A 115343-nucleotide genomic window follows, 5' to 3' on the forward strand; every position below is an offset into this window, starting at 1 on the left:
GGCGGTGGTCGGAGCGTGGGGGAGGGGGTGTCGGTGGGGGGTTCTAGGGTCGATGGTGATACTCGGCCTCCCGTATGGGGGGTCGGGGGTGTGTGGCGTGATGGTTCGTGCCGGATCGGGGCAGGGGAAGGGCCGGGGTGGACGAGGCGGGGGATGCGGGCGGGGGTTCGGGTGGGATTTCGTCCGGGCTCTCGACGGAGGGCTCGCGCGAGTTCGTGGAGGACATCGTCGTCGTTCACGAGGGCGGCGGCATGGTGCACTTCCTGTTGATCACGTACGCCCCCGGTGACTCGGGCAACGCGGCGGGGTACGTTTTCCGGCGTCCCGTCGGCAGCGACGAGCCGGCCGAGAACATCCTCGCGACCAACGACACGCTCCGCGAACTGTGGTGCTCGCCGCAGGGGCACGTGTGGGCGACGAGCAGTACCGGTCTGGTCTGGACGAGCGCGCCTGTTCCGTGGACGGACGCCATGCCGCCGGACCTGGAGTTCGACACGCCCGAAGGCGGCGTGACCTGGCGCCACACCGCGCTGCCCACCCAGGCACACAACCGGGGTCGGCCGAACCCCGCGGCCGTGTGGGGGACTTCGGACGACGACGTACACATCGCCACCTTCGGCGGCGTGCTCTACCACTGGAACGGCCTCGACTGGTCGCAGTTCCACCCGGGGATCGGCGCCCCGATCGGCGCCGTGCGCGGCCGCGCGGCGAACGACGTCTATGCCGTCGGCCACAGCGGAACCCTGCTGCACTTCGACGGCACCGCGTGGACACGGATCGCCGATCCGGACGGCCCCGACGCGGCCGACCTGCTGACGGGCATCGCCTTCGACACCGACGGCGACGTCTACGTCACCGGCAGGTCGGGCGGGGGCCGCATCCTCCGCGGGTCCGCGCGGCGCGGTTTCTCGGTGGCCGAACGCGACCGAGTCGCCGCCCTCGGCGTGGCGTTCGTCGCGGGAAGGTTGTTCTGTGCCGCGGGGAAGGGCGGCGTCGTGGAACCGACCACCCAGGGCCCGAAGACGCTTCGTGACGACATCGCCGCCTGGTCGATCGCCGAGGGCGAGGGCCGCGTCTACGTGACGGAGACACCGGGAGAGGCCGCGTACTCCGAACTCGACCTCGCCACCGGGCGATGGCATCGCCGGTACTACTGAGCGGCCTCTCGGGGTCGGTGTACTTCGGTGGGGAGGACGGCGGACGCGTGGTCGCGAGCCCGGGGCGGCTCGAACGTGAGGCTCGCGGTCCGCCCGCGTCGAGCCGCCGCGGCTACGGGGCGGCGTCCGCGAAGGAGTCGAGCGGGATCGGTACGAACATCGGGGCCTCCCGGTCCGGTTCCAGCGCCGTCGGGCCGTACAGCCAGTCGACGAACGTGTAGTCGTAGGTGTCGCGTTCGCGCAGGATGCGGTTGCGCTGTGCCCGGGCCAGGCCGTCGAGGTGCCAGAGTTCGCCCCAGGCGCGGGCGGTGCGCTGCACACGGCGGCAGTGCTCGGGGCGGACCGCCTGGTAGCCGGCGAGGGCGGCGGCCCAGTCCACGGTTCCGTCGGCCGCGCGGTTTCGGGCCGCGTGCCGGGCCAGCACCCAGCCGTCCTCGAGCGCCATGATCGCGCCCTGCGCCAGGTATTGCAGCGGTGGATGGGCCGCATCGCCGAGCAGGGCGACCCGGTCGAACACCCATGTGTCCACCGGTTCGCGGTCGAACATGCGCCACCACCGGTCCCGCCACATCAGCGGGATGCCCGCCCGGACCTGCTCGGCGGTGTCCGCGAACGCCTCGTCGAGTTCGTCGGGCGTGCCCCAATCATCCTCGCCGGCGAGGGCCTTCGGCGACTGGAACACGGCGACCTGGTTGAACATCTCGCCACCGCGCAGGGCGTACTGCACGAAGTGGCAGCGCGGGCCCACGTATACGACGACGGCGTTCTCGTGCACCCGCTGATCGCGGACGTCGTCGATGGGGACCGCGCCGCGGTAGGCCACGTAGGACGAGCCGACCGGAGCGTCGCCGACGAACCGGTCGCGGGCGACCGAGTGGAGGCCGTCCGCCGCGATCACCACGTCGGCATCCTCGATGCGGCCGTCCGCCAGGACGACCGAGGGCCGCGGGCCCCGGGTGCGGTATTCGACGACCCGGCTGTCGGTGGCCAGGTCGACGCCGGCGCGCCGGCACGCGTCGAGCAGCAGGGCGTGCAGGTCGCTGCGGTGGATCACGATGTACGGGAAGCCGTAACGTCGTTCCAGGTCCCGCAGGTCGAGGCGGGTGAGTTCGGTGGCGTCGACGGCGTCGAACATCACCATGGTTTCCGGTACCACGCCCCGTCGCTTGGCCTCGTCCAGCAGGCCGTACTCGTGCAGGACGCGGGTGCCGTTGGGGGCGAGTTGCAGCCCCGCGCCCACTTCGCCGAACTCCGGTGCCGCCTCCAGCACGCGGACCCGCAGGCCCTCGCCGGCCAGGGCGAACGCGGCACCGAGGCCGCCGATTCCGCCGCCGACGACGAGGACGTCCGCCGTGTCGGGGTGGGTGGGGCGGGTTGTCCCCGGGACCCGAGGGGTCGTGTCATCGGTCATTGCGGGTGTCCTCACAGCCATGCGGGAAGTTCGGGTGCCGGTGCGCCGGACGCGGTGGGCAAGGTCGCCACGCGACCGGTCAGGTAGGCGGTGATGTCGGCCAACGGCGCACGGATCGCGGCCGGTTCGCCGGGTCCGGCCAGTCGCCACGTACGGGCGGCGTCGAGGTCGGTGGCCGTCAGCGCCACGGCCGGGGTGGTCCGGGCGTCGTGCCGGTCGACGGCTTCGGCGGCCAATCGCTCCAGAAAGTCCGCGGGGAAGGCGGCGAATCCGACCCCGGCCGCCAAGTCGACGGCGTGTACGCACACTTCGCGCGCCCGCAGCCAGGGGATCTCCCCGGCGGGCAGGACGCGGCCCTGGGCGGTGACCACGTCGTGCGCCCACTGCCGCGCGGTGAGCGCGTCGAGGCCGGCCGCCAGGGTGGCGGCGGAGCGGGTCGCCCAGGCCGTCAACTCGGCGCCGGTCATCGTCGCGCCGCGTTCGATGCCGGCCCGGCGCTCGTCCGCGGACGCGTACATCGGGGTCGGCTCGCCGGTGGCGGCCCACCGCACCAGGTTGCCCAGGGCGTCCGCGTTGGCCGCGACATGCGCGACCAGGTGCCGACGCGTCCAGCCGGGCAGGGCGGTTCGGGCGTCGAACGCGGCCTCGTCGAAGGCCGCGCAGGTGTCGAGGAACCGGGCGGTGCCGATCCTCGTCCAGTGCAGCGCCGCGTGCGCCGCGTGCGCCGCGTGCGCCGGATCGCCGGGCGCGCCGCTCACCGGGCGTCCGCGACGACGCGGTTGACCAGCCGGCCGATGCCGTCGATCTCGGCGACCACGGTCGCGCCCGGGTTCAGGTATCGGTGCGGGGTGCGGGCGTGCCCGACGCCGCCGGGCGTGCCGGTGGCGATCACGTCGCCGGGGGCGAGGCGGATCACCGTGGAGACGTATTGGACCAGCGCGACCGGGTCGAACAGGAGGTCGCCGGTGGTGTCGGACTGCATCACCTCGCCGTCGACGTCGAGCCGTACATCGAGCACCGGGCGCACACCGCCGGGCAGTTCGTCCGGGGTGACCAGGTAGGGGCCGATCGGCGTGGAGGCGTCCCACATCTTGCCCTGGAGCCACTCGCGGGTGCGGAACTGCCAGTCGCGGCAGGTGATGTCGTTGAGCACGGTGAACCCGGCGATGGCGGCCTCGGCCTCGGCGGCGGTCGCCCGGCGCACCGGCCGGCCGATGACGAGGGCGAGTTCGACCTCCCAGTCCAGTTCGGCGGTCTCGGCCGGGTGCGGGATGTCGTCGGTCGGTCCGGTCAGGCAGTCCGCGAATTTCGCGAACAGCGTGGGGTGACTGGGCAGTTCGCGGCCCATCTCCTGGATGTGGTTTCTGTAGTTGAGGCCGACGCAGACCACCTTGGACGGCCGCGGTACGACCGGGGCGAAGTCGGCGCCGGCCACGGGAAAGCGGTCGCCGGCGGCGCACGCGGCCCGCTCGCGCCAGTTCGGGTCGGCGAGCAGCGCGCCGACGTCGGCGGCGCCGAGGTCGAGCAATTCCGCTCCGGCGAGCAGGACGGCACGGGTGCCGGCGGGGGTGCGCAGGGTGGCGAGCTTCATCGGGGGTCCTCGTCGGTGGTGGAGCGGTGGAGTCGCAGGGCTTCGAGGATCGGCGCGTCGCCGAACCGGAACAGGTCGAGGGCGCCGCTGTCGGAGTCGGTGGCACCGGCCTCGGAGCGGGCCGAGAACGGCGTCCAGGACGGCACCGTGAACAGGTCGCCGCGGGAGACGGACCAGGTCCGATCCCCGACGGTGACCGTCCCCGAGCCGTCGAAGACCTGGTAGACGGAGGACCCGGTCTCCCGCGACGGTGCCGTCTGGGCGCCGCGCACGATGCGGTGGAACTCGGCGCGGATCGTCGGCAGCACATCGCCGCCGCCGGCCGGATCGACGTAGCGCACGGCGGCGTGGCCGGGCTCCACGGTGCCGCCGTGACCCTCCTTCTCCAGCGCCAGCTGGTCGTCGAGCGCACGGTCGGTGACCGCCCACTTGTAGGACAACAGCGGCGAGCCCGGGGCGGCGCCGGCGGGTGCGGACAGCGGACGCAGCCCGGCGTGGCCCCAGAGCCGTTCGGAGCGGGAGCGTTCGGGTTTGGTGCGCTCGGCGGGGTCGAGTCGGTCGCGGCCGACCTCGAAGAACTGGCTTTCGACGCCGTATTGGAACGGGATGTCGAGGCCGTCGATCCAGGCCATCGGAGCCGCGGTGGCGTTGTGGTGGGCGTGCCGGTTCCAGCCGGCCTGGGGCAGGAAGTCGCCGCGGTTCATCGGCACGGGATCGCCGCCGACGACCGTCCAGACGCCGGAGCCCTCGACGACGAAGCGGAAGGCGTGCTGGGTGTGGCGGTGTTCGGGGGCGTCCTCGCCCGGCATGAGGTATTGGATGGCCGCCCACAGCGTGGGTGTCGCGAAGGGCCGGCCGGCCAGCCCGGGGTTGGCGAGGGCGATGGCCCGTCGCTCGCCGCCGCGGCCGACCGGTACGAGTTCGCCCGCACGCTCGGCGAGCCGGAGCAGGTTGTGCCACCTCCACAGGTGCGGCACGGCGCGCGAGCGCGGGTGGATCGGCATCAGGTCGCCGATCTCGGTCCACAGGGGGACGAGCAGTTCGCGGTCGAACCCCCGATACAGGGCCTCCAGGTCCGGAGTGACCTCCGGTCGGTTCGCTGCGGCGACGGCGCGCGGTTCGGCGTACGGCTCGTCAGGGCTGGTGGTCATGCGTATACGGTGGCGGCACAGCGCCGTACAGAAAACAAGATTCTGTCGTGCAGAACGTCTTCCCGGAGACAGCGTGGACAAGCCGCTCAAGACCCCGCCGCCGTACGCCCTCTCCGGCGTGGACAACGCCCTCAGGGCCGCCACGATGCTCCAGCTCGAGGGCCCGATGACGGTCAGCGAGGTGGCCCGGCGCCTCGGTGTGGCCATGTCCACCGCACACCGCCTGCTCGCGATGCTCGTCTACCGCGATTTCGCCGTCCAGGGACCCGACCGTGCCTACCGGGTGGGTCCGGTGCTGGAGCTGGCCACACATTCGCAGTCCGCCGTCTCCCGGCTTCGCACCGCGGCCCTGCCGCATCTGCGCCGGCTCGTCGACCTGGTGGGCGAGTCGGCCAACCTGATCGTACGCACCGGCGAGACCGTGCGGTTCATCGCCAGTGTCGAGTGCGCACAGGCGCTGCGGGTGGGCTCGCGCGAGGGCATGGTCTTCCCGGCGCACCGGACCACCGTCGGCCTGCTGCTGCTCGCCGAGTTGGACGACGCGGAGCTGGCGGCGCTGTACGCGGTCGAGCGCTGGGGGAACCGGGCCTTCGACCGGCCCGACCCGGTCGAGCTGCGCGCCGAACTCTCACGCGTCGCCCGCAACGGTTTCGCGGTCAACCGGGGCCACTCCGAGCGCGGCCTGGTCGCGGTCGGGGTGCCGGTGCGCGGCCCGGACGCCGCGGCGGTCGGCGGCCTGTCCGTCTCGATGCCGAGCGTGCGCTACGACCGGGCGCACCTGACCCGATGGGTCGCCACGCTCCGCTCCGCGGCGACCGCACTGGAGCGCGACCTCGCGACCGGCTGAGCCCCGGGCCCCGGACGGCCGGCTCAGCCGCGCACCCGCAGCTCGCCCGCCCGCGCCTCGCCGAGCGCCGCCAGGGCCTCGGCCAGCAGCCGCATCTGCTCGAACAGGTCCGGCCCGGACCCGGCCTGCATCGCGACGAAGGCCCCGTCGAAGCCCGCGATCGCGAAGTGGTCGAGCCGATCGGCGACGGCCCGGGCGATCTCGGCGCCCTCGCCCGCGAACGCGGCGGAGATCATCCCGTGCATGTACGCGCGCCCGTCACGGCGCACCTGCCCGATCAGCGCGCCGACCTCCGCCTCGGCCGCCTCCGAACTCATCACCAGCAGCAGATGCAACCGCAGGAAGTCCGGTCGGGACACGAACATCTCGCCCGTGCGCCGGAGGAACCAGTCCAGCCGCTCCCGCGGCGTCCCGGGCGGCGGCCCGCCGGCGTGCGCCGCGCGCATGGCCGCGAAGAAGTCGTACGCGCCGCGCGCCATGACCGCCGACAGCAGGCCGCCCTTGGACCGGAAGTGGTGGTAGACCGCGCTCTTGGGCAGACCGGTCTCCCGGCTCAGCGTGGACAGCGAGGTGGCGGCGTATCCGCGCTCGGCCATCATCCGCGTCGCGGCGTCCAGGATCTCCTCGCGGGAACGCCGCCCGCGCCGGTTGCTGCGTTTCGGGTCGGCCATGCGCCGAAGCATAGGTGCCGGGCGATCACCCGGAGTGCGGTCGGTGTTCTGCACAGCGGAATCGTCTGGACGGGTCCGGCGTCGCGTGTGACGGTCGACATACAAGAATAGACCAGTCGGTCCAATAGTACCGACTGTCCATCGGTCCGGAGCCCCCATGACCCACCACCACGACGCGGACGTCGCCCTCATCGGGTACGGCCCCACCGGCGTGATCGCCGCGCTCACGCTGCTGCGGCAGGGAGTGTCGGTCGTCGCCCTCGAGCGCGACCGCGACATCCACGCGCGCGCCCGCGCGGTCACCGTCAACGACTGGACGATGCGGATCTTCCAGGACCTCGGCATCGACGAGCGGATCGCCGCGGTGATCGAGCCGCAGCGGGCACTGCGCTGGACCACCTACGACGGCACCGAGATCATGCGCGTCGAGCATCCGCCGTCCACGCTCGGCGTGCGGCCGCGCTTCTACAACATCTATCAACCCACCATGGAGGCCGAACTCCGCGCGTGCGCCGAGGAGTACGGCGACCTGCTCGACACCCGGTTCGGCGTGCGGGCGACCGACGTGGAGCAGGACGAGGACGGCGTCACGGTCACCGCCGCGGATCCCGCGACCGGGCGGACGCACACCGTGCGCGCCCGCTACGCCATCGGCGCCGACGGCGGCGGCAGCTTCACCCGCACACGGATCGGCGCCACGCTCCTCGGCGACACCGTCGACGTGCAATGGATCGTCATCGACTGCCGGGTCAAGCGCTGGTGGCCCGACCGCGACCTGCTCACCTTCTGGTCCGACCGCGAGCGACCGGTCGTCGACATCGCGTTGTCGGCCGGCAACCACCGCTGGGAGATCCCGCTCAAACCGGGCGAGACCGAGGCCGACTTCGCCGACGAGAGCGCCGTGTGGCCGCTGCTCGCGGCCCTCGGGGTGACCACCGACGACGTATCGATCCACCAGTGGGCCTTCTACCGCCACCACACCCGAATGGCCGACACCTGGCGGGCGGGCCGGGTCTTCCTGGCCGGCGACGCCGCGCACCTGATGCCGCCGTGGGCCGGCGCCGGCATGCAGACCGGGATGCGCGACGCCCACAACCTGGGATGGAAGCTCGGCCGGGTCCTGCGCGGCGAACTGCCGGAGGAATGGCTCGACACCTACGAGAGCGAACGGCGACCCGACGCCGCCTTCCACACCGACCTGGCCGTACGCCTCGGCCGGGTGATCAAGCAGGAGGCCACGCCCGACGAGATCGAGGCGATGAACCGGGTCCCCGAGGGCCTGGTCACCCCGTTCGAGCCGCCGCTCATCGCACCCCCGGTGCTCACCGCGGGCAAGCTGCGCGGGCCCGTCGGCGACGCGTCGATCGTGGGACGCATGGTGCCGCAGCCGATCGTCGGCGACACCATCGGCCGGATGGCCCGCCTCGACGACCTGCTCGGCAGCGGCTTCGTCCTGCTGGGCGACGGCGTCGACCCCGCGAGCCTGCTGACCGCCGAGGAAAAGGCCGCGTGGGACGCCCTGGGCGCCCGCTACCTGACCGTTCGCCCGCAGGACGCCTACACCGAAGGCCCCGACGAGCTGGTGGACCTCGAACGGGTGCTGCTGCCCTGGCTGCGCCGCTACGGCGCCGGGGCCGTCGCGATCCGCCCCGACCGCTTCGTGGCCGCCGCCGACGTCTCCGGCCTCGCGGCCCCCGCGTGAGCACCCACGGAGCGCGACCGCCCCGTCCACGGCACGCAACCCAAGGAGAACCCATGCCCGGAGTCAAGGAACTCGCCTACGTCGTCTACGAGGCGAGCGACCTCGCCGACTGGGAACACTTCGCCGTCGACCTGCTGGGGATGCAGCTCGCCGGGAAGGACGACGACCTGCTGCGCCTGCGCACCGACGCCAAGGTGCACCGCTGGCTGGTCCGGCGCGGACCCGCCGACGACCTGGTGGCGAGCGGATACGCGGTCGAGGACGAGGCCGCCCTCGACGCGCTCGCGGACCGACTGGCCGCGGCCGGCGTCCCTGTCGCCGACGGCGGGGCATCGCTCGCCGCCACCCGCGGGGTGGACCGGATCCTGGTCACCACCGACCCGATCGGCAACCGGGTGGAGCTGGTGAGCGGACTCGCCGACGCCGACACCGCCTTCCACTCCGACCGCCTGCTCGGCGGTTTCGTCACCGGCGAGGGCGGCGCGGGCCACCAGGTGCTGATCGCCAAGGGCGTGCCCCGGGAGGACTATCTCGCCTTCTATCAGGGCCTGTTGGGCTTCCGGATCTCCGACACCATCGTCGAGGAGGTCGCGCCGGGCGTGGTCGCGGATCTGATCTTCCTGCACTGCAACCCGCGCCACCACAGCGTCGCCTTCGGCGACATGCCGCATCCCGCGAGCACCCACCACTTCATGCTCGAAGTCGCCGACATCCGCGACGTCGGCACGGCCCACGACCGCTGCCTGGAAGCCGGGCAGCCGTTCGAGATGACGCTGGGGATGCACCCCAACGACCACATGTTCAGCTTCTACGTCCGCACACCCTCCGGGTTCAGCGTCGAGTACGGCTGGGGCGGCCTGCTCATCGACGACGCGACCTGGCGGGTGCGGACCCTCGACCGGCTGAACAACTGGGGACACCTGCCGCCCGAGGTGGTCGCGGACCGACTCGCCCGCGCCGCCGGAACCGACCACGGAGACCACCGATGACACCCACCCGCACATCGACCGCGCGCCGGGTCCGCACCAAGGACTGGAAGCTCCACTACCACGAGGCCGGCGCCGGCCGGCCGATGATCCTGCTGCACGGCAGCGGCCCCGGGGCCACCGGCTGGAGCAACTTCGCCGGGAACATCGCGGCGCTGGCCGAACACTTCCACGTGTACGCCGTCGACATGCCCGGCTGGGGCGAATCCGACCCGGCCGGCGTCGACCGGCTCGACCACGTCGAGGCCGCGATCCAGTTCCTGGACGCCCTGGGCATCGAGAAGGCCGCCTTCGTCGGCAACTCGATGGGCGGCCAGACCTCGCTGCGACTCGCCACCGAGCACCCCGACCGGATCACCCACCTCGTCACGATGGGCGCCCCCGTCGGTCCCGTGCGGACCCTCTTCGGCGCGGGTGACGGGCCGTCCGAGGGCCTGAAGGTGCTCATCGCGGCCTACCGCGATCCGAGCCCGGAGAACATGCGGCGACTCGTCGAGATCATGTGCTTCGACAAGGAGCGATTCGCCACCCCCGAACTGTGCCGGATGAGATCGGAAGCGGCGCTGGCCCGGCCCGAGCATCTGCGCAACTACGTGGACGGTCTCCCGCAGGGCGCCCCACTGCCCAAGTGGGTGGATCCGCGGCTGCTCCCGGCGATCACCACGCCGACCCTGATCATCCACGGCCGCGACGACCGGGTGGTGTCCTACGAGGTGTCGCTGCACCTGCTCGCCAACGTCCCCGACAGTCGCCTGGTGCTGCTCAACCGGTGCGGACACTGGGCGATGATCGAGCACGCCGACGAATTCAACCGACTGGTCACGGACTTCGTCCGAAACACCTGAGCACGCGCCGTCCCCGAGCGCGCCCCACCGGGCCCGGGGCGACCCGTCCGCACGCCGGACGGGTCGCCCCGGGCCCGGCCGCGTCCCCGACGCCGCACCACGGGGTCAGGTCAGCGCGTCCCGTCGGGCGAGTACGCCGCCCAGGGCGGTCGCCGCGGCGCGCAGCGCGGCCACGTGTGCCTCGGGGCGGAAGCGGGGGCTGGGCCCGGCCACGCTGATCGCCGCGATCGGCTCGTCGTCCGGGCCCAGGACGGGCGCGGCCACGCACACCAGGCCGAGCGCCGACTCCTCGTACTCGAACGCGACACCGTTCTCCAGGACCGCGTCCAGCCGGCGGCGCAGCAACCCGGGCGCGACCACCGTGTGCGGGGTGCGCCGCTCCAGCACACCGGAGAGCACGGTGCGTCGCAGTTCCTCGTCGCCGTGCGCGAGCAGCGTCTTGCCGATCGCGGTGCAGTGCATCGGCATCCGCCCGCCGACCCGGGAGGGGCTGCGCGCCTGCCGATGCCCGCCGATCTTGGCGACGTAGACCACGTCCGTACCCTCGCGCACGCCCAGGTGCACGATCTCGTGGGTGCGTTCGTACAGGTCCTGAAGGAAGGGCATGGCCAGTTCGAGCAGTCCGCGCTCGACCGATGCCCGCATGCCCAGCTCGAACAGGGTGCCGCTGAGCCGGTAACCCCCCGGCAGCCGGTCCAACAGCCGCAGCGCCACCAGCTCCCCGGTGAGCCGGTGCACGGTGGCCTTGTGCAGGCCCGTGCGGCGCACCAGCTCGGCGAGCGCGACGGTGCGGTCGTCGACGGTGAACGCCTCCAGGATGGCGGTCGCCTTGCTCAGGACACTGTTGCGGTCGGGGGAGTCGGGCACCCCACCAGCGTATCGCTGAGCGAGACGCTTTGGTTGTGGGTGATCGTCGAGGGTCGCGACGATGCCGACATGACCAGTACTCCCCTCCACGGCGAGGACGCGGTGCGCGCCGCGGCCGAACGGCTGCTCGAGGCCGCGGCCGACGGCATCGCCTGCGCCCCGGTCCGCGACCTGATCGGTCCGGGCGACCTGTCCGCGGCGTATGCCGTCCAGCGCCGCGTCGTCGACGACCGGCTGGCCCGCGGCGCCCGGGTGGTCGGCCGCAAGATCGGCCTCACCTCCACCGCCGTCCAGCGCCAACTGGGCGTCGACCGGCCCGATTTCGGTGTGCTCTTCGACGACATGGGCTACGCCGCCGGCGATGTGATCCCCTACCGCGCGGTGCTGCAACCCCGGGTCGAGGCGGAGGTGGCGTTCGTGCTCGGCGCCGATCTGGCCGACGGGCCGCTCGACCTCGCCCAGGTGCGCGGCGCCATCGACCACGCGGTCGCGGCCCTGGAGATCTGCGGCAGCCGGGTGCGCGACTGGGACATCCGCTTCGCCGACACCGTGGCCGACAACGCCTCGTCGGGCGCGTACGTCCTGGGCACCGTGCGCAGGAGCCTCGACGAAGTCGTGCCGCGCGAGGTGCGAATGACCATGACGGCCGGGGGAGAGGTGGTCTCCACCGGCACCGGCGCCGCCTGCCTGGGCGACCCGATCGAGGCGGTCGCCTGGCTGGCCCGGCAGGCCCGCGACCTCGGCGATCCGCTGCGCGCCGGGCAACTCGTGCTCTCCGGAGCGCTGGGGCCGATGCACTCCGTGGCGCCCGGGGACAGCGTCCGCGCCGACATCACCGGGCTCGGCACGGTCGCGATCGACTTCGGCCCGGACTTCGACGAGGAGGGTTCATGACCAGGACCAAGGTCGCCGTCATCGGATCGGGCAACATCGGCACCGATCTGATGATCAAGGTGCTGCGCACCGCCGAGCACCTGGAGATGGGTGCGATGGTCGGCATCGACGCCGACTCCGACGGCCTGGCCCGCGCCCGCAGGCTCGGCGTCCCGACCACCCACGACGGGGTCGAGGGGCTGATCGCGATGCCGGGATTCGACGAGATCGGGATCGTCTTCGACGCCACCTCGGCCAAGGCGCACGCCCACAACGCGGCCCGGCTGCGACCGTACGGCAAGCGGCTGATCGACCTCACGCCCGCGGCGCTGGGGCCGTACGTCATCCCCGCGGTCAACCTCGAACAGCACCTCGACGCCGACGACGTCAACATGGTCACCTGCGGCGGACAGGCCACCATTCCGGTGGTCGCCGCGATCGGCGCGGTGGCCCCGGTCGAGTACGCCGAGATCGTGGCGTCCATCGCCTCGAAGTCCGCCGGACCGGGCACCCGCGCCAACATCGACGAGTTCACCGAGACCACCTCGGCCGCGATCGTCGAGGTCGGCGGCGCCCGGCGGGGCAAGGCGATCATCGTGCTCAACCCCGCCGAGCCGCCGCTGATCATGCGCGACACGGTCCTGGCGCTGGTGCGCGCGCCCGGCCCCGACGCGGAGGAGGAGATCCGGGAGGCGGTGGCCGCGATGGTCGCCGCCGTCGCCGAGTACGTGCCCGGCTACCGACTCAAGCAGGAGGTCCAGGTGAGCCCCGTCCCCGCCGATCTGCCGCTGGAGACCCTGCTCGCCCCCGGCACGGACCGGCCCACCCACCAGGTCTCGGTGTTCCTGGAGGTCGAGGGCGCCGCCCACTACCTGCCCGCCTACGCCGGAAACCTCGACATCATGACCTCGGCCGCGCTCCGCGTCGGCGAACGGATGGCGGCCCGCGACGCGGCCCGCGGCCCGGACACCGACGGCGACCGCGGCACCACCCGCCGGCACGTGGAGGCCGCCTCGTGAGCACCCCGATCCTCGTCCAGGACGTCACCTTGCGGGACGGCATGCACGCCGTGCGGCACCGGATCACCCCCGCGGACGTCGCGCGCATCGTCGCCGCCCTCGACCGGGCCGGCGTGGACGCCATCGAAGTGGCGCACGGCGACGGCCTCGCGGGCGGCTCGCTCAACTACGGCCCCGGTTCGCACAGCGACTGGGCCTGGATCGAGGCCGCCGCCTCGGTCCTGGAGCGCGCCCGACTGACCACCCTGCTGCTGCCCGGCGTCGGCACCATCCACGACCTGCGACGCGCCCACGACCTGGGGGTCCGCTCGGTCCGCGTCGCCACGCACTGCACCGAGGCCGACATCTCCGCGCAGCACATCGCCGCGGCGCGCGAACTCGGCATGGACGTCTCCGGATTCCTGATGCTCTCGCACATGGCCCCGCCGGAGGCACTCGCCGAACAGGCCCGGCTGATGGAGTCGTACGGCGCGCACTGCGTCTACGTCACCGACTCCGGCGGCCGGCTCACCATGAACGACGTCGCCGCCCGGGTGCGCGCGTACCGGGACGTGCTGCGGCCGGAGACCGAGATCGGGATCCACGCCCACGAGAACCTTTCGCTCTCGGTGGCCAATTCGGTGGTCGCGGTGGAGAACGGCTGCTTCCGCGTGGACGCCTCGCTGGCCGGGCACGGCGCGGGCGCCGGGAACTGTCCGCTGGAGGCGTTCATCGCGGTCGCGGACCTGTCCGGCTTCGCCCACGGCTGTGACCTGTTCGCCCTCCAGGACGCCGCCGACGACCTGGTCCGTCCGCTCCAGGACCGCCCGGTCCGGGTCGATCGGGAAACCCTCACCCTGGGCTACGCGGGCGTCTACTCGTCCTTCCTGCGCCATGCCGAGGCCGCCTCCGCGCGCTACGGCGTGGACGTGCGCGACCTCCTCATGGAGTGCGGCCGCCGGGGCCTGGTGGGCGGCCAGGAGGACATGATCGTCGACATCGCCCTGACCCTGTCCGCCTGACGGCTCGCACGGTCCCGGGAGCCCGAAACCGCGGATGCGCACAGATGTTCGCACGGGCGCGCGCCGACGAACGGGTGTCGCCGGCGCGCATGCCCGCGTGTGTTGTGCGGGTACCGGCCGAGCGGGGTCTTCCGGAAATCGTGAGGTGACACCGTGACCACCGTGCGGGACTACAAGGAACTGTGTGGCGGGATCGCCGCGCATCACCGCGAGCGGCTGGACGCGGTGTTCGCGGGCGAGGCCGAGCCGGGCGCGCCGACCGCACCCGACTGGGCGAAACCGTTGGACCACGTGCCCCCGGACGAGCTGCCCTCGAACCTCGGACCCGCGACCGACGCGTACGGGCGGTGCGGGATGCGCGCCCTGGAGGGCCGCCGGGAGGACGTCGCGCGGATCCTGCGGGAGTTCCGGGAACGGAGGATCACCCAGGAGTGCGCGGAGGAGTGGAACAGGGAGTCCGCGACGGTCCGGAGGCGGGAACAGCAGCAGGGGGACGACGAGTATTTCGAAGAGATCGTCCGGGCGATCGACGCGGCCGGTGACGACGAGGACGTCATCGCCAGGATCGTCGAGATCTGCGACGCGGCGTTCGACGCGCTCGTCGGGGCGTGGGCGGTCGTCGGCGAGTGTCTGCGCGATTGGTTGACGACACCCGTCGAACGGATCGACGCCTGCTTCGAACGTGCGATCGGAATCGAACCCGAGGCGCGAGCGCCGGGGCCGGACACCGACCGTCCGCCCCTCCCGGTCGGCCATCCGGCCGGCCGGGAGGCCCCACCGTGAGCGGCACCTCCGGAGAGAGCGCCCATCGGGATGTCCGCCGGGTGATGGGGGGAGGGCGTCACGTCGGCATCCCGGCCTCGGCGCCGTCGCGCAGGGCCGCCACCGCCGCCTCCGGGGTGTCGGTGAAGAACCGGATCGTGCGGGCTTCGCCCCGGCGGCCGAGCGGGCGGGTGTACGTGACCGGCTCGGTGAGTTCCACGACGACGTTGGTCTGCGAGGCCATGCAGACGCCGAGTCGGTCGTCGGCCACGGCGATGGACGACGGTTCGTTGAAGCAGCGGGTGAGGCGGACCGACGCGACGGTGTGCCTGGGGACGCGCAGGTCGAAGAACGCGCCCGAACGCAGCCGGAGTTCGTGCGCGGTGACCACGTGTGGGCGGGTCACCCAGCAGGCGGCCACGGCGACGGCGGCGAGAATCGAGTAGCCGTCCACGACCAGAAGGGTTCGCCGCAGGACCGGCGGCGCGCCGATGCCGCGCAGGACGACTTCGGTGGCGACGGCGTCCACGGTCAGGATGAAGATCCAAAGGAACATCACCGGCATCGGCTCGCGGGCATAGGGCACCGTCACCGCGTCGGGCGGTATGCCGTGCCTGCGGCGCAGACACAGCAGCCACAGACTCTGCATGCCCTTCACGTCGAACGAGATCACGCGGCGTGCCGGTGCCGGGACGATCTCGCGGACGGTGTGCCGGGCCGCGGTGCGACGGTCGGCCCTCGCCCACCGGGCCGCGGCGTAGACCCGCCCGGACGCGGTCAGCGTCAGCAGGAGTGCGGCGGTCGCGGCGGCGCCGGACACGACGAGGACGGAGTCGGGCAGGGGGACGCCGGAGAGGAGGACGAGGGTCAGGAGGAGTTCGGCGGGAATCGCGACGTACATCGTCCAGCGGGCGAGGCGCAGCATCACGGCTCCCTGTTCGTCAGGGCCACCAGGCGGCGGAACACCTCCGTCTGGGCGGCGGACAGTTCGGTGGCGATCGCGCCGAGCCATTCGGCGTCCCGTGGGGTCGGGGTCCGGGCCGGGTCGGTGGCGGACGCGCGGTCCGGCGCGGCGGCCCGCGCCGCCCGCATGGCATCGGTCAGCCCGTCCGGAAGGAAGTCCGCGAAGTCCCGAGCCAGGCGCTCGACTCGGGGATCGTCCGGATCGGCATCGGCCAGCGCGTCGAGCCGGGCGGTCAGGGCCGCGCCGCGGGCGACCATGGCGGGCTCGGCCAGCGGCCGGAGCAGGTCGGCGAACGCCTCGCGTTGCTCCGGGGTGGCCGTGGTGTCGATCAGCGCCAGGAACTCGCGGTCGAGTCGGGCGAAATCCGATGCGTGCACGGGGAATTCGCGCAGTACGGCGGCCAGGGCCGGGGACACCGTCGAGTCGGGGTCCAGGTCCGGGTCCGCCAGCAGCACGGCGAGCCGGGCACGGCGTTCGGCGATGGCTTCCTGCTGCCGCGCCAGATCCGCGTCCAGTTCGGCGAGAACGTCACGCAGCTCGCGTTCGCGGTCCCGGTCGAGGACGGCGCGGACTTCGTCCAGCGGGAGTCCGAGGTCGGCCAGGCGCCGCGCCCGCGCAAGCATCAGCGCGTCACGCAGTCGGTACTCCCGGTACCCGTTGGGCAGCCGCGGGGGCTCCGGGACGATGCCCAGATTGTGGTAATGCCGCACGGTCCGAGTCGACACCCCGGCCAGCGCGGCGATTTCGCCGATTCGCATGACTCCATGGAAAACCGTGACGTTACGTCAAGGTCAAGGACGCGCCTCGCCCACCGATCGGTATTCCCCCGTACGGACCCGGCCTCCCGCCCGACCGCCCGGAGTGGGTGCCCCGAGGGGCGCCCACTCCGCCGTGCGTGTCGGTGGATCTCGGCGGGCGCGGAGCGGATCCGGCTCCCGCCGAACACGCCTCGGCGCCGCGGGTCACGGCAGGGAGGCTCCCTCGTACGCGCACAACACCGCGCGTACCGACCGCTTCGCGGCGCATCCGCCGCGGTGGCCGCGCAGCAGGTTCCACGCGAAGCAGACCACCATCGCGGCCACGACGACGCCCAGCACCGCGGCGGCCGTCATCGGACCGTAGGTGAAGGAGGTGATCACACATGCGCCGGCGATCATCACGAGACCCCACACGGTGGCCCGCAACACCGCCCACCACCCGACGCTTCCGGGTTGCCGGACCCGCTGCCCGGCGAAGACGTGTCGCCCGGTGGCGCACAGTGTGTTGTCGACCCCGTCGATCCGTGTCATGGCCGCGCCCCCTCGCGAGTGCCCACTGATACGACCGAGTATCGCCGTGCCCTCCCGCGCGGAACGCACCGTCACAATCCTGTTACGCATCGTCACAAGGTTGTGACCGACGCGGCCGCCACGTGTCCTGCGCCGCGGCCCAGGTCCGCAACCGCGCGACGGCCTCCTCCCGCGAGAGCGGGCCGCGTTCGAGATGCAGATCCTGCAGATGGCGCGTGGCCGCGCCGATCGGTGGGCCCGGAGGCAGGCCGAGCAGCGCCATGATCGTCCTGCCGTCCAGAGCCACCGGAACGTCCGGGAGCCTCCTGGACTTCTCGAACTCCGCGGCGGCCCGCGCCGTTCTCTCCCGCTCCGCCGCCCACTCCCGATGCCACTCGTCGTAGTTCGCCGCCCCTCGCGCGGCCCGGCCGGCCGACCGCCAGCCGTCGATGTCCTGTTCCCGACCCAGCCCCACCGCCAGGAACAGATCGTCGTGGTCCGCTTCCTCGAAGCCGCTCGGAACGACATCGAGGAGGGCGAGCGCGGCATTGATCGGCCAGTCCGCCCGCGGACCGGTGAAGTCCCGGGTATGCGCCGGACCCCACACCCTCGCGCCGTTCCGCCACACCGCGGCGGTCTGGGATCCGTCTCCTCCGTGGAAGCTCGCCTCCACATAGGCGATCGGCCCACCTCGCGACCAATGGCCCACGACCCGCTCGAAGGCCGCGGACAAGGCCGTGAAGGGTCGACCGGGCCCGGCGCCGTCCCGACCGGCAGGCCCGGCCGGCTCCCGGAGGAGCCCTTCGGTGACGGGCACCAGCCCCATGCGCTGTCGGAGCGGAGCGACAACCGCTTCCCGGATCCCGGCGGTTCGGTCCCTGAGCAGGTCGAAATCCCCGACGGCGGCGCTGAGCTCGTACGGCATTCCCGCAGGGTAGTCGGAGGCGGGCGCACTCGTGTCGTCGACTGTCGCCCGAGGACCGGGCAGGATGCCGGACATGACGAGAGCCGAGGACCGGGAAGAATTCCGTCGGGCGCGGTCGTTCGGGGCCGCGGCGGACGCCTACGAGCGTGGCCGCCCGCCCTACCCGCCGGAGGCGGTGGCCTGGCTGGTGCCCCGGGACGCGCGAACCGTGGTCGACGTCGGTGCGGGCACGGGCAAGCTGACCCGGGCACTGCGGGCCGCGGGCCGGGAGGTCGTCGCGGTGGAGCCCTCGGCGGGGATGCGCGAGCAGTTCTCGCGCGTGCTTCCCGACGTGCGGGTCGTGGACGGGACCGGGGAGTCGATCCCGCTTCCGGATTCGAGCGTGGACGTCCTGGTCTGTGCGCAAGCCTGGCACTGGGTGAACCCGGAGCTGGCCGTCCCGGAAGCCGCCCGGGTGCTGCGCCCGGGCGGGCGGCTGGGCCTGGTGTGGAACTTCCGTGACGTGTCGGTGCCTTGGGTGGCGGAACTCGACCGCATCCTGCGCGACTGCGCCGCGGCACCGACGCGTGCCCGGCAAGTGGAGGACGTGGGCGCGCCGTTCGGGCCCGTCGAGCGGCGGGACCTCCGCTGGAGCCATCCGCTGTCGACCGGGGAGATCGTGGACATGGTCGCCTCCCGCAGCTATGTGATCACGCTGGAGCCCGCGGCGCGGGAGGAGTTGATGTCACGGGTCCGCGCCCTGCTCGACGCGGAGCGCCCGACGGAGGTGCCCTATGTGACCGAGTGCCATCGAGCCGTGCTTGGCTCACCGTGACCCGCAAGTCCCCGACACATACCTCGCCGGCCCACTCCCGCACGTTGGCCAAGCTCCACGAAGCCGCCGCTCGGTCGCCGAGAACACCAGGGCGAAGCGCCGGTCGGAGCGGATGTCTCGGCTGTCGACCCGGCCGTGTGGGCCATCCGGTCGCGGGCGGCGTCGGTGTCGGCGTGCCGCCGACCTCCGCCGCCCGTGACCGGTCCGGCCGGCCCCGTGCCGGCCGGGGCGAGGTCGGCTAGCCGGCGAAGCCGAAGGCGGCGTCGCCGTCGCCGACGAAGAAGAAGTCGCCGTGGTGGCCGCCCTCGCCGAACGCGACGACGGTCTCGGATACCTCGCCGCCGAACGCGTCGGCCTGTGCGGTCCCGGCACCGGCGATCGCGGTGATCCCGGTCAGGACGACGGCCGCGACAAGGGTACGAATACGCATGATCTCTCCTATGGTTCGTGTTCGGATCTCAAGGACGATCACACCCGCCAACACCTGCCGAACCCCCGCATTGACCCGAACGGGGGCCGTGTCGCCGTCGATCCCGGTGAACCCACACCGACACCTCGACCGTCGCGCACACGGGCACCGGACCGCTCCCGGTGGTCACCCGCACGCCCGGCGGCCCGACGTCCTCCGGCCCGCCGAACGCGGTCACGATCGGGCACGCGGCACCTCGAGGCGTCCGAGCCGGGTCCGGAGCGCCGCCGCTGCGCCGAGCGCGATCGTCCAACGCCCGTTCCCCCGCGTGCGCTTCGGTCGACGGTGGTGCCGAACTCGGCTTCGGCTCGGCGGAATTCGCGTTCGGCGGCCACGACGTCCCCGGCGTGGCCGCGACTCCCGGAGCGGTTGGCGCGTTCCGTCCGCCGGGCGGCGCATCGTGTCCCAGGATGCCCGCCCCGCGCGGAACTACGTTCGTTCCGCAGCCGGGGAACGCCAGCCCGATCCCCGTCGACGTCCTGTCCGGGCGGCGCATGCGGAACACACCGGCACGCCCGGAGGCATCGCGCAACGTCCTTGCTGCGCAACGCCTTTCGCGCCAACGCGTCGTCCTCTGGAGATCCGCCATGTCCCGTGACCCCCACGGTCCGACCATCCACACGCACACGGCCTCGGAGGCCGGCCTGCTCGTCAACTCCTACCTGGTGGAGACCGACGAAGGCGTCGTGGTCGTCGACACCAACCTCCTCAACTCCGAGATCGCCGCACTCGTCGCCAAGGTCGACGCACTCGGCAAGCCGCTCCTCGGCGTTTTCGTCACCCACGCACACCCCGACCACTTCAACGGGGTCCACGCCCTCGTCGAGGGTCGCGACGTCCCCGTCTACGCCACCGAAGCCGTCGACCGCGTCATCCGCGACATCTCCGACGCCAAACGTGCCCAATGGGGACCCGTCTACGGCGACGAATGGCCCGCCGTCACGGCCTTCCCCACCGTGCGGTTGAAGGACGGCGACCCCGTCACCCTCGACGGTGTCCGCTACACCGCCCGCGACCTCGGCCCCGCCGAAAGTCACGCGGACAGCGTCTTCCTCGCCCGTGCCGACACCGCCGAGCAGGATGTGGCGTTCATCGGCGACCTGGCCTTCCACGGCACCCATTCCTACACCGCCGACGGTCACGGAGCCCGGTGGCTGGAGGTCCTGGACACCCTCGCCACCGAACTCGTCGACGCCGCCGTACTCCTGCCCGGCCACGGCGCACCGACCGGCGTCGAAGTCCTCGCCGCACAGCGCGACTACCTGCTGTGCCACCGCGCCGAGGTCGCCCGCCTGGCCGACGGGAAGCCGTTCCTCACCGACGAGGCCAAGGAAGAGCTCACCCGGGTCATGGAGAAGTACGCGCCGGACGCCCCGTTGTCCTGGATGATCGCCCTGGGTGCCGACGCCGTCGCGGCCGAACTCGCCGCGTCCTGACGGGCGGCCGTCCCCCGCGACCGCACCACCCGCCCGCCGCGAACGCCCGCCGTACCGGTCCCCGGAACGGCGGCCCCGGCGCGGCCTCGGGACGCCGCGTGCCACGGCCGACGACCCGGCTCGGCCGGGCCGTTCAGCCCAACAGGGGTTCCGCGATGCCCGGCCCGGCCGGGTCGGGCCGGGCCCGCAGTGCCGACGGGTTCTCGCCCCGCCATCGGCGCACCGCCCGGCGGAGCGTGCGGGCGTCCGTGTAGCCCACGCGGGCGGCGATGGCCTGCTGCGGCAGATCGGTCTCCCGCAGCAGCTTCAACGCGCGCTCCTCGCGGGCGGCCGCGACCTCGCCGCGCCAGGTCGTCTCGTGCGCGGACAACCTGCGCTGCAGGCTGCGGCCGCTGATGTTCAGGCGGGCGGCGACCCGGTCGAGGGCGACCGCGTCGTCCCGGAACGCGGAGTCCAGGGCCGCGCGGAAGCGCTCCCGCCAGGTCGGCGTGGCGCGAGACGTCGCCATGATGTGGTCCGCGTAGCCGCGTAGCACCTGGTCGAGGCCGGGCTGGAAGCCGGGCAGCGGACGCCGGACGTCGTCGAGCCGGAACGTCACGGAGTTGGCCGCCGCCTCGAACTCGATGTTCCGCGTACCGAAGTGCTCGGCGTGCCGGCGAACCCCGGCCGGGGCGCGATGCGTGAGGGTCACCTTCAGCGGGACCAGCGGCGTCCTGGTGGCCTCGCCCGCCCGGCGCAGGAACACGGCCAGCGTCATCAGGTCGAAGGCCTCGGCCACATCGGGGACGTCGACCCCGACGGACTGCCGCAGCGTGTAGAGCGAACCGTCCTCGATGCCCTCGATCCGCGTGTCCGCGTCGCCGACCACCCTCAAGTATTCCGCGGCGGTGGCGAACACCGTACGCAGATCGGGGCCGCAGGTGCTCAGGTAGTCCCACACCCCGAACGTCCCGATGCCGGCCGCGTCGGTGAGGCGCAGGGCGACGAAGGGACCGGATCCGGCCACCACCAACTGCTCCCACAGCGCGACCGCCGACGTGGTCGGAACGCGTATCAGATCATCGCCGAGGTCCTCCGACGAAAGCCCCGGAAGTTCGTCGAACCGGTCGGAATCCCCACCCGAATCGCGCACAAGCGCGCGGAAGAACCGCGCACAGTGCGCCGAAACCGTCCATTCGTGCACGGTCGGCAATCCTAGATGCGGATTCCGTCTCCCGCTGCGGAATCACGACCGAATCGCGCCACGACGAACGCGACACCGTCTTTCCGGCCGGCGACCCGCGCCCGTGGGCCGGCGAGGTCATGGTGCCCGAACCGTTTGCACCGGTGCCGGGGCGACGTCCGACGGGGCCTCCTTCTTCCGAAAATCCAAGGTTTGCCCGATCTTCAAGTAAATCAAGGCTTTTGTGAAAAATCCTGTGTCGCGCCACCTCTCCGGGGACCGCCTGCCCCAACCTGGAGCGCGGGGGTGGTCCGACGACGAAGGAGACAGGTGCGCGAGGAAGACATCACGGTCGTCGACGCCAAGACCGTGGACACCGCGGTCAAGGCGACCATGCTCGGCAATGCCATGGAGTGGTACGACTTCGGCATCTACGCCTACATGGCGGTCACGATCGGCAAGGTGTTCTTTCCCTCGGGAAACGACACCGCGCAGACGTTGTCCTCGTTCGCGACCTTCGCCGCCGCCTTTCTGGTCCGACCGCTCGGAGGCTTCTTCTTCGGGCCGCTCGGCGACCGGATCGGGCGCAAGAAGGTGCTCGCGATCACCATGCTCATGATGGCGAGCGGCACGTTGTGCATCGGGCTGATCCCCGGCTACGGCACGATCGGCTTTCTCGCGCCGATCCTGCTCATCCTGTTCCGGATGCTCCAGGGATTCTCGGCGGGCGGCGAGTACGGCGGCGCGAGTACGTTCATCGCCGAGTACGCGCCCGACAAGAGACGCGGGTTCTACGGCAGCTTCCTGGAATTCGGCACGCTGATCGGGTACATCCTGGCGGCGAGCCTGGTCACCCTGCTGACGGCGGTGCTCGACGACCACGAGATGCGCACGTGGGGGTGGCGCATCCCGTTCCTGGTGGCCGGCCCGATCGGCGTGATCGGGCTGTACCTGCGGCTGCGGCTGGAGGAGTCGCCGGCGTTCGCGAAGGTGATGGAGCAGTCGGCGGAGACCGGGACGGACGCCGGGGTGAACGCGCACGGGAACGAGACGGTGCGCGAGTTCAAACGGATCTTCCTCGGCCAGCGGCGCGCGATGGTCATCTGCGTCGCGCTGGTCGCGGCGTACAACATCAACGACTACATGCTGCTGTCCTACATGCCGACGTATCTCTCGGACACCCTCGGCTACGACGAGACGCACGGCCTGCTGCAGATCGTCGTGGTGATGATCGTGCTGCTCACGGTGATCCATCCGCTCGGCGGGCTGACCGACCGGATCGGCCGCAAACCGGTGATCATCGCCGGGTGCGTGGGCTTCATGGTGCTGCCGATCCCGTGCTTCGCGCTGATCAAGCAGGGCGCCCTGGTACCGATCTTCATCGGCCTGCTGATCCTGGGCCTGGTTCTGGTCTGCTTTCTGGCCACGATGTCCGCCGCGCTGCCCGCGCTGTTCCCGACCGAGATCCGCTCCGGGGCGCTGTCCGTCGGGTTCAACATCTCGGTCTCGCTGTTCGGCGGCACCACCCCGTTCGTGGCCGAGGCGCTCGTCGACGGGACGGGCAACGACTACATGCCGGCCTTCTACATGATGCTCGCGGCGGCCGTCGGCCTGGTCGCCGCGCTCGCGATGACCGAGACGGCGCGCAAGCCGTTGATGGGTTCGCCACCGGCGGTGGAGACCGTCGAAGAGGCCCGTGAACTGATCGCCGCACAGCGATGACCGGGCCGGGATGTACCGAACCGCCGCATGGCGGACGGCGGATCACCCGCGCTCCGAGGGCGTGGGCGAAGCCGCCGGTTGATCGACGTCGCGTCGACTCAGGCGGAGCTCCCGCAGGCGTGGCAGGTCGCGCACGGCCGGGTCCACGGCGCGTACCAGGGTCCAGCTGAGGTCGAGGTGCTCCAGGCCGACGAGGCGGGCCGTCTCCGGCGGAAGGGCTCGTACATCGCACCCGCTCAGGTCCAGGTACCGGAGCCGGGTCATGCGCCCGATGGCAGGCGGAACGTCGGTGAGGCCGCTCAGGGGGAGGATCAGTGTTTCGAGCGCGGTCAGGTCCCACAGGTCGACGGGTGGGGCGGACCACAGCCCGTCGTCGTCGCTGAGGATGCCGTTGTCGAGGTCGAGCCGGCGCAGCGCACGGAGGTTCCCGATGCCGTGCGGTAGTTCGTCGACCCGGCAGTCCGGCAGGGCCAGTTCGCGCAGTTCACCGAGTTCCCACAACGCGGCCGGGATCTTGCCGGATTCCAGTGAAGCGCCGTTCAGCACCAGATGGCGCAGGGACGCGAGTCGGCCGAGTTCCACCGGGATGGCCTTCAGCGGCGCGGATGGGGCCTGGAGCACTTCCAGTCGGCGGAGCTCGCCGGTCGCGGCGGGCAGTTCGGCGAGTTCGCCGCTGGTGATGTTCAACTCGCGCAGCTGTACGAGGAGGCCGATCTCGGGCGGCAGGGCGGTGATCGGTGCGGAGATCTCCAAACGCTCCAGCCGCGTCAGCCGCGCGATCTCGGCGGGAATCTCGTGGAGGTGATCGGCATGCACGGAAAGGTGCCGCAGCCGCCGCAGGCGCCACAGCTCGTCCGGTAGTGCGGGCAGATCACACTCGTTGACGCGGACGACCTCGATGTCCGGTTCGGTGCGGGCCAGTTCGGCCGCCACCCTGTCGTACGCCCGCCGCTGCCAATCTCCCCAACCCACGGAACCCACCGTAGCGGCCGCGTGCGTTCCGATGTCGATCCGGGGGAGGCGCTGGCCGCACCGACGGCGAGAGGAGAGTGGTCGGCCGCAGACGTCGGCGGGGTCCGCGTCGAACGCGAGATCGTCCGGGACACCCTCGCCCGCGCGCTGGTCGACTGCGGCGAACACGTGCGCGCCGTCTCGCTGTTGCGCGATCAGCCACGAGGAACTCGCCGGCCCCGGCAACGGAGGCACCACCGGGGCCCGCGAGCAGGCGTTGCGCCGCCTCCTGAACGCCCTCGGCCGACCCGACGCCACGCCGGCCCGGGACCTGGCGATCCCGCCGACCCCGGACCCCGACCTGACGGTGGGTGCCTGGCGCGAGCACTTCACCGAAGCCCACCACCGCCTGCTCGAACGCCACCATCCCGATCTCTTCGTCCCCGACCTCGAGGCGCCCCTGGGCCCCGCCCGGACATACGTCCCCGCGCCCGCCGCGCCGGCGAGGTGAGCGCGCTCCCCGGGCAGCGGCAGCGTGTCGAACCGCGCCCGCACCCATCCGTGAATCTGACTGACTTTTCAGTCAGGTAGGCTATGTGGACCGGACCCGACGTCGATGCACGCGGCCTCGCGTGCGTGTGTCGCGGAGGGCCGCCGGGTATCGCGTCCCTCCCCGGGTGCGTCCGCATCGCCACGTCCGAACAGGAGACCTCGTGACCCACGGCAGTGGTGACCATTACCCCGACGGCCGCCATCGGGTGCCCGCGGACGAGGTGCCGCACGCGCGCACATGGATGTCGTGGCCGTGGCGCCGCGGCGTCTGGGGGCTGCGCCTGGGCAAGGTCCAGGAGGACATCGCGCTGATCGCCAGGACGATCGCGGAGTTCGAGCCGGTGGTCCTGTGCGCGCCCGACGACTACACGGCCCGGAAGGCGCGTTCCCGGTGCGGCTCCGGGGTGGAGGTGACGACCGACATCGCCGTCGACGACCTGTGGATGCGCGACATCGCCCCCGTGTTCCGCTACGACGGACGCGGCGGACTGGACGCGGTGGGCCTCAACTTCAACGGCTGGGGCGACAAACAGGTCCACGACGACGACGCCCTTGTCGCCGAGCACCTGGCCGGCCGGCTGGGCCTGCGGTATTCGCGCGCCGGCTTCGTCGGCGAGGGCGGCGCGGTGGAGACCGACGGCGACGGCACCGTCATGGCCACCGAGAGCAGCCTGGTCAACAAGAACCGCAACCGCGGCATGCGTCGGGACGAGATCGAGGACGCCGTGCTCCACGCCTACGGCGCGGAGCAGATGATCTGGCTCCCGGGGATCAAGGGCAAGGACATCACGGACGACCACGTCGACGTCACCTCCCGGTTCGTCCGGCCCGGCGTCGTGATGGTCCAACTGCCGCCACCGGACCGCAACGACGCCTGGGCACGGGACGCCCGCGAACAGTTCGCCATCCTGTCCGCAGCCACCGATGCCCGCGGTCGCCGGCTCCGGGTCGTCCCCGTGCACGGGCCCGACACCGTGCGCTCGTACAGCTCCTCGTTCGTCGACTCCTACCTCAACTTCCACGTCGTCAACGGCGGCGTGGTCACCGCCGGATTCGGTGACCACGCCAAGGACGCCGCCGCGAAGGAAGCGCTCGCCGAGGCGTTCCCCGGCCGCACGGTGGTCCAGATCGACGTCGACCGGCTGATGGCCGGAGGCGGCGGCATCCACTGCTCGACCATGCACGAACCGCTGCCCACCGCACGGTAGCCGGCACCCCGTACCGTCCGAAGACCCCCACCCGGCGGCGAACGCCGGACGAGGGGAGCCGCACACCGGGGGCAGGGCCGTCATCGACGGTGACCTCGCCGTCGGCGGCCGGGTGGACGCCGGAGGCGAATCGCACGCCGCCCGACCTTCGTCGCCGGCGGTCTCGACGTCGACGGGGAGTCCGCGTTCTCGGGGATGCCGAACGCCGACGCGCGGTTGTTCGATGACGACCGGACGTCGATCGCGGCCGACGTGCGGGTCCACGGGGCATTCCGCTCCGACTCGTGACGGTCGCGGCCCGACGGCCGCCCCGCCGGTCCACGTGCCGGGGCGGGGGCGGCCGTCGGGCCGAGCCGCCCGGGGGACGAGGCCGAGCACCGCTCCGAGGCCATGATCGGCGCCGGTTGCCGAACCGTGTGGTGGGTACGACGAGCACACATGCAACCGTTCGGTGATCGGAGCCACTCATGGTCGTCATCGCAGTCCTGCTCGCCGCTCTCGCCGTCGTGGTCGTGGCGTTGACCGTGGTCGTGTCCCGACGCGCCGCGTGCCGCACGACCACGGTGGAGGGCCTGGCCACCGAACGCGCGCACACCGTGGACGCCCGCGCGGTGGGCGGTATCTGGGGTGTGCACGGCGCCGGCGCCGAGACCACCGCGGGCCTGACCGCCCCGGAGTCCACCCGCACCTTCCACTGACCCTCGTACCGGACGGGCCCGCCGGGGCGGCCGAATGCCGTCGCGCGTACCGCCGTCCGGGCGAAGCCTCCGCGCGTGGTCGGAATTCGGTGGGTGTCGACGGCGAGTATGGAGTTCCGCGCCGCGCGGGTCCGCAGTCGGTCTTCACGGGAGGTTCCGTGCGTCGCACGCTCGTTGCCATCGGGGTTTTCGCCGCCATGCTCGCCGGAAGCTCGCAGGCGGTGTCGGCTCCCGCAGGACCGCGGTAGCCGCGGGCCGCGCGTCGTCGGGCGACGGATGGGAACCCGCACCGCCCACGCCCGACTACGACTGGCCGGCCGGGTTCCGCTGTGATTTCCCGACGCACAGCACGACGCTCGTCGATGAAGTACTTCAGCAGGTCGTGGACACCCACCCCGACGGCCGACCGAGGCTCGTCGCCTACAAGGGTCCGCTGGTGCTGCGCATCACCAACACGAACACCGGAGCGTCCACCGACGTCGACGCGAGCGGCAGCGCGCTCGTCGAGTATCGGACCGACGGTTCGCAGATGTGGCGTGCGCGCGGCCCGGTGCCGGCCGGCTGGGCCGAGAACGGCGGCAACATGCCGCGCGGCCTGTACCGCCTCGACGGCGTCTACTCGCTGGAGATCGCCGCCTCGGGCACCAAGACCCTGTCGATGGAGCACGGCACCGCCGAACCGCTGTGCCCACTGATCGCATGAACGAACCCCGTCGCCCGACCGAAAACCCACGCCCCCCGCCCGAACGCGTCACCCCGGGTCCGGCCCGGGCGGCGGAGCACGTCGTTCGTGTTCCGTGCGTCGCGGATCGGGTCGAGTTGTTGAACCGTGCGATCCACACGGCGAACGAGGATCCCGGCACGTCGTGGAGCATCGTGCTCCAGCCGGGATGCGCCTACACCGTCGCGCAGCCGTACGGGGGCGTGAACGGTCTGGAAGCGGTCACCGGGAACATCCGCATCGGCTCCCCGGGGCCCGAGACCGCCGTCGTCGACCGCAGCCCGTCGGTCGACACCGCGGCCTTCCGGATCCTGGAAGTCGAACAGCGCGGACGCCTGGTCATCGATCGCCTCACCATTCGCAACGGTGCGACGGGCAGCGGCGGTGGCGTCCTCACCACCACGGACACCCTCATCACCGCGAACACCCCCGACGACTGCGCCGGTTCCCGGCCCCCGGTACCCCATTGCGCAGGATGAGCGGGCCGGACGCGGGGATCGTCACGCACGGGTGACCGAAGCGCTGTCCCGGGCGATCGAGCCCGCCGGCATCCGGCCGGGGCAGCCCCACATGTGGGTTGCCGCGCCAGGCCGTGGGGCGGTACGAATGCCGGTGTCCGCTTGCGCGGCGGTGACGTTGCCCGGTGGCACGACACGCGCGTCCCCACCGTTACAGCGAAGTGCCCGGCGCCGGCGCGGGCTTCGGCGGTACGAGCGCACGCCCCAGCCCCCCGCCGGCCGATGGTTTTCGGTGGGCGGGTTGTTGTAACACTGTCGTTCGGGGCGGGCTGTGATGGGTGTGACCAGGGACGACGCGGTGTCGTCGGGGTTTCGGGCGGGGTCGGTCGCGGTGGTTGGCATTCCTTCTCGTGACCATGTCACCGGGCTGTGACAGCGGTGTCGTGGTGCGACGACCGGGGTATCGCCCGGGCCGGCGGCTCCGCCATGGTGGTCGAGCAGGCACCGAGGGGTCGAGCGGGTTTCGGCTCCAACCACCGGCTATCAAGGGGTCGTTCATGTTCCGCAACCGTCGCACCGCTCTCCTCGTCTCCGCGGCCGTGCTCGGCGGCGCGATGTCGATGACGGCGTGCCAGGGCTCGGACTCGAACTCGAACTCGGGGGCCGCGCAAGGCTCTTCGCCCGTCGTCCCGCCGGCCGCCTCGCCCGCGGCGTCGACCACCGGCGGCACCGGGAGCGGCACCGGGAATACCGACTCGGGAGGCAGCGCGGGCGCCGGCGGGACGGAACCCGCCGGGAAGGTGTCCTCCGGGAAGGACTCCGCCGGCAAGACCTCCGGCGGACAGGGCACGACCTCCGGCGGCAACGGCTCGATCGGCAAGTGCCGCACGGACGACCTGCGGGCCACCGCGCAGGACGCCACCATCGGCGGCGACAACGAACTCACCGTCGCGGTGACGTTCAAGAACATCGGCCACAACTGCACGATGTCCGGATTCGCGGGCGTCGACCTCCAGACCGCCAAGGGACCCCTGTCCGCGAAGCGCGTCGGCGCCCCGGCCGACGCGTTCGTCCTGAAGAGCGACACGTCGGTGTCCTTCGGCGTCACCTACCCCTCCGGCGCCACCGGCGACTTCGGCGTCAAGATCACAGGCCTCGAGGTCACCCCGCCCGGAGAGACCAAGACCATCACCCTGAACTGGCCCGGCACGCCCACCCTTCCGGTCGTCGACGGCGCCGGCTCCCCGGTCGATGTCGGCCCCATCGGCAGCGCCGGCCAGGGCGGCTGACCGGTCGCCGTCAGCGGCCTTCCGCCGTTCGCGGATCCACCTGAGGAACGCCTCGCCACCGCCCCGTACGGTCTCGTGCCCGAGACCGTACGGGGCGAGCCGGTGTCGCCGACCCGATTCGTGACGTATCCGCGTCGGGCGGCCGCGTCGGTGCCGCTTCGCCGTTGTCGGGCGGGGAAGGTTGTCACCGATCCGGATCCGCCGGCCGGCCCGACCGGGCCCGTGTCCGGGGCGGGAAGTCGGGCGCGAGGCAGGGAGTATCCATGAAGGACGAACCCGCCGTCGAACGGCGGCGCCGCTGGGACCGGGCCACGCTGCGGGAAGAGGACTGGCTCATCCACCTCTCGTCCCGGCCCGCCGGCGCGGCACACCTCGCCCGGCCGACGGACGACGTGGGGGCCGCGACGTACTTCCAGGCGAGGGACGACGTGAGACGCCGCCTCGTGTCGGCCCTGCGAGAGGGCCCGGGACTGGCGGTCGTGCGCGGTCTGCCCCTGGACGGGCTCACCGATCGGGCATGCGCGGACCTGTGCCGATCGGTCCTGTCCCTGGTGGGGTCACCCCGTCCACCGGAGTCCGCCGCACCGATGGACCACATCCTGACCACGGGGCCGCTCGCACCCGACGAGCGCCATGACGCCGCACGCGGTCCGGCGCACCATCCGGCACTGGCCCCGCATACCGACCGCGCGGGGCCACCCGGGCCCCCTCGCCTGCTCGCTCTCCTGTGCGTCAGACCGGCGATCACGGGAGGCGACTCCCTCCTGATCAGCGGCCACACCATCCATGCCCGACTCTCGGCCGACCATCCCGCCGCCCTGCCCACGCTCCGCCGCGATTTCCACTTCGGCGCGGAGGCGCACCTCGCACGCACCGGACCCGTCCTCACTCGAACGGGCGGACGACTGACCGTGCACTACAACCGTCACCAGATCGACCGCGGGCACGAGGCGGCCGGCGATCCACTGACACACGCCCGGATCGAAGCCCTCGACGCCGTCGACGAAGTACTTCGCGACGAAAGCCTGTTCCTGCGCCTGCCGCTGCGGCGCGGAGACGTCCTGGTGCTGGACAACACCACCGTCCTGCACGGTCGAACCTCCTTCGTCGACCACCCCGAGCCGCTCCGACACCGCTGCCTGGCCCGAGCCTGGGCCGATTGAACCGCACCCGACACCATCCGACGACGGTCCCGGCCGCGGGCGATCAGGGGGGTGTCACGGCCACCGGGGTGAGCCAGGGCACGGCCGTGACCGGGGTGGTGGACGGTCGCCCGCACAGCGCCTGTTCCAGGTGGTCGAGGAGCGCGGCGTCGATGGGATGGAGGAGCGGCTTTCCCTCCGGGCCCAGGGTCTGGTAGCGCTCCAGGTTGATGCCGATCGCGGCCTGCGTGCCGCCGGTGGCGTTCGCGTAGGCCGCGGTGGCGGCCCCCAGAGTGCTCGCGCTGTAACCCCAGAACGTGCCGCAGCCGAACCTCCACGGCGCGATGCCCAAGCCGTACCCCGCCAGTTCCGGCGGTGCGCCCGGCACGGGCACCGTCGGTCGGTGACGCGCATGCTCGACGTGCACCCCTGAACGGCGGGCTGGGCGACGACGGGCTCCGGGGCGGGCCGGTGCCGGTCGGAGTGGGTCGTCGGTCTCGACGCGCGACCAGCGGGGTTCGCCGGGGAGCCTCTTCGGCCCGCCGGGCGGTCCAGCGCCGTTCACTCTTTCGTGTTGTGCGGTGTCGTTGTTCTTGCCCATTCGACTAACCGACTGGTTGATTTTTCGTATGTTCGGAGAAATGCCGCGAGGGTCGAAAGGCACGATCGGCGATCGACGTGAAGGCATGTCGGGCGGGGACGGGCCGGGCCTGCCACACGAACAGCGAACCCGGCGACCGCTGTTCGTGCGCCTCCCGTCCGTTCGGGAGCGATCGTCCGGGCGGTGCCGTAGCCGACCGACGCCGTGTCCGTGACTCCTCGTCCGCTGCCCGAACCGTCCCCATTCGGAGGTTCCGTTGTCCAGTCCCGGCGCTACGACCGCCTCCTGTCCCGATCCGGCGCCCGGTTCGAGCCTCGACGAGGGCCGCGAGGAGGTTGCCTCGCGCGCGCTGCCGCTGACCTCCGCGCAACGCGAGTTCTGGCTCGCGGAGCAGCGTCGACCCGGCATCGGCGCGGTCTACCGGGTCGCGGAGTGCGTGGAGATCCACGGCCCGGTCGACGCCGCGCTGTTCGAGGCCGCGCTGCGGCAGACCGTGTCGGAGGCCGAGGCCGTGGGCCTGCGCGTCGTCGAGGGCGGCGACGGCCCGATGCAGGTCGTCGACGTGGACCGGCAGTGGTCGCTTCCGCACGTGGACGTCAGCGGTGAAGACTGCCCCGAGGCGGCGGCACGGGCCTGGGTGGCGGCGGACATGGACACCCCCATGGACGTATCCCGCGGTCCCCTGTTCCGGTTCGCGTTGTTCCGGCTGGGGACGGACCGCTGGTGGTGGTACGGCAGCAGCCACCACCTGGCGATGGACGGCTTCGGCTTCGCCCTCGTCGCGCGTCGGGTCGCGCGGGTGTACACGGCCATGGTCGCCGGAAAGGCCACGGGAGCCTCCCCGTTCGGATCGCCGACGCATCTGGTGCGCGCCGATCTGGACTACCGGACCTCCGAACAGTTCGACGCCGACCGCGCGTACTGGACGAACGTGCTCGCCGACCTGCCCGACCCGGCCCCGCTGCCCGCCCGACCGGACCTCGCGCACACCGAAGTCGGCGCCGACGACGGCACGTGGTTCCCCGGCGCCGGCCGCAGGACCCAAGCGCGCCCGATGGCATCCCCTGAGGCGTTGCGCGCGGCGAGCGAGCGGAGCGGGACACAGCGCTCGCGCTACGTCGTCGCCGCCGCGGCGGCATACGCGCACCGGCTGACCGGCGCGCGCGACGTGCTCCTGGGCCTCGTGGTCTCCGGTCGCATGCGGCGTGACCTGCTCAACGTCCCGGGCGTACTGGCCAACATCGTGCCGCTGCGCCTGCGGGTGCATCCGGCCATGCCACTGGCGGAGTTGCTCGCGCACGTCGACGACGCGGTGGAGCAGGCGGTGGCGCACGAGCGCTACCGAGGCGAGGACATCACCCGCGACCTCGGCCTGCCCGACCCCGTCGGCTCCCGGTTCACCATGACCGTCAACGTCATGACGTTCGGCGCCTCCCTCACGTTCGCCGGACACCGTTCCACGACGCACAACCTCTCCCGGGGAGGCGTCGCCGGCCCGACACTCGTGGTCCTGGAACAGCGCGACGGCGCCGGCATGCGCTTGGAACTGCACGCCCCCGCGGACCGGTACGGCGACGCGGACCTGGTGGACCACCAGACCCGGTTGCTGCGCCTGCTGGACGCCATGGCCGCGGCCGGCCCCGATCGGCGTATCGGCGATCTCGAACTGCTCTCCGACGACGAGCGCCGCGAGTCGACGGGCCGCCGCGACGAGGCGCCGGCCGACGTCGCGCGAAGCAGTGTGCCCGAGCTGTTCGAAGTGCACGCCCGCACCACCCCGCGGGCCGTCGCCGTGGTGTGCGGGGACGACGCCCTGACCTACGGGGAGCTCAACGCCGGAGCGAACCGGCTCGCGCACGCCCTGATCGCCCGCGGCATCGGCCCCGAGGACATCGTCGCCCTCGTACTGCCGCGCGGCGTCGAGATGGTGACCACGATCCTCGCGGTCCTCAAAACCGGTGCCGCTTATCTGCCCATCGAACCCGGCTGTCCCGCCGCACGGCTCACGGACACGCTCGCCGACACCGGCGCGGCCCTGCTGCTCACCCACTCCGCGATCCACGCCGCGATCGACCCCGCCCCCGGCACGGATTCGCTGCTCCTGGACGCCCCCTCGACGGCGGCACTGCTGCGGGATCACCCCGATCGCGACCCGCTCGTCGCGATCGACCCCCGGCATCCGGCCTATGTCATCCACACGTCGGGTTCGACCGGCCGGCCCAAGGGCGTGGTGGTCTCGCACCGCAACGTGATGCGGCTGTTCGCCATGACCCGGGGCCACTTCGCGTGTGGTGCGGACGACGTGTGGACGATGTTCCATTCCTATACCTTCGACGTCTCGGTCTGGGAGATCTTCGGCGCGCTGCTGCACGGCGGGCGCCTGGTCGTCGTCCCCCACGACACCACCCGCTCCCCGGAGAAGTTCCTGCGCCTGCTGGTCGACGAGCGCGTGACGGTGCTCTGCCAGACCCCGTCCGCGTTCCATCCCCTGATGCACGCCGACCGCGACGCGCCGCGGATCGGGCAGGCGCTCTCGCTGCGCACGGTGACGCTCGTCGGCGAGGCGCTCGACCCCGCCCGTCTGGACGAGTGGTACAGCCGCCACGGCGACCGCGGGGCGGCGGTACTCAACCTGTACGGCCCCACCGAAACCACGATGTACGTCACCCACGCCGCGTTCGACCGGGCGACCGCCGCCGCGGCGGGGGCCAGCGTCATCGGCACCGTCCTGCCCGACGTGCGCGCCTTCGTCCTCGACGCCGCCCTGCGACCGGTACCCCCGGGCGTGCCCGGCGAGTTGTACCTCGGCGGCGAGGGACTGGCCCGCGGCTATCTGAACCGGCCCGGCCTCACCGCCGAACGTTTCGTCGCCTGTCCCTACGCGACACCGGGCGAGCGGATGTACCGCACCGGGGACCTGGTGCGTCGGCGCGCGGACGGCGCCCTGATCTACCTCGGCCGCGCCGACCGACAGATCAAGATTCGCGGCTTCCGGATCGAACCCGGCGAGGTGGAAACCGTCCTGGCGGCCCATCCGGGCGTGGTCCGGGTCGCGGTCACCGCGCGGGGGGATCGGCCCGGCGACAGGCGCCTGGTCGCCTACATCGTCCCCGGCTCGAGTGGTGCGAACGCCGCGGAACTGCGCGAGTACGCGCGGCGGCACCTGCCCGACCACATGGTCCCTTCGGTATTCGTGACGCTGGACGCGCTTCCCCTGACGGTGAACGGCAAGCTGGACACGGCCGCGCTCCCGGCCCCCGAGCACCACCCGGGTGAGGCCGGCCGGGCCGCGCGCACCCCCCACGAACAGGTGTTGGGCGAGTTGTTCGCCGAGATCCTCGACCTGCCGCGGGTCGGTGCCGACGATTCCTTCTTCGACCTGGGCGGACACTCCCTGCTGGCCACCCGCCTCATCTCCCGCCTGCGCGCGGTGCTGGGCGTCGAGGTGGGGATCCGCACTCTGTTCGAGGCACCCACCCCGGCCGGTCTGGCCGCCCGTCTCGACCCGACGGGGCGCACGCGGCCCGTACTGCGCCCACGGGACCGGCCGACGCCGCTGCCGCTGTCCTTCGCCCAGCGTCGCCTGTGGTTCCTCCACCGCATGCACGGCCCCACACCCACCTACAACATCGCCGTCGCCCTGCGCCTGTCCGGGGAACTCGACCCGACGGCACTGGAACAGGCCCTGGTGGACGTCGCGCTGCGACAGGAGAGCCTGCGCACCGTCTTTCCCGTGTCCGAGGACGGACTGCCCTGTCAGCGGGTGCTGGACGAGACGCGAACCCGCCGGCACCTGGCCCTGCCGGTGACGTCCGTCGACGAGCGGGAACTGGCGGACCGGCTGGCGTCGGCGGCGCGCCGGGGCATCGACCTGCCGACCGAACCCCCGGTGCGCGCCGAGTTGTTCGCCCTGGCCCCGGACGAGCACGTGCTGTCGCTGGTGGTGCACCACATCGCGGGCGACGGCTGGTCGATCGGCCCCCTGGCCCGGGACCTGACGGAGGCGTACCGCGCGCGGCGCGGCGGCGGGGCACCCGAGTGGAAGCCGCTGCCGGTGCAGTACGCCGACTACACCCTGTGGCAGCGGCACCTCCTCGGTGATCCGGCAGATCCCGAAAGCCTTGCCGCGCGTCAACTGGCCTACTGGAAACAGGCGTTGGCCGGGCTGCCCGAGCAACTCGCGCTGCCCACCGACCGACCCCGGCCCGCGGTGGCCACCCACCGCGGCGCCACCGTCGACCTCACGCTGGGCGCCGACCTCCACGCCGCCCTGCTCGACCTCGCCCGCGCCCGCGGGGCCAGTCTGCACATGGTCCTCCAGGCGGGTCTCGCCGCGCTGTTCACCCGGCTCGGCGCCGGGCACGACATCCCCATCGGCACCCCGATCGCCGGGCGCACCGACGAGGCCCTCGACGACCTCGTGGGGTTCTTCGTCAACACGCTGGTCCTGCGCACCGACACCGGCGGCGACCCGTCGTTCGCCGAACTCCTCACCCGTGTCCGCGACACCAACCTGGCCGCCTACGCCCACCAGGACCTGCCCTTCGAACGCCTGGTGGAGGAGCTGAGTCCGACCCGCTCACTCGCGCACCACCCGCTGTTCCAGGTGATGCTCGCTCTTCAGAACACCCCCGACGCGACGATCGAGCTGCCCGGTCTGCGGGTGAGCGGCCGGCCGACACCCACCGGCACGGCGCGCGTGGACCTGACCCTCGAACTCACCGAACGGCACACCCCCGACGGCGCCCCGAACGGGATCGTGGGCACCGTCGAATACGCCACCGACGTGTTCGACGGCGCCACCGTCGAGACGCTGACCGAACGCTGGACACGCCTGCTGGGTTCGGTGGCGGCCGACCCGGACCGCCCGATCGGCCGAGCGGAGATCATGTCGGCGCACGAACGCCGACGCGTGCTCCCGGAGTTCGACCGGGATGCCCCCGCGACGCCGTGGCGGTCGATGCCGGCGCTGTTCGCGGCACGGGCGGAGGAGACACCGGACGCGGTCGCGCTGATCGCCGGCGAGAGCCGGTCGACCTACCGGGAGTTGAACGCTCGGGCGAACCGGCTCGCGCACGCTCTGATCGCCCGCGGCGTCGGTGCCGAGGACGTCGTCGCCCTCGTGCTGCCCCGCTCGGTCGACCTCGTGGTCGCGATCCTGGGCACGCTCAAGGCGGGCGCGGCCTGCCTGCCCGTCGATCCCGACCACCCGACCGCCGGGGTCCGGTCGATGCTCGACGACGCCCGCCCCGCTCTCGTCGTCGACCGGTCGGACCTGGTCACCGCCCTGCGGGAGGAACGCCCGGACACCGACCCGGGCATCGCCGTCGACCCCCGGCACGGCGCCTGCGTCCTCCATGCCTTCGGCGCCCACGGCCGCCCCGGGGGAGTGATCGTCACGCACGCCGGCATCCCCCACATGGCCGCCGCCCAGGCCGAACTGCTCGAACTCGGCACGGGCAGCCGCGTGTTGCTGCCCGCCGCCGTCGACGTGCTGGTCCGGGACGTGTGCGCGGCCCTGCTGTCCGGCGCCGCGCTGGTGATCGCCCCGGCGGCCGACGCGCGGTCGGCGCTCGGCGAACCGTCGTCCGCCGGTGCCGCGTCCGGCGCCGCGTCGCCGAACGCGCTCGCCGACTCGCTGTCGCGCCCGACGCACGGCACCGTGTCGTGGCCCGCGACCGGCAGCTCCGCGGCCGCGATCGTCGTCGCCGGCGAGGCGCGCCCGGGGGACCCGTCGGCGGCGCCCGGGCGGCGCGTGATCCACGCCTACGGTCCGCCCGAGACCACCGCGTGGGCGACGATGAGCGCCCCGCTCGCCCCCACCGGCCCCGTCCCGCCGATCGGCCCCGGCCGGCCCGTCGCGGGGATGCGGGCCTACGTGCTGGACGCCGCCCTGCGGCCGGTGCCGCCGGGAGTGACGGGGGAGTTGTACCTCGCCGGAGCGGGACTGGCACGCGGCTACCGGGGCCTGCCCGGCCCCACCGCCGAACGGTTCGTCGCCTGCCCGTGGGGCCGGCCGGGCGAACGCATGTACCGCACCGGCGACCTCGCGGCATGGCGCTCGGACGACGACGGGCTGGACCTTCGCGGTCGCGCCGACGATCGGGTCGGGTTCCGCGGCCTGCCCGTCGACCCCGGCGGGATCGAATCCGTCCTGGCCGCCCACCCGGACGTCGACCGGGCCGCCGTCGTCGTCCGGGAGGACCGGCACGGCGGCGAACACCTGGTCGCCTACCTCGTCCCCACCACGGGCCGCACCGCGTCCCCCGCCGAACTGCGGGCGTACGCACGCCAACACCTGGCCGAAGGCATGATCCCCTCGACGTTCACGAGCGTGGACGTCCTGCCCCTGACCGCGCACGGCACACTCGACCGCGCCGACCTCCCCGCCCCCGAGCACCGCCCCGCCGACGAACACCCGCGAGCCCCCGGCACCTCGCACGAACGTGTGCTGTGCGAGCTGTTCGCCGAAATCCTCGGCCTTCCGCACGTGTCCGTCGACGACAACTTCTTCGACCTCGGCGGCCACTCCCTGCTCGCGACCCGACTCACCTCCCGCATCCGCGCCGCCCTCGACACCGACGTGGAACTGCGCACACTCTTCGAGGCCCCCACCCCGGCCGACCTGGCCGGACGGTTGTGCGGAGGGAGCGCCCTCCGGCGGCCGGCCCTGGGCCGCAGGCAACGCCCCCGGGACCTGCCGCTGTCCTTCGCCCAGCGCCGGTTGTGGTTCCTGTACCGCCTCGAAGGCCCCAGCCCCACCTACAACATCCCCCTCGCGGTGCGCCTGACCGGGCGCCTGGACCGACCGGCCCTGCACGCCGCGCTCGGCGACGTCGCGGCCCGACACGAGAGCCTGCGAACGATCTTTCCCGCGTCGGGGGACGGGCCGCCCCACCAGCGCGTGCTGGACCCGGCGCACACCCGCCGATCCCTGCGCCTGCCCGTCACCCGACTCGACGAGAGCGAACTGCGCGACCGGCTCGGCGCCGCCGCCCGACACTGCTTCGACCTCGCCGTCGAACCGCCGCTGCGCGCGGAGCTGTTCATCGTCGGTCCGAACGAGCACGTGCTGCTGCTGCTCGTACACCACATCGCGGGGGACGGCTGGTCGACGGGCCCGCTCTCGCGCGACCTCACCCTCGCCTACACCGCCCGGGCCCGCGACGAGGAACCGGCGTGGGAACCGCTGCCGGTGCAATACGCCGACTACACCCTGTGGCAGCGGGACCTGCTCGGCGACCCGGCCCGTCCCGACAGTCTCGCCGCGCGCCAACTCGCCCACTGGAAACACGCCCTGCACGGCCTGCCCGACCAGCTCCCGCTGCCCTTCGATCGCCCCCGCCCCGCGACCGCCACCCACCGCGGCGAGCACCTCACCGTCGAACTCGACGCCGAGTTGCACGCGGCCCTGACCGAGTTGGGCCGACGCCACGGCGCGAGCCTGTTCATGGTCCTGCACGCCGGGCTCGCCGCCCTGTTCACCCGCCTGGGCGCGGGCACCGACATCCCGATCGGCAGTCCCATCGCCGGACGCACCGACCAAGCCCTCGACGATCTCGTCGGATTCTTCGTCAACACCCTCGTCCTGCGCGCCGACACCTCCGGCGATCCCACCTTCGCCGAACTCCTCGCCCGCGTCCGCGACAACGCCCTGGCCGCCTACGCGCACCAGGACCTGCCGTTCGAACAACTGGTGGAAGAACTCAACCCCGCCCGGTCGCTGTCCCGGCACCCGCTCTTCCAGGTGATGCTCGGCCTCCACCCCGCGCCGGCGCAGCACCTCGCGCTGCCGGGACTGCGCACCACCGCCGTGCCGCTGGACACCCGAACCGCCCGGGTCGACCTCGCGTTCCTCCTGGAGGAGCGGTACGGCCCGCACGGCGATCCCGCCGGTGTGAGCGGCCTGCTCGAATACGCCACCGACCTCTTCGACCGGTCCACGATCGAGACGCTGAGCACACGATGGATCCGCCTGCTGCGGGCGGCCGCCACCCGTCCCGACACACCCGTCGGCCGCGTCGACCTGCTCTCCCCGAACGAGCGGCGCACGCTGCGCTCCGGCACCGAACGGCCCGAGACCCGGGCCGAGTCCGTGCCGTGGATCGCCCTGCCCGAACTGTTCGCCGAGCGGGCGCGGGCCACCCCGGACGCGCCGGCCGTGATCGCCGGCGACACGACCGTCACCTACCGCGAACTGGACGAGCGCGCGAACCGGCTCGCACACGCCCTCGTCGACCGGGGAGTACGACCCGAGAGCACGGTGGCGGTCCTGCTGGAACGCTCCCCCGACCTGGTCGCGGCCCTGCTGGCGATCGTCAAGGCCGGGGCCGCGTACGTGCCGCTGGACCCGCGATTCCCGTCCTCCCGCATCGACCTGATCATGCGTCACACCGACGCGACGCTGCTGCTGACCCCCGAAACGCTGACCACGCTGGACCGCCACCACCACGGCGACTCGGCTCCGGACATCGTCTGCCACCCCCGCCGACTCGCCTACGTGATGTTCACCTCCGGGTCGACCGGCGAACCCAAGGGCATCGCGGTGACCCACCACGACGTGGCCGCGCTGGCACTGGCCCCCACCTGGCGCGGCGGCGCCCACGAGCGTGTCCTGGCCCACTCGCCCACCGCGTTCGACGCCTCCACCTACGAACTGTGGACGCCCCTGCTCAACGGCGGCGCCGTCGTCCTGGCCCCACCCGGCCCCCTCGACGCCGACGCCCTCCAGCGTGTGCTCGATCGCCACGCGGTCACCGCCGTGTTCCTCACCTGCGGGCTCTTCCACCTGATCGCGGAACAACAACCGCACTGCCTGGCGGGGGTGCGCGAGGTGTGGACGGGCGGCGACGTGGTCTCCCCCGCCGCGGTCGCCCGGGTGCGGCGGGCCTGTCCCGGCACGGCGGTGGTGCACGTGTACGGCCCCACCGAGACGACGACGTTCGCCACCCACCACCGGGTCGGTCCCGTGGTCGCCACCGACCGGCCGTTGCCGCTGGGCCGGCCCATGCCGGGGATGCGGGCGTGGGTGCTGGGCCCCGCGCTCGACCCGTTGCCGCCGGGCACGACGGGCGAGTTGTACCTGGCCGGCCCGGGTGTCGCCCGCGGCTACCTCAACCGGCCGGCCGTGACCGCCGAGCGGTTCGTCGCGTGCCCGTTCGGTCCGCCCGGGGAACGGATGTACCGCACCGGAGACCTCGCCCGCCTACGCGCCGACGGCACCGGCCTGGAGTTCGGCGGTCGCGTCGACCAGCAGGTCAAGATCCGCGGATTCCGCATCGAGCCCGGCGAGATCGAAGCCGTCCTCACCGCGCACCCCGCGGTGGCCCAGGCCGCGGTCGTCGTCCGGGAGAACCACCGCGGCGACAAACACCTCACCGCCCACCTCGTCCCCGCCCGCGGCGAGCCCGCGACCCCCGCGCAACTGCGCGCGTACAGCCGACGACACCTGCCCGACTACATGATCCCCTCGGCGTTCGTCCTCCTCGAGACGATGCCACTGACCCCCAACGGCAAGCCGGACCGCGCCGCGCTGCCCGACCCCGAACACCGCACGAACACCGAGGACGACACCCACACAACCCCACGGACCCCCCACGAACGGATCCTCACCGAACTGTTCGCCGAGGTATTGGACCTGCCCGCCGTCGGGGCCGACGACTCCTTCTTCGACCTCGGCGGCCACTCCCTCCTCGCCACCCGCCTCGTCTCCCGGATCCGCGCCGTCCTCGGCCTCGACATCGCGCTCGGCGCCCTCTTCGAGACACCCACCCCGGCCGGCCTGGCCGCACGATCGGGGACGGATCGCCCCGGCGGCGCCCTGGAGGTGGTACTGCCGCTGCGCCCGCACGGGACCCGGCCCCCGCTGTGGTGCGTGCACCCCGCGGGCGGTATCGGCTGGTCCTACGGCGGGTTGCTGCGCCACCTGCCCCCGGACCAGCCCGTGTACGCGCTCCAGGCCCGCGCGCTGAGCCGGCCCGATCCGGTGCCCGCCTCGGTCGAGGAGATGGCCGCCGACTACCTGGAGGAGATCCGCGCGGTCCAGCCGCGGGGTCCCTACCGGCTGCTCGGCTGGTCCGCCGGCGGACTGATCGCGCACGCCATGGCCACCGAACTGGCCGCGCGCGGCGAGCACACGGCGCTGCTGGCCGTGCTCGACGCCTACCCGCTGTCCACGGTCTCCCCCCACGCGTCGACCCTGCGCGGGGGAGCGGAGCATCTGGCCCTCGTCCTCGACTGCGACCCGGAGTCCTTCGCTCCGCACCGGATCACCTACGACGGGCTCGCCCGGGTGCTGCGCGAGCGAGAACACATCCTGGCCGCCCTGGAACCGCACCAACTCGCGGCCGTCGCGGCCGTACTGGACCACAACGCGGCGGCGGCGCACGCGTTCACCCCCGGCGTCTTCGACGGCGACATGCTGCTGTTCAGGGCCGGCGTCGACCGCGCCCCGCACACCCCCGAACCCGCGTCGTGGCACCGGCACGTCGGCGGGCGCATCGAGGTCCACGAGATCCCGGCCCGACACAACGCCCTGACGCACCCGGACGCCCTCGCTCGCATCGGCCCCGTCCTCGCGTCCCACCTCGACCGGAGCACCGCGTCCGACCCGACGGACGGACCCGGCACCCCGCATCCCGCACCGCCCACACCCGGTCCGGCCGGACCGCCGACCCTCCTCAGGGAGCCGACATGAGCCATCCGACCAATCCCTTCGAGGACGACGACGCCACCTACCTGGTCCTGGTCAACGACGAGAACCAGCACTCCCTGTGGCCCGCGACCCTCGACGTACCCGCCGGCTGGACGGTGACCCACCCCGAGGCCGACCGGCGGACCTGCCTCGACCACGTCGAGCGGACCTGGACCGACATGCGCCCACGAACCCTGATCGACGCCATGAACGCCCGGGAGGGATAGCCGGCGGTACACACGACGGCGGCCGGCGGCGGCCCCGGCTCCGCGTTTCGCCCGGACCGGTCGGCGGGCTCCGTCAGGACGGGGCATCCCGTCGCGAAGCGGTGCGGCGCGCCGTTCTGTCGCGCCTCATGCGGACGTGGATGTCCGTGTTGCGCTCCCGGACGAGCGGGCGCAGGACATGGGGGTCGCGCAGCGCCGGGTGCTCCGCCGTGACCTGAGCCCGGGCGAGTCTCGCGGCCGTCACGCGGTCGCGATAGTTGTCGAACACGTGGACTTCCAGGCTGAAATCGGTGTGGATGGCGTCGTACACCCTTCCCGACCCGCGCGCGGGGCCGGGATCCGCCGGATCCAGCGAGCCGATGTCCACGGCCCATTCGCACAACCACCGCGTCGTGCCGGGCAGCACGAGCAGTCCCGCGCGCATGCCGATCACCGGACGGCGATGCCGTTCGTCGTACCCGTCGAAACGTCGGGGCGGGCGCGCGGCGAACCACGCCTGTCGGTCGGCCAGCGCCTCCGCGAATCCCGGCGTGCGCAGCCGGACCGTGCCCTCGGACGGCGTCGACAGCGGGAGACGCCGCCGGAGTTCGCGTGCCGCACGGTCACCGAACGGCGCCGCCTGCGCCGGCACGACCACGATGGCCGGCGACGGCTCCGCGTCGAACGGATTCGCGTCCAGGAACGGGCGGTCGATCACCAGGACCGTGTTCCGCGCCCGCCGGTGCGCCATGCCCCACAACAACGAACCCAGCAACAACGCCCCCGATCGGTGGGTGACGATCTGCCGATGGCCGTGGAACTCGTCGACGGCGAAACGCTCCGTGGTCCCGGGACGCAGCCCGAGGACCGCGTACGCGCGACCGTCCAGGACGAGAGTGCGCCTGTGCAGCTTGAGTCCGTCGTACGCGGTCATGCCCGTCGGTTCTTCACGTCGCGTCACATCCATCCGGGTGAGGGTCCGTCATCCGGCAAGGATCCGGCCGAGGCGCCCGCTTGTCATCGGGTTTTCGCCGGCACACCGCCTCGGCGCGAACGTGTCTACGCGAGTCTGACGAGTTCGTACGTGCTCTTCGCGGCCAACCACAGGCCCAGAAGCAACGACAACACGACGATCGCCTGGTCCTGGTGTGTGGCGACGGCCGTGCGCAGCCGCTCGAGTTCGATGTGCGCCCGGGTCGGCGCGAAGCACGCGTACAGCTCCATCGCGAGCAGACTGGCCGTGGCGAGCAGGAAATAGCCCATCAGGGCGACGAACGTGACCGCCGAGGAAAGGTCCGCGTTCATCACGGTGGCCCCGCCGGCGGCGACCATCGCCCATGGCTGGAGCAGGATGGCGAGGCCGGCCGCGGTCCACCCGGAAACACGGTCCAGCCGTGCCATCCACTTCGGATTCCCCCGGGAACGGGTGGTGCCTCGGCGTCGTTTGCGCTCGCCGTAGACGACCAGCGTGATGCCCAGGGTCAACTTGATCACCAGACCCGCCGTCGAGGGTGCGCTGTGCCTCGATGGCGGATCGCCCCCGGTCAACAACAACACCCCCGCGACCACCGCGACGAGTTCCAGGAGCCAGGTCAGGGTGAACACGAGCCCTTTCAACAATCCCCTGTTCGCGGACAGCAACAGAATGAACGCCGAGTTGTGCATCGGGCCCAGGGTGATGGCCGTTCCGATGACGACGAGATCAAGGACCATGGCCGTCCTCGTGTGTCGGAAGGCGGACCGATCGCGGGGTCGGACGGATCACGGCACATCGCCACCGACCGGACCCGGCCGCCCGTTCGGGGTGCGAGTCCGCGAGAGTGTCGTTCGTCCGGTCGCGGCCAACAGCGCGATGATCGCGAGCAGGGCGAGAAGTACGACCACGAGCAGCAGGATCGTCAGCCCCGTCGGGCGGTTCCACAGGGCGAACCACAAGGCGATGACGAGGAGCGCGGCGATGGTGAGCCACCGGCGGTAGGCGACCACCCACGTGCCGGTCCTGCCCGTGTGCAGCCCGTGTCCGTCGGCCCACCGCGCGACGGAGTCGGCGCCGCGCTCCAGCGATCCGCGCAGGGCGCGCGGCAGTCGGCCCGTCCCGGACAGGTAGGCGCCGATGGCGACGACCAGGCCCAGCACGATCCCGGTGCGGACGCTGTTCTTCAGGAAGCGCAGCAGCGTGTCGAAGATCGCCGAGGCGGCGGCGGGGGACTGCACCTGAGCCGGCAGGTGGTCCAGGTAGAAGCGTCGCGCGACGGCCAGGGCGATGGCCACGACCAGGCAGCCGAAGGCGACGCCCAGGGCGGTGGTGACCAGGGCTCGACGGCGACGCCGGGCCAGGAGTACCCCGATCGCGCCGAGCACCACGGCGATGATCGGCAACCAGTTGCCCATCACGTCGAGGGCGTGCGCCGCGCCTCGCAACTTCCGTAGTTTGTCGGACTGGATGAGAACCATCTGCTTGTCGACATCGGGAATCTTGTCCGCGGGGCCGACCCCGGCGTTGACGAGGTCTTGTTTCACCGTGTCCACCGCGGCGCCGACGTCGAGGGTGACGGTGCCCTCGTCGACCCCGAGCGCGCCCCGGCCCTTGCCGGTGAGCGCGTGGTCGATCGCCGAATGGGCGGCGCGGTTGGCGTTGGTCCAGACGGTCTCGAACCTGTCGCTCCGGGTGAAGCGTGTCGCCGCCTTGTGGGCGGCCTGGGTCGCCGCTTCGTCCAACTGCGGTGCCAGCGACTTCACGGCGTTGCCCACCCGGGGCGGCAGTCCCTGGGACTGGAGCCAGGCGGCGAGGTCCGAGGTCACCTGCTTGCCGTCGACCCGGACGTCGACCGCTTCGGTGATCCGGTCGGCGACGGCGGCCTCGATCGCGGGATTCGAGGCGAGTGGGGCGACCGTCTCGACGTAGCGGTCGGTGTCCAGCACGATGTCGTGCACCCACACCGTGATCAGCGACACCGGTACCAGGACACAGGTGAGCGTGATCAACACGGCCGACACGGTGCTCATCACGATTCGCCACGCGCGGGAGCCCCGTCGACGGCCCGGTGCGTGGGTGACCCGAGCGGACCCGGTGTCGGGCGGCTCCGACTGCGTACTCATACCACTCTCCGGACGGCTGCGGGGAGAATTGCCATCGGGTCGAATATGCGCAGAGCGTGCGGGATCGCGCACTTTCGGTTGCGCCTGCCGGGTGCTCGGACGACGAGGCTTCACCCGGATCGGCGCACCGGTGCGCCCGCGTGGACGCCTCGCGGGCGGATCCGCCCGCGACAGGCGGGCCGATGCCGTCGAGGCGTGCACGGCCGCCGGCAGGCGACAGCCGTCGACGGCCATGCGCGCCGGGCCAGGTCGATTGGGGTCGGACCGCCCGGGCGGATGGGCCGGATCGATTTCGACGCGCCCGGACGCGGGTGTCGCGTGTCGGTGAACTCGGGGGCGTCGGAGAAGGAGGTGAGAGTGCTGCCGTCTTCCGCTCGCCGTCGGGCGGCGGGCGTCGGGTCACCGGATCGTGCTCGATACCGGCGGCCCGGGCAACGCAACGCCCGCCGACCGACGGGGTTTTCTACTCCGGTTGGGTTACCGTCAGTGCCCACCGCAGCGTCTGCGCCGAGGCGTCGACTCCCACGGTGAAGGACCCCGAGCGCACGATGCCCGGATCCATGGTCGCCGAGTTCAGGCCGACACCGCCGACGGGGCAATCCACGGTGAACGCGGCGACCTCCGCGTCCCGGGAGTGCATCCTCACCCGGACGCTGCCGCCGCCCTCACAGGCGACGGTGAGTATGGTCGGCAGTCGTTCCGAGGCGCCCCCCGATACGACACCACCGTCTCCCGTGCTCTCCTCCACCCACACCAGGCCGTCCGGCCCGGGGTGCGGGAGCAGTCCTCCGGCCGCTGTCGCGGGTGTGGCTCCCATGCCCGACAACGCCAAAGCCGCCAGTATCGCCGCGGGCACGGTCTTCCTCACACGTAACATCTTCGCTCCTCGCCAACGCGTCGTGGAGCGCACAGTCTCGCGCGAGCCGAGGCCCGCGCGCACGGGTTACGGCCGAGGGTTCCGGCGAACGGGACACGTTCACCCGACCGACGCGAACGGGCGAGTGCGGCGGGGGAGTTCGACGCGGCCGCGCACACCACGCCCGAGGTGTGTTCGTACGCCCTGACCCAGCGCGCCCTCGTCCAAGCCGTCGAGGGCCATCGCACGACCACCCTCGCCGATGTGGCCGAAGCGGAATGTCAACACGATCGCGACCGGCCGCCGCCCGGCCCCTTCGACACCTATCCGCAGCCGGCACTGGACTACCGGCGGGCCCGAATCCTCCACACACTCGGCGAACGCCGGCAGAGCCTGGACGCGTTCCGCGCGTCGCTCCGCAAACGCCCACCCACCCGGCACCGGGCGCACGCGATCACCCAGGCACACCTCGCCCGGACCCTCACCGTCACCGGTGACCTCGACCTCGCCGCCCGACACCGGCACGCCTTCCTGGAGCACTACCCCCACCTGCGCTCCGCCCGAGTCGACCGCGAACTCACCCCGCTGCGCCGGTTCCTGGGGCAGTTCCCGCACGTCCGGTGCCTGCGTTCCCTCCGCGAACGCGCACAAGTCCTGACGGCGTGACACCCGCGTCCACCGCCCCGTCCCGGCGCGCGATGCCCGGCGGCGCATCGACCGCGGCGGGCCCGGACGGCACGCGCGGGCTGGGATCGTTCAGGTCGCGGGACGGTCCGAGGAGGGGTCGACGGGGCCGGCGAGTGTGGCGGGGGAGTCCGCGTCGGGGATCAGCTTGCTCGGGGCGCCCGATCCGTCCGCCGGGACCTGCCAGACATCGGCGTGCCCACCCCCTCGGCGGACTCCGTAGGCGACGGTGCGGTCGTCGATCCACGCGGCCTGGTCGTCGACCGAACGTGTCTCGGCGAGCGGGGTCACCCTGCCGCCCGCCAGGTCCAGAACGGACAGGCGCCAGCCGCGGTTCGGATCGCCGGCCACCGCGGCCTTGAAGGCCAGCCTGGTGCCGTCGGGCGAGAGCGAGGGACACTCGACGTTCTCCCGGACGGTGCGGATGCTGCGCGTGCTCAGGTCGCCGTGCACGAGGTAGCGGTGGCCGGCCGTGGACATGGTCGCGTAGAAGTAGCGGTCGTCGGGGGCGAACGTGACGCCCCAGAAGTTGAGATCCTCCGCCCGGTACGGCCTGTTGTCGACGCTGACCGCCCAGTCCTCGAGGGTCGAGATCAGGTCCCCGCTGCCGGTGTCGAGGATGCCGACGCGGGTGGCGAAGCGGCCCCCGTTGTAGGAGTCGCCGGTGACGAACACCGTCCAGGTGACCAGTCGGCCGCTGGGCGAGACCCGGGCCCGGTTGGGCACGCCCACCAGTGGCAGTGCGCGTTGCTCGGTCCCGTCCGGGCCCAGAACGACCGCCTCGAACGTGCGCAGGCCCTCGCCCAGGCGCAGGCAGATTCCGGTACCGCCGGCCGCGGACACCCGTACGCACGAGGTATCGGCCACGGTGCGGGGCCCGCCGGGATCGTTCGCGGCCACCGCGACCAGGTGATCGCGGGTGTCGCGCGCGGTGCTGCGGGCGATCAGGCGCGGCCCCGGGTCCAGGGTCACCGCGCCCGGTGTACCGGCGTGCGCGGCCCGCCGGGTGGGCTCGGCGGCGGATCCGATCGCGACGAGCGAGATCGCCACCAACGAGACGAATCCGACGACGGCGATCAGGATACGAATGCGCGCACTCATGCGTGGGCCTCCTCGGCGGCGGGTTCGGGGAGCAGGACCGCGGTGACCGCGATCGCCGCGAGTACCGCGCCGGCGGCGAACCTGGTCGCGGTGGCGGGGCCGTGGCTCACCCAGGCGAGGCCGAACGCGACCGACGAGACGAGATAGGCCAGCGCCTGTGCGGTCTGGACCAGGGCCAGTCCCGTGGTGCGCAGCGACGCCGGCAGCACCGGGCCGGCGAGCGCCATCAGGACGCCGTCGGCGGCGGCGTAGAACATGCCCAGGCAACCCAACACGAGCACGGTGGTCCACGTCGCGGACAGCGGGCCGAACAGCAGGAGATAGCCGACGCACAGCGCCGCGTAGCCGCACAACAACATACGTTTGCGGCCCCAGCGGTCGGCCAGCGCACCGAACGGCGCCGCGAGCGTCAGGTATACGAGGTTCGTCCCGACGGCGCACAGCGGAAACCAGCCCGCCGAAAATCCCTGACGATCCATCAGCACGAGGTAGACGAAACCGTCGCCGATGGTGGCCAGGCCGAGCAGGGCCGCCGCGTACACCAGACGGCGCACCCGGACCGAGCCGAGCAGGCCGAGCGCGGCGCGCGCGGTGACCGGCTCCGTCGGCGATGTCCGCTCGCGCCGGTCGCGGGTGAACAGCATCAGCGTCAGCAAACCCATGCAGGCGACGCAGAAGCTGGTGATGAACAGCGCGTCGAACGCGGCCGGGGAGGCCGCCCCGACGGCACCCAGCAGGCCCAGCGCCACGAGCGGTCCGGCGAACGCGCCCGCGCTGTCCATGGCGCGATGCACGCCGAACGCCCGACCGAGCATCGGTTCCGGTGTGGAAAGGGTGATCAGGGCGTCCCGGGGGGCCGATCGCAGGCCCTTGCCGGCTCGATCCGCGACGATCACCGCGCCCAGCGCCGGCGTCGATCCGCCCGCGAGGAGCAGGGCGGGTTTGGCCAGCGCGGAGATCGCGTAACCGACCCCGGCGACCCGCTTGCGCCGGCGGGTGCGGTCGGCCACGTAGCCGCCGACCAGCCGCAGCAGCGCGGTCGCGCCGGTGTAGAGGCCGTCCATGACGCCGTACGCGGCCGGGCTCATGTCCAGGGCGAGGACGAAGTACAGCGGCAGTACGGCGGTGACCATCTCCGAGGAGACGTCGGTCAACAGGCTTACGGCGCCGAGCGCGAGCACGTTGGCGCTGATCCCGGCCGGCGGGCGGCGTGGTCGGCGCGAGCGCGCGGCGTCCTTGGCCGGCCGGTCGATGGTCGAGAGGTACACGGGTGCGTTCACCTTCTCGGATGCCGAGCGGGAGGGGGACGAGATCGGCCCGGTGGCCACGATCGGGGCGCGGCCACCGGGCCGATCGACTGCGGGTGGTGCGGCTCAGCCGGTGATCGTCACGTCGTCGACCTGGGCCTCGACGAGACTGGCCGTGCCGCCGTCGGCGGCCTGGATCTCCAGCCGGATCGTCCGACCCGAGAAGGCCGAGAGGTCGGCCGTGGCGTTCTGCCAGGCGCCGGCCACCTCGTCCGGCGAACCGGTGCGCTCGAACACCGTGGTGGTCTGCTCACCGTCGATCACCCGGACGCGGATGTAGTCGTCCGCGTCGGAGTTGTTCGCGTGGGCCAGGTTGTACGAGAACCGCAGGTTCGGCGCCGACCCGCCCGCGGGCAGGGCGATCTCCGGCGAGCGCACCGAACTCACGCCCCCGTCCAGGTCGTTGGAGCTGTAGTCGGCGCCGGCTCGGGCACCGGTGGACAATGCGCCGGTCCCGGACACGGTGGTGCCCAACTGCTTGACCTGCTTGGGACCGTAGGTGGATCGAGTCTCTTCGGGGTCGCCCCGCTCCCAGGCTCCGGATGTGGCGGTGTCGGCGCCGGCGGAGTTCACCGTCCAACCCCGATCGGCCTCGAAGTCGTCGGCGAACAGCGTCGAGCCGCCCGGGGTCGACCCGGACCAGGCGTCGGTGATCGGTGACTTGCGGGCCGCCTCACCCAGCGCGGGCAGGCCGTGCATGTCCTCGAGCGTGCGTAGCACGCTGTAGTGGTTGATCGAGCCGGAGGACTGGTGACCGGCCTTGACGTGGTCGCCGACGAAGACGGTGTGGATCTGGTTGACGGAGCGGAAGTCGTCCTCGTCGAAGGTGGTGATCAGCAGGCTGTTGTGGGTCTTGGCCCACTGCACGTATCCGTCGAGATTGCGCTGGAGCCAGGTGTCGCCGGTGCCGGTCGAGCAGTCGTGCATGTCGTTGCACATGTCCGGCACCACGAACGACACGTCGGGCAGCTTGCTGTAATCGGTCGGGAAGGCCGAGAACGGTACGTGGGTGCTCGCCCCCGCGGTGTTCGCGAAACTGGCCCAGGGCGCGTGCTTGCGGCGGTACTTGCCGCTCTTGCAGTCCCGGGAGCCGGCCTTGGGCAGGCCCTCGGAGTACGCCTTGAACGTCTTGCCCGCCGCCGCGAGTTGTTGTCCGAGGTTGTCGCCGGTCAGGTTCGTACAGTCGTCGCCGGTCACGCCGTGCTGCGAGCCGGAGAACAGCCCGATGTAGTTGGGCTGGCTGGGATGGGTGATCCCGAACGAGTTGGTGAACAACGTGCCCTGCTGCGCCAAGGAGTTGAAGTAGGGCGCCTTCGAACTTCCCTTGATGGTCTCGTAGTTGGTGTTCTCGAAGAGCACGATCACCACATGATCGAACTCGGGTACGGCCGACGCGGCGGCGGGTGCGGCTGCCGGGTTCGCGGCGGACTGTTCCTTCGCCTGCGCCGTGGGGGACAGCGCGGCGGCTCCGACGACCAGTACGGCCAACGCGGGGATGCCGAGCCTGGCCGGGATGCGTGGGATCCGCATCGGGGACCTCCTCATAGGGGACGGGTTTCCATCGGGAGTGCGGCCGGTGCCGTGCCCTCGGCTCAACCGCCGGTGTAGAGAAGGCGGTTGGGGGTACCCGAGCGGGCGTCGGAGATCCGGTCGGGGGTGGATTGCCGGATCAGGGCGCTCTCCACCTCGGCCGGGGTCGCCGTGGGGTGCTCGGACAACCACAGGGCGGCGGCGCCGGTCACGTGCGGTGCCGCCATCGAGGTTCCGGTCCTGCTCTTGGTCGCCGTGTCGGTGGAGTTCCAGGCCGACACGATGCCGGTGCCCGGCGCGAACAGGTCGGTGCACGACCCGTAGTTCGAGTCGGAGCGGCGCCGGTCATTGGAGTCGGAGTTGTTCACCACGATGGCCTGCTCGACCGCGGCCGGCGCGTTGCGGCACGCGTTGGTGCCGTCGTTCCCGGACGAGACGACCCACGTGACACCGGACGCGATCGATTTCTTGATCGCGCTCTCCTCGCTGGTGCTGCGGGAGCCGTTGATGCTCATGTTGACCACGGCCGGCTTCACCGCGTGCGCGGTGATCCAGTCGGCGGCCGCGATGATGCCCGACTTGCTGGCACTGTCGTTGCAGTCCAGGACCCGCACCGACACCAGGTGCACACCCTTGGCCACCCCGTGGTCCCGGCCGCCGATGGTGCCGGCCACGTGCGTGCCGTGACCGAGACAGTCCTGGCCGTCGTGGCCGTCGCCGACCTCGTCGACGCCCACGCTCGCCCGCCCCTCGAACTGCCCGTGCGAGGTGCGGATTCCGCTGTCGAGGACGTACACCGTGACGTTGCTCGCGGTGTTCGCGTAGGTATAGGAGTGATCGAGCGGCAACTTGCGTTGATCCACCCGATCCAGACCCCAGGACGGCGGGTCGGATTGGGTGGTCGAGGCGGACGCCCGCACCGCGGTGTCCGGTTCCACGTAGGCCACGCGTGGATCCGTCGCGATCCGACGCGCCTGCGCCGGACTCAGCTCCGCGGCGAACCCGGCGAGCGCCGCGCCGTAGGTGGCCCGCACGACGCCGCCGTACGACGCCGCGATGCGGGCGGACTCCGCGCGGACCGTCTCCGGCGACGCCGCTTCGTCCTTGAGGACCACGATGTGCCGACCGGTGACGGAAGCGCCCTCGGTACCGCCGGGAGCCGTCGATCGGGCCACGGCGTGAACGGGTGACACGAGCAGGAGCGGAAGGACCACCGCCGCGGCGATGGCAGCGGTCGGCCTTCGGATGCGTATGCGCACAACTGCTCCCAGGGGGAGGAGGGAACGCCCCGGAATTCGGGGGTGTGCATGGTCTACTCCCGATCCGCACCGCGCAGCGGCACATGATCGCCAGTGGCGGAATTGGGCACTTCGGCCCAACCGGACGGCCGCGCTGTCATGCTGCCTCCGGATCGGCCACCGTGTCCGCGCCGTGAACGCATCGCCGCGGGCGGCAACAGGCAGGCGAAAGGACGAGGATGCGCGACGAGGATCTACCGAAACATCTGGGCCGACTCGGCCTTTCCGATCGTGAGGCGCTGGTCTACCGGGCGATGCTCGGTACGGGACCGACCGGGACGGCGAACCTGGCCGCCCGCCTGGGGATGGGTCCCGAAGAAGTGGACGAGTCGGTGGCCCGCCTGGTCGAATTGGGCCTGGCCTCCGCGGCCGGGCCCGCCCCGGCGGCGGTCGTCCCCATCGAACCGAGCATCGGCATCGAACGCCTCGCGCACGTGCGCTCCGCCGAACTGCGCCAGGCCCAACTGGCGGCGATCGACGCCTATCGCGGCTACCGGCGTTCGGTCCACCCGCAGCAGGCCGGTACCGACGACATGATCGAGGTGCTCACCGGGGCACGGATCAAGGAGCGCATCCGCCTCTCCGAGCACACCGCGACCACGGAGGTGCTGCGCTTCGATTCGCCGCCGTACCACACCGGCGGCGTGTCGAACGAGGTCGAGGAGCGCAACCTCGAACACGGCGTCGCGTATCGGATCGTGTACTCGAAGTCCGCCGTGCAGAACGCGCATTACTACGAGTGCAACATCAAGCCCTGCATAGCCGCCGGCGAGCAGGCCCGGGTCCTGCCGACCGTGCCCGTGAAGCTGACCATCTTCGATCGGCGACTGGCCCTGGTGTCCATGTCGTTCGTCGAGGCCGACATCAACGACTCGCTGCTCATCGTGCGTGCGTCGAGTCTGCTCACCGCCCTGATCGGGCTGTTCGAGAGTTCGTGGCGGGCGGCCTTCCCGCTGCACCTGGGCGGTCGGGTGCCGCCAGCGCTGCGCCCGATCCACCGCCGCATCCTGGAACTGCTCGGCAGTGGTCTGACGGACGAGGCCATCGCCGAACTCCTGGGCATCAGCCGCCGAACGTTGTCGCGCAATCTGGAGCACCTCAACAGCAGCGCCGGCTCCACCACCCGCTTCCAACTGGCGTTGTACGCGGCCCGAAAGGGCTGGATCTGAGCCCGGTACCGGCCACCGCACGACCGGGACGATCAGGCGTGGGGCTCGGGTCGGGCGTCGGCGAGGTTCTTTTCCAGCCGGGTCATGACTTCCGCCATGAAGGTGCCGGTGGTGCCGTGACCGCCCAGGTCCGGGGTGGCGGAGTCGGTGCGCGCCGCGGCGGCCAGTGCCCGGCGCAGCGAGGCCGCCGCCGGGAGATGGCCGAGATGGTCGAGCATGAGGGCGACCGCCGTCGCCGCGGCGTACGGATTGGCGATGCCCCGGCCCGCGATGTCGGGCGCGCTTCCGTGTACCGGCTCGAACAGGGCACAGCCGGTCTCCGGGCACACGCTCGCACTGGCGGCCAGCCCGAGTCCGCCCATGAGGGCCGCACCGATGTCGCTGATGATGTCGCCGAAGAGATTGGAGGCGACGACGCCGTCGTAGGGCGAGGGGTCGCGCACCAGGTGGTAGCAGAAGGAGTCGACGTACTCCTCGTTGCCCACCAGCTTTGGAAAACGGGCGAGTTCGGCACGGAAGACCTCCTGCCAGAGGCGACCCGTGTGGGGGACCGCGTTGCTCTTGTGCACCAGGGTGACCCGTTCGCGACCGCTCTCGCTCAGGGTGCGCAGGCAGTAGCGGAGGAACTTCTCGACGGTCTCCCGGGTGTATACGCATTCGTCGATGGCCACGGCCGGGTGCCTCCCGTGTGAGACGGTGCCGCCGACTCCGGCGTAGAGGCCCTGGGTGTTCTCCCGGAACAGGGCGATCGCCCGGTCGCTGCCGCGCGGGGTGAAGGGCCGGTGGTTGACGTACAGGTCGAGGCCTCGACGAAGGCCCAGCAAGATGTCGCGACCGTGTGCCATGTCGGGGATCCTGGGGTCGCCCAGGGCGCCGAGGAGAATGGTGGGGTAGTCGGAGGCGAGCAGGTCGAGCGCGTCGGGCGGCAGGCCGACGCGCTCGGCCAGCCACCGCTCGGCGCCCCAGTCGAAGATCCGGTACGAGAGGTCCAGTCCGAAGTGCTCGCCGAGGAGTTCGAGAGCGGGCAGGACGGCCGGGACGACCTCGCCGCCGATTCCGTCCCCGGGAATCACGGCGATCCTCATGTCCGCGCTCCGCCGGCGAGCATGTCCTCCACGGAGCTGAGCCGCCCCGCGATGGCGCTCGCCGCGACCACGTACGGGGAGGCGAGATAGACCCGGCCGGGTCCGGACCGTCCGGGGAAGTTGCGGTTCTGGGCGCTGACGGTGATTTCGTCGGGCCGCTCCGAGACACCCGGCCCGGCGTTGATGCAGGCGCCGCAGGAGGGCGGCAGGACGGTGACGCCGACCTGCTCGAAGAGGTCGAGATAGCCGCGTTCGACGGCGTGGTTCAGCACGGCCTCGCTGCCGACCTGGATGTATGCCCGGACCTCGGCGGGTACCGATCGCCCCTGGTCGCGGGCGAGCCTGAAGACGTCGGCGTACATGTCCATGTCCGCGGCCTTGCCGCCGGTGCAGGAACCGCCGTACACCTTGTCGACGCGGACGTCCTCGCGCACCGAGGCGAGCGGGACGGCGTTGCGGGGGTCTCCCGGCAGGGCCACCATGGGCTGGACGGAGCCCAGGTCCACGGTGACGGTGGAGTCGTATCGTGCGCCGGGGTCCGAGGACGGTACGGCGCCGGCGGGAGTCGCCGGAGTGCGGCGGGCCAGGTGGGCGTGGGTGACGTCGTCGGCTTCGAACAACGCGGTCATGCCCCCCGCCTCCACCGCCATGTTGCACAGGGTGGCGCGTTCGTCCATGCCGATGGACCCCACGCCGGAGCCGGTGAACAGGAGAACCTTGCCCAGGGTCCGGCTCCCCTCGATCCCGGGGTGGACCAGCAGGCCGAGCATGACGTCCTTGGCGCAGACGCCCGGGCGCAGTGTGCCGTCGAGTTCGACCCGGACGACGGCCGGCACCTTCACCAGGGTCTCCCGGTTGTACCAGGCGTTGGCGATGTCGGTGGCGCCCACCCCGAAGGCCAGGGCGCCGACGGCGCCGCCCGTGCAGGTGTGGCTGTCGGTACCGATGATCACGTCCCCCGGGCGGGCGACGTGCTCCAGGATGTGGTTGTGACAGATCGCCCGGCTTCCGCCGCCCTCGCGGGGGCCGATGAAGTGTGCGCCGCCGAGTTCGGCGAACTCCCGTTGCCGGACCCCGAGGTCCTCGACGCGGGCGATCAGCCGGTCACCGTTCTCCCGGCGCCTCAGGACGGGGGCGGCCAGGGAGAGGTGGTCCTGGAAGAAGTAGCAGGTGTCGGGCTGTTCGAGCCGGGCGTGCGGTCCGAACTGTCGGGTGAACATGCCTGCGGCCATGGGGGTGACGTACTCGTGCGAGAATCGGACGTCCGTCGTGACGAAGTACGACTCGCCGACGCTCACCGAGGCGTTCGCGGGGAGCGGGTTGCGCGGCGACAGGGCACGCTGAAGGATCTTCTCCACGACGTTCAGCGGGCGCGCGGGAGCGAACTCGGGGGTGAGGACCGAGCGTTGGCGATTGAAGCCGAACAGGCCCCCGAGGTCGACGATGGCGCGCTCGATGTTGTTGGCACGTCGGGTGAACGCGGCGAGCGGCAGTTCCTCGCCGTCGAGAAGGGACTCCAGCACGTCGAAGTCGGTGCAGGTGACGATGCCGACGTTGCGGCAATTCTGCTCGTAGATGCGCTCGAAGGAGCGGGCGAAGACGACTTCGACGCCGGCGTACTTCTCCGCGTAGACGGCGTGCTCCCGGGAGGAGCCGCAGCCCTTCGCCTCGCCGCTGACGATGATCCGGGGCGCGAGTGACTTCAGCGCGCCCTCGGCGACCTTCTTGTCCCGCAGTCCCAGGTAGGCGTAGTCGCCGAGTTTCTCGTCGTACCGGTAACAGCACCAGCCCGGGATGATCTCGTCGGTGGAGATGTTGTTCATCAGCGGCGCGCGCAGGAGTTCGGCGGTGCCGAGCGCCGAATCGCCCGACAATTGGTCGGCCACGAGATCGGTGTTCTCGGTCAGGACGAGGACGTTGCCGTGTGGGCCGATCCGGCGCTCCGCGGACTCGTCCCGGGGGTCATTCCGCGGTCGCAATGATCCGCCCTATCTGTTCGTCGGTGAGGGGACCCCGATTGACCCTCGAGCCGTCCAGGATCTTTTTGAGGAGTGACGCGTCGGTGCTGTCGTAGCCGTGCACGGTCAGCCAGTAGCGGACGTTGTTGGTGCCCGACGCCTGATCGATCAGCACTTCCTGTTCGCGGCCGAGGTAGCCGGCCGGGACGCTGGAGTACACGCTGTCCTTGACGAGTGTGTTGCCCTTGAGGTGGGCCTTGAGGATCGCGGAGGCGTGGACACCGGCGCTGGTCTTGAAGACGTCCCGGCCCAGCGCGGGGTAGTTCTGCGGGATGTCCACGTCGAGCACGTGCGCCGCGTATTCGCCGTACTGTCTGAGCGCCTTCAGGTCGTACGGCCCGTGTCCGTCGAGATGACTGTTGATCATGAGCTGGTCCAGAGAGGCGTTCCCCGCGCGCTCGCCGATTCCCAGGATGGTGCCGTGCACCCGGGTGCAGCCCAGGGCCAGCGCCGTCAGGGAGTTGGCCAGGGCGAGTCCCCGGTCGTTGTGACCGTGCCACTCCAGGTCGACGGGCCGCTGCCGGTCCCGGAAGTACCGAGAGGTCCAGTGGAGCAGCGCGGCCGTACCCTCCGGGCGGGCCGCTCCGACGGTGTCGCACAGGGTCAGCCGGGTCACTCCGGAATCGATCGCGGCGTCGTATACCTGCCCGAGGACTTCCGGGGTGCATCGCACCGCGTCCTCCAGAACCAGGACGAAGTCGACCTCGCCGTGCCCGCAGGCCGCGGCCGAATCGACGATGTTGCGCTGGATGCCGGCGATGCTCCAGTCCTCGACGTACTGCCGGATGGGGCTCACGCCGACGAAGACGTAGGCGTCCACCGCGGTCTCGGCCCGCGCCGCGATCTCGCGGATCGCGGCGATGTCGGCGGGGTGGGTGCGGCCGGCGTAGCCCGGGACGATCGGGTGTCCGGAAGCGATGATGTGGCGGGCCAGGGCCACGCATTCACCGAGCGTTTCCGGGTCGGCGCCGGGGAAACCCAGGTCGGCGGAGCGCACCCCGGCGCGCGCCATGTGGTCGACCAGGGCCCTTTTCTGAGCCGGCGAAGGATTTCTGATGTGGGGTGCCTGCACCCCATCGCGGAGGGTTTCGTCGAAGAACGTTCCGGAGTACGCCGGAGGGTGCGGGGCGGCGTCGACGACCATGGTGTTCCAGTTGAACCAGATGTCGGGGCTCGGATATGCGCTCCGGCCGGTCGTGCCGTTCAATTCGACCTCCTTTGCGATGGGGCGGGATCTTCGGCGGGACCGGGGTGGACACTCGGGAAGCCGGAGTATGCACCGTGACAGGATCCGGGATGCCCCTCGGGGGAATCAATGCTTCGAGACGTACCGGCCATTGCGCCCGCCGAGTACGAAGTGGACGGACCTCGTCCGCTTTTCCGGATCCGTCCTGTTACCGGGACAGGGCCGGTTGCGTCGAATTCACTTTCTCGCATCATGTTTCCAGGGTCCGACAGCCGGTCGGGGGAGCCGAGTTCCGGAATACGGGATTCCGAATTCGGGGAATCCGCATGGGCGGAGAGCACGACCGCGGGCAGCCCGTGGCAGGTGGAACGACAGTGGAGCGCGCACGTTCGTGGTGATCTCGCGATCTCACCACGCTCTTTTCAGCCTGTTCCGACGCGTTTTTACGAGGGAGCCGAATCCGGTGCGTTCCATTGGCGTTTCACAAGCGCAGGAGAGCCTGTGGCTGGCTCAGAAGATCGCGCCGGATGTGCCGAACATCCCCGGGTCCAGGTGGATCGTCGTGGGCGATGTCGACGTGGAACTGCTGCGTGCCGCGCTGCGCGTCGTCTTCCACGAGAACAGCACCGCACGGGTGAACTTCCGGCAGTTCGGGGACGAGTTGCGGCAAGTGGTCCGCGAGGGCGACACGGACACCTGGACGCCCTCCTTCCACGACGTGAGCGCTGCCGACGACCCCGAATCGGCGGCCCACGCGTGGGCCGACGCCATCGAGCGAGAGCCGGTCGACCTGGAACACGACCTCCTGTTCCGGGCCGGGATCGTCCGCGTGTCGGACTCGCGTCACCTGGTGTTCCTCGCCGCCCATCACATCGTCGCCGACGGCTACACGTTGACCCGGCTCCTGCCGTTCCGAACGGCGGAGTGCTACCGGGCCCTGAAGCAGGGCGCGCCGATACCGGAGCGCTCCCACGGCGCACCGGAGCTGATCCGCGAGGAAGACCTACGCCACCGGAACTCTCCGCAGTTCGCCGAGGACGCCGAATTCTGGCGAACGCGTCTGCACGACGCGCCCGAACCGCTACGGCTGCCGGGCCGGCGCAGCGCCGGCCGCCCCTCGGTGCTGCACCACGAACTGGCCGTGCCGACACGGGAGACGGACGCGTGGTTCGAGGCCGCCGCGGCCATCGGCCTGCGCATGCCCGCCTTCCTGACCGCCGCGGCCACCGTCTTCTTCCGGCACGTGGGCGGGCGCCGGGACTTCACCTTCTCCATGATGGCCCTCGGCCGCACCAAGGCCACGAGGGACTTCTACGGTTCCTACTCGACCTCCCTGCCCTTCCGCGTGCACGCCCCGTTGGCCACGCGGTTCCGAGACTTCGCGCACACGGTCTCCGACGAGCTGTGGCAGGTCGGGCGGCACTCCACGCACCAGGTCTCCGACATCCGTTCGGCGGCCGGGAGCCCCGACACGGGGTCGGTCGCCGGCCCCTTCGGCGTCACCCTCAGCATCCTCCCCTTCGTCGCACCGGTGGTCGACTACGCGGGTGCGAGCGCGCACGGGCAACCCGGTTCCTCCTGGGGCGCCTTCGACGACCTGCACTTCGCCGTCTACTACGACAGCCGCGCCAAGAGCGGCCTGCACATCCGGGTGGACGCCAACAGCACCCTGTACAGCGCGGACGACGTGCGTCGTTTCGCCGCCGGCCTGGTCGCCTGCATCGGCGGCACGGCACGCCACCCGCAGGCCGCGATCGGCTCGATGGACCTGCTGGGGCCGGGTGCGCGCGAGCAGGTGCCGGGCATCGCCGACGGCACGGCGGCCGAGCTGCCCGAGGTGACCGTTGCGGAACTGTTGGCAGGCCCGGCGGCGGCGCATCCGGACGCGGTCGCGGTGCTCTTCGAGGATCGGCGCGTGACCTACGCCGAGCTGGCGGCGCGCTCGGGCCGCCTCGCCCGGGAGCTGACCGGCCGGGGCATCGGCCCGGAGACCCTGGTGGGGCTGGCGCTGCCACGCTCGATCGACCTGATCGTGGGCATGCTGGCCGTGCTGGAGTCGGGGGCCGCCTATCTGCCGATCGATCCCCGGTACCCCGGCACCCGACTGGACCTGATCCTGGCCGACGCGCGGCCCGCGCTCGTGCTCACCGACGCGGACACGGCATCCGTCCTCCCACGGACCGGCATACCGCGTCTGCTGTTCGGTGACGTCGACTTCACGAGCACGGCCCGGGAGCCGGCTCCCGCGCCGATGCCGGTACGGCCCGCGAACGCCGCGTACGTGATGTACACGTCGGGCTCCACCGGCACGCCCAAGGGCGTGACCCTCACCCACCGCGACATCGTCAACGGCGTGCTGCGCCTGCGGGACGAGGTCGGTATCGACGCGGGCACCCGTACCCTCGCCGGAACCTCGATCAACTTCGACGTCTCCGTCTTCGAGGTGATCACCACCCTGGCCGCGGGGGGCACGGTCGAGGTCGTCCCGGACGTGCCGACCATCGCCGAACGCGGTGGTTGGCGAGGGGGTGTGATCAGCACCGTCCCGTCCGTCCTGACCGCACTGCTGGACCGGTGCGGCGACGCGCTGCGGGCCGACGTCGTCGTGCTGGCGGGCGAGGCGCTGCCCGCCGCACTCGTACGGCGCACACGCGAGGCCATTCCCGGCGCCCGCGTGGTCAACGCGTACGGCCAGACCGAGTCCTTCTACGCCACCACCCACACCGTCGGCGAGGACCGGCCCGGAGCGGTGACCGCTCCGATCGGTGTGCCGCTGGGCAACATGCGCGCCTACGTGCTCGGCCCGGGTCTGGCGCCCGTACCGCCGGGCATGCCGGGCGAGTTGTACGTGGGCGGCCACGTCGCGCGCGGATACCGTGACCGCCCCGGCCCGACCGCCGAGCGCTTCGTGGCCGATCCCTACGGGCCGCCCGGTGCGCGCATGTACCGTACCGGCGACCTCGCCCGCCAAAACGCCGACGGGCACCTGGAATACCTCGGCCGCACCGACGCCCAGGTCAAGATCCGCGGCATCCGGGTCGAGCCCGGCGAGATCGAGGCCGTGCTGACCGCACACCCGGGCGTTGCGCAGGCCGTGGTCGTCGTCGGCGCCAACCGTTCCGGAGAGCGGCAGTTGGTGGGGTACGCGGTGCCCGTCGGCGCCGGCCCCTCCGGTCTCGGCGCCGCGGGCGGCCTCGGCGAACCGCTCCTCGACCTGGAGGGGACCGTGTCGCCGCGAGAACTGCGCCGATTCGCGGCCGCCAGGCTGCCCGAGTTCATGGTGCCGTCGGTGTTCGCGTTGGTCGACCGGCTCCCGCTGACCCCGAACGGCAAGCTGGACCGCAAGGCCCTGCCCGAACCGGAGGTCACCGTCGGTGCCTACCGCGCCCCGGGCACTCCCGTCGAGGAGGTGCTGGCCGGGGTGTACGCGGAGGTACTGGGTCTGGAACGGGTCGGCGTCGAAGACGACTTCTTCGCCGTCGGCGGCGACAGCATCCGCTCGATCCAGGTCGTCTCGCGAGCCAAGGCACAGGGCGTCGAGATCACACCCCGGCAGATTTTCGAATACCGCACCGTGGCCGAACTCGCCGAGGTGGCCGGCGACGCGCGCCACACGCCGGTGCTCGCCGAGTTGCCCGGGGGCGGCGTGGGCTTCACGCCACTGCTCCCGGCGGCCCACCACGTGCTGCGCGCGGGCGGCGGCCACGGCCGGCTCGCCGCGACGACGACCGTCGATCTGCCCCTCGGGATCGACGAGGCCGGTCTGGTCGCGACGCTGGCCGCGGTCGTCGACCGGCACGACATCCTGCGCTCGACCCTGGTGAACGGCGACGAGGCGACGGGGCTCGACGTGGCCCCGCCCGGGGCCGTCGATGTGGCGGGGCGCATCCGCCGTGTCCCCGTCGACGGCGATCGGGGCCGGGATCGGTCCGACCGGGCGCGCGAGGAACCGGACGACGCGGCCGACCGACTGGCCCCGGAAGCCGGGGTGATGGCCCGGTTCGTGTGGTTCGACGCGGGCCCGCGAACCGCGGGTCGCCTGAGCATCGTCCTGCACCACCTCGTCGTCGACGACGTCTCCTGGCGCATCCTGCTCGCGGACCTGGCCGCCGCCTGGCGGCAGGTCCGCGACGGCCGCGCCCCGTGCCTCGCCGAGGTCGCCACGTCGGTACGCCGCTGGGCGCACGCCCTCACCGAGGAGGCGGCTTCGCCCCGGCGCACCGGCGAACTCGCCCTGTGGCGACGCGTGGTCACCGGACCCGACCCCGACCTGGGCCCGCGCCCCTTCGACCCGGCCGTCGACGTGACGTCCACGGTCGGGTACGTACACCTGGAACTGCCCGCGCCCTGTACGCGGACCCTGCTGACCACCGTGCCCACCGCGTTCCGCGGCGGTGTCGACGTCGGTCTGCTCACCGCACTCGCACTGGCGGTGGCCCGGTGGCGCGAGCGTCGCGGCATCGCCGAGACCTCGCTCCTGCTGCGGGTCGAGAGCCACGGGCGGGAGGAGACGACCGTGCCGGGCGCCGATCTGTCCCGTACCGTGGGCCGGCTCACCGGCGTCTTCCCCGTCCGCCTCGACGTGCACGGGATCGACCTGGACGAAGCGCTCGAGGGCGGGTCGGCCGCCGGCGCCGCCGTCAAGGCCGTCAAGGAACAACTCGCGGGCATCCCGGACAACGGCATCGGATACGGGCTGCTGCGCCACCTCAACGCCGAGACCGGCGAAGCCCTGCGCCGGTACTCCACCGGGCAGATCGCCTTCACCTACGCGGGCCGGTCCGCGGCGGCCGGGAGCACGTCCGACGACCTCGACGGCCTCGGCTTCACGCCGAGCGCGGGCACCACGGGCCCGATCCCCGAGCCCGATCCGGACATGCCCGCACCCGCGTCGCTGGACATCGACGTCCACGTCGACGAATCGGCCCAGGGTCCGTGCCTGAAGGCCAGGATCGGCTTCCCCGAGTCCCTGCTGTCCCGCCGTGACGTACAGGACCTGACGGACCTGTGGCGCACGGCGCTGGAGGCGCTCGCCGACCACGGCAGCCGCCCCGACGCCGGCGGGCCGACCCCGTCCGACACCGCCCTCGTGGACATCGACCAGGCCGAACTGGACCTGTGGCAGGCGCGGTACGGAAGGCTGATCGACGTCTGGCCGTTGACCCCGATGCAGTCCGGTCTGCTGTTCCACACCATGTTCACCGGTGCCGGGTCCTTCGACGCGTACCACATGCAGCTCACCTTCCACCTGTCCGGCGAGGTGGAGCCGGAGCGCATGCGCGCGGCCGGGCAGGCCCTGCTCGACCGGCATCCCAACCTCGGCGCGGCCTACCCCGCGAACAGGTCGGGCGAGTGGCGCCAAGTGGTGCCGGAGCGGGTGGAACTGCCCTGGTGCCACCTGGACTTGAGCACGCTCGACGCGCCGCACCGGGACGCGGAACTGAAGCGCTTCCTGGCCGCCGACCACAGCGCGTACTTCGATCCGGCGACGCCGCCACTGCTGCGGCTCTCCCTGGTCGAACTGGCGGCGGACCGCTGGGAACTGGTCCTGGCGGCCCATCACATACTGTTCGACGGCTGGTCCGTGCCGCTCCTGATGAAGGAGTTGGCACGTCTGTACGCGGCGGCCGGCGACGGCACGGCGCTGCCCGCGGTGCGTGGCTACCGCGACTTCCTGTCCTGGTTCGCGCGGCAGGATCGGCAGGCGGCGGCCGACGCCTGGGCCCGGGAACTGGCCGGGATCGAGGAGCCGACCCTGCTGGTCCCCGACGCGCCCGGAGACGGGCACGGCACGGGGATCGAGCTGATCGAGGTACCCCTGTCGGCGCAGGCGGCGCGGGACGCGGCCCGGACCGCGGCCGAACTGGGAGTCACGTCCAGCACCCTGCTCCAGGGTGCCTGGGCGGTGCTCCTGGCCGGGCTGACCGGGCGTCAGGACGTGGTCTTCGGCACCACCGTCTCCGGACGGCCGCCCGAACTCCCCGAGGTCGACGCGATGGTGGGCCTGTTCATCAACTCGCTTCCGGTGCGCGTCGACTGCGCCCCCGGCCGGACGCCGCGCGAGATCCTGACCGGACTGCACCGCCGACAGGGCATCCTGCAGGACCACCAGCATCACGGCCTCCTCGACATCCAACAGGACCTCGGCCTGAGCACCCTGTTCGACACGATGGTGGTCCTGGAGTCGTACCCCGTCGACGGCGCGGCCCTCGGCGAGGCGACATCGGCCGCCGGAATCCGGATCACCGGCCTAAGCCCGCTCACCGGTGTGCACTACCCGATGGCGGTCGTCGCCCTCGCCGAACCGCACCTGAAGGTGGCCGTCCAGTACCAGACCCACCTCTTCGACCGCGAGCGCGCGAGCGGGATCGCCGCCGCGTACGCGAGGATCCTGCGCCGTCTCACCCAGGACCCCGACACACCGGTCGGCGCGATCGACATCGTCACCGGCGCCGTCCGCGACCGGCTCCTGACCGAAGGGAACGACACCGCGACGGCACTGCCGGAGAGCACCCTCGGCGAACTGTTCACCGCGCGGGCCGCCGAGGCCCCCGACGCCGTCGCCGTCGTCGACGGCGAACGGCAGCTCACCTACGCCGAGTTGGAGACCCGCTCCAACCGGCTCGCCCGGGTCCTCGCCGCACGAGGCGTGGGCCCGGACACGCCGGTCGGGCTCGCGCTGCCGCGTTCGGCCGACCTGATCGTCGCCACGCTCGCGATCCTCAAGGCCGGGGGCGCCTATGTACCCCTCGACCCGGACTACCCGGCCGAACGACTCACGTTCATGCTGCGCGACGCCGCCCCCGCCATGATCCTCACCGACACCCGGCTCGCCGCGGAACTCCCGCCGGACATCCGCCCGTTCCTGATCATCGACGAGCCCGCCGTCCGACAGGAGATCGCGCGGTCCGCCGATCGCGCCCCGCGACGACGGCACCATCCCGACCAACTGGCGTACGTCATGTACACATCCGGCTCCACCGGCACCCCGAAAGGCGTCGCCGTCACACACCGCGCCGTGGCGAGCCTCGCCCTGGACCGCCGCTTCGCGAACGGCCCGCACGAGCGGATCCTGATGCACTGCGCACAGGCCTTCGACGCCTCCACCTACGAGCTGTGGACCCCGCTGCTGCGCGCCGGCACCCTCGTCCTCGCCCCGCCCGGTCCCCTGGACACCACCACACTCGCCGATCTCGTCGCCGCCCGGGGGGTGACGCTCGCGTGCTTCACGGCGGGACTGTTCAAGGTGGTGGCCGAGAGCGCGCCGGAGAGCTTCGCGGGCCTGCGCGAGATCCTGGTCGGCGGCGACGTGCTGTCCCCGACCGCCGTGGCCCGGGTCGCCGCCGCCTGCCCCGACACCGCGATCTTCAACGCGTACGGACCCACCGAGACCACCAGCTTCTCCGTCTACCACCCCGTTCCCGCCACCGCTGATGTACCCCACACGCTGCCCATCGGCCGGCCGAGGGGCAACACCCGCGCCTACGTCCTGGACTCGGCCCTGCGACCCGTGCCGCACTCGGTCCCCGGCGAGCTGTATCTCGCGGGCACCGGCCTGGCCCGCGGCTACCTCGGGCGCCCCGCCCGGACCGCCCGGTCCTTCGTGGCCTGCCCGTTCGGGCCCGCGGGGGAGCGCATGTACCGCACCGGCGACATCGTCGTGCGTACCCCCGACGGGCGGCTCGAGTTCCGTGGCCGCGCCGACTCGCAGGTGAAGATCAACGGCTTCCGCGTCGAACCGGGGGAGGTCGAGGCCGCCCTGAGCGCCCACCCCGGCGTCGCCCAGTCCGCCGTGACGATCGTCGCGGACCGCACCGGCGAGCGACGCCTGGTCGGCTACGTGGTGCCCGGCGCCGACCTTCCCCCCGCCGTCGACGAGGCACAGCGGATCGAGGGCTGGGAGCAGATCTACGACCGGGTCTACGCCGAGCCGCGTGCCCCCTGGGGGGAGGACTTCTCGGGCTGGGAGTCCAGCTACACGGGCCGGCCGATCCCGGCGGCCGACATGCGGGAGTGGCGGGCCGCGACGGTGGACCTGATCACCGCGGGCGAGCCGCGCCGGGTGCTCGAACTCGGCGTGGGCTCCGGCCTGTTGATGTCGGCGATCGTCGCACGGGTCGACGAGTACTGGGGCACCGACCTGTCCGTCGAGGCCATCGAACGGCTCGCCGGCGAGGTCGAGCGGGCCGGGTACGCCGATCGGTGCACGCTGCGCCGGCAGCCGGCCGACGATGCGAGCGGCCTGCCGCACGGCCGCTTCGACGTCGTCGTACTCAACTCCGTCGCGCAGTACTTCCCCGACGCCGACTACCTGGACCGGGTGCTCGCCCGGGCACTGCCGCTGCTCGCGCCCGGCGGACGGCTGCTCGTCGGCGACGTGCGCAACGCGGCCACGCTGTGGCTGTTCCGCGCCGGAACGCAGCGCGCCCGGCGTCCGGACGACTCCCCGGCGGCGGCCCGCACCGCGGTCCGGCGCGCCATCCTCCTGGAACCGGAACTGGCCCTGGACCCCGAGTGGTTCACGCGTTGGGCCCGGCGGCACGGCGTCGCGAGCGTGGACGTCGCGCTCAAGCCCGGCCGAATCCACAACGAACTCACCCGGCACCGCTACGACGTCGTGCTGCGCCCGGATCCGGTCGCCGGCGCCCTCACCCTCGGCGACGCTCGGCGTGTGCCGTGGGGCCCGGAGGCAGCGGGTCCGGACGACCTGGACCGGCTGTGGCGCACCCGCGACGGCGAGGGCGCGCTGGTCGTCACGGGCATCCCCAACGCCCGGCTCGGCGCGGAGGCGGCACTCGCGGCGGAGCCGGCGCCGACCGGTCCCGCGACCGGGAGCCCGACCCGCCCCGCCGCCGGGCACACCGACGCCGTCGGCGCGGCCCTGGACCCGCACGACCTGCTCGTCTGGGCGGCCGAACGCACCCTGACCGCCCGGCTCACCTGGTCGGCGACAGGAGCCGAACGCTTCGACGCCGTGCTCCTCCCACGCGGCCACCGGCCCATCGCCCTGTGCCCCGCGACCACCGCACGCCCCGATCGGGACCTGGCCACCGACCCGTCCACCGCGTCCCGCATCGACGTGCTCGTCGGCTCGCTCCGCGGCGGGCTCGGCGAGCGACTGCCCGCCCACCTGGTCCCCGCCGCCGTCATCGCCGTCGCCGCACTGCCCCTGACACCCCACGGAAAGCTGGACCGGCGAGCCCTGCCCGTCCCCGACTTCGCGCCGACAGCCACCGGGCGGGCCCCGCGCACCCCGCTGGAGGAGTTGTTGTGCGGGCTGTTCGCCGAGGTGCTGGGCCTGGACCGGGTCGGTATCGACGACGACTTCTTCGACCTGGGCGGCCACTCCCTGCTGGCGACCCGTCTGGCCGGCAGGGTCCGCTCCGTCCTGGGCGTCGAACTGTCACTGCGCGTCCTGTTCGCGGCCCCCAAGGTCGCCGAACTCGTCGAGCACCTGCCGCACGACCCCCGTACCCGCACCCCGCTGCGCCGTGCCACACCGCGCCCCGAGACCGTGCCGCTCTCCTTCGCACAGCGCCGCCTGTGGTTCCTGGACAAGTTCGAGGGCGGATCGAGCACCTACCACTCGCCGTTCCCGCTGCGCCTGACCGGCCGACTCGACGCGGCCGCGCTCGCCGAGGCACTTCGCGACGTGGTGACGCGCCACGAGAGCCTGCGCACCCTGTTTCCCGAGGACGCCGCGGGCGAGCCCCACCAGTACGTCCTGGCCGCCGGGGAGCCCACCATCGACCTGCCCGTCGTCGACGTCGCGTCTCGGGACCTGGACGAGGTTCTGGCCTCGGCGGCGTCCCGCCCCGTCGACCTGGCCACGCAGATCCCGATCCACGCCACGCTCCTGCGCCTCGCCGCCGAGGAACACGTCCTCCTCCTGATGATTCATCACATCGCCGCCGACGGAGAATCCCTCGCGCCGTTGGCCCGGGACCTGTCCGCCGCCTACACCGCCCGCCTGCGCGGCGAGGCGCCGCGTCGGCGCGAACTGCCCGTACAGTACGCCGACTACACGTTGTGGCAGCACGAACTGCTCGGCTCCCACGACGACCCCGACAGCCTCCTGACCGCGCAACTCGACTACTGGAAGGGAGAGCTCGCGGGTCTGCCGCAGCCTCTTCCGTTGCCCACCGACCGCCCGCGCCCGCTCGTCGCGAGCCACCGGGGCGACGTCGTGGAGTTCGCCATCGACCCGCGCACGGCCGCCGCCGTCGAGGAACTGGCCCGCGGCCGCGGCGCCACCGCGTCCATGGTGTTCCAGTCCGCGCTCGCCGTCCTGCTGCACGCGCTGGGCTCCGGTGACGACATCGCCATCGGTTCCCCCATCGCCAACCGCACCGACGACAACCTCGCCGACCTGATCGGCTTCTTCGTCAACACCTGGGTCCTGCGCGTGCGGATGGTGGGCAACCCCGGGTTCCCGGACCTGCTCGATCAGGTGCGCGGCAAGTCGCTGGACGCCTACGACCACCAGGACCTGCCCTTCGAACGCCTGGTGGAGGTCCTCAACCCCGAGCGCTCCACGTCCTACGCGCCGCTGGTGCAGGTGATGCTCGCCTGGCAGAACTTCACGCGTGAGAACGTCGTGCTGCCCGGGTTGCGGGTGGCCTTCGAGCCGCTGCGCGGCCGCGTCGCCAAGTTCGACCTGATCTTCAACCTCGCCGAGTCGGCCGGCCAGGGCATCGTCGGCCACCTCGAATACGCCACCGACCTGTTCGACCGGGACACCGCCGAACGCCTCGCCGACCGCTTCGTGCGGGTCGTGGAACAACTCGTGGCCGATCCCGCGCGGCGCGTCGGCGCGGTGGACGTACTGGAACCGGGGGAGCGACTGCGCCTGAGTGCCTGGTCGCGCGCGGGCGGCCCCGGCGGGCCCGTCCCCGACCTGACCCTCGCGCAGGCCTTCGAGGCGACGGCGGCGGCGCACCCGCGGCGCCCCGCGGTCACCGGGGGAGCACGAACGCTCGACTACGCGGAGCTGAACGCCGCCGCGAACCGCCTGGCCCGCCTGCTGCGCGGGCACGGCGCGGGGCCCGGCCGGCCGGTGGCGGTGGCGCTGCCCCGCTCGGCCGAACTGGTCGTCGCGCTGCTCGCGGTCCTGAAGACGGGCGCCGCGTACCTGCCGGTCGACCCGGGCCACCCGGTCGACCGCATCGCGTACATGCTCGGCGACGCGAATCCCGGGCTCGTCGTCACCGACGCCTCGTTCGCCGACCGATCGCCGTCGGGGCCGCCGTGCGTGGTCGTCGGGGGCCCCGGCTCCGACGCGGCGCTCGCCGCGCTGCCGGGCCACGACCTCGACGCGGACGAGCGCGGCACGCACGGCCCCGACGACGCGGCCTACGTCATCTACACCTCGGGCTCCACGGGCCGTCCCAAGGGCGTCGTGGTCACCCACCGCAACGTACTCGCCCTGATGACCCGGACCCGGGACCTGTTCGACTTCGGCGCCGACGACGTGTGGACGATGTTCCACTCGCCCGCCTTCGACTTCTCGGTGTGGGAACTGTGGGGACCACTGCTCCACGGCGGGCGCCTGGTGACGGTGCCGGAGCACATCGGCCGGTCGCCGGACGACTTCCTCGCGCTGCTCGTGCGCGAGGGGGTGACGGTGCTCAATCAGACCCCGTCCGCCTTCTACCAGCTCATCCGCGCGGACCGGGAGAGCCCCGCGACCGGTCGCGGAGCGGCCCTGCGCACGGTGGTGTTCGGTGGCGAGGCATTGGATTCGGCGCGTCTGGCCGAATGGTACGAGCGGCACCCCGCCGACGCCCCGCGGTTGGTGAACATGTACGGCATCACGGAGACCACCGTGCACGTCACCCACGGCCCGCTCGATCCCGCGCTCGTACCCGGCGGCGCGGGCGGTGCGATCGGTGTCGGCCTGCCCGGACTGGACGTGCGCCTGCTCGACGGGGCCCTGCGGGCCGTACCCGCGGGGGTCGTGGGGGAGTTGTACGTGGGCGGCGGCCAGCTGTCCCGTGGCTATCTGAACCGTCCCGGACTGACGGCGGCGCGGTTCGTCGCCGACCCGTACGGGCCGCCCGGCGGTCGCCTCTACCGCTCCGGCGACCTGGCCCGCTGGACGCGGGCAGGACGGCTCGAATACGTCGGGCGCTCGGACGACCAGATCAAGCTCCGCGGGTTCCGGATCGAACCCGGCGAGGTCGAGGCGGCACTCCTCGCGCGTGCCGAAGTGGCCGACGCACGGGTCGCCGTGCGCGTGGACGCGGCGGGGGACAAGGCGCTGATCGCCTACGTGGTTCGGGCCGGCGCCCGGGATCTGCCCGAACCGGTTGTGCTGCGCGCCGAGTTGCGCAGGGTACTGCCCGACCACATGGTCCCCGCCGCCTTCGTGTCGCTGGACTCCATCCCGCTGACCGGAAACGGCAAACTGGACTACGCGGCCCTGCCCGCGCCCACGCGCACCCCGTCGGGCACCGCCGCCGCCGGGCCCTCCGGGGCCGTGGAACTGCACGTCGTCCGCGCGTGGAGCCGCGTCCTGGACCTCGACCAGGACGGCGTGGGCGTCGACGACGACTTCTTCGACGCCGGGGGAGACTCGTTCAAGGCGGTCGCCCTGGCCCGTGCGATCGGCCGGGGGCTGCCCGTGGTCGAGGTCTTCAAGAACCCCACCCCCCGTCGACTGGCCGCATGTCTGGTCTCGACGGCGGACGCATCCGGGCTGTTGCACCGCCTGACCCCCGAACCCGAGGACGGGACGGTCCCGGAGCACACCGTCGTCTGCATCCCGTACGGCGGCGGCAACGCCACCGCGTACCGGGCACTCGCCCGGGAGCTTCCCGAACGCGCCGACCTCTGGGCCGTCGAGCTGCCCGGACACGACCCGGTGCGACCCGACGAGCCCCTGCGGCCCTGGGCCGAGACCGCCGAGCTGCTGGCGAAGGAGATCGCCCGGACCGTGCGCGGCCGGTACACGCTCTACGGGCACTGCGCGGGCACGCTCCTCGCCGTCCGCGTGGCCCGCCTCCTCGAAGAGCGCGACGCCGCCCCCTCGCGGATCGTCCTGGGCGCCGCGTTGCCAGGGGGCGCCGAGGCCGACGCGGCCGACGCCCCGCGGGCGGACGTGGCCGAGGACGAGCTCTACGCCACGCTGCACGCGCTGGGCGGCTTCTCCGGAGCCCTGGACGACACGGATCGCCACCGCGTCCTGACCGTCGTACGCCACGACATGGCCGAGGCCACGCGGTTCCTGCGCGAGACCGCGACGGACCGGGAGCGGCTGCGCACCCCGATCCGCGCCGTGATGGGCAGCGCCGACCCGCTCACCGAGGGCTACACGACGGGCTACCGCGCCTGGGAGCGCTACGCCCACGACGTGACCCTGCACGTGATCGACGGCGGAGGACACTACTTCGTCAAGGACCACGCGAAGGAGGTGTCCCACGTGGTCACCGGCGAATGACCGGCCCCGGCGGGCGGGGACGTTCGCTTGCGCAGCCTCGATGGTGGCCCGAAAGAGCGCGGAGCGCCGTGGGGTCGGCGGGTGGGCGGTGCCGCTCAGCGTCTCGTCTCGTACCTGGTCAGGACCACGCCGCCGGGGAACGTCCGGGTCTCCACCAGGTTCAGGTTCACCCAGGCGTCCAGCGCGGCGAAGAACGGCGTGCCACCGCCCACCAGGACCGGGTGGGTGGCGATCGCGTACTCGTCGATCAGCCCGGCGCGCATGGCCGCACCGGCGAGCGTTGCGCCGCCGATGGTCATGGGGCCGCCGTCCTCGGCCTTGAGCCGGGTGATCTCGGCGATCGCGTCGCCGGTGACCAGACGGGTGTTCCAGTCGACCCGGTCGATCGTCGAGGAGAACACCACCTTCGGCGTGTCCCGCCAGTTCCGCGCGAACTCGATCTCCGCCGGGCCGGCGTCGGGCTGCCGGTCGCCGGTCGGCCAGTAGGAGCTCATCGTCTCCCACAACTTGCGCCCGTACAGGGTCAGATCACTCGCCTGCTCGTGGTCGAGCCACCACCGGAACAGCTCGTGGTTCCGCGGTCCGCCCCAACCGATGTCGTCGCCGGCCGCGGCGATGTAGCCGTCCAGGGTCAGGTTCATGCCGTAGACCAGTTTCCGCATGGCGCAGCCTTCCGTCCGTGGGTGTCCGGCGTATGGACCGGCACGGCGCGGGAAACTCATCGGTGCGCGATCCCGGCTCGCGGGCGGTCCTCGTGTCCGGGCCCAGCGTGGTGTACCCCACCGACACGGGCAAGCGGTGCGATCCCGCTCTCGTCCTCGCCCTCGCTTCGGGCGGCGGATCACGATCCGGTGCCGGGTACGAGAACGCCCGGTGGTGCGGGCGTCGGCCGGTAGAGGCCGGGGCGTCCCACACCACCGGGCGCGTAATGCCGGCGCCGTCTCGCGGCGTCGACCCGGTGTCGACCATCTCGAGCTCGGTCGACTCCCGCTCGGCTAACTCAGGCTCAGCGTGAGCGTCCCCGAGTAGGTGCCCGGGCGGACGAACGCGGGGGTCGTCAACGTCAGGGCGGCGTCCGCCGAAACGCTGCCGCCCGTGGCTCGACCGTCGACCGGCGTCTGCGTGCACAACTGGGCCTGGGTCGCTCCGAGCGGCCCCGGAGTGCCGGGGGTGACCTTTCCGGGCGCGCCATCGGCCGCCACGCACGCGGGGGTCCACGTCACGCTTCCGGCCGGGAGCTTGTCGGTGCCGTTCGCGGCGGTCAGCTCCGACATCGTGCCGGTGAGCGACCACCCCAGGTCGGTTCCTCGGGCGTCGACCACGGTGACCCGGTTGAGCGCGGCGTTCAGGCGCAGCGGTTTGCCGTCGATCGTCGCGCTGCCGAAGTCGATCCGACCGCCGGTCTGGGACATCGTCAGGCCGCCGGGTTTGATCTGCCCACCGACCGACTGGTTCAGCCCGGCCGGGCCCTCGCCCACCGTGTACGGCGTCCGCATGCCGATCGCGGGGTTGCCGAACTCGTACGCCGCGACCGCGGCGGTGGCCGCGGCGGTCACCGTGAACGTCGCGGTGAACGAGCCGTTCGCGTCCGCGGTGGTGGTCACGGCGTCCTCCGTCGGCGCCCCGGGCTCGTCCTGGGGCTGCACGGTGATTTGGGCGTTCGGCGAGAACGCGGTACCGCTGACGGTCACCCGGGTGCCGACCGGACCGGTGTTCGGGCTCAGCACGAGCCCTCGCCCGCCGACCGGTACGGACACGACGGTCAGCGGTGCCTCCAGGGCCACCGATCCCGACGTGACCTTCAGGAGCGCCGCCGTACTGGGCACCGCGCCGGCGACGTGCACCCACCCCGACAACACGCCGTCGACGACCTTGACGTCGCTCGCGGCGATGGTCGAGTAGCCGTTGTCGCAGAATCCGCCGAACTCGGGGAAGCACATGGTCAACCCCACCGGACCGGCCGGCCAGTGCGCGCCGGACAGCGTGACCCGGGAGTTGGAGTCGACGGTGCTCGGCGTCGCGGTCAGCGTGGGCGCCTGACTGCCCTGCTCGACCGTGTACGACGCGACCACGCCGTTGCCGGAGATCGGCACGCACGTCGCCGTCGCGAGCGGGTTTCCGCCGACGAGGGTCTGCACCACGATCGACTTCAGGGTGAGGTTCACGGTGGACCCGGCCGCCGCGCCGACGATCGTCGTGGGCACGGTGAACGGGGGCGGCACGATGGGCGTGTTCACCTCGATCGGCGTTTCGAACGACGGCGGCGTCACCGAGAGATCGCCGGTCGTGCCGCCGGACATGGCGAACGTGTAGACGGACTTGATCGTCGCGAGCGCGATCGGGATCGGGCTGGTCGCCGGACTCCCACCCGCCACGACGTGCATCGAGGTGGCGCCGTCCCCGTGCGTCGGGTCCAGGGTCACCTCGAACCGCTGCTGTCCCTCGGGGGCGCCGACCGGGGTCGTACACCGCATGACCGGGGTCACGGTGCCCGCGCCCGCCGACGGCGCGAGGGCGACCAGACCGCCGCCGAGGGCCAGGGCGGCCGCCGCCACCCGGGCGGTCCGGCGATGGCGGGTCAATCTTCGGGATAACCGTTTTGACACGTTGCTCCTTCGTGTGGACGGCCGGGTGCCGACGGCCTGTTCGGAGCCCGTCGGAAACGAAAGGCTGGCGAACCATTCGCACATTTGGATCATCCGTAGTCAAGAGCGAGGCGCGATCCGATTCATGCGACACGTGTCACCATGATCGAGAAATACCCGGGAAACCGAATATTCTTTGCCGAGGTGACTGATCGTGAATTGCGATCATGAATGATCCGTCGTGGATTTCGCCGGCGGAGAATGGCGTTCCGATCCTGCTTGACGAAATCCGAGACTTCGGATTCACTCCAAATGCGCCGACAGGAACTTTCCGCAGTATCTGTCGAAAGGGGCACCTTCCATGTCACGATCCAAAGCCCTTGCGGCCGGCGCCGCCGTCTTCGCCGGCGCCATGGCCGCGACCGTCGCACTCGGCGGCACGGCCTCGGCCGGCGGCCCGTCCACCGCGAAGTACGACTGTCTGACCTCGATCGGGGTCAGCTACACCGGCAAGTCCGCGACGTTCACCACCAACGCGTCGCACCAGCTCTCGGCCACCATCGCCCTCGCGCCGCTGATCACCATCAACAACGGCGACCTCACGATCACCGCCAACCTCGGAGGGCCGAGCGGCACGGTCACCTTCAGCGGCACCGCCGGCACGTCCGGCCCCTTCGGTCCGGTCAACCTGGGTCCGCTGAACAAGACGGCGGGCACGATCTCCGCCGGTCAGGCCATGACCGTGATCCAGTCGACCAGTCCGCCCAGCGCCACGAACTGGTCGGTCAAGCTGCACCACAATCCCAACAACGTCGACATCTGGTGTGTCGGCAAGAGCACGTTCAGCCCGGCCTTGACCTACTGATCCACCGGCCCCGCCCTCGGCGCGGCGGGGAATCGACAGCGAAGGGGTTCGACGCCGCTTCGACAGTCACGCCGGACCAACCAGTCCCGAAGCCCGTCGAACCCCGATGCCCACACCCTCGCGCCGTCCCACTCCCGACCCGACCGTCGGTCGACGGCCCGGTCCCGGTGGTTCATGGTCCGGAAATTCCGGTTGAACATGGTGCGGCCGACGAAGGCGCCGATTTCCGGCGGCTCGATGCGCATCGAGGCGTCGCGGTATCTGCGGATTCGGCTCCGGATGTACTCGGCGGTTTTCGCCGAGGTGGTGGGTCAGTGGGGGGTTGGGAGGGTGTGCATTATGTGTTTGGCTCGGGTGTAGGTGTCCAGGGCGTAGGTGGAGAGGTCTTTGCCGTAGCCGGATTGTTTGAAGCCGCCGTGGGGCATCTCGGTGGCGTATACGCCGTGGCAGTTGATCCATACCGTGCCGGCGTCGAGCCGGCGGGCGAGGGCATCGGCGGCGGCCGCGTCGCGCGTCCAGATCGAGGCGGCCAGGCCGTACGCGACCCCGTTGGCCAGGCGCAGCGCGTCGGCCTCGTAGGCGAAGGCCTGCACGGTGAGGACCGGGCCGAACACCTCGTCCTGGACGATCGTGTCGTCCTGACGCACGCCCGTGACCACGGTGGGCGGGTAGTGGAATCCGGGCCCGTCGCCCACCCGCCCGCCGGTGACGACCGTGGCGTGTGCCGGGAGCCTGGTGAGGTACGCGGCGACCCGATCCAGGTGGTCGCGGTTGTTCAGCGGGCCCACCTCGGTCCGGGCCGCCCGCTCGGCCAGCAGCGCCACCAGTTCGTCGTGCGCCTCGGCGGCGACCAGCACCCGGCAGGCGGCGGTGCAGTCCTGGCCGGCGTTGTAGAAGGCCGCCTCGGCGATACCGTCGGCCGCCTCGCGCAGGTCGGCGTCGGCGAGCACGATCGCCGGGGCGTCGCCGCCCAGTTCCAGATGCAGGCGCTTGACGCCGGCGGCGGCGGTGACCTCCGCGCCCGCCCGACTGCTCCCGGTCAGCGAGATCAGCGCCGGGACCGGGTGCGCGACCAGGGCCCGGCCGGTGTCCCGGTCACCGCACACGACGTTGACCACACCCGGCGGGAGCACCTTCGCGCACAACTCGCCCAGGACGAGCGTGCCGAGCGGGGTGGTCTCGGCGGGCTTGAGCACGACGGTGTTGCCCGTGGCCAGAGCGGGGGCGAGTTTGTCGAGCGCCGATCCCAGTGGATGGTTCCAGGGGGTGATCAGCGCGCAGACGCCGACGGGTTCGCGCAGCACGGTCGAGGTGTGGCCGGGCACGTACTCGGCGGCGAGCGGCCCGTGCGCGGCGCGCGCGGCGCCCGCCATGAACCGCAACACGTCGATGCCGGCCGGGATGTCGCCCTCCAGGACCTCGGTGAAGTCCTTGCCGGTGTTGCGCGATTCGACGGCGGCGATGCGCTCCGCGTCGGCGGCGATCGCGTCCGCCAGTGCGAGCAGGGCCTCCTGGCGCTGCCCGGGCGTGCTGCGCCGCCACGTCTCGAACGCCTCGGCGGCGGCCCGCACGGCCGCGTCGACCTCGGCCGGTCCCGCGATGGGGACGCTGTCGTACGTCTCGCCGGTGCGCGGATCGACGATCGGGCTGTGCGTCGCGTGGTCGGTCACAGGATCTCCTTGAGGAAGGCCGCGATGCGCTCGCCGACGACGGTGGTCGGCAGCGCGGGGGTGGCGCGGGGGATGTCGGGGAAGACGGAGGCGTCGGCGACGTGGAGGCCGGTCAGCCCGTGCACCCGGCCGGTGTGCTCGACCACCGCCGCCGGGTCGTCGGCCGGGCCCATCCGGCAACTGCCCGCCGGGTGCCAGTAGTGCCGGTGACGGGACCGGATCCAGGTGTCGCGGTCGCCGTGCGGGGTGAGCAGCGGGGTGCCCAGGTAGGGGGCCATGTCCAGTTGCTCGAGCCAGTCCAGGCCGTACCCGATCGCGGCGAGGTCGTCCGGGTGGGTCAGGTAGGCGTGGTCGACCGCGGCCCGCGTGTACGGGTCGGCCGAGCGCAGTCGTACGCTGCCGCGCGAGCGCGGGCGCAGCAGGGCGACGGGCAGGACGCAGCGCCAGCCGTGCCGAGTCCGCTCGTCGCGTTCGACCCACGGGTACACGTGCAGGTCGTACGGGGCGTCACCGGCGTACGGCGAGCGGACCTTGGCGATCGCCTGCTCGTCGGGCAACATCCGGGTACGGGCGAAGTCGGCGAGATCCGCGGCGAGTTCGGCGGTCGCGGCGTATTCGAGCTGCACGGCGGGGTGGTCGTGGAGGTTGGCGCCGACGCCGGGCAGGTCGTGGCGTACGGCGATGCCGACGTCGGCGAGGTGATCGGCCGGCCCGATGCCCGAGCGCAGCAGGATCTCGGGGCTGCCGTAGGCGCCGGCGCCGAGCACGATCAGGTCGGCGCCGATCCGATGCCGGGCACCGTCGGCGGTGCGCACGTCGACGGCGACCGCGCGCCCGTTCGCGATCACGACGCGCTCGGCGGTGATCCCGCCGACCACGGTGAGGTTGCCGCTCTCGCGGACCGGGTCGAGGTAGCCGAAGGCGGTGTTGACCCGGACCGCGTCGGCGGTGATGTTCACCGGTGCGCAGCCGATGCCTTCGCCGCCGTCGAGTCGGTCGAGGTCGTGCCGGACGGGCAGACCCAGCCTGCCGCCGGCGGCGGTGAACAGGCGTTGGAACGGCTGGATCTCGTCCTCTCGGTAGTTCCGCAGCCGCAGTGCCCGCGTGGCGGCGGCGAAGTGCGGGCGCAGCGTGTCCGCGTCCCACCCGGGGTTGCCGGCCGCGGCCCAGGCGTCGTAGTCGCCGGCCCAACCGACGCTCTGCGTACAGCCGTTGTGCGCGGAGCAGCCGCCGATCACCCGGCATCGCTCGAAGGTGTGCCGGCCCTCGGCGTAGCCCCAGTCGTGCGACGTGGGCAGTGTGGTGGCGTCCAGCAGGTCGGTGGGCCAGGAGCGATGCTCGGGGCCGTAGTCGGGGCCGGCCTCCAGGACGAGGACCGGGTGTTCTTCGGCGAGGCGGCCGGCGACGACGCAGCCGGCCGTGCCTCCGCCCACGACGACGATCTCGGCGTGGTCAGGCAGCGTCAACGGTGACTCCTCGGTCGGGGGTGTTCGAGGCTCGGGCGCGCCGCCCGAGCAGGTGGAAGAGGAAGCCGATCGCGAGGATCAGCGCGATGGGGACGAGTTGGCTCGCGGTGTAGGCGCCGCGTTGGCCGGCGAATCCGTCCGGGAGGTAGTCGGCGGGTGTTCCGGAGGTGCCGAACCAGCCGACGCCGAGGCCGGGCCACACGAGGGCGACGACCGTGAAAAGCATGGTGCCGACGGTCAGGACGGTCACCGTCCAGGCACCGGCGGCGCCGCCGGGTACCCGGTAGGGGCGGTGTGTGTCGGGGTACTTGCGGCGCAGCACCAGGAACGAGGAGAAGGTGAGCAGGTAGGAGATGGCGGTCGCGGAGATGGCCAGGCCGATGCCGGCGCTGAAGTACTTGCGGGCGTCGCCGTCGGTGAGCGCGATCGAGGCGACCATCACGGTGGCGGCGATCGCCGTGGACAGGAGGTTGACCCGCACCGGGGCGCCGGTGCGGGCGCTGACCCGGCCCAGCCAGGCGGGTCCGGCGCCGTCCGCGCAGGCCACCGCCTGGGCGCGGCTCAGGCCCATGGCCCAGGCGGTGCCGCTGGTGAACAGCCCGATGATCAGGCCGGCGGCGGCGACCTTGGCGAGGACCGCGCCGGCGCCGGTGAGGACGATGTCGCCGTCGGCGGTGACATGGCCCCCGTACACGGTGAACACCGCGCGGCAGGCGTCGATGAACCCGGACAGCGAGCCGAGCCGCTCGGCCGGGAGCACGAGGAGGGTGCCGAGGATGGGCACGCCGTACAGCAGGGCCGAGCCGAGTCCGCCCCGGAGCAGGGCCGCGGGTACCTCGCGGCGTGGGTCGCCGATCGCCTCGGCGGCGCTGGGGATCTCGAAGCCCATGTAGTTGAAGGCGATGACCGGGGTGAGGGCGACCAGGCCGAGGTAGGTGGGCAGGTAGTCGCCGCCCGGCTGGGACTGCACGCCGTGGCGGACGGCGTAGACCACGAGCGAGAGCACGAAGAAGCCGAGCAGCAGGACGCGGGCGAGGGCGCCCGCGAGGGTGACCCGGCGGCCGATGGTCTCCGACGCGTGCACGGCGTATCCGGCGGCGCCGACGAAGATCGCGCCGGCGAGGTATTGCCAGGCGCCGGGCAGCGGGTGGAAGAACGTCTCGAAGGTGGTCAGCGCGACGATGCACAGCGAGCCGCCGAGCCACACCGGGTTGGAGATCCAGTAGAAGACCTGGTTGATGCCCGCGGGCAGGCGCCCGAAGGCCAGTTTGGTCCAGGTGTAGGGGCCGCCCTCGTGGGGGAAGGCGGAGCCGAGTTCGGCGATGAGCAGCCCGTAGGGGGCGAAGAACAGCAGCCCGAGGACGACCATCCAGGTCAGTCCCTGTGGGCCGTTGGCGGCGACGGCGCCGAAGGTGTCCAGGCCGACGATCGCGCACAGCAGCATGGCGGGCGCGTCGAGGCGGGTCGGCTCGCGACGGGCCGTGCGGGGATTGGCCGATGTCATCCGGCCCTCCTTCGGTGGGGTACCGGAATCATGAAGGGTCCGTTCACAATCGTCAATGACTCATGTTTATTTTGATCGCTCGGATTGCCCCGAGCGCACCACGCCGACGTCGGGCGCACTAGGGTTGCGAGCGTGACCACCACCTTCGACCGGGGCCTGGCCCTGCTCGACGCGATCGTCGCGGCGGAACTCGGCTCGACCGGCTACCCGGGAAACGCCCAGCTCGCCGAGCGGATCGGGCTCGACCAGGCGCAGACCTCCCGGATGCTCAAGGACCTCGCGGCGGCCGGCCTGGTCGAGCGCGACGAGCCGTCGCGCGGCTGGCGCGCCGGACCCGGCTGGTTCGCCCTCGCCGCAGCCGCGGGTGACGGCGAACTGCTGCGCGGCGCACGGCCGTTGCTGCGTGCCCTGGTGGCGCGACGGCACGAGCCGGCGTGGTTGTCGGTGCGGTCGGGGACGGCCGTGTTGACGGTCGGGTCCGAGGCGAGTCACTGGGCGTCCTACGTCGCCGCCACGCCCGGCGCGCTGACCCCGCTGTGGTGCACCGGTCCGGGGCGCGCGCTGCTGCTCGACCACTCCGACCGGGAACTCGCCGAACTCCTCGACGGGGTGAGCTTCGTCGGCGGCGGCCCGCGCGCGGCCCGGGACCTGGCCACGCTCGCCGCGCGCAACGCCGAGGCACGCGCGGCGGGAGTGGTCGTCGCCGACCGCGAGTTCGAACACGACGTGGTGGATTTCTCCGCGCCGGTACGGGACCGCCTGGGCACGATCACCGCCGCCCTCAGCCTCGCCGTGCCGCGCTTTCGACTCGGCGGGCACACCGCCGAGATCGCCGCCTCGGTCGCCGAGGCGGCGCGGGCCCTTCAGGTCAGGACGGGAGCCGCTTCGGGGCCTGGGCCGGCCGCCACCCGAGCAGGCCGGACAGCCGATCGGCCAGCGTCCTGATCACCCGGCCGTGCTCGTCGGCCAACGGCGCCAGGCGTTCCGACGGCCCCTCGGTGTGCAGCGCGCAGACCACCTCGCCGGAGAAGTCCCGCACCGGCGCGGCGACCGCGAACACCCCCGGCTCGGACTCCCCGTCCACCACGGCCCAGCCGCGCGCACGGGCGGCGATCAACCGTGCCTCGAACTCGGCCACGTCGGCCGGCGCGGCCGGCCCGTACGCGATGAACTCGGTGCCCGCGAAGACGATCTCCAACTCCTCGCGGTCGCAGTCCCACAGCAGCGCCTGTCCCGCGTCGTCGCAGTGCAGCGGGTAGGACCGGCCGACCCAGGAGAGCCCGGAGGGCACATGCTCGGCGATCGCCACCGAGCCGTCGCCGCGCACCTCGGCCAGGAACGTGCTCGCCCCGGTCGCCGCCGACGCCTCGCGCAGGATGCCCGGGCCCTCCGCCGCGAGGCGGGCCCGCACCACCCGCCCGGCCTGGCTCCGCAACCGCCAACTCGGCCCGTAGGCCAGGCTCGTCGGATCCCGGGTCACCAGGCCCGCCGCCGCCAGGCTCCGCAGGGTGCGCGAGACCTGTACCCGGCCCCGTCCGAGCCGCTCGGCGATCGCCGACGAGGTCTCGGGCTCCCCGGTGTCGGCCATCGAGAACAGCACGTCGAGGCCGCGACCGAGGCTTCTGACGGTTCCGGGACTCACCCGGAAATGGTACCGATCACCACCGCCGCGCCGGCGCGGCCCTCGACCGCGAACGGCGCCGTCGACGCTTCGGCGCGGCCGCGGCGGGGACTTCGGGTCTCAGTCGGGCGTCGCGGCCCATGGGTCGGGTGGGATCACCTCGATGCAGCGGCCGGTCTCGTCCACCAGGCGGCCGTGGATTTTCACCGGCCGCAGCACCAGCCGTCGGTCGGTGACGACAACGCCGGGGAAGGCCGTGGCGATGCGGACCAGGACTTCCTCCAGGTGGTCGAACGAACGCAGGTCGACGATCACGGCGAGATTGCTCGGGCCGGCCACGGCCGCGCACATCCGCGTCTCCGGCCGGCTCGCCATCCGGTGTCCCACCGTCCGCAGGTCGATGTCGGGGACGGCCAACCACAACAACGCCGTCGTGTGCCATCCGGCGAGTGCCCGGGCGACGTCGCAGCGGTAGACGATGTCGCCGTTGCGCCGGAGCCGGCCGAGTCGGCGCCGCACGGCGTTCGGTGTGGTGTCGAGTTCTTCGGCGAGATCGGTATAGGTACGCCGCCCGTCGTGGCCGAGGGCGAGGAACAACGCCCGGTCCCGGGGGCCGAACGGGCGCATTTCCCGAGGCGGCGGACCGAGGGTCTCGCGGATCCGCTCGGCCTGCGCGCGGTTCAGCACGCCCAGGCGCCACGTCATTCCGCCGAAGAGGCCGCCGAACACGTGGCTGCGCATCCGGATCACGTAGGGCGGCAGGGGCAATCCGTTCAGCAGGACACGCGTCGTGGCGGCCAGACTCGGGGCGACGATGTTCGCGAACACCTGGTACTCGCCGCTGGTGATGCCCACCGTGCCGACATGGGGCAGTCTCGCCAGGTGGCTCGCGAGCGCCGTCTCCGTACCGGGAGCGCAGGCCCACTCCACGATCGCCCCGCGAGCGCGCGCGTCGCCGTGCGCGACACTCACCCACGCGGCACCGTCGTCCACGAGCCGCCGCCATCGACGGGCCAGGGTGATCGGAGCGGGCCCGAGCACATCGGCGAGCTTCGTCCAACTCGCCCTCGGGTTGATCTGAAGGGCGTCCACCAGGGCGAGATCGGTCTCGTCGAGCACGCCGGCCTCGATGTCGGTTCTCATCGTTCGGACCCGTTCGGGTCGCCGACATCCTTCACGGCGCGCTTCGTGTCGGGCATCATCCGTCGTTGTCCGAGTCGGGTCCGGCATCGCGTCCAGACTGCCGAAGGTGCGCATCATGACCGCTGGGTTCCAGCACGAGACGAACACCTTCGCCGTGACACCGGCGACCTACGACAGCTTCGTCCGCGGTGAGGGGTTTCCCGCCCTGCGCCGGGGCGAGGCAATCCACGAGTTGGCGGACGTCGACATCGCGATGGGCGGCTTCCTCACCGCGATGCGGGCGTACGACCGCGACATCGTGCCCGTGATCTGGGCGGGAGCCTGCCCGTCCGGACGGGTCACGAGCGATGCCTACGAACGCATCGCCGGCGAGATCCTCGACGCGGCGCGGACGGTCCGGCCGGACGCGATCTACCTCGACCTGCACGGCGCGATGGCGACCGAGCACCACGACGACGGCGAGGGCGAACTGCTCACCCGACTGCGCGCGATCGTCGGGAGTACCGTCCCGATCGTGGTGAGTCTGGATCTGCACGCCAACGTCACCGAGCGCATGATGTCCTCGATGGACGCCGCGGTGGGGCTGCGTACCTACCCGCACGTCGACATGGCCCGGGCGGGCCGCCGGGCCGCCGCGTTGCTGCTGCGGTTGTGCTCCGGGGAGCGGCTGCACCGGCAATGGCGGCGGATTCCCTTCCTCGTTCCGGTCAACAGTGGTTGCACCGACCTGGAACCCGCCCGAGGCATCCACGACCGCCTCGCCCGGGCGGACGAGGACGGCGCCTGCCTGTCCTTCGCCGCGGGCTTTCCGGCCACGGATTTCCCCGAATGCGGCCCGGTCGCATGGGGATACGGGGCCGACGCCGACGTGTTGCGGAGCGCGCTCGACACGCTGTACGGCGACATCGTGCGACGGGAGGCCGACTGGCGGGTCGACGTCCTGTCGCCCGAGGCGGCGATCGCCGCCGCGAGCCGGATGGCCGATGGCGCCGCCCGTCCCGTGGTGATCGCCGATACCCAGGACAATCCCGGCGCCGGCGGCGACGCCCGCACGACCGGCATGCTTCGCGCACTGGTCGACGCCCGCGAGTGCGCCGCCGTGGCCGCGATCCTGGACCCCGTCGCGGCGGCGGCGGCGCATGCCGCCGGAACGGGCGCGAGCCTCGACCTCGCGCTCGGCGGGCACCCCGGCATCCGCGGTGCGGAGCCGTTCGAGGGCACGTTCGCGGTCGAGCACCTCTCCGCCGGTCGATGCCGCGTCGAGGGCCCGATGATGCACGGTACCGAGATCGACTTCGGCCCGAGCGCGTGCCTGCGCATCGGAGAGGTACGCGTCGCGGTGACGAGCCGGAAGGTACAGGTCATCGACCGAGCCCAACTCCGAGCGCTCGGCATCCACGCCGAACGGGAACGGATCATCGTGCTCAAGAGCTCGGTGCACTTCCGCGCCGACTTCGCGCCCGGCGCCGAGGCCGTACTCGTCGCCGCGGCCCCCGGGCCGGTACCCGCGGATCCGGCCGACCTTCCCTGGCGACGGCTGCGACCGGGCCTGCGAACGAGCCCCCTCGGCCCGACCGTGCCCTGAGCCCCCACGACCGCCTCGATGTCCGCCGCCGAACGGCCGGGGCTCCCGCGCCCGAGGAGTCGTCGTGCGGATCGCCCGCTCGATCGGCCCCCGGTCCTCGACTCGCCCACATCCTCCGCGACACGTCACGACGCCCACGCCCACACCCGCCGCGCACCGGCACCGAACAAGGGACACTCCCATGACCACCGACCTTCCCTCCACCGTCCCCCTCCTTCTGCGCAACGCCCGTATCCTCGACCCGGTTTCCGGCGTGTACACCGAGGGCGACCTGCTCGCCGCGGACGGACGGATCGTCGAGTGCGGCACCCGGCCGACCGCCCCTCGGCGCGCCGAGACGCGCGACCTGCGCGGTGCCTACGTCCTGCCGGGTCTCATCGACGCACACGTCCACGTCACCGCCATCACCGCCGATCTCGCGTCGATCTCCACCACGTCCCCCATGTACGTCGCCGCGCACACCATCGCGATCATGGGCGGCATGCTCGACCGCGGCTTCACCACCGTGCGCGACATGGGCGGCGCCGACCACGGCATCGCCGCCGCCCAGGCCGAGGGCACCGTACGCGGCCCCCGACTGGCCTTCGGCGGCCGGGCGTTGTCCCAGACCGGCGGCCACGGCGACTATCGCGGCCCGGGTGCGCACGTCCGCGACGACCACCCGTGCTGCGGCGCCGACTCGCGCGTCGTCGACGGCGTGGACGCGATCCGCGCCGCCGCCCGCGACGAGTTGCGCAAGGGCGGCGACCACCTCAAGGTGATGGCCTCCGGCGGCGTCGCCTCGCCCACCGACCGGATCGACTCCACCCAGTACTCCATGGACGAACTGCGCGCCGCCGTCGAGGAGGCCGAAGCCTTCAACCGCTACGTCGCCGCCCACGCCTACCACGCCCGCGCCGTCGATCGCGCGCTGGAGGCGGGCGTGCGGTCCATCGAACACGGCAATCTGATCGACGACGGCAGCGTTCGTCTCCTCGTCGAGCACGACGCCTTCCTGGTTCCCACGTTGGTCACCTACTGGGCGCTGGCGAAGGAGGGCCGCGACTTCGGCCTTCCCGAAGGCAGCCGCCGCAAGGTGGACGAGGTCCTGGACGCGGGCCTCGTCGCCCTGGAACGTGCGCACCGCGGCGGCGTCACCCTCGTCTACGGTTCCGACCTTCTCGGCGGCATGCACCGCCACCAGAACGAGGAGTTCCGCATCCGGGCCCGGGTCCAGCGGCCCATCGACGTCATCCGCTCCACCACCACCCACGCGGCACGGCTGCTCCGCCGGCAGGGCGACATCGGCACCCTCGAGGTCGGTGCCCGCGCCGACCTCGTCGTCCTGGACGCCGACCCCCTGGAGGACCTCACGCTCCTGGCCGAGCCCGACGTGCACATGCCCCTGGTCGTCCAGGCCGGAGCCGTCGTCCGGGACGGGCGGCGATCCATCTGACCCGGCCGGCGACATCCCGCCGGGTCAGCCCACCTTCGGTGTGGCGCGGACACCGGCGTGCATGTAGGGGGAGCCGTCGGCGAGCCGGTAGAACGTCACCGCCGTCCAGTCGCGAAGGCCGGGGAAACGCGTCGCGTACACGTCGCCTCCCACCGACCGCAGTTCGGACTCGACCACCGGCGTCTCCTGCCTGCCCATGGCGAGCCCGTTGGTGACGGTGGTGCGCAGGGTGAGGGCTCCGTCGTTCTCCACCACCTCCATGCGGACCGCCTCGCGCTCGTACACGCCGAGGTGGTCGGCCGCGTCGGCGGGCAGCGGGCCGTCGGACGGCTCGAGCGGAGGGGGGACCCGCACACCGGCGAGGGCATCGACGATCTCGCCGAACAGGTCGCCGTAGAGAGCCCTGCCGTCACCGCCGTTGGTGAGCAGGCACACGGCGAGGTCGGCGTCGGGAAGAACACGCAGGAACGCGGACTGGCCGAGGGTGGCGCCGTCGTGGCCGTACAGGCGCTGCCCGTCCCAGCCCATCAGGATCCAGCCCAGGCCCCACGAGTCGCCCAGGGTGTGCCCGTTGGGCAGGTCTATCTGCTTCTCGCGCATCAGCCGGGCGCCGGCGGCGGACAGGACGCGCGTGCCGTCGGCGGTGACACCGTCGTTCAGGTGCAGTCGGGCGAAGGCCAGGACCTCGCGTGGGGTCGAGCAGATCAGGCCGGCCGGGCCGGCGCTGCGCACGAGGCCCCACTGCGGGACGCCCGTGCGGTCGTCGCCCGTGCCGGTGTGCCCGATCGCGGTCCGAAAGCGCAGCGCGTCCTCGGGCAGGGTGACGGTGTGGGTGAGGCCGAGCGGCTCGTACAGGCGCTCGCGCATCGCGTCGTCCCACCTGTCGCCGGTGATCCGCTCGATGACGCGGCCGACCAGGTTGAAACCGGCGTTGCAGTACGACATGGTCGCGCCGAGCGGGTGGTTCACGCCGACACCGGCGAGTCGTTCGGTGTACTTCTCCAGACAGTCGTCGCCTCGGCCGGTGTCGACGAAGAAGTCGCCGTCGATGCCGCTGGTGTGGCTCAGCAGGTGCCGCAGCGTGACACCGCGCGTGAGATCGTCGTCGATCAGGCGCAGTTCGGGCAGCACCTCGAGGATCGGTTCGTCCAGACCCAGGGCGCCCTCGTCGACCAGGCCCATCGCCACGGTCGCCGTCCACACCTTGGTGATCGATCCGATCTGGAAGAGCGTGTCGGTGGTGGCCTCGATCCTCGCGTCGAGGTTGGCGAACCCGGTGGCGGCCTCGGTGACGGTTCCGCCGTGCAGGATGCCCAGGCTCGCGCCCGGCACGCCGTGCCGGGTGGCCGTCTCGTCGAGGCGGGCCTGCCAGTGCGCGGCGTCCAGGGGGCCGACGGGGGTGGTGGGGGTGGTCCGGATGCTCATGCGTCTCTCCTCGTTCGGTGCGCGGGCAGTGGTTCGGGGATCGATCCGGGTTCGCGAGCGCACGGCGGTACGGGTGCGCCCGGTCGGCGGCTCACGGGGATTTCGTCTTCTCCTCGGCCGGCGTGGTGACCGGATGCCAGCAGGCGACCCGCCGCCGGGTGTCGGTCCCTCGCAGTACCGGCTCCTCCGTGCGGCAGCGGTCGGTCGCGAACTCGCAGCGCGGCGCGAAGGGGCAGCCGGACGTGTCCTCGCCGGGCGCGGGCGGGCGCCCGGGGATGGTCACGAGGGGCAGTCGGCGGTCGGTCCTCATGTCGGGCACGGCGCCGATCAGCGCACGGGTGTACGGATGCGCCGTGCCGGTGACCAGGTCGCTCGTCGGCAGTTCCTCGACCACTCGTCCGGCGTACATCACCACCACGCGCTCGCAGACCTGGGATACGACGGCGATGTCGTGCGAGATCATCAACACGGCGGCACCCGACGTCTCGCGCACGTCCCGCAGCAGGGCGAGCACCTGTGCCTGCACCGTCACGTCGAGCGCGGTGGTGGGTTCGTCGGCGATGACGAGCCGGGGCTCGCCCATCAGGCCCATGGCGATCATCGTGCGTTGCCGCATGCCTCCGGAGAATTCGCCCGGGTGCATGCCCGATCGGTGTTCGGGGTCGGGGATGCGCACCGCGCGGAGCCGGTCCACGGCCCGCTTCATGGCCTGGGTCCGGTTGTGGCCGAGGTGCACCTCGGCCACCTCGGAAAGCTGCCTGCCGATGGTGAGGGCCGGGTTGAGGGAGGCCATCGGGTCCTGGAACACCATCGCGAGCGATGTGCCGAGCCCGGTGTTCGCCGTCGGGTCGACACCGTCGAACGTGATCGAGCGGGCGGTGACCCGCGCCGGATACGGGACCAGGCCCGCGACGGCCAGCGCGGTCAGGCTCTTGCCGGAGCCCGACTCTCCCACGATGCCGACCGCCTCGCCCGGCGCGACCGACAACGAGACGTCGCGCACCGCCACATGGCCGCCGGGGAACGTCACCCGCAGACGGTCCACGTCCAGCAGGGGAGCGGGTTCGCCATCGTCGGCGCCCGCGCCGCCGGCGGCCGTGACACTCGTGGTGCCGGCCGGCGTCGGCGCGAGGGCCCGGCGGTCGCGGTCGGGCGTCGGTCGCAGCCCGCGCCGGCCGCCGGCCTGCGACAGCACCTCGCCCACCAGGTTGAACGCGAGCCCGGTCAGCACGATCGCCACGGCCGGTCCCACCGCCGACTCCGGGTGTGTGTAGACGCGGTTGAGCTGCTCGTTGAGCAGTCGGCCCCAGTCGTAGTCCGGGGCCTGTACGCCCATGCCGAGGAACGACAGACCGGAGAACGCGAGGAGGACGCCGGCGCCGGTCTGGAGGAGGAACAGTGAGATGGGCTCGGCGATGTTGGGCAGGATGTGCCGCACGATCAGCCGGAAGCGACCCACGCCGAGGATGCGCGCCGCGGACACGTAGTCGGCGCCCGCCACCGATGCCGCGAGGTTCTGGACCAGCCGGGCGAACGTCGGCACGATGCCGATACCGATGGCCAACACCGCGCCGTATGTGCCCACGCCGAAGACGACCGCGAGGAACAGCACGAACAGCAGTGTGGGGAACGCGATGAGCAGGTTGACCAGGGCGGTGACCAGGCGGGCGGCGCGGGCGCCCAGTACGGTCGGCAGGGTGCCGAGCACGAACCCGCCGACGGCGCCGATCACCGTGGCGAAGAGGGTCAGTTCGAGGGTCAGGCGGGTCGCCACGAGCATGCGCGCGGCGATGTCACGGCCCAGGGCGTCGGTGCCGAACCAGTGCTCGGCGCTGCCGCGTTGCCCGATCGCGGTGGTGTCGACGCGGTCGGCGGTGTCCTGCCAGAAGATCGGCCCGATGATCGCGACGACCAGCAGCGCGAACACGGCGAACATCGCGACGACGCCGAGCGGCGTGCGCAGGGTGCGCCCCAGGCGTTGGGTGAACGACACGGTCAGCTCTCCCGGATGGTGGAGTTCGGGTCGGTGACGGCGAGCAGGACGTCGACCGCGAAGTTGATCAGCAACGCGAGCGTGCCGTAGACGAGGACGATCCCCTGGACCAGCGGATAGTCCTTCTGGGTGATGGCCTGGACCATCGTCATGCCCAGGCCCGGCCAGGCGAAGACGTTCTCCACCAGGACGGTTCCGGTCAGCAGCCCCGCGAGCATCAGTCCGCCCAGGGTGAGCGAGGAGGTCAGCAGATTCGGCAGCGCGTGCCGCAGGTAGAGGATCCGCGTGGGCAGTCGCTTGGCGCGGGCGGTGCGCATGTAGTCCTCGTCGAGTACGCGCAGGGTCTCGACCCGCACGATGCGCGACAGCGCGGCCACCGGTCCGATGGCGAGCGCCAGCACCGGCAGCACGTAGGACTCGGGCCCCTCCTTCAGGGCCACCGGGAGCCAGCCGAGCTGGGCTCCGAAGAGCGCGACCAGTCCCACCGCGAGCAGGAACTCGGGGAAGACGGCCACCACACTGGTGGTGCCGACGAAGGCGAGTTCCAGCCGTCGGCGGCGACCGTCACGGGTGAGGACTCCCGCCGCCATGCCCAGTGGGATCGCGACGACGATGGTGGTCGCGAACGCGATGGCGGCGATCTGCATGGTCGAGGGCAGTCGGTCGGAGATGACGTCGGCGACCGGCATCTGGGCACCGATCGACTCGCCCAGATCACCGTGCAGGAGTCGAGTGAGGAAGCTCCCGAACTGGTCGGGCAGGGACCGGTCCAGGCCGAGCGCGTGTTCGCGTGCCTCGACCAGTTCGGGCGAGGCGGAGAGGCCGAGCGCGGCGCGTACCGGGTCGCCCGGTACCAGGTGGATCATCGCGAACGACGCCGTGACGAGCAGGGCGAGTGACACAGTCAGGCGACCGAGGCGCCGCAGTGTGAACGTCACCCACGGGTTGTGCCGCGTATCGGTGAAGCTCTTCAATGGGAACTCCTTGACTCCCTACGGGAGATGGATCGCTCTCGGCGCGACGGGGCGGCCGAGGCATGGGGGCCGGGCGTCATCCCGTGCGCGGGGTGCGGGTAAATCGCCGCCGGATGGCCGGACTTCGGGCAGCGGCAGCGGACGGTGGTTCGCGGCCGCGAACCGGGACCATCCCTGGGTGCGGCGCCAAGTACCGTTGTTCTCACAGGTGTTGCATCGAGGTGCCCGGCACCGTCGCACCGGCTGTCCGGCGGCACTCCGGCATCGTGTCACCCGTCATGGCGGGTGACCGCGCGGTGGCTCGACAGGCCTATCGCCGGGACGCGTGGTCAGTGCTTCCGCAGCGCCGTGGGGACGATGGCTCCCCGGTCGAGGCGGAAGGTGACACCTTTGCCGAACATCGTCACCCGAGTGTCCACGAAGGGCACGACGTCGACGCGCTTGAACAACGCGATCTCGGCGCCGTTCCAGTCCGCGCAGCCGGCCGCGTCCGGCTTGACCCGCGCGGCGGCGACCAGGCGCTGGTAGTCGGGATTGTCCGTCCCGCCGAAGTTCATGCCCCCCGGCGGCCGGGGGCCGCTGAAGAACGGCACGAGCTGGTCGGGCAGGGCCGCGGTGATCGGTGGCCACGAGACGTCCCAGGCGTCGCCGCCCAGGACCGAGGCGAGCGTGGTGCCGGTGAAGGTGGAGGTGGTGACCTTCACACCGAGCGCCTTCCATTGCTGGACGGCCAACTCCGCTGCCGCGATGGTCTGTTCGCCGCTGCTCGGGTAGGTGAACGCGATCTCCAGCGTACGGCCCTCCTTGGCCCAGCCGTTACCGGTTTTCGTCCAGCCGGCGGCGGTCAACTCGGCCGCCGCCCGCGTGAGATCGTGTGTGGGCAGGTTGCCGGTGATGTTGTCGCCGGGGCACATCCTGGGCTCGACGAGCCCGAGTCCCTTGGACGGGGTGCCCTTGCCGCCGGTGGCGACGCTGCCGAGTTGACCCAGATCCAGGGCGTGGACCAGGGCCCGCCGGACGTGTTCGTCGGCGGTCGCGTGCCCCGGCCCCTCGGCGAAGATGAGCTGCCCGAGCAGCGCGTTCACGGTCTGCGGCTTCAGGCCCGAACTCTCCAGACGCTGCCGGTCGGGGCCGAGGACCTGCGCCATGTCGAGCCGACCGGAGAGGAGCAGATTGGTCGCGGTCGTCTCGCTCGGGACGACCTTGAAGATCACCTTCTCGGGGGATTGGTCGTTGCCGACGCCGCCCGGGCCCCAGGTGTAGCCCTTGCGCTTGACGTAGGTGTAGTGGTCGCCGGGCACGACCTCGGAGAGGATGTACGGGCCGGTGCCGTCCGAGGCGCGCGCGAGGGTGTTCGGCGCGCTCAGACCCTTGGGACACGCGATCGCGACCATCGAGGACATCCGCAACAACATCGGTGCGGGATCCCGCGTGGTCACGGTTACCGTGCGGGTGGCGTCGTCGCCGGTCGCGGTCGTCGTCCGGGGCACGGACAGACCGAGCAACGGCGACTGGTTCTTCGGGTCGGCTATGTAGTTGAACTGGTTCGCGACGTCCGATGCCTTGAGTGGCGTGCCATCGCCGCACGTTACCCCGTCACGCAGACCGAACTCGACCCTGTCGGCGCCGTGGACCTTCCATGACTGCGCCAGCCCCGCGACCACCTGTCCGTCGGCGGCGATGTTCACGAGGGGGTCGTACGCGAACACGTTCATCACGCCGGCGGCAGAGCCCGCGATGGCCATCGGATTGAGGGTTCCCGGGTCGGACGACAACCCGATGGTCACGGTGCCGCCGGCACCTCCGGGGCCGGTGCCCCCGCCGCCGCCACACGCCGCGGCGGTCAGGCAGGCCGTGGCGGTGAGCGCCACGATTCGGGACGTCGTACTCATTTTGTTCGTCAAGTGCACAGGCGTCATTACGGACTTGGCCATCCTGGGGAACCTCCTGAGCGGCCGACGGCAGAACATCGTCGGCGGGGGGATGGCTGACTTTAGACAACCAAGAGGGAGGCTACGAATCGTTCATTCGGACGAAGATGGCGCGCATTTCCTGTGCGGGAGCACCAGGGGCCGTCGGCGGGCTATGCGTCGGGCGTCTGCGGGAGCGGTGTCTCCCCGGGAAACAGGGTCAGCCCGAGCAGGTGTCGCACGCGTTCCGGCGATGGCTCGTTGCCCACCCGGGCCAGGAGCACGTCGCGCACATCGTCGATCAGGGCCACGAGTTCGTCGCGGCTGAGCCAGAGCGCGTGCTGGCGAATGGCGACCAGGTCGCGGACGGGGTCGGCGCCTTCGCGATCGAGGTAGGCATTGAACTCGGCCTGCAGGGTTGCCACCGACACGGCGAAGCTCCGGCGGTAGTCCTCGGTCGACATCGACGCGGTCGTCTCGGCGTCGATGACGGTCTTGCCGCGACGCAACACGTACCGGCGCTCGACCGCGCCTCGAACCCGCTCCTCGCCCTCGATCGCGAGGACTCCGCCGCCGACCAGAAGGCCGACGTGCCGGTAGACGGTGGCCTGGGACACGTCCGGCAGCAGGGCGCACAGCTCCGAGGTCGTGCGCGCCGACCCGTCGTACATGGCGTGCACGATGCGCACCCGCACGGGGTGCAGAAACAGGTCGACCGTATCCATGGACAGGACAATGCCATCGGGGCTACCTTTCTCAAAAATGAGAACAGTTAGGACCCGGACCATGCCCAACCCGTCACCCGCCGTTCACGGCGACACCGCGCTCCCCCCGCCCCCGTTGGGGGTTCGGCACGCCGTCGGCGGCCGACGGCTGATGCTGCACCGGTCCGGATCCGGCGGCCCGGCCGTGGTGTTCCTCCCCGGAAGCGGCATGGTCGGGCTGGACTACGTCAACATCCACAACCGGACGGCCGAGCTGACCACCAGCGTGCTCTACGACCGCGCCGGCACCGGTTGGAGCGACCCGGCCGAACTGCCGCGCCCCGCCGCCGAGGTCGCGGACGAACTGCACGACCTGCTGCGTAGCGCGGACATACCCGGCCCCTATCTGTTGGTGGGCCACTCCCTCGGCGGGTCCTACGCGCGTGTGTTCGCGCAACGCTTCCCCGCCCGGGTGGCGGGCCTGCTCCTCCTGGACCCCTCCCACGAGGACTTCCTCGCCCGTGTGCCCGAGGAGGTCCGGCGGCACGCGGAGCGGACGCGCCGAGAGGTCGAGCACATGTTGCGGGAGGGAGTGCCGGATCCGACACCGGAGCAACTGCGACAGGCCCTCGATCAGCTCGCACCGATCTCGGACGGGTGGCCCGAGTCCCTTCGTCGGCCACTCCTCGACTACCACCTGAACGCGTGGCGGACCGGTATCGACGAGGCCTGGAACCTCGACGGCGAGGTCGCCGACGAACTGCGGAGCGGTCCGGGTCTTCCGGACGTGCCCTTGATCGTGCTCACCGCGCTGGCGGAGGAGGAGGCCGAGGTCCTGATGTGGTCCGCCGAGACGCGGCAGGCGTGCAGCGACGTCAAGGCCGCGCTGCACGCGCAACTGGCCCGCTCGGTGAGCAAAGGCGAACACCGAACCCTGGCCGACGCCGGCCATCTCTGGCTCCACGAGGAACGCGCGGACGCCGTGCTCCAAGCCGTCGACGACCTGCTCCACGCGGCACGACGACCCTCGGAACGGCCCACGCCCACGGAACACGGAACGGGTGCGATCGACGCCCGGAAGGGATCCCCGTGAGTGTTCGCCCCGGACACCCACGACGGCGAACGTGTCGTCGGGTTCGCCTTCGTCGGCGATGTCCCACCCGGGGCGACCCGCGACGCGCCCTGCGGCGCATCACCCGGGCGCCCGGCCACAGCACACGGAAAGCACTCGACATGTTTCCTGCCATCATCACCGACTTCTGGCTGACTCCCTCGCCCACGAGTCGGCTTCTCCACGAGGACGGCGTCTTCGGCGTCACCGTCGACACCGAACTCGACGAGGACGAGCGACTCACCATCCTCACGACAACCGACGGCAGGACGCGCGTCCTGCTCATCCCCGCGGTCGCCGCGGCGGTGGGCCTGGAAAGCGGGGATCCGGTCGACGAAACCGGCTTCCGGCAGCGGCTGGAGCAGGCCGGCATCTCCCTGCACGGGGCCGACAACCTCTTCTACTTCACCGACGACGCCTTGGAGACGTTGGCGGGCGAACCGGACGACCCCTCGATCCGCCTGCTCACCGGGGCGGACAAGCCGGCATTCGACGTGTTCGAGGCGGCCGCGTCGGAACAGGATCGCGACGACGCGTCGGTCGAGTCGGACCACTGGGCGGTCTACGGCGCGTTCGAGGGGGAGCGGCTGGTGTGCGTGGCGAGCATGTATCCGTGGAACGACGCGCCGTTGGCCGACCTCGGCGTGCTGACGCTCCCCCCGTACCGGGGCAGGGGCCACGCCCGCCGAGTCGTGCGCGCGATCTCCCGGCACGCCCTCGCCCGGGGCCACCAGCCGCAGTACCGCTGCCAACTCGACAACCACGCCTCGTTGGCGCTGGCCGGATCGGCCGGCCTCACCCGATTCGGAACCTGGGACGTCGTCTCACCCGACTCGGACGCGTAGGCAAGGACGCTCCCGTGCGACCCCTCCCTCATTCCACCCCCACCACGAGGTTTGTCCGTGCAGGTCACGACCATGATGCGCAGACGAATACCGGCCCTGACCGCCTTGGTGGTGCTGCTCCTCACCGCCGTCGCGTCCGCGCTGCCGTTACGCACCTCCGACCCCCGCCCCGCCTCCGCCCCCGTCGGCGACTTCTCGGCGGCCCGTGCGGTGGCCCGGCTCGACCGGATCGCGCGGGTTCCGCATCCGGCGGGTTCGGTCGCACAGTCGCAGGTGCGGGAGTATCTCGTCGGCGAGCTGCGGGATCTGGGGCTGCGGCCCGAGGTCCGGGACCGGGTCGCCGCCTCCGCCTCCGCCTCCGCCTCCGCCGATGACGACGACTCGACCATCCTCGGGTCCGTCTCCAACATCCACGCCACGATCCCCGGCGCGAAACCCACCGGCCGGGTGCTGCTCGTCGCCCACTACGACTCCGTGCCGATCGCTCCCGGCGCCGCCGACGACGGTGCCGGTGTCGCCGCGATCCTCGAAATCGCCCGGGCGCTGAAGACCGGACCGCAGCTTCGCAACGACCTCGAGATCCTGTTCACCGACGGCGAGGAGTCGGGGCTGCTCGGCGCACGGGCTTTCGTCGACGCCGAGGCGGGCACGCGCCGAGCCGCCGACCCTCGGCGGACCGTCGTGGTGAACCTGGAGGGCCGGGGCGCCTCCGGACCCGCCGTGATGTTCGAGATGGCGGGCACCGGGCTCGTGCCCGCCGTGCGAGCCTCCGGGGCCCTCACCACATCGTTCGCCGCGGCGATCTACGACCGGCTGCCCAACGACACCGACCTGACGGTCTTCGAAGAGGCCGGCATGCGGGGGCTCAACTTCGCCTTCATGGACGGCTCCGGGCACTATCACACGACCCACGACGACGTTGCCCGGCTCGACCGCGCGAGCGTGCAGAGCATGGGGGACGCGGCACTCGCGGCGGTCCGGCGACTCGGCGGGAGCGACCTCTCCCGGGGTGGTTCGGACGCCACCTACTTCTCCCTGTTCGGCACGGTCGTGTCGTACCCGGCATGGCTGGTCCTGCCGCTCGCCGTGGTGACCCTCGCGGGCGTGGCCGTGCTGCCGTGGTTCGGCCGGCGGCGTGGGTTGTCCCCCGGCGGGGCCGGACGGGCCGCCGCGACTTTCCCGGTCATACCGATCGGCGCGGCGGTCGGCGGCCTGGCCGGATGGTGGGTACTGAGCCTGGCCCGACCGGACTTCGTGCTCGGTGGCGGCAGCGTGTATCACCTCGGCCGGTACGCGTGGGGCGAGGCGTTGCTGCTCCTGGTGCTGCTCGTCGCCTGGTATCGCCGGGCCCGCCGCAACGCGTCGCCGCTGGACGTCGTGGTGGGTGTGCTCGGCTGGTTTGCGTTGCTCGCCGTGGTCTGCGCGGTGCTGCTGCCCCAGGGCGCCTACCTCTTCACCTGGCCGGCGCTGATCGGGACGGCGGTCGTGGGCGTGACGCTGAGGTTCACCGCCGTGGACTCCCCCTGGCGGGCGGTGACCGGAGCGCTGACCGCCGTACCTGCCGTGGCACTCGTCCTGCCGGTCGTGCTCCTGCTGCTGCCCGCCCTGGGACTCGAGCTCACCGCCGCACCACTGGTCCTCGCGGTACTGCCCGCGGCGCTGTTGCCCGGTCTCCTGGAACCCCTTCCCTCGCGCCGGGCGCTCACCGCCGGGATGCTCGCGGTGGCGGTGGCGGGTGCCGGCACGCTGGTCGTGGGTACGTCCCTCGACGGCTACAGCGCCGACGAGCCCCGGCCGGTCAGCCTCGGATACGTCCTGGAGTCCGACAGCGGAAAGGCCACCTGGGTCAGCCTCGGCGACACCTCCCAGCCCGCCGTCGGCAAGCTCCTCACGGATGGATCGGCTCGCTACGACGACCGCGTCCCCCCGCTGGGCGGCGACGCACTCGCGAACGGCGCGGCCAGGCCCGCGCCTCTGGAAACACCGTCGACCACGAACGTCTCGGTCGGCGAGGCCGACGGCGTACGTACGGTCCGGGTCCGCATCCAGGCCCCCGCGGGCACACACACCATCGACGTCCACGCCGACACCGGGGCCCACGAGATCCTCGACGCCACCGTCGCGGGCGTGCGGCTCGCCGGCGGTCCCAAGCGGGCACAGGGCGGCTGGGGCTGGAGCTTCGGCTACGCCGCCCCGCCCGCCGACGGCATCGACGTCGTCATCCGCGCCCGCGGCACGGGCGTCCTGCCGCTGCGCGTGGTCTCCACCACCGTCGGCCTGCCGGACGCGGCCGACCCGCCCGTCCTGGCCCCGGATCAGAGTTGGACGAGCTGGCCATCGGTCGCCGGACAGACCTTCGTCGTACGGACCTTCCGCCTCTGACGTGCCGGCCGTCCCGCCCTCGTCGGCTTCCGAACTCCCCAGCGGGGCACCGGTATCGGGGCACCGCCGCAACGCCACCCGCCCGTGCGCCCGGGCTCGCCGGAATATGCCGATCGCCCGAAGTTCGTTGGCGCGGAACCGTCGCGCTGCCAGGGTGTCCTTGCTCGGTCGAAGAACCCGGCACGATGGCGGTCGGATTCGTGGTCGGGGCCCGCCTTCCACCCGAGGAGCCTCGATGCATCGCAGAACGCTGACATTCGGGTCGGCCCTGGCCCTGTTGGCCGGCCTGGTCGTCGGCACCACCACGCCCTCGAACGCGGCACCACCCCCGACGTCACCCGCCGCCGCCCGCGCCGCCGCGATCGACGCGGCCGACCGAGCCGTCACCGGCGCCTCGAGCGCACTCGTGAAGGCACCCGGCGAGCGGTATCGACGGGCCATGGTGACCCCCTGGATCGACAACCTCTACTCGATCGCCTACACCCGCACCTATCGCGGCCTGCCCGTGGTCGGCGGCGACGCCGCCGTGTTGGCCGACGGTACCGGCCGGGTCCGGGCCGTGGAGACCGCCGACGGCCCGCGCATCGACGACGTGCCGACCGAACCGGCCGTGCCCGCCACCACCGCCGAGGCGAGCGCCCGCACCCGTCTCGCCGCGGTGGACCGGGTCGACCGACAGCGCCTGGTCGTACAACTCGCCCCCGACGCAGCCCACTTGGCCTGGGAGACCGTACTGGTCGGCCGGAACGGGGACGCGCCGAGCAGGCTGCACGTGTACGTCGACGCCCGGACCGGAGCGGTGCTCGACGCCGCGACCCACGACGCCGTGCGGGCGGGCACCGGGCACAGCAAGTGGAACGGCCCCGACCCGATCACCATTCCCACCACCGCCACCGGAAGCACCCACCTGATGCGCGACCCGTCCCGACCCGGCCTGAGTTGCGCCGACTACGGCGGCGGAACACTCACCAAGCCCGTCGACGACTGGGGCACCGGGAACCCCACCGCGATCGAGACCGGCTGTGTCGACGCGATGTGGGCCGTGCAGAAGCAGTGGGACATGCTCCGCGACTGGCTCGGCCGCAACGGTCACAAGGGCACCGGCGGCACCTACCCGGTGGTGGTCGGATACCCGGACGTCAACGCCTACTTCGACGACACCAGGGTCTACATCGGCCACAACACCGCGAACGAGTGGATCGCCGCGATGGACGTCGTGGGCCACGAGTACGGCCACGGCATCGACCTGACCACCCCGGGCCACCCGTTCACCGAGCACGGCCTCACCGAGGGCACCGGGGACATCTTCGGCACCCTCACCGAGTTCTACGCCGACGAACCCGCGCCGTACGACACCCCGGACTACACGATCGGCGAGACGGCCGACATCGTCGGCACGGGGCCGCTGCGGTACATGTACAACCCCGACATCCTCGGCCACCCCAACTGCTACTCGACACGGATCCCACCGATGGAGGAGCACAAGGCCACGGGCCCGCTGAACCACTGGTTCCACCTGCTCGCCGAGGGCTCCCACCCCGGCGGCGGCAAGCCCGAGAGCCCGACCTGCAACGGCTCCACGGTCACCGGCGTGGGCATCAAGACGGCCGGCCGGGTCTTCTACGGCGGCCTGCTGCTGCGGCCGGCCAACACCGACTACCGGAAACTGCGCCGGATCACCCTCCAGGCGGCCAAGGTCCTCGATCCGACGTGCGGTGTATGGAAGTCCACCCGGAACGCCTGGAACGCGGTCTCGGTACCGGCCAACGCGGGGGACCCCGTCTGCCCGTGACCCGGGGGAGCCGAAGCCCCGGGGTCGAACGGCGGCATCGGCGGGCCGATCGTGTTCCGTTGGTGCGGGCTCGGTGCCGGACGTGTCCCCTTGGTCGTACCGGATTCGGTATCTCGGTGAGGTGACCCACCCGGGCGAGTACGAGATCGGGCTCACGGTCCGCTCGGTCGACACCGAGTCCGTGCGCTACGAACTCGGTGTCTTCCGCGACGACACCTGCCCGGGCGTGGCCGACGCCGTCGGCCCACCCGCCGGCCATTGACCTCAAGTCCACTCGAAGTTGCAGAGTGGGCGCCATGAGTACCGAACACACGCATGTACGGCGGCTGTTGGCGGCCGTCGCGTTGACCCTCGCGGTGTTGGTCGTGGAGTCCTCGGCGCCGACGTCGGGCGCGAGTCCGCGGCCGGCTCCGGTCGAGGCGACCGCCTCGGGGACCGAACTGAGTGTTCCGGAGGCGGGCGCCGTCCGGCCGGGCACGACCACCTTCCGGGTGCGCAACGTCGATTCCGCGGAGCGCTGGATCGGATTGGCGCGCCTGCGCCCCGGATTCGCGCCGGAAACGTTCGTCGACCGGATGCGGCGGGCCGTGCACGGCCCCGCGGAGGAGGGCGCCGTCGCGCGCTGGAACGAGGCGGCGGAGATGCTGGGCGGGGTGTCCGTGGCGGCGCACGAGGCACGGACGTTCACCCAGTTCCTCACGCCGGGAACCTACTATCTGGTCGACTATCAGTCGCTGCGGGAGGCCGATCCGCTCGGACGTGTGCGCGCGATCACCGTGCGGGGCGCGGGATGGCACGTCGAGGTCCCCGAGGCCGACCACGTCGTGGTGTTGTACTCGACACCCGGTGGAACACGCTTCCACGCACCGGCCCGGATCGCACCGACCGCAAAACTGCTCGTGATCAACGCGAGCGGCCTCCTGGAGGAGGCGATGTTGCGCCGGGTTCGACCCGGCACCACCGACCGGGACGTGACCGACTACTTCCTCGGCTTCGGCCCCGACCCGTTCCCGCCCGCGAGCCCGCCCGGCCAAGGACTGGCACCGACGGCCCCGGGGCGGTCGGGTCACACGGACGTGGAACTGACGCCCGGTCGCTACGTATTGATCTCGTGGATCAACGACTACACGAACACCCACCGCATCGTGGACGTCACCTAGCCGCCGGCACCCGTCTGCTCGCCGTTCAGAGCAACAGTCGGCCCCCGGGACCCGCCGTGCGGGACGCGTGGGAGGACTGAAATCCGAGCCACTCGCGCCCGCCTACGGCCGTTCCCATTCGTTCGTTGGTGAGGGCCGCGACGTGCCTTGCCCTCGATCGGCGCAATCCGGGGGTACGGCGGCGGGCCCGTGGTCCACTGATTTCACGATCATCGGATGCTCGTATTCTTCGCGCGTCGATCGCTCGTCGTCTCCCAGCGGCATCGGGGCCGCGGCGGGCGATGATGATCACATCGTCCACCGGCGTGGTATGCGTGTGGTCCGATCGAGTTGGAGAGCCATGAGCCGTGTCGTCGACAACGGAGATCCGCGAGTTGTCGGCCCCGCGCTACCGACGCCCCGCGGACCCTGGTCGGCCATCGTGGTCACCGCGCTGGCGCGATGCCCCTCCTCACGGGCGTTGCCGATGCCGGACACGGATGGGATCGACCCGTACGGCGAGGACCTGACTCTCGCCCTGCACACCTGCTACGAACTGCACTATCGAGGCTTCGACGGTGTCGATCCACTGTGGGAGTGGGATCCGGAACTGCTACGGCTACGGGCGGTGTTGGAGGGTGTGTTCCTGGCCGCGTTGCGTGCGGACACCCCCGGCGGTGACGATGTCGCCGGTGCCCTGGACGCGTTGCTGGTGGAACCGGTTTCGGGCGACGGCGTCTCGCACTACCTTCGGGACTCGGCCCCCTGGGGAGCGATGCGCGAATACTTTGCGCACCGTTCCGTCTACCAACTGAAGGAGGCGGACCCGTACGCCTGGGTGATCCCGCGTCTCCAGGGGCAGGCCAAGGCATCGCTGGTGACGGTCGAGTTCGACGAGTTCGGCGGCGGCCGTGCCGAACGCGTGCATGCCAGGCTTTTCGCCGACCTCATGGTCGGCGCCGGCATGTCCCCGAGGTATCTGCACTACCTGGACGACGTGCCGGCACCGGCGATCGCGATCGTGAACCTGGTTTCGATGTTCGGGCTGCACCGGAGACTGCGCGGGGCACTGATCGGCAACTTCGCGACGGTGGAGATCACCAGCTCGCCGGGTGCGCAGCGGATGGTCCAGGCCCTTCGACGGCTGGGTGCCGCACGGGAGTGCGTGTTCTTCTTCACCGAGCACGTCGAGGCGGACGCCGTGCACGAACAGATCCTGCGTCGCGACGTGATCGGTGACCTCCTCCGTCGGGAACCCGACCTCGCCGAGGACGTCGTGTTCGGCATCGCGGCCACGCAGCTGTTGGAGGGCAGGCTGAGCGAACACCTGATGTCGGCCTGGCGCGGCGGCACGACATCGCTGCGCCGTCCGCTGCCGGAGGACTCAGTCCGGACCTGAATCCGTGGGCGGGGCCTCGGACACCCGACGGTCGCGTCGGCGGTGGCTGGTGTCGCAGAACGGATACCGTCGACTGCGTCGACACACGCACAGGGCCACCACGCATCGGTCCGAGACGACGACCCGTCCGTCGTCGGTCACCACCTCGACCGGGCCTTCGACGAGGAGCGGTCCACCGGCGACCACGGTGACCCGCCTGGGCTTCCCGTCGCGCGTCCCGGTGTTCGGGTTCGCCTTCCGACCCTGCGTCGAGTCATGGTTCGTGGATCGGTCGGTCACCGCGGATCACCACCAATTCCTCGTGACGTTGCCCCGCGTCGATGTGCCCTCGGTTTTCCAGCAGCGCGATCCGGCGGCTCATGACCGGACCGAAAGGAACGGTCCGTCTGGCCACCACCGCGGCCTTCAACCCTCCCCGGCGCAACAGGTTCACCGTGCTCTCCACCCCACACACGGCGGAATGGACGATCAACACCATCCCGCCGGGAGAGAGCATCCGGGGGGCGTTGACGCACAGGGGATCCAACAGGGCCCGACCGTTCGGAGCCGCGTCCCAGGCTCGGCTCGGTCCGCGCCGCGGGAGTTCCGGCCGTTCGGACGGCACGTAGGGCGGGTTGGCGAGGACCACGTCGAATCGCCGATTTCCGGGAAGTGTCAGCGCGTTGCGGCACTCGACACGGACCCGCAGTCCACGCACGCGGGAGTTGAACCGGGTCGCCAACGCGGCACGTCGCGAGATGTCCACGGCGGTGACGTGTCCCGCCCCGGCACCGACGGCAGCGATGGCCAACGCGCCGGTACCCGTGCACAGGTCCAGGACACGCGCCGCCGCGGGGATTCCGGCGTCCTGCAATGCCTGGGCCAACAGCCACGTGTCCGCCTGAGGCCGGTACATCCCCGGGAGTCTCAGCAACCACACGGCGCGGACCGCGGTTCGCGGGCGGCGACCCCGCCCGAGTCAGTTCGCATCGGCGGCGTGGGGGCGGTTGTGCGAACGGGTGAACAGGAAAACGCCGTACTGCCACGTCTCGTCGATCCACTCGCCGCGCAGATCCAGTCCCCGCGCGGCGACATCGGCCACGAACCGCGAGCGGTCGAACTTGTGGGACAGCCCGACGTTGAGCCCGTCGCCATGCCGAAGACTCAGTTCGAGGCCCAATCCGTGCAACACCACGGATTGGGCCTCGGTCGCGTAGACGTGCGCTTGGACGGTGGCGCTCGCCTGGTCGTAGTGTGCCCGCGCGTGGAAGTTCCGCAGGTCGAAGTCGGCTCCGAAACGCCGGTTGAGATGGGCCAGATGATTGAGTCGGAACCGGGTGAAGGCGGATCGACCGCTCGGATCGTTGTAGCAGGCCTCCAGTACCGAGGCCGCTTTTCGCAGATCGACCGATACCAGAAAGCCGTCGCCGGGCCGAAGCGTGCCGGCGATCTCGCCGAGCAACGCTTCACGCTCCCGCGGCGTGGCGTTGCCCAGGTTGCTCCCGAGGAAGGCCACCACCAGCGGCTCGCGCCGGTCCTCCCGCAGCCGGGCCAGCCCCGCCTCGTACCTGCCCCACAACCCACGCACCCGCAGACCGGGCAGTGCGGTCGTCAGCTCGTGCCCGCTGCTCTCCAACATCTCGCGGCTGACGTCGATCGGAAGATAGTCGGTCACACGACGGTCGACACAGGCGGCCGGCAGCAGACGGGTCTTCTTCGCGCTTCCGCTGCCCAACTCGGCGATTCGACCGCATCCGATCAGGTCGGCGATCTCTGCGGCATGGCGATCCAGCAACCCGTGCTCGACCCGAGTGAGGTAGTAGTCGGGCAACTCGGTGATCGACTCGAACAGATCCGACCCGAGCGCGTCGTATCCGAAGTGAGGGGGAATCCGCGGTGGAGCCTCCCGCAGACCGGCCATGAGGGCCGACCGGTCGTCCCAGAAGGCCCCTCCGTCGTCGACGGGCACGATCTCGACCCGGTTCGGCGTCATCGTGATTTCCCGACTCGTCGGGCCGCGCTCGTTTCGCGGCTGCGATTCCCATCCGTCGGGCCCGTATACCGGAGAACCCTCGGACAGTGATCGATCAGTTACCCTTGGGAGTGTCCCACTGTGTGGAAGCACGCAAACCATCCACGGTCGAGGGCCCGTTCGCGGATGTGTTCGGGTTGGGTCCCGGCGGGTCGGGTGCCGGCGTGGCGGCCGGATCCGGCGCGGTGTCGACAGGCGCGGGTGACGGCCTTGGCGGGTGGTGGGGAATCGGTGGTGCGGGGGTGGTCGGGTGGTGTGGTGTCGAGGAGCGGGGGTGTGGTTTGCCGGGCTCTCTCGGTGATGTGGACTGCACAGTGTGTGCCGGACGCGCGTTCGGCCGGTGGGAAACGGACACGTGGTTTCACCGTGTGGCGGGTGTGTCGTGAGGGTGCGTGTGCGGTTGGAGGTGGCGGTGTGTGACGTCGGTCGGTGTCGACCTCGGCATCGCCGCAGGGCACGGCACGCGAGGTGGATTCGGGTGGCCGGTCCGCACCCGATGTGGCACCGCTGAGTAAGCGGCGCGGCCGGTGCGGGCGTCGGTGATCTCGGTCGCGGGTTCGGCTCGATTTATGGCTGTCCAAGTGTCGCGTATCGGACACAATGCGACGTGACCGCCTGACGGTCGATCGCGCAGATCACCTTTTCCGGCTCCCGCCGCCCGCGTCGGGCGACGAGTCCGGAACTCCACCACAGCAACGACGGCTTCCCGCGTCGATCGGGTCCGCGACCCCCCGAAACGCATTCGTGAGGGATCGGGGCCGGGGCGGGAAGCGGTTTCCCGTACAGCGCGCGTTCGTCCCCTCCGACCTTCGGTCGCGCGTTCGTGTTCGGCTTCCGGCCCTGGCGCCGGCAGCCGATGTCACCGGGTCCTCGTCCCCATGTCGATTCGGCTGTGCCCTCGGGCCGTGACGCCCCACCGTTGTTCGGAGACGCATTCCCGGCTGCCGCCCGGTTCCCATCGCGGCGGCGGTCGATCGCACGCGAGGAAACCCCCTCCGGTGTCGGGGAATGCCGACGCCGCCCTCAGGAGGCATGCGTGAAGAGAACACGAACACGGACATCGATCGGCAGGAGAAGGCGTCTCTCGGCACTGGCCGGCGCGCTCGCCGGCGCGCTCGTGCTGTTGACCACCACCTCGAACACGGCCGTAGGGCAAGGCAGTTCAAGCGCGGACAAGGTCGAGTCCGGGGCCGAGTACCAGGTCGTCGGGGTGCGCACGGCAGAGCAGCGCACCGCCGTCGCCGGCACCGGCGCCTCGATCGACGGCGTCGACGACAGTCGACTCGTGATCACCGCGACGCCGTCCGAGGTCCGTCGGATCAGGGCACTCGGATTCCGCGTCGACTCGTCGTCGTCGTCGGCGCGCGCGCCGGAGAAGGACGCGCTCGCGTTCGACTTCCCGCCGTCCGATTCGAACTACCACAACTACGCCGAGATGGTCGCCGAGTTGGACAAGGCCGTCGCGAACCATCCGAACATCATCACCAAACAGGTGATCGGCCGCACCTATCAGGGGCGCGACCTGCATCTCCTGAAGATCTCCGACAACCCCACGGTGGACGAGAACGAGCCGGAAGTACTGTTCACCGCCCACCAGCACGCCCGTGAGCACCTGACCGTCGAGATGGCGCTCTACCTGGTCAAGATGCTCGGCGACGGCTACGCGAACGACGCCCGGATCAAGTCGCTCGTGGACAGTCGCGAGATCTGGATCATGCCCGACGTCAACCCCGACGGCGGCGAGTTCGACATCGCCACCGGCGCGTACCGCAGTTGGCGCAAGAACCGTCAGCCCAACGCCGGTTCGAGCAACGTCGGTACCGACATGAACCGGAACTGGAATTACAAGTTCGGCTGCTGCAACGGTTCCTCGCCCATCCCGTCGAGTGAGACCTATCGAGGTCCGCGAGCCGAGTCGTCGCCCGAGGTCAAGGCGGTGGCCGACTGGGTGCGCGGACGCAGGATCGGCGGCAAGCAGCAGATCACGGCCGCGATCGACTTCCACACCTACAGCGAACTGGTGTTGTGGCCGTTCGGCTGGACCTACACGGACGTCGTACCGGGCATGTCGGCCGACGAGTACAACACGTTCGCCACGATCGGTCGGGCGATGGCCGCGACCAACGGCTATACACCCGAGCAGTCGTCCGACCTCTACATCACGGACGGCACGATCGACGACTGGCTCTGGGGTGACCAGCGAATATACGCCTACACGTTCGAGATGTACCCCCGTTCCGGCGGTGGCGGTTTCTATCCGCCCGACGAGGTGATCCCGCGCGAGACCACTCGGAACAAGAGCGCGGTACTGCATCTGCTCGACTACGCCGACTGTCCGCCGCGCGCCATCGGCAAGCCGTGCGGCTAGCGCGGGCGGAACGGCCGGCGCGCGATCGTCCCACCCCGGTTCCAACATCCACGCGCCTCCTCACATGGGCCGACCCAGGTCGGCCGACTCGTGTGGGCCGACAGGAACGGACGGAAAATTGAAGACGGAAACGAGGACGACGACGCGGGGCAGGCCGTCGTTGCTACGGAGACTGCTCGTGGTCGTCGCGACGGCGGGGACGCTGATCGCGTCCGGTGGTGTCGCGCGGACGGTCGCGTCACCGGCGCCCACCCCGCCGCCGCCCGGACAGGTCGGGCCGCAGATCGTCGGCGGAACCCCGGCCGCCGAAGGCGAGTTCCCATGGATGGTCCGGTTGTCCATGGGCTGTGGCGGTGCCATGTACACCGCCCAGATCGTGCTGACCGCGGCGCACTGTGTCAGCGCGTCGGGACCCAACACGAGTATCACCGCGACCTATGGGGTCGTGGACCTGAACAGCCCGTCGGCGATCAAGCGCACATCGGTGCAGGTGTACCGGTCCCCGACGTACGGGACCGCCACCGGCGGCGACTGGGCCCTGATCAAGCTCGCGAGTGCCATCCCGGGCGCGGTCACCCTGCCGATCGCGACGACCACCACCTACAACAACGGTACGTTCACCATCGCGGGATGGGGTGCGACGGTCGAAGGCGGAGGACAACAGCGGTACCTGCGGAAGGCCACGGTGCCGTTCGTCGACGACGGAACCTGCCGGGCGGCCCCCGGGTATTCGCGGCTGATCCCGGCCGCGGAGATCTGCGCGGCCTATCCGCGGGGCGGCACGGACACGTGCCAGGGCGACTCCGGCGGGCCGATGGTCCGCAAGGACAACGCGGGTGCGTGGGTCCAGGTCGGCATCACCAGTTGGGGCATCGGTTGCGCGCGGGCCGGGCGTCCGGGCGTGTACGCCGAGGTGAGTACCTTCGCGACGGTGATCGCGCGGGCGGCGGCGACGCTCGGGGTCGCCCCGCCCGGGGGATCGATGGCCGGAAGTGGGCGTTCCGACGCGGCGTGAGACGCGTATGAAGCGCAAGACCCGGTGAGACCCGGGGTCCGGCCGGCATCCCGGCCGGACCCCGGCCCGCCGCGAACGGCCCGTCCGCCCGACCCCGACGGGTGTGGGTGTTTGACCGGAATTGCAGTTCCGGTCGGCCCGCCCCCACACGAACATGGCATCCGCGAGCTCTGTCCACCGGCGCCGGGCCCACTGCTCGTCGCCTGACGATCGGGGGTCACTTGACCACATCGATGCACGAGACAGCGCAAACCGAAGAAGCCGCGAACTCACCCTCGCGCTGCAACCGCTACGCGTGGACGCCCGAGGTGCACGACCTCTACGGCGATCCCGAAGCGATCCTCGGCAAGATGGACACCTTGGACATGGATCTGTCGAGCCGCCGGATCTTCGCCCTTCTCGTGGAGAGCGAAGGGGCCGCCGACGTCCGCTTGTTCGAGCGGACCGGAACGGACGAGTACACGATCTCGACCTGGACCGGCGCAGCTCTCGACGGGCTCGGCGCACGGATCGCCGAAACGATTCTGGCCAACCGGGGAGTCCACTGCGTAGGCGAGCAGACGCGCGCCGTCCTCGCCCCGCTCGGCCTCACCGAACACGCCGGCGTACCGGCCCCGGCCAACCCCAGGGCCGCCTTCGCACACACCGTGCGCGGTCACGGCACGGGGACGTTCACCCGCGCCACGTGCGCGCTGCTCTGCTGAAACGCCCACGAAGTGCCGGGGCGACAGCCGGACGACGACCGCCCTCGGAACGTCGGGGGCGGTCGTCGCATGCGGCGCGGACGCGGGAGCGACGGTGCGAGGGCGGATGGCGGATGGCGGATGGCGTGACGGGCGTACGGCATGTGGAGCGCACGGGATGAGGGAGCGACGAGGGGAGTTCGCCGGCCTGTGGACGGCCTACGCCCTGAGCAACCTGGCGGACGGCCTGGTCGTGATCACACTCCCGCTGATCGCTCTCACCCTGACGTCCGAACCCGGGCTGGTGGCCGGGGTGACCTGGGCGCAGACCATGCCCTACGTGCTGTGCACGCTTGCCGTCGGCGTCCTGGTCGACCGGGTCGAGCGCGGCCGACTGGTGCGTGTCGCACACCTGTTGCGGGTCGCCGCCCTGGGCCTGCTGGCACTCGCCCTGGCCGGCGACGTGGCCCCGCTCGCGATGATCTACACGATGGCCTTCCTGCTCGGGACCGCCGAACTCGTGGGCGACCTCGGCAGCTCGGCGATGCTGCCCGCCGTGGTCCCGAAGGATCGCCTGGAAACCGCCAACTCCCGTATGGAAAGCACCCGTTCGGCGCTCAACGAGTTCGTGGGCCCACCCCTCGGCGGCCTGCTGGTCGCGGCCGGCGCGGTGACCGCCGTGCTGGGGACGGCGGGCGTGTACCTGGCGGCGGCGGGGGCGCTGCTGTTGCCGGTCCGGGGCCGATACGCCGCACGGCCGGCCGATCCTCGGCCGCGGTCGAACCCACCCGATCGGGTCTCGTGGCGCGCCGAGTTCACCGAAGGGCTGAGGTTCCTGCGCCGCCACCCGCTGCTCCGGAACCTGGCCGTGATGGTCTGCGTGATGGCCGGAGCGTGGAGTGCGTGGAGCGCGGTCCTCGTGCTGTACGCGGTCGACCCCGGGCCGATGGGTCTGAGCGGCGCCGAGTACGGCCTGCTCCTGACCACGCTCGCGCTCGGCGGCGTCCTCGGCTCGGTTGCCGCCGGATGGGTGCAGCGAACCCTGGGAGCACGCGACACGTTGGTCGTCGACGTGATCACGAGTGTGCTCATGCTCGGTGCCCCGGCACTCACCAACCGGGTTTGGATCATCGGCATCACCACGTTCGTGGGCGGGTTCGGCAGCGGCCTGTGGAACGTGACGGTGGTGACCCTGCGGCACCGACTGATCCCGGACGAACTGCTGGGTCGAGTGTCGAGCGCGGCCCGCCTGATCGGATGGGGCGGTATGCCGGTGGGCGCCGCCCTGGCCGGCGTCCTGGCCCAGACCTCCGGCCCGCGCGTGGTCTTCGCCCTCGCGGCGTCGGCGTGCGCCTTGCTGCTCCTGCCGTTCGTACGGGTGATCCGGGAGGACACGATTCGCGCCGCGGTCGAGGCCCTTGTCGAGGGTGGGGCGGACGGTGCGGTGGGCGGTGGCGGGACGCGGGGCGGTGGCGTGGATGGCGGCGGGCCGAGCGGGCGCACAGTCGGGTGAGCGTCCGGCGGCGGCGAGAGCCGGCTCCCGTGCCGCCCCCGTCACGGATGGGCCGAAGGCTCCGTTGAGTCCGCGTGCCTTGCGGTGTTGTCGTCGGTGGGGTCGCAGGTGTCGTGCAGCGCGGCGCGGACCTGTTCGCGCAGCCAGGCGTGGGCGGGGTCGTTGTCGTAGCGCTGGTGCCATGCGAGATGGATCGGGATGGCGGGCATGGTCAGCGGCAGGGGCAGGGCGCGCAGGCCGAGGTCGTCCAGGGCGGGGCGGCCGACGCTTCGGGGTACGGCCGCGACGAGGTCGAGGTGGCGGACGAACTGCAGGGCCGCGGCGTGGGTGGGGGCGGCGGCCACCACCCGTCGGCTCATGCCCAGAGCCTCCAACGCGTCGTCGATGGGGTCGCGCAGCCGTCCTCGGCGGGAGACCGTGACGTGTTCGGCGGCCGCGTAGTCCTCGAGGGTGAGCGGGCCGCGGCACAGGGGGTGAGTGGGGCGCAGGGCGAGGACGAGCCGGTCGTGTCCCACGATCTCGTGGCGGATCTCGGGCGAGGCCGGTGCGCCGGCTCCGGCTTCGAGGTCGACCTCCCCTCGTCGCGGGTCGTGGGTGTCGGTGGCGGCCTCGGCCAGGAAGCGCAGTCGTACTCCGGGTGCCCGGGCGCGCAGGGTGCGGAGCAGGGCGGGGCCGGCCGCCGAGGCCAGGGCGTCGTGCCACTTCAGGACGAACGTGCGGTCCAGGGTCGCCGGGTCGACGTCCGTGTGGGGGGACAGTACCGACCGGGCCTGCTGGACCAGGTCGTGCACGGTCGCACGCAGGGCCAGGGCATGGGGGGTGGGCGTCATGGTGCGGCCGGTGCGGACCAGGATCTCGTCCCCGGTGGCCCGGCGGATGCGGCCCAGGGTCCGGCTCATCGCGGGCGTCGAGACGTGGAGACGGGCGGCGGCGTCCGTCACGCTGCCCTCCTCCAACAGGGCGTCGAGCGCGGTGAGCAGATTCAAATCCAGTTGCATGGCAGTAAATCCAGACGTGACAAGGTTGCATTGATGTTAATGCTTCCTGTTTCCGGCGTCGAATCACCACCCTCGGCCGGCGTGGTCGGAGGCGGGTGCGGCGGGATCACACCATGCCTCCGTTGGCGCGCAGGACCTGGCCGTTCACCCAGTGCCCGGCCGGGCCGGTGAGGAAGGCGACGACGCGCGCGATGTCCTCGGGCGTGCCCAGCCGTTCCAGCGGCGGGGCCTTGGCGAGCAGGTCGATCTGCTCGGGGGTCTTGCCGTCGAGGAACAGGTCGGTGGCGGTGGGTCCGGGGGCGACGGTGTTCACCGTGACGTCCCGCCCGCGCAGTTCGCGGGCGAGGATCAGCGTGAGCGATTCGACGGCCGCCTTGCTGGCCGCGTACGCACCGTACGTGGGGAATCGGGTGCCGACCACGGAGGTGGAGAACCCCACGAACGACCCGCCCGCGCGCAACCGCCGGGCGGCCTGCCGGGCGACCACGAAGGTGCCGCGGATGTTGGTGCGGTACACGGCGTCCAGTACCGCCATGTCGAGGTCGGCGACGGGCGACAGGGCGAGCCGGCCGGCGCAGTTCACCACGACGTCCACGCCGCCGAACTCCCGCTCGGCTCGATCGAACAACTCGGCCACCGCGTGCTCGTCCGCCACGTCCGCCCGGACGCAGATCGCCCGCCCGCCGTCGGCGGTGATCGTCGCCACCGTCTCCTCGGCGGCGACCGCGTCGCGGGCGTAGTTCACCACGACGGCAACGCCGTCCCGGGCGAGTTCGAGGGCGACGGCCCGGCCGATGCCGCGTGATCCGCCGGTGACGACGGCGACGCGCACGGTCGACGGCGGGGGAGTGGTTTCCGTGGGCTGTTTCGTGTTCATGCCCTCCACGATGCGCGGCACCGGCCGGCGGAACCAGGGGACGTCATCCCCCGGGTCGCCCGCCCGCCCGACCGGACGCACATGTGCCGAACCCACCCATGAAACGCATCGCCGCCGCCGAGTGTGGCCTGCTGTCGCCAGTGGCGAAGGCCGGCCGCCATCGAGCGATACCGGGGAGTAGAACCGAGTCGCGTCGTCGTGACGCGACTCGAACTCTCCCTGGGAGCAATGATGTTCAGGCGAATACCCGGCAAGCTCGCGACCGCCGCCCTGGCTGCGGCGAGCATCTTGGTCACGGTTCCCGGCGCGGCCTCGGCGCAGGCCGACATCGCGCGGACGCCGTCCTCGGCCCCCGAAGGCCGCGTCGTGGCCGCGGCCCGTCCCATCCCGGGCCGGTACATCGTGGTTCTCCGCGAAGGCGCACACGGCGCGGCGGACGTACACGAGCGCTCCGTCGCGCTGGCCGGGTCGTACGGCGGCAAGGTGCGGCAGACGTACGGCTCCGCGTTGTCGGGGTACGCCGCCGACATGAGCGAGAGCCAGGCGCGCCGGGTCGCCGCGGATCCGCGGGTCGCGTTCGTGGAGCAGGACGGTGTGGAGGAGGTCACCGACACGCAGAGCGACCCGCCGTCGTGGGGCCTGGATCGGGTGGACCAGGCGAAGCTGCCGCTCGATCGCAGCTACACCTACCCCAACGGGGCGGCGAACGTGACCGCCTACGTGATCGACACCGGCATATGGGTGTCGCACGGTCAGTTCGAGGGGCGGGCGAGTGTCGGCTTCGACGCCGTCGGCGACGGCAACGACGGAATCGACTGCAACGGTCACGGGACCCACGTCGCGGGCATTCTCGGCGGCCGTGACTACGGCATCGCCAAGCAGGTCAAGCTGGTCGCGGTACGGGTGATCGGTTGTGGGAACACGGGCAGCACGTCCACGACGATCCAGGGCGTCGACTGGGTGACGGCACACGCGACCAAGCCGGCCGTGGCCAACGTGAGCCTGCGCGGCGGGGTGAGCGCGGCCAAGGACGCGGCGTTCCGCAGGTCGATCGCGGCGGGGATCACCTATGTCGCCGGCTCGGGCAACGACAGCGCGAACGCCTGTGACTACTCGCCGGGTCGGATCCCCGAGGTGATCACGGTGCAAAGCTCCGACGCCTCCGATCGGCGGGCGTCCACCTCGAACTACGGCAAATGTACGGACCTGTTCGCTCCCGGGACGAACATCGTCTCGGCGTGGAAGGGTGGCGACACCGCCACGCGGACGGCCAGTGGAACGTCCATGGCGACGCCACATGTCACCGGCGCGGCGGCGATCCATCTGTCCGCGCACCCCACCGCGACGCCGGCAGAGGTACAGGCGGCGTTGATCGACGCGGCCACGCCGGGCCGGATCACGAGCCCGGGTGCCGGGTCGCCGAACCGGCTCCTTCGGGTCGTCGGGTAGAACGCTCTCGGGCGGGCGCCGCGCAACGCGGCGCCCGCCCGACGGCATGTCGGCGGCGACCCGACGCGGTCGCCGCCGACCTCGCGTCCCCCGCCGTGCCGCCCCGCGCCCGCGCCGCCCGGCCTCAGGGCACCGCGGGGACGCGCTCGCTCAACGCGCGGGCCAGGTGCACGTCGGTGCCGAGCGGCCGGGTCTCGACCCACCAGCGGGCACGCCATTGCCCGTTGCCGTGTGCGCACGCCGCGGCGCAGGTCATGAGCAGCGCGAGTCGGGGCACGCTGATCCAGTGTCCGGCGGGCGGTCGACGGCACGGGCATCGGCGTCCGCCGGAACGGATCGCGGCGGCGACGCTGTGGTTGTACAGGCCGACCAGGCGCAGTACGTCGGACTCCGCGAGCCGGGTCGACGGCTGGTCCGAGGCCTCCCAGGCGTGGACCAGCAGGTCGGCCAGGGCGTATCCCAGCGGCGCGAGGGTCGGTGCGCCGCCGAGTCGTCCGGGGCGCGGGTCGACGGCGATGGTGATCGGGCCCCGGTCGTCGAGCAGGGCGCTCTCGATGTCGTCGATGGTGCGGTTCCGCGCGAGGGTGCCGCACAGCAGGGGTTCGGCGTCGAGCGTGGCGCGGACCGCTAGCCGTCGGGCGGCGTACCCGAACTCGGGTATGTCCCAGCGGTGTCGGCGACCGGTCGGGATCGCGAGTGCGACGCCGGGGACGGCGTGCGCGCCGAACACCCGGTGGATGCGCGAATCGGCGAGGCCCAGTCGGATCGTGCTCTCGTCGAGGTCGGCGCGCTCGTGCCGGGTGACGTTGCCCGCGCCGGTCAGGGCGTCGAGGAGGTCGTAGTACGCCTCGGACACGAGTGTCGGATCCGGACTCGCGGCATCGACCGGTACCGATACCGGGGCCGCGGGTCGGGCGGCGGGGGAAGTGGGGTGATGGGTCACGGTCGTCTCCCGAGGTGTCGCGGTGGGCGGGGCGGCGCGGTGGAGTCGGCCGGTCGATCCGACGGGCGGGTGGCGAACGCGGCGACGGGGGTGCGAGGCGTGGTACGCGCGACGGTCCCGCCGTGCGGGCGCAATGGGCGGCCCGGCCCGCGCGATGGACGGCGGCGCGGGCCGGGCCGGTCGGGGGCGGCGTTCTCGGACGAGAGGCCGCAAGCGGGGTCGGTCACGCCGCGGACCGTTCCTCCGCGACCTCGGGCGCGACGGGGAGCCCGTACGTGCCGACGCGGCGGTCGGCCCGCGCTCGGACCGGTCGGGAAGCCACCGGTGTGGGACCGCTGAACCGCGAGGGACGGAGGGAGGACTGCCGCGACGACGACCGTGGTCGACTTTCGCACCCGTGTGCGCACCTCTGCTCCGATCGGAAGGACCACTACGCCCGACGTCATGCGGGATGCGTAGGTCTACTCCCCATTCCGGGCCCACGGCGGCACAGGTTCGCCAGTGACTCGAATGCGCGTTCCGTGTCGATGCGGCGCTCCGCGCGACCCCGGCGAGTACGAACGGCCGGGCGGGCAAGGACTTGATCGACGCCTACCACGTGGGCGAGCGCTCGGAGGACGACAACGACGAGCCGGCCGCCGTCCCCCGCACCGCGACCCGGGGTCGGCGGCGGAACCCCGGGTGCGGAGGGACGAGCGGGTGTCCCCGGCCGCCGGTGTCGGTGCGCGAGAACGTCCGGCGGTGCCGCGTCGGCCTCGTCCACGCACGTCCGGATCGGCGCGCGGATCCTGCGGCACCACGGCCGGCCGGCCGGGTGTGCGTGTGTGTCGTGGTCAGTGGGTCATCGTGCGGATCAGCTTCTTGTTGACGAACTCCTCCATCCCGAGGCGACCCAACTCGCGGCCGAAGCCGGAGCGTTTGATCCCGCCGAACGGCAACTCCGCACCGTCGCCCCGGACACCGTTGACGAAGACCATGCCGGCCTCCATCCGGTCCGCCACCCGCCGAGCCTGTTCGGGGTCGGTGGTGAAGACATAGGAACCCAGGCCGTACGGCGTGTCGTTCGCGATGCGGATGGCCTCCTCTTCATCGGCCGCCGGGAAGATCATCGCCACCGGGCCGAAGAGTTCCTGCCGGGCGATGTCGTGCCGGGTCGTGACGCCGGTGAGGACGGCGGCGGGGAAGTAGGCTCCCTGCCTGGTTCCCGCGCCGACCAGTGTGGCGCCCTGGGCCACGGCGGCGTCGACCTGCCGGCCGAGGTGTTCGGCGGCGGCCGCGGAGGCCAGGGGGGCGCCGGTCGAGTGGGCGAGAAGTCGCTCGGTGAACCCGGCGACGAAGTCGGGGTAGAGGTCCTCCGCGATCACGAACCGTTTGGCGGCGTTGCAGGCCTGGCCGGTGTTGTCCAGGCGAGCGGCGACCGCGCATTCCACCACGGCGTCCAGGTCGTCGGTCGAGAGCAGGACGAACGGATCGGAACCACCGAGTTCGAGGACGACCTTCTTGAGGTGGCGGCCGGCGAGTTCCGCGACGGCGGCGCCGGCCCGCTCGGAGCCGGTCAGCGAGACGCCTCGCACGCGCGGGTCGGCGATCACCCCGGCGATCTGCTCGTTGGTGGCATAGACGTTGACGTAGGCGCCGAAGGGGAAGCCCGCGTCGGTGAAGATCCGCTCCAACGCGGCCGCGGAGGCCGGGCACTGCGGTGCGTGCTTGAGCACGATGGTGTTGCCGGCCGCGAGGTTCGGGGCGGCGAAGCGGGCGACCTGGTAGGCCGGGAAGTTCCACGGCATGATCCCCAGGAGCACGCCGACCGGGCTCGGGCGCAGCACCGCCTCGCCCTGTCCGGCAGCGAGCGGAATCGGCTCGTCGGCGAGGAAGCGCGCGGCGTTGTGGGCGTAGTAGGTGTAGATGTCCACGCAGAAGTCGATCTCGGCTTCGGCTTCGGCCGGGGGTTTGCCCATCTCCCGCACGATGCCGGCGGCCAACTCGGCGCGGCGCTCGCGGTGCAGGGCGGCGACCTCGGTCAGGAGCGCCGCACGTTCGCCCACGGTGGTCTCCCGGGCCCGGTCGGCGGCCTCCTGGGCGGCGGCGAGCGCGGCCTCGACCTGTGCGTCGGTGGCGGTCGGGTAGGTGGCCACGACCCGGCCGGTCGCGGGGTCGGTGACGGTGTACGGATGCCGCTCGGGCATGTCGGGCTCCTTCTCGATGATGGGTGCGAGCACGGGACGGGGCCGTGTGTCGGGCTCAACCGGCCCGGTACTCGCGTCGTCCGCCGATCCAGGTTTCCCGGACGCCGATCGCGGCGATGTCCTCGGGCGCGGTGGCGTACGGGTCCTTCGCGAGCACCGCGAAGTCGGCGCGCTTGCCCGCCCGCAGCGAGCCGAGGTCGTCCTCGCGGCCGATCGCCCGGGCCGCGTTGAGGGTATGGGCGCGTAGCGCGGTGTCGACGTCGATCAGCAGCCGGTCCGGGCCGAGCCGTACCCCGCGACGGGTGACCCGGGTGGTGGCCGCCTGGATTGCCTCCAGGGGGCGCGGCTCGGCGACGGGGGCGTCGGAGCTGATGGTGACCGGTACCCCGGCCGCGACGAACTCCCCGAGCGGGTTGAACCTTTCGCCCGGTGTACCGATCGCCGCGGTGACCCCCTCGCCCCAGTTGTAGTGGTGCTGCGGCTGGTTGACGGGGAGAACGCCGAGCTCGGCCATCCGGGCGATCTGCTCCCCGTCGGGAAGTCCACAATGCTCGATCCGGTGGCGGGCGTCGGAGTCCGGGCGTTCGGCCAGCGCGGCCTCGACCGCGTCGAGCACCATGCCGATCGCGGTCGGGGACTGCGCGTGGGTCGCCGTCTGCAGGCCGGCGGCGTGCGCCGAACGCAGCAGCTCGCGATACTCCCGCGGCGAGTGGTACAGCTGCCCCTTGCGGCACGGGTCGGCGAGATAGCCCTCGGGGAAGTACGCGGTCCAGCCGCCCAGGGTGCCGTCCGCGTACAGCTTGATGCCGGTCACCGCGA

84 protein-coding genes and 1 pseudogene (1 of these 85 running past the window's edge) are annotated in these 115343 nt (G+C 71.9%); 40 read left to right on the forward strand and 45 right to left on the reverse strand.

Annotated features, from left to right (window positions below; genetic code table 11):
• Nucleotides 1-215 precede the first annotated feature (215 nt).
• Entirely contained in the window at nucleotides 216-1157 is a 942-nt protein-coding gene (locus tag EMA17_RS03160) for a WD40/YVTN/BNR-like repeat-containing protein (protein ID WP_126635290.1), read from the forward strand.
• 112 nt (nucleotides 1158-1269) lie between these two features.
• Here the strand turns inward: EMA17_RS03160 and EMA17_RS03165 are convergent, their stop codons facing one another.
• Genes EMA17_RS03165 through EMA17_RS03180 form a run of 4 tightly spaced genes read right to left on the reverse strand, consistent with a single transcriptional unit; the run spans nucleotide 1270 to nucleotide 5310 of the window.
• A complete protein-coding gene (locus EMA17_RS03165; protein WP_126635291.1) occupies nucleotides 1270-2568 on the reverse strand; it encodes an FAD-dependent monooxygenase in 1299 nt (432 codons plus the stop codon).
• An 11-nt stretch (nucleotides 2569-2579) separates the two neighbouring features.
• Nucleotides 2580-3326 (reverse strand): maleylpyruvate isomerase family mycothiol-dependent enzyme, encoded by a 747-nt coding sequence (locus EMA17_RS03170; RefSeq protein WP_371862951.1) that lies wholly within the window; start codon nucleotides 3324-3326, stop codon nucleotides 2580-2582.
• On the reverse strand, nucleotides 3323-4159 hold the full coding sequence (locus EMA17_RS03175) for a fumarylacetoacetate hydrolase family protein (RefSeq protein WP_126635292.1): 837 nt from the start codon (nucleotides 4157-4159) through the stop codon (nucleotides 3323-3325). Before EMA17_RS03175 ends, EMA17_RS03170 begins: the two co-directional genes overlap by 4 nt.
• Nucleotides 4156-5310: a cupin domain-containing protein gene (locus EMA17_RS03180; RefSeq protein ID WP_126635293.1), complete on the reverse strand. Its 1155-nt coding sequence runs from the start codon at nucleotides 5308-5310 to the stop codon at nucleotides 4156-4158. The genes EMA17_RS03175 and EMA17_RS03180 overlap by 4 nt, the downstream gene beginning before the upstream one ends.
• Before the next feature lie 73 nt (nucleotides 5311-5383).
• On the opposite strand from EMA17_RS03180, the gene EMA17_RS03185 reads away from it, so the two are divergent.
• The gene (locus EMA17_RS03185; protein ID WP_126635294.1) at nucleotides 5384-6157 is read left to right on the forward strand and encodes an IclR family transcriptional regulator; all 774 of its coding nucleotides are present in this window, start codon (nucleotides 5384-5386) and stop codon (nucleotides 6155-6157) included.
• Between the two features lie 23 nt (nucleotides 6158-6180).
• On the opposite strand, the gene EMA17_RS03190 is transcribed toward EMA17_RS03185, so the two are convergent.
• Nucleotides 6181-6828, reverse strand: coding sequence for a TetR/AcrR family transcriptional regulator (locus tag EMA17_RS03190; protein WP_174861291.1), 648 nt, complete (start codon nucleotides 6826-6828; stop codon nucleotides 6181-6183).
• Between the two features lie 157 nt (nucleotides 6829-6985).
• Between EMA17_RS03190 and EMA17_RS03195 the strand changes: the two genes are divergently transcribed.
• Genes EMA17_RS03195 through EMA17_RS03205 form a run of 3 tightly spaced genes read left to right on the forward strand, consistent with a single transcriptional unit; the run spans nucleotide 6986 to nucleotide 10361 of the window.
• Nucleotides 6986-8530 (forward strand): bifunctional 3-(3-hydroxy-phenyl)propionate/3-hydroxycinnamic acid hydroxylase, encoded by a 1545-nt coding sequence (locus EMA17_RS03195; protein WP_126635295.1) that lies wholly within the window; start codon nucleotides 6986-6988, stop codon nucleotides 8528-8530.
• A gap of 53 nt (nucleotides 8531-8583) precedes the next feature.
• The gene (locus tag EMA17_RS03200; RefSeq protein ID WP_126635296.1) at nucleotides 8584-9519 is read left to right on the forward strand and encodes a VOC family protein; all 936 of its coding nucleotides are present in this window, start codon (nucleotides 8584-8586) and stop codon (nucleotides 9517-9519) included.
• Nucleotides 9516-10361 (forward strand): alpha/beta fold hydrolase, encoded by an 846-nt coding sequence (locus tag EMA17_RS03205; protein WP_126635297.1) that lies wholly within the window; start codon nucleotides 9516-9518, stop codon nucleotides 10359-10361. The genes EMA17_RS03200 and EMA17_RS03205 overlap by 4 nt, the downstream gene beginning before the upstream one ends.
• A 105-nt stretch (nucleotides 10362-10466) precedes the next feature.
• Here EMA17_RS03205 and EMA17_RS03210 read toward each other — a convergent pair whose 3' ends face one another.
• On the reverse strand, nucleotides 10467-11228 hold the full coding sequence (locus EMA17_RS03210; protein ID WP_126635298.1) for an IclR family transcriptional regulator: 762 nt from the start codon (nucleotides 11226-11228) through the stop codon (nucleotides 10467-10469).
• 69 nt (nucleotides 11229-11297) lie between these two features.
• Here EMA17_RS03210 and EMA17_RS03215 point away from each other — a divergent pair, with 69 nt between their 5' ends.
• From EMA17_RS03215 to EMA17_RS03230, 4 genes are all read left to right on the forward strand, one after another.
• On the forward strand, nucleotides 11298-12122 hold the full coding sequence (locus EMA17_RS03215) for a 2-keto-4-pentenoate hydratase (RefSeq protein ID WP_126635299.1): 825 nt from the start codon (nucleotides 11298-11300) through the stop codon (nucleotides 12120-12122).
• Nucleotides 12119-13120 (forward strand): acetaldehyde dehydrogenase (acetylating), encoded by a 1002-nt coding sequence (locus EMA17_RS03220; protein ID WP_126635300.1) that lies wholly within the window; start codon nucleotides 12119-12121, stop codon nucleotides 13118-13120. The genes EMA17_RS03215 and EMA17_RS03220 overlap by 4 nt, the downstream gene beginning before the upstream one ends.
• Nucleotides 13117-14121, forward strand: a complete 1005-nt coding sequence (dmpG, locus tag EMA17_RS03225; protein ID WP_126635301.1) for a 4-hydroxy-2-oxovalerate aldolase — start codon at nucleotides 13117-13119, stop codon at nucleotides 14119-14121. The genes EMA17_RS03220 and dmpG overlap by 4 nt, the downstream gene beginning before the upstream one ends.
• Before the next feature lie 153 nt (nucleotides 14122-14274).
• Entirely contained in the window at nucleotides 14275-14904 is a 630-nt protein-coding gene (locus tag EMA17_RS03230) for a hypothetical protein (protein ID WP_126635302.1), read from the forward strand.
• 58 nt (nucleotides 14905-14962) lie between these two features.
• On the opposite strand, the gene EMA17_RS03235 is transcribed toward EMA17_RS03230, so the two are convergent.
• The 4 genes from EMA17_RS03235 to EMA17_RS03250 all read right to left on the reverse strand — a co-directional run bounded on the left by EMA17_RS03235 (nucleotide 14963) and on the right by EMA17_RS03250 (nucleotide 18040).
• The gene (locus EMA17_RS03235; RefSeq protein WP_126635303.1) at nucleotides 14963-15808 is read right to left on the reverse strand and encodes a hypothetical protein; all 846 of its coding nucleotides are present in this window, start codon (nucleotides 15806-15808) and stop codon (nucleotides 14963-14965) included.
• Entirely contained in the window at nucleotides 15808-16605 is a 798-nt protein-coding gene (locus EMA17_RS03240) for a MerR family transcriptional regulator (RefSeq protein WP_126635304.1), read from the reverse strand. Before EMA17_RS03240 ends, EMA17_RS03235 begins: the two co-directional genes overlap by 1 nt.
• Before the next feature lie 204 nt (nucleotides 16606-16809).
• Nucleotides 16810-17136: a hypothetical protein gene (locus EMA17_RS03245; protein ID WP_126635305.1), complete on the reverse strand. Its 327-nt coding sequence runs from the start codon at nucleotides 17134-17136 to the stop codon at nucleotides 16810-16812.
• Nucleotides 17137-17218: 82 nt separating this feature from the next.
• A complete protein-coding gene (locus tag EMA17_RS03250; protein ID WP_246126404.1) occupies nucleotides 17219-18040 on the reverse strand; it encodes a hypothetical protein in 822 nt (273 codons plus the stop codon).
• Nucleotides 18041-18113: 73 nt separating this feature from the next.
• Between EMA17_RS03250 and EMA17_RS03255 the strand changes: the two genes are divergently transcribed.
• On the forward strand, nucleotides 18114-18854 hold the full coding sequence (locus EMA17_RS03255) for a class I SAM-dependent methyltransferase (protein WP_246126405.1): 741 nt from the start codon (nucleotides 18114-18116) through the stop codon (nucleotides 18852-18854).
• 238 nt (nucleotides 18855-19092) lie between these two features.
• Here the strand turns inward: EMA17_RS03255 and EMA17_RS03260 are convergent, their stop codons facing one another.
• Nucleotides 19093-19284, reverse strand: a complete 192-nt coding sequence (locus EMA17_RS03260; protein WP_126635307.1) for a hypothetical protein — start codon at nucleotides 19282-19284, stop codon at nucleotides 19093-19095.
• A 626-nt stretch (nucleotides 19285-19910) separates the two neighbouring features.
• Here EMA17_RS03260 and EMA17_RS03265 point away from each other — a divergent pair.
• A complete protein-coding gene (locus tag EMA17_RS03265; protein ID WP_160161293.1) occupies nucleotides 19911-20759 on the forward strand; it encodes an MBL fold metallo-hydrolase in 849 nt (282 codons plus the stop codon).
• A gap of 133 nt (nucleotides 20760-20892) precedes the next feature.
• Here EMA17_RS03265 and EMA17_RS03270 read toward each other — a convergent pair whose 3' ends face one another.
• Nucleotides 20893-21942 carry an AraC family transcriptional regulator gene (locus EMA17_RS03270; protein WP_160161294.1) on the reverse strand — a complete coding sequence of 350 codons (1050 nt, stop codon included), beginning with the start codon at nucleotides 21940-21942 and terminating at the stop codon, nucleotides 20893-20895.
• A 285-nt stretch (nucleotides 21943-22227) separates the two neighbouring features.
• On the opposite strand from EMA17_RS03270, the gene proP reads away from it, so the two are divergent.
• Entirely contained in the window at nucleotides 22228-23643 is a 1416-nt protein-coding gene (proP, locus tag EMA17_RS03275; RefSeq protein WP_371862952.1) for a glycine betaine/L-proline transporter ProP, read from the forward strand.
• A gap of 42 nt (nucleotides 23644-23685) precedes the next feature.
• Here proP and EMA17_RS03280 read toward each other — a convergent pair whose 3' ends face one another.
• On the reverse strand, nucleotides 23686-24615 hold the full coding sequence (locus tag EMA17_RS03280) for a leucine-rich repeat domain-containing protein (protein ID WP_126635311.1): 930 nt from the start codon (nucleotides 24613-24615) through the stop codon (nucleotides 23686-23688).
• 256 nt (nucleotides 24616-24871) lie between these two features.
• Here EMA17_RS03280 and EMA17_RS51590 point away from each other — a divergent pair, with 256 nt between their 5' ends.
• The 7 genes from EMA17_RS51590 to EMA17_RS03315 all read left to right on the forward strand — a co-directional run bounded on the left by EMA17_RS51590 (nucleotide 24872) and on the right by EMA17_RS03315 (nucleotide 30683).
• On the forward strand, nucleotides 24872-25105 hold the full coding sequence (locus EMA17_RS51590) for a hypothetical protein (protein ID WP_160161295.1): 234 nt from the start codon (nucleotides 24872-24874) through the stop codon (nucleotides 25103-25105).
• 202 nt (nucleotides 25106-25307) lie between these two features.
• A complete protein-coding gene (locus EMA17_RS03290) occupies nucleotides 25308-26354 on the forward strand; it encodes an agmatine deiminase family protein (RefSeq protein WP_246126406.1) in 1047 nt (348 codons plus the stop codon).
• A 467-nt stretch (nucleotides 26355-26821) separates the two neighbouring features.
• Nucleotides 26822-27052, forward strand: a complete 231-nt coding sequence (locus EMA17_RS03295; RefSeq protein ID WP_126635313.1) for a hypothetical protein — start codon at nucleotides 26822-26824, stop codon at nucleotides 27050-27052.
• A 382-nt stretch (nucleotides 27053-27434) separates the two neighbouring features.
• On the forward strand, nucleotides 27435-27755 hold the full coding sequence (locus tag EMA17_RS53760) for a hypothetical protein (protein ID WP_246126407.1): 321 nt from the start codon (nucleotides 27435-27437) through the stop codon (nucleotides 27753-27755).
• A complete protein-coding gene (locus EMA17_RS03305) occupies nucleotides 27752-28252 on the forward strand; it encodes a hypothetical protein (RefSeq protein ID WP_126635314.1) in 501 nt (166 codons plus the stop codon). Before EMA17_RS53760 ends, EMA17_RS03305 begins: the two co-directional genes overlap by 4 nt.
• 536 nt (nucleotides 28253-28788) lie before the next feature.
• A complete protein-coding gene (locus EMA17_RS03310) occupies nucleotides 28789-29520 on the forward strand; it encodes a DUF4232 domain-containing protein (RefSeq protein ID WP_126635315.1) in 732 nt (243 codons plus the stop codon).
• 263 nt (nucleotides 29521-29783) lie between these two features.
• The gene (locus EMA17_RS03315; protein ID WP_126635316.1) at nucleotides 29784-30683 is read left to right on the forward strand and encodes a TauD/TfdA family dioxygenase; all 900 of its coding nucleotides are present in this window, start codon (nucleotides 29784-29786) and stop codon (nucleotides 30681-30683) included.
• A gap of 43 nt (nucleotides 30684-30726) precedes the next feature.
• Here the strand turns inward: EMA17_RS03315 and EMA17_RS03320 are convergent, their stop codons facing one another.
• Nucleotides 30727-31056, reverse strand: a complete 330-nt coding sequence (locus tag EMA17_RS03320; protein ID WP_126635317.1) for a hypothetical protein — start codon at nucleotides 31054-31056, stop codon at nucleotides 30727-30729.
• Between the two features lie 463 nt (nucleotides 31057-31519).
• Between EMA17_RS03320 and EMA17_RS03325 the strand changes: the two genes are divergently transcribed.
• Complete coding sequence (locus EMA17_RS03325) at nucleotides 31520-41959, forward strand: non-ribosomal peptide synthetase (RefSeq protein ID WP_126635318.1); 10440 nt, start codon at nucleotides 31520-31522, stop codon at nucleotides 41957-41959.
• The gene (locus EMA17_RS03330) at nucleotides 41956-42183 is read left to right on the forward strand and encodes an MbtH family protein (RefSeq protein WP_126635319.1); all 228 of its coding nucleotides are present in this window, start codon (nucleotides 41956-41958) and stop codon (nucleotides 42181-42183) included. Before EMA17_RS03325 ends, EMA17_RS03330 begins: the two co-directional genes overlap by 4 nt.
• A gap of 73 nt (nucleotides 42184-42256) precedes the next feature.
• On the opposite strand, the gene EMA17_RS03335 is transcribed toward EMA17_RS03330, so the two are convergent.
• From EMA17_RS03335 to EMA17_RS03350, 4 genes are all read right to left on the reverse strand, one after another.
• Nucleotides 42257-43096: a hypothetical protein gene (locus EMA17_RS03335; RefSeq protein WP_126635320.1), complete on the reverse strand. Its 840-nt coding sequence runs from the start codon at nucleotides 43094-43096 to the stop codon at nucleotides 42257-42259.
• Between the two features lie 125 nt (nucleotides 43097-43221).
• The gene (locus tag EMA17_RS03340) at nucleotides 43222-43875 is read right to left on the reverse strand and encodes a GAP family protein (RefSeq protein WP_126635321.1); all 654 of its coding nucleotides are present in this window, start codon (nucleotides 43873-43875) and stop codon (nucleotides 43222-43224) included.
• A 48-nt stretch (nucleotides 43876-43923) separates the two neighbouring features.
• Nucleotides 43924-45168, reverse strand: a complete 1245-nt coding sequence (locus EMA17_RS03345; RefSeq protein ID WP_126635322.1) for a hypothetical protein — start codon at nucleotides 45166-45168, stop codon at nucleotides 43924-43926.
• A gap of 556 nt (nucleotides 45169-45724) precedes the next feature.
• On the reverse strand, nucleotides 45725-46138 hold the full coding sequence (locus tag EMA17_RS03350) for a hypothetical protein (RefSeq protein WP_174861292.1): 414 nt from the start codon (nucleotides 46136-46138) through the stop codon (nucleotides 45725-45727).
• Between the two features lie 138 nt (nucleotides 46139-46276).
• Between EMA17_RS03350 and EMA17_RS03355 the strand changes: the two are divergent.
• Nucleotides 46277-46783 (forward strand): annotated as a pseudogene (locus EMA17_RS03355) (NsdA family TPR-like regulatory protein); the annotation flags it as partial.
• Nucleotides 46784-46873: 90 nt separating this feature from the next.
• On the opposite strand, the gene EMA17_RS03360 reads toward EMA17_RS03355, so the two are convergent.
• The 4 genes from EMA17_RS03360 to EMA17_RS03375 form a co-directional block, all read right to left on the reverse strand.
• Complete coding sequence (locus tag EMA17_RS03360; RefSeq protein ID WP_170222090.1) at nucleotides 46874-47902, reverse strand: TolB-like translocation protein; 1029 nt, start codon at nucleotides 47900-47902, stop codon at nucleotides 46874-46876.
• Nucleotides 47899-49170, reverse strand: a complete 1272-nt coding sequence (locus EMA17_RS03365) for an MFS transporter (RefSeq protein WP_246126408.1) — start codon at nucleotides 49168-49170, stop codon at nucleotides 47899-47901. Before EMA17_RS03365 ends, EMA17_RS03360 begins: the two co-directional genes overlap by 4 nt.
• 105 nt (nucleotides 49171-49275) lie before the next feature.
• Nucleotides 49276-50739 carry an alkaline phosphatase family protein gene (locus EMA17_RS53765; protein WP_246126409.1) on the reverse strand — a complete coding sequence of 488 codons (1464 nt, stop codon included), beginning with the start codon at nucleotides 50737-50739 and terminating at the stop codon, nucleotides 49276-49278.
• Between the two features lie 62 nt (nucleotides 50740-50801).
• Nucleotides 50802-51932, reverse strand: coding sequence for a S8 family peptidase (locus EMA17_RS03375; protein ID WP_246126410.1), 1131 nt, complete (start codon nucleotides 51930-51932; stop codon nucleotides 50802-50804).
• A gap of 284 nt (nucleotides 51933-52216) precedes the next feature.
• Here EMA17_RS03375 and EMA17_RS03380 point away from each other — a divergent pair, with 284 nt between their 5' ends.
• Nucleotides 52217-53206 (forward strand): helix-turn-helix domain-containing protein, encoded by a 990-nt coding sequence (locus tag EMA17_RS03380; RefSeq protein WP_126635326.1) that lies wholly within the window; start codon nucleotides 52217-52219, stop codon nucleotides 53204-53206.
• Between the two features lie 32 nt (nucleotides 53207-53238).
• Here the strand turns inward: EMA17_RS03380 and EMA17_RS03385 are convergent, their stop codons facing one another.
• Genes EMA17_RS03385 through EMA17_RS03395 form a run of 3 tightly spaced genes read right to left on the reverse strand, consistent with a single transcriptional unit; the run spans nucleotide 53239 to nucleotide 57516 of the window.
• Nucleotides 53239-54291, reverse strand: a complete 1053-nt coding sequence (locus EMA17_RS03385) for an isocitrate/isopropylmalate family dehydrogenase (RefSeq protein WP_126635327.1) — start codon at nucleotides 54289-54291, stop codon at nucleotides 53239-53241.
• Complete coding sequence (locus EMA17_RS03390) at nucleotides 54288-56270, reverse strand: aconitase family protein (protein WP_218042609.1); 1983 nt, start codon at nucleotides 56268-56270, stop codon at nucleotides 54288-54290. Before EMA17_RS03390 ends, EMA17_RS03385 begins: the two co-directional genes overlap by 4 nt.
• On the reverse strand, nucleotides 56254-57516 hold the full coding sequence (locus tag EMA17_RS03395) for a LeuA family protein (protein WP_160161296.1): 1263 nt from the start codon (nucleotides 57514-57516) through the stop codon (nucleotides 56254-56256). The genes EMA17_RS03390 and EMA17_RS03395 overlap by 17 nt, the downstream gene beginning before the upstream one ends.
• 442 nt (nucleotides 57517-57958) lie before the next feature.
• Here EMA17_RS03395 and EMA17_RS03400 point away from each other — a divergent pair, with 442 nt between their 5' ends.
• Nucleotides 57959-70933 carry a non-ribosomal peptide synthetase gene (locus EMA17_RS03400; protein WP_160161297.1) on the forward strand — a complete coding sequence of 4325 codons (12975 nt, stop codon included), beginning with the start codon at nucleotides 57959-57961 and terminating at the stop codon, nucleotides 70931-70933.
• 95 nt (nucleotides 70934-71028) lie between these two features.
• On the opposite strand, the gene EMA17_RS03405 is transcribed toward EMA17_RS03400, so the two are convergent.
• Together EMA17_RS03405 and EMA17_RS03410 are read right to left on the reverse strand one after the other, a co-directional pair.
• Nucleotides 71029-71595 (reverse strand): dihydrofolate reductase family protein, encoded by a 567-nt coding sequence (locus tag EMA17_RS03405; RefSeq protein ID WP_126635330.1) that lies wholly within the window; start codon nucleotides 71593-71595, stop codon nucleotides 71029-71031.
• Between the two features lie 333 nt (nucleotides 71596-71928).
• Nucleotides 71929-73539, reverse strand: coding sequence for a WxL domain-containing protein (locus tag EMA17_RS03410; RefSeq protein WP_126635331.1), 1611 nt, complete (start codon nucleotides 73537-73539; stop codon nucleotides 71929-71931).
• Nucleotides 73540-73879: 340 nt separating this feature from the next.
• Between EMA17_RS03410 and EMA17_RS03415 the strand changes: the two genes are divergently transcribed.
• Nucleotides 73880-74383, forward strand: a complete 504-nt coding sequence (locus EMA17_RS03415; RefSeq protein ID WP_126635332.1) for a hypothetical protein — start codon at nucleotides 73880-73882, stop codon at nucleotides 74381-74383.
• A 311-nt stretch (nucleotides 74384-74694) separates the two neighbouring features.
• On the opposite strand, the gene EMA17_RS03420 is transcribed toward EMA17_RS03415, so the two are convergent.
• Genes EMA17_RS03420 through EMA17_RS03430 form a run of 3 tightly spaced genes read right to left on the reverse strand, consistent with a single transcriptional unit; the run spans nucleotide 74695 to nucleotide 79023 of the window.
• The gene (locus tag EMA17_RS03420) at nucleotides 74695-76053 is read right to left on the reverse strand and encodes an aldehyde dehydrogenase family protein (RefSeq protein WP_126635333.1); all 1359 of its coding nucleotides are present in this window, start codon (nucleotides 76051-76053) and stop codon (nucleotides 74695-74697) included.
• Nucleotides 76050-77519 carry a GMC family oxidoreductase gene (locus tag EMA17_RS03425; RefSeq protein WP_126635334.1) on the reverse strand — a complete coding sequence of 490 codons (1470 nt, stop codon included), beginning with the start codon at nucleotides 77517-77519 and terminating at the stop codon, nucleotides 76050-76052. The genes EMA17_RS03420 and EMA17_RS03425 overlap by 4 nt, the downstream gene beginning before the upstream one ends.
• Entirely contained in the window at nucleotides 77506-79023 is a 1518-nt protein-coding gene (locus EMA17_RS03430; protein ID WP_126635335.1) for an APC family permease, read from the reverse strand. Before EMA17_RS03430 ends, EMA17_RS03425 begins: the two co-directional genes overlap by 14 nt.
• Before the next feature lie 132 nt (nucleotides 79024-79155).
• On the opposite strand from EMA17_RS03430, the gene EMA17_RS03435 reads away from it, so the two are divergent.
• On the forward strand, nucleotides 79156-79968 hold the full coding sequence (locus EMA17_RS03435; protein ID WP_126635336.1) for an IclR family transcriptional regulator: 813 nt from the start codon (nucleotides 79156-79158) through the stop codon (nucleotides 79966-79968).
• On the opposite strand, the gene EMA17_RS03440 is transcribed toward EMA17_RS03435, so the two are convergent.
• Both EMA17_RS03440 and EMA17_RS03445 read right to left on the reverse strand, forming a co-directional pair.
• A complete protein-coding gene (locus tag EMA17_RS03440; protein WP_246126411.1) occupies nucleotides 79892-80665 on the reverse strand; it encodes an IclR family transcriptional regulator in 774 nt (257 codons plus the stop codon). The two genes, EMA17_RS03435 and EMA17_RS03440, sit on opposite strands and share 77 nt — an antisense overlap.
• Before the next feature lie 99 nt (nucleotides 80666-80764).
• Nucleotides 80765-81787: an Lrp/AsnC family transcriptional regulator gene (locus tag EMA17_RS03445; RefSeq protein WP_126635337.1), complete on the reverse strand. Its 1023-nt coding sequence runs from the start codon at nucleotides 81785-81787 to the stop codon at nucleotides 80765-80767.
• A gap of 115 nt (nucleotides 81788-81902) precedes the next feature.
• Between EMA17_RS03445 and EMA17_RS03450 the strand changes: the two genes are divergently transcribed.
• Nucleotides 81903-83372, forward strand: coding sequence for a M81 family metallopeptidase (locus tag EMA17_RS03450; protein ID WP_170222091.1), 1470 nt, complete (start codon nucleotides 81903-81905; stop codon nucleotides 83370-83372).
• Between the two features lie 181 nt (nucleotides 83373-83553).
• Nucleotides 83554-84807, forward strand: a complete 1254-nt coding sequence (locus tag EMA17_RS03455; RefSeq protein ID WP_126635339.1) for a metal-dependent hydrolase family protein — start codon at nucleotides 83554-83556, stop codon at nucleotides 84805-84807.
• 24 nt (nucleotides 84808-84831) lie between these two features.
• Here the strand turns inward: EMA17_RS03455 and EMA17_RS03460 are convergent, their stop codons facing one another.
• The 5 genes from EMA17_RS03460 to EMA17_RS03480 all read right to left on the reverse strand — a co-directional run bounded on the left by EMA17_RS03460 (nucleotide 84832) and on the right by EMA17_RS03480 (nucleotide 91834).
• Entirely contained in the window at nucleotides 84832-86232 is a 1401-nt protein-coding gene (locus EMA17_RS03460) for a serine hydrolase domain-containing protein (protein WP_126635340.1), read from the reverse strand.
• A gap of 91 nt (nucleotides 86233-86323) precedes the next feature.
• Nucleotides 86324-88225: a dipeptide/oligopeptide/nickel ABC transporter permease/ATP-binding protein gene (locus tag EMA17_RS03465; RefSeq protein ID WP_126635341.1), complete on the reverse strand. Its 1902-nt coding sequence runs from the start codon at nucleotides 88223-88225 to the stop codon at nucleotides 86324-86326.
• Between the two features lie 2 nt (nucleotides 88226-88227).
• Nucleotides 88228-89199: an ABC transporter permease gene (locus EMA17_RS03470; protein ID WP_126635342.1), complete on the reverse strand. Its 972-nt coding sequence runs from the start codon at nucleotides 89197-89199 to the stop codon at nucleotides 88228-88230.
• 329 nt (nucleotides 89200-89528) lie between these two features.
• Entirely contained in the window at nucleotides 89529-91091 is a 1563-nt protein-coding gene (locus tag EMA17_RS03475) for an ABC transporter substrate-binding protein (protein WP_246126412.1), read from the reverse strand.
• A gap of 191 nt (nucleotides 91092-91282) precedes the next feature.
• Nucleotides 91283-91834, reverse strand: coding sequence for a helix-turn-helix domain-containing protein (locus EMA17_RS03480; RefSeq protein ID WP_126635343.1), 552 nt, complete (start codon nucleotides 91832-91834; stop codon nucleotides 91283-91285).
• 61 nt (nucleotides 91835-91895) lie between these two features.
• Here EMA17_RS03480 and EMA17_RS03485 point away from each other — a divergent pair, with 61 nt between their 5' ends.
• From EMA17_RS03485 to EMA17_RS03515, 7 genes are all read left to right on the forward strand, one after another.
• Entirely contained in the window at nucleotides 91896-92906 is a 1011-nt protein-coding gene (locus tag EMA17_RS03485; RefSeq protein WP_246126413.1) for an alpha/beta fold hydrolase, read from the forward strand.
• Nucleotides 92907-93046: 140 nt separating this feature from the next.
• On the forward strand, nucleotides 93047-93769 hold the full coding sequence (locus EMA17_RS03490) for a GNAT family N-acetyltransferase (protein ID WP_126635344.1): 723 nt from the start codon (nucleotides 93047-93049) through the stop codon (nucleotides 93767-93769).
• A gap of 57 nt (nucleotides 93770-93826) precedes the next feature.
• Nucleotides 93827-96151 carry a M20/M25/M40 family metallo-hydrolase gene (locus EMA17_RS03495; protein WP_126635345.1) on the forward strand — a complete coding sequence of 775 codons (2325 nt, stop codon included), beginning with the start codon at nucleotides 93827-93829 and terminating at the stop codon, nucleotides 96149-96151.
• 235 nt (nucleotides 96152-96386) lie between these two features.
• The gene (locus EMA17_RS03500) at nucleotides 96387-97943 is read left to right on the forward strand and encodes a M4 family metallopeptidase (RefSeq protein ID WP_126635346.1); all 1557 of its coding nucleotides are present in this window, start codon (nucleotides 96387-96389) and stop codon (nucleotides 97941-97943) included.
• A gap of 121 nt (nucleotides 97944-98064) precedes the next feature.
• The gene (locus EMA17_RS03505) at nucleotides 98065-98205 is read left to right on the forward strand and encodes a hypothetical protein (protein WP_174861293.1); all 141 of its coding nucleotides are present in this window, start codon (nucleotides 98065-98067) and stop codon (nucleotides 98203-98205) included.
• A gap of 34 nt (nucleotides 98206-98239) precedes the next feature.
• On the forward strand, nucleotides 98240-99103 hold the full coding sequence (locus tag EMA17_RS03510) for a hypothetical protein (protein ID WP_126635347.1): 864 nt from the start codon (nucleotides 98240-98242) through the stop codon (nucleotides 99101-99103).
• A gap of 340 nt (nucleotides 99104-99443) precedes the next feature.
• On the forward strand, nucleotides 99444-100481 hold the full coding sequence (locus EMA17_RS03515) for an iron-containing redox enzyme family protein (protein WP_126635348.1): 1038 nt from the start codon (nucleotides 99444-99446) through the stop codon (nucleotides 100479-100481).
• Here EMA17_RS03515 and EMA17_RS03520 read toward each other — a convergent pair.
• The 3 genes from EMA17_RS03520 to EMA17_RS03530 all read right to left on the reverse strand — a co-directional run bounded on the left by EMA17_RS03520 (nucleotide 100467) and on the right by EMA17_RS03530 (nucleotide 102453).
• Nucleotides 100467-100667 (reverse strand): CDGSH iron-sulfur domain-containing protein, encoded by a 201-nt coding sequence (locus EMA17_RS03520; protein WP_246126444.1) that lies wholly within the window; start codon nucleotides 100665-100667, stop codon nucleotides 100467-100469. The two genes, EMA17_RS03515 and EMA17_RS03520, sit on opposite strands and share 15 nt — an antisense overlap.
• 67 nt (nucleotides 100668-100734) lie before the next feature.
• Nucleotides 100735-101376, reverse strand: a complete 642-nt coding sequence (locus EMA17_RS03525) for a HemK2/MTQ2 family protein methyltransferase (RefSeq protein WP_174861294.1) — start codon at nucleotides 101374-101376, stop codon at nucleotides 100735-100737.
• Nucleotides 101377-101439: 63 nt separating this feature from the next.
• The gene (locus EMA17_RS03530; protein ID WP_126635351.1) at nucleotides 101440-102453 is read right to left on the reverse strand and encodes an L-histidine N(alpha)-methyltransferase; all 1014 of its coding nucleotides are present in this window, start codon (nucleotides 102451-102453) and stop codon (nucleotides 101440-101442) included.
• Between the two features lie 1075 nt (nucleotides 102454-103528).
• Between EMA17_RS03530 and EMA17_RS03535 the strand changes: the two genes are divergently transcribed.
• The 4 genes from EMA17_RS03535 to EMA17_RS03550 all read left to right on the forward strand — a co-directional run bounded on the left by EMA17_RS03535 (nucleotide 103529) and on the right by EMA17_RS03550 (nucleotide 108071).
• On the forward strand, nucleotides 103529-104860 hold the full coding sequence (locus EMA17_RS03535) for a M14 family metallopeptidase (protein ID WP_246126414.1): 1332 nt from the start codon (nucleotides 103529-103531) through the stop codon (nucleotides 104858-104860).
• A 178-nt stretch (nucleotides 104861-105038) separates the two neighbouring features.
• Nucleotides 105039-105875, forward strand: a complete 837-nt coding sequence (locus EMA17_RS03540) for a S1 family peptidase (RefSeq protein ID WP_246126415.1) — start codon at nucleotides 105039-105041, stop codon at nucleotides 105873-105875.
• A gap of 221 nt (nucleotides 105876-106096) precedes the next feature.
• A complete protein-coding gene (locus tag EMA17_RS03545) occupies nucleotides 106097-106579 on the forward strand; it encodes a hypothetical protein (RefSeq protein ID WP_126635354.1) in 483 nt (160 codons plus the stop codon).
• Between the two features lie 157 nt (nucleotides 106580-106736).
• On the forward strand, nucleotides 106737-108071 hold the full coding sequence (locus EMA17_RS03550) for an MFS transporter (protein ID WP_160161299.1): 1335 nt from the start codon (nucleotides 106737-106739) through the stop codon (nucleotides 108069-108071).
• A 41-nt stretch (nucleotides 108072-108112) separates the two neighbouring features.
• Here the strand turns inward: EMA17_RS03550 and EMA17_RS03555 are convergent, their stop codons facing one another.
• Nucleotides 108113-109069 carry a LysR family transcriptional regulator gene (locus EMA17_RS03555; RefSeq protein WP_126635356.1) on the reverse strand — a complete coding sequence of 319 codons (957 nt, stop codon included), beginning with the start codon at nucleotides 109067-109069 and terminating at the stop codon, nucleotides 108113-108115.
• 106 nt (nucleotides 109070-109175) lie between these two features.
• Complete coding sequence (locus EMA17_RS03560; RefSeq protein WP_126635357.1) at nucleotides 109176-109946, reverse strand: SDR family oxidoreductase; 771 nt, start codon at nucleotides 109944-109946, stop codon at nucleotides 109176-109178.
• Nucleotides 109947-110144: 198 nt separating this feature from the next.
• On the opposite strand from EMA17_RS03560, the gene EMA17_RS03565 reads away from it, so the two are divergent.
• The gene (locus EMA17_RS03565) at nucleotides 110145-111395 is read left to right on the forward strand and encodes a S8 family peptidase (RefSeq protein WP_246126416.1); all 1251 of its coding nucleotides are present in this window, start codon (nucleotides 110145-110147) and stop codon (nucleotides 111393-111395) included.
• A 124-nt stretch (nucleotides 111396-111519) separates the two neighbouring features.
• Here the strand turns inward: EMA17_RS03565 and EMA17_RS03570 are convergent, their stop codons facing one another.
• The 3 genes from EMA17_RS03570 to EMA17_RS03580 all read right to left on the reverse strand — a co-directional run.
• Nucleotides 111520-112338: a hypothetical protein gene (locus tag EMA17_RS03570; protein ID WP_126635358.1), complete on the reverse strand. Its 819-nt coding sequence runs from the start codon at nucleotides 112336-112338 to the stop codon at nucleotides 111520-111522.
• Between the two features lie 833 nt (nucleotides 112339-113171).
• A complete protein-coding gene (locus tag EMA17_RS03575; RefSeq protein WP_126635359.1) occupies nucleotides 113172-114524 on the reverse strand; it encodes an aldehyde dehydrogenase family protein in 1353 nt (450 codons plus the stop codon).
• A gap of 55 nt (nucleotides 114525-114579) precedes the next feature.
• Nucleotides 114580-115343: the final stretch of an amidohydrolase gene (locus EMA17_RS03580; protein WP_126635360.1), read on the reverse strand. It continues 913 nt past the right edge of the window; 764 of the gene's 1677 nt are visible here — the last part of the coding sequence; the start codon falls outside the window, past its right edge; its stop codon occupies nucleotides 114580-114582.

This window comes from Embleya hyalina (genome assembly GCF_003967355.1).
GTDB classification, from domain to species: domain Bacteria; phylum Actinomycetota; class Actinomycetes; order Streptomycetales; family Streptomycetaceae; genus Embleya; species Embleya hyalina.

Coding starts and splice junctions, on each gene's coding strand:
- EMA17_RS03445 (WP_126635337.1), bottom strand. CDS start 81,787: ATGAGAACCGACATCGAGGCCGGCGTGCTCGACGAGACCGATCTCGCC.
- EMA17_RS03235 (WP_126635303.1), bottom strand. CDS start 15,808: ATGCTGCGCCTCGCCCGCTGGACGATGTACGTCGCGATTCCCGCCGAA.
- EMA17_RS03510 (WP_126635347.1), top strand. CDS start 98,240: ATGAGTACCGAACACACGCATGTACGGCGGCTGTTGGCGGCCGTCGCG.
- EMA17_RS03250 (WP_246126404.1), bottom strand. CDS start 18,040: ATGCCGTACGAGCTCAGCGCCGCCGTCGGGGATTTCGACCTGCTCAGG.
- EMA17_RS03560 (WP_126635357.1), bottom strand. CDS start 109,946: ATGAACACGAAACAGCCCACGGAAACCACTCCCCCGCCGTCGACCGTG.
- EMA17_RS03255 (WP_246126405.1), top strand. CDS start 18,114: ATGACGAGAGCCGAGGACCGGGAAGAATTCCGTCGGGCGCGGTCGTTC.
- EMA17_RS03195 (WP_126635295.1), top strand. CDS start 6,986: ATGACCCACCACCACGACGCGGACGTCGCCCTCATCGGGTACGGCCCC.
- EMA17_RS53765 (WP_246126409.1), bottom strand. CDS start 50,739: ATGCGGATCCCACGCATCCCGGCCAGGCTCGGCATCCCCGCGTTGGCC.
- EMA17_RS03175 (WP_126635292.1), bottom strand. CDS start 4,159: ATGAAGCTCGCCACCCTGCGCACCCCCGCCGGCACCCGTGCCGTCCTG.
- EMA17_RS03215 (WP_126635299.1), top strand. CDS start 11,298: ATGACCAGTACTCCCCTCCACGGCGAGGACGCGGTGCGCGCCGCGGCC.
- EMA17_RS03515 (WP_126635348.1), top strand. CDS start 99,444: ATGAGCCGTGTCGTCGACAACGGAGATCCGCGAGTTGTCGGCCCCGCG.
- EMA17_RS03200 (WP_126635296.1), top strand. CDS start 8,584: ATGCCCGGAGTCAAGGAACTCGCCTACGTCGTCTACGAGGCGAGCGAC.
- EMA17_RS03380 (WP_126635326.1), top strand. CDS start 52,217: ATGCGCGACGAGGATCTACCGAAACATCTGGGCCGACTCGGCCTTTCC.
- EMA17_RS03450 (WP_170222091.1), top strand. CDS start 81,903: ATGACCGCTGGGTTCCAGCACGAGACGAACACCTTCGCCGTGACACCG.
- EMA17_RS03575 (WP_126635359.1), bottom strand. CDS start 114,524: ATGCCCGAGCGGCATCCGTACACCGTCACCGACCCCGCGACCGGCCGG.
- EMA17_RS03305 (WP_126635314.1), top strand. CDS start 27,752: ATGAACGAACCCCGTCGCCCGACCGAAAACCCACGCCCCCCGCCCGAA.
- EMA17_RS03180 (WP_126635293.1), bottom strand. CDS start 5,310: ATGACCACCAGCCCTGACGAGCCGTACGCCGAACCGCGCGCCGTCGCC.
- EMA17_RS03530 (WP_126635351.1), bottom strand. CDS start 102,453: ATGACGCCGAACCGGGTCGAGATCGTGCCCGTCGACGACGGAGGGGCC.
- EMA17_RS03500 (WP_126635346.1), top strand. CDS start 96,387: ATGCATCGCAGAACGCTGACATTCGGGTCGGCCCTGGCCCTGTTGGCC.
- EMA17_RS03405 (WP_126635330.1), bottom strand. CDS start 71,595: ATGCGGAAACTGGTCTACGGCATGAACCTGACCCTGGACGGCTACATC.
- EMA17_RS03550 (WP_160161299.1), top strand. CDS start 106,737: ATGAGGGAGCGACGAGGGGAGTTCGCCGGCCTGTGGACGGCCTACGCC.
- EMA17_RS03360 (WP_170222090.1), bottom strand. CDS start 47,902: ATGAGTGCGCGCATTCGTATCCTGATCGCCGTCGTCGGATTCGTCTCG.
- EMA17_RS03490 (WP_126635344.1), top strand. CDS start 93,047: ATGTTTCCTGCCATCATCACCGACTTCTGGCTGACTCCCTCGCCCACG.
- EMA17_RS03345 (WP_126635322.1), bottom strand. CDS start 45,168: ATGAGCACCGTGTCGGCCGTGTTGATCACGCTCACCTGTGTCCTGGTA.
- EMA17_RS03455 (WP_126635339.1), top strand. CDS start 83,554: ATGACCACCGACCTTCCCTCCACCGTCCCCCTCCTTCTGCGCAACGCC.
- EMA17_RS03220 (WP_126635300.1), top strand. CDS start 12,119: ATGACCAGGACCAAGGTCGCCGTCATCGGATCGGGCAACATCGGCACC.
- EMA17_RS03555 (WP_126635356.1), bottom strand. CDS start 109,069: ATGCAACTGGATTTGAATCTGCTCACCGCGCTCGACGCCCTGTTGGAG.
- EMA17_RS03485 (WP_246126413.1), top strand. CDS start 91,896: ATGCCCAACCCGTCACCCGCCGTTCACGGCGACACCGCGCTCCCCCCG.
- EMA17_RS03205 (WP_126635297.1), top strand. CDS start 9,516: ATGACACCCACCCGCACATCGACCGCGCGCCGGGTCCGCACCAAGGAC.
- EMA17_RS03315 (WP_126635316.1), top strand. CDS start 29,784: ATGAAGGACGAACCCGCCGTCGAACGGCGGCGCCGCTGGGACCGGGCC.
- EMA17_RS03340 (WP_126635321.1), bottom strand. CDS start 43,875: ATGGTCCTTGATCTCGTCGTCATCGGAACGGCCATCACCCTGGGCCCG.
- EMA17_RS03480 (WP_126635343.1), bottom strand. CDS start 91,834: ATGGATACGGTCGACCTGTTTCTGCACCCCGTGCGGGTGCGCATCGTG.
- EMA17_RS03240 (WP_126635304.1), bottom strand. CDS start 16,605: ATGCGAATCGGCGAAATCGCCGCGCTGGCCGGGGTGTCGACTCGGACC.
- EMA17_RS03295 (WP_126635313.1), top strand. CDS start 26,822: ATGGTCGTCATCGCAGTCCTGCTCGCCGCTCTCGCCGTCGTGGTCGTG.
- EMA17_RS03265 (WP_160161293.1), top strand. CDS start 19,911: ATGTCCCGTGACCCCCACGGTCCGACCATCCACACGCACACGGCCTCG.
- EMA17_RS03260 (WP_126635307.1), bottom strand. CDS start 19,284: ATGCGTATTCGTACCCTTGTCGCGGCCGTCGTCCTGACCGGGATCACC.
- EMA17_RS03385 (WP_126635327.1), bottom strand. CDS start 54,291: ATGAGGATCGCCGTGATTCCCGGGGACGGAATCGGCGGCGAGGTCGTC.
- EMA17_RS03460 (WP_126635340.1), bottom strand. CDS start 86,232: ATGAGCATCCGGACCACCCCCACCACCCCCGTCGGCCCCCTGGACGCC.
- EMA17_RS03190 (WP_174861291.1), bottom strand. CDS start 6,828: ATGGCCGACCCGAAACGCAGCAACCGGCGCGGGCGGCGTTCCCGCGAG.
- EMA17_RS03475 (WP_246126412.1), bottom strand. CDS start 91,091: ATGAGTACGACGTCCCGAATCGTGGCGCTCACCGCCACGGCCTGCCTG.
- EMA17_RS03415 (WP_126635332.1), top strand. CDS start 73,880: ATGTCACGATCCAAAGCCCTTGCGGCCGGCGCCGCCGTCTTCGCCGGC.
- EMA17_RS03330 (WP_126635319.1), top strand. CDS start 41,956: ATGAGCCATCCGACCAATCCCTTCGAGGACGACGACGCCACCTACCTG.
- EMA17_RS03335 (WP_126635320.1), bottom strand. CDS start 43,096: ATGACCGCGTACGACGGACTCAAGCTGCACAGGCGCACTCTCGTCCTG.
- EMA17_RS03165 (WP_126635291.1), bottom strand. CDS start 2,568: ATGACCGATGACACGACCCCTCGGGTCCCGGGGACAACCCGCCCCACC.
- EMA17_RS03430 (WP_126635335.1), bottom strand. CDS start 79,023: ATGACATCGGCCAATCCCCGCACGGCCCGTCGCGAGCCGACCCGCCTC.
- EMA17_RS03245 (WP_126635305.1), bottom strand. CDS start 17,136: ATGACACGGATCGACGGGGTCGACAACACACTGTGCGCCACCGGGCGA.
- EMA17_RS03350 (WP_174861292.1), bottom strand. CDS start 46,138: ATGTTACGTGTGAGGAAGACCGTGCCCGCGGCGATACTGGCGGCTTTG.
- EMA17_RS03525 (WP_174861294.1), bottom strand. CDS start 101,376: ATGTACCGGCCTCAGGCGGACACGTGGCTGTTGGCCCAGGCATTGCAG.
- EMA17_RS03310 (WP_126635315.1), top strand. CDS start 28,789: ATGTTCCGCAACCGTCGCACCGCTCTCCTCGTCTCCGCGGCCGTGCTC.